This is a genomic window from Pseudomonas sp. So3.2b, assembly GCF_019464415.1.
Taxonomy (GTDB): domain Bacteria; phylum Pseudomonadota; class Gammaproteobacteria; order Pseudomonadales; family Pseudomonadaceae; genus Aquipseudomonas; species Aquipseudomonas shahriarae.
The window spans coordinates 4992138-5105770 of record NZ_CP080494.1 but is presented as its reverse complement, the minus strand read 5'-3'; the positions used below and the strand labels follow the sequence as shown (position 1 = coordinate 5105770).

Annotated in this window: 107 protein-coding genes and 2 tRNA genes (2 of these 109 cut by a window edge); 52 read left to right on the top strand and 57 right to left on the bottom strand. The window is 60.5% G+C overall.

Features of this window, described 5'->3' with window-relative positions; all coding sequences use genetic code 11:
- The 3 genes in view from K1X80_RS22980 to K1X80_RS22970 are tightly spaced (each overlapping or abutting the next) and all read left to right on the top strand, a layout consistent with a single transcriptional unit that may run on beyond the window.
- Nucleotides 1–58 carry the 3' end of a GNAT family N-acetyltransferase gene (locus tag K1X80_RS22980; protein WP_186625557.1) on the top strand. It extends 1070 nt beyond the left edge of the window, so only the last 58 of its 1128 coding nucleotides appear in the window; its start codon lies beyond the left edge, outside the window; it ends in the stop codon at nt 56–58.
- Nucleotides 55–1833 carry a HAMP domain-containing sensor histidine kinase gene (locus tag K1X80_RS22975; RefSeq protein WP_057438354.1) on the top strand — a complete coding sequence of 593 codons (1779 nt, stop codon included), beginning with the start codon at nt 55–57 and terminating at the stop codon, nt 1831–1833. The genes K1X80_RS22980 and K1X80_RS22975 overlap by 4 nt, the downstream gene beginning before the upstream one ends.
- Nucleotides 1823–3220 (top strand): sigma-54 dependent transcriptional regulator, encoded by a 1398-nt coding sequence (locus K1X80_RS22970; protein ID WP_057958591.1) that lies wholly within the window; start codon nt 1823–1825, stop codon nt 3218–3220. Before K1X80_RS22975 ends, K1X80_RS22970 begins: the two co-directional genes overlap by 11 nt.
- A gap of 1195 nt (nt 3221–4415) precedes the next feature.
- On the opposite strand, the gene K1X80_RS22965 is transcribed toward K1X80_RS22970, so the two are convergent.
- The 11 genes from K1X80_RS22965 to K1X80_RS22915 form a co-directional block, all read right to left on the bottom strand.
- Nucleotides 4416–4754: a GlpM family protein gene (locus tag K1X80_RS22965; protein ID WP_057438356.1), complete on the bottom strand. Its 339-nt coding sequence runs from the start codon at nt 4752–4754 to the stop codon at nt 4416–4418.
- 10 nt (nt 4755–4764) lie between these two features.
- A complete protein-coding gene (locus K1X80_RS22960) occupies nt 4765–6105 on the bottom strand; it encodes a sigma-54 dependent transcriptional regulator (RefSeq protein WP_057958597.1) in 1341 nt (446 codons plus the stop codon).
- Nucleotides 6102–8003, bottom strand: coding sequence for a sensor histidine kinase (locus K1X80_RS22955; protein ID WP_057958598.1), 1902 nt, complete (start codon nt 8001–8003; stop codon nt 6102–6104). The genes K1X80_RS22960 and K1X80_RS22955 overlap by 4 nt, the downstream gene beginning before the upstream one ends.
- A gap of 161 nt (nt 8004–8164) precedes the next feature.
- A complete protein-coding gene (locus K1X80_RS22950) occupies nt 8165–8899 on the bottom strand; it encodes an amino acid ABC transporter ATP-binding protein (protein WP_057438360.1) in 735 nt (244 codons plus the stop codon).
- A complete protein-coding gene (locus K1X80_RS22945) occupies nt 8896–9567 on the bottom strand; it encodes an ABC transporter permease subunit (protein ID WP_057958599.1) in 672 nt (223 codons plus the stop codon). The genes K1X80_RS22950 and K1X80_RS22945 overlap by 4 nt, the downstream gene beginning before the upstream one ends.
- Nucleotides 9567–10313 (bottom strand): amino acid ABC transporter permease, encoded by a 747-nt coding sequence (locus K1X80_RS22940; protein ID WP_057958600.1) that lies wholly within the window; start codon nt 10311–10313, stop codon nt 9567–9569. The genes K1X80_RS22945 and K1X80_RS22940 overlap by 1 nt, the downstream gene beginning before the upstream one ends.
- Nucleotides 10314–10505: 192 nt before the next feature.
- Nucleotides 10506–11438, bottom strand: a complete 933-nt coding sequence (locus K1X80_RS22935; RefSeq protein ID WP_029295166.1) for a glutamate/aspartate ABC transporter substrate-binding protein — start codon at nt 11436–11438, stop codon at nt 10506–10508.
- A 377-nt stretch (nt 11439–11815) separates the two neighbouring features.
- Nucleotides 11816–13354, bottom strand: a complete 1539-nt coding sequence (gene glpD, locus K1X80_RS22930) for a glycerol-3-phosphate dehydrogenase (protein WP_057958601.1) — start codon at nt 13352–13354, stop codon at nt 11816–11818.
- A gap of 269 nt (nt 13355–13623) precedes the next feature.
- Nucleotides 13624–14379 carry a DeoR/GlpR family transcriptional regulator gene (locus tag K1X80_RS22925; RefSeq protein WP_057438366.1) on the bottom strand — a complete coding sequence of 252 codons (756 nt, stop codon included), beginning with the start codon at nt 14377–14379 and terminating at the stop codon, nt 13624–13626.
- A gap of 95 nt (nt 14380–14474) precedes the next feature.
- The gene (glpK, locus tag K1X80_RS22920) at nt 14475–15980 is read right to left on the bottom strand and encodes a glycerol kinase GlpK (protein ID WP_029295173.1); all 1506 of its coding nucleotides are present in this window, start codon (nt 15978–15980) and stop codon (nt 14475–14477) included.
- A 78-nt stretch (nt 15981–16058) separates the two neighbouring features.
- Nucleotides 16059–16913, bottom strand: coding sequence for an MIP/aquaporin family protein (locus K1X80_RS22915; protein WP_057958602.1), 855 nt, complete (start codon nt 16911–16913; stop codon nt 16059–16061).
- Between the two features lie 371 nt (nt 16914–17284).
- Between K1X80_RS22915 and ybaK the strand changes: the two genes are divergently transcribed.
- A complete protein-coding gene (ybaK, locus tag K1X80_RS22910) occupies nt 17285–17755 on the top strand; it encodes a Cys-tRNA(Pro) deacylase (protein ID WP_057438370.1) in 471 nt (156 codons plus the stop codon).
- 159 nt (nt 17756–17914) lie between these two features.
- Here the strand turns inward: ybaK and K1X80_RS22905 are convergent, their stop codons facing one another.
- Nucleotides 17915–19024, bottom strand: coding sequence for an ABC transporter ATP-binding protein (locus K1X80_RS22905; protein WP_057958603.1), 1110 nt, complete (start codon nt 19022–19024; stop codon nt 17915–17917).
- Entirely contained in the window at nt 19021–19941 is a 921-nt protein-coding gene (argF, locus tag K1X80_RS22900) for an ornithine carbamoyltransferase (RefSeq protein ID WP_115128901.1), read from the bottom strand. Before argF ends, K1X80_RS22905 begins: the two co-directional genes overlap by 4 nt.
- Before the next feature lie 435 nt (nt 19942–20376).
- Here argF and K1X80_RS22895 point away from each other — a divergent pair, with 435 nt between their 5' ends.
- Nucleotides 20377–22485, top strand: a complete 2109-nt coding sequence (locus K1X80_RS22895) for a molybdopterin oxidoreductase family protein (RefSeq protein WP_120734086.1) — start codon at nt 20377–20379, stop codon at nt 22483–22485.
- 103 nt (nt 22486–22588) lie between these two features.
- Nucleotides 22589–22927 (top strand): Grx4 family monothiol glutaredoxin, encoded by a 339-nt coding sequence (gene grxD / locus K1X80_RS22890; protein WP_032858447.1) that lies wholly within the window; start codon nt 22589–22591, stop codon nt 22925–22927.
- Nucleotides 22928–22993: 66 nt separating this feature from the next.
- On the opposite strand, the gene bfr is transcribed toward grxD, so the two are convergent.
- Together bfr and K1X80_RS22880 are read right to left on the bottom strand one after the other, a co-directional pair.
- Entirely contained in the window at nt 22994–23464 is a 471-nt protein-coding gene (bfr, locus tag K1X80_RS22885; RefSeq protein WP_057439332.1) for a bacterioferritin, read from the bottom strand.
- Between the two features lie 201 nt (nt 23465–23665).
- Complete coding sequence (locus K1X80_RS22880; protein WP_057958606.1) at nt 23666–23884, bottom strand: bacterioferritin-associated ferredoxin; 219 nt, start codon at nt 23882–23884, stop codon at nt 23666–23668.
- A 235-nt stretch (nt 23885–24119) separates the two neighbouring features.
- Here K1X80_RS22880 and K1X80_RS22875 point away from each other — a divergent pair, with 235 nt between their 5' ends.
- On the top strand, nt 24120–24722 hold the full coding sequence (locus K1X80_RS22875) for a peroxiredoxin (RefSeq protein WP_003172097.1): 603 nt from the start codon (nt 24120–24122) through the stop codon (nt 24720–24722).
- Between the two features lie 70 nt (nt 24723–24792).
- On the opposite strand, the gene rnt is transcribed toward K1X80_RS22875, so the two are convergent.
- Together rnt and pyrC are read right to left on the bottom strand one after the other, a co-directional pair.
- Entirely contained in the window at nt 24793–25464 is a 672-nt protein-coding gene (gene rnt / locus K1X80_RS22870) for a ribonuclease T (RefSeq protein WP_057958607.1), read from the bottom strand.
- Nucleotides 25461–26507, bottom strand: coding sequence for a dihydroorotase (gene pyrC / locus K1X80_RS22865; protein WP_120734085.1), 1047 nt, complete (start codon nt 26505–26507; stop codon nt 25461–25463). Before pyrC ends, rnt begins: the two co-directional genes overlap by 4 nt.
- A gap of 156 nt (nt 26508–26663) precedes the next feature.
- On the opposite strand from pyrC, the gene K1X80_RS22860 reads away from it, so the two are divergent.
- The 3 genes from K1X80_RS22860 (at nt 26664) to K1X80_RS22850 (ending at nt 30181) form a co-directional block, all read left to right on the top strand.
- Nucleotides 26664–27572 (top strand): OmpA family protein, encoded by a 909-nt coding sequence (locus tag K1X80_RS22860; protein WP_057439335.1) that lies wholly within the window; start codon nt 26664–26666, stop codon nt 27570–27572.
- A 129-nt stretch (nt 27573–27701) separates the two neighbouring features.
- Nucleotides 27702–28919: an argininosuccinate synthase gene (locus K1X80_RS22855; protein WP_029295244.1), complete on the top strand. Its 1218-nt coding sequence runs from the start codon at nt 27702–27704 to the stop codon at nt 28917–28919.
- Between the two features lie 629 nt (nt 28920–29548).
- Nucleotides 29549–30181, top strand: coding sequence for a response regulator transcription factor (locus K1X80_RS22850; protein WP_032858436.1), 633 nt, complete (start codon nt 29549–29551; stop codon nt 30179–30181).
- Between the two features lie 61 nt (nt 30182–30242).
- Here K1X80_RS22850 and K1X80_RS22845 read toward each other — a convergent pair whose 3' ends face one another.
- From K1X80_RS22845 to metG, 8 genes are all read right to left on the bottom strand, one after another.
- Nucleotides 30243–30425: a PA3496 family putative envelope integrity protein gene (locus tag K1X80_RS22845; protein ID WP_057439336.1), complete on the bottom strand. Its 183-nt coding sequence runs from the start codon at nt 30423–30425 to the stop codon at nt 30243–30245.
- Between the two features lie 107 nt (nt 30426–30532).
- Nucleotides 30533–31171, bottom strand: a complete 639-nt coding sequence (gene nth / locus K1X80_RS22840; protein WP_057958609.1) for an endonuclease III — start codon at nt 31169–31171, stop codon at nt 30533–30535.
- Between the two features lie 16 nt (nt 31172–31187).
- Nucleotides 31188–31691: an Rnf-Nqr domain containing protein gene (locus tag K1X80_RS22835; RefSeq protein WP_186625555.1), complete on the bottom strand. Its 504-nt coding sequence runs from the start codon at nt 31689–31691 to the stop codon at nt 31188–31190.
- Nucleotides 31684–32289 (bottom strand): RnfABCDGE type electron transport complex subunit G, encoded by a 606-nt coding sequence (locus tag K1X80_RS22830; RefSeq protein ID WP_057958611.1) that lies wholly within the window; start codon nt 32287–32289, stop codon nt 31684–31686. The genes K1X80_RS22835 and K1X80_RS22830 overlap by 8 nt, the downstream gene beginning before the upstream one ends.
- Nucleotides 32286–33251: an RnfABCDGE type electron transport complex subunit D gene (locus tag K1X80_RS22825; RefSeq protein WP_370693707.1), complete on the bottom strand. Its 966-nt coding sequence runs from the start codon at nt 33249–33251 to the stop codon at nt 32286–32288. The genes K1X80_RS22830 and K1X80_RS22825 overlap by 4 nt, the downstream gene beginning before the upstream one ends.
- Nucleotides 33238–34446, bottom strand: coding sequence for an electron transport complex subunit RsxB (gene rsxB, locus K1X80_RS22820; protein ID WP_128593205.1), 1209 nt, complete (start codon nt 34444–34446; stop codon nt 33238–33240). The genes K1X80_RS22825 and rsxB overlap by 14 nt, the downstream gene beginning before the upstream one ends.
- The gene (locus tag K1X80_RS22815; protein WP_057439341.1) at nt 34443–34994 is read right to left on the bottom strand and encodes an Rnf-Nqr domain containing protein; all 552 of its coding nucleotides are present in this window, start codon (nt 34992–34994) and stop codon (nt 34443–34445) included. The genes rsxB and K1X80_RS22815 overlap by 4 nt, the downstream gene beginning before the upstream one ends.
- 105 nt (nt 34995–35099) lie before the next feature.
- Nucleotides 35100–37151, bottom strand: coding sequence for a methionine--tRNA ligase (gene metG, locus K1X80_RS22810; protein WP_216311863.1), 2052 nt, complete (start codon nt 37149–37151; stop codon nt 35100–35102).
- A gap of 171 nt (nt 37152–37322) precedes the next feature.
- Between metG and apbC the strand changes: the two genes are divergently transcribed.
- Entirely contained in the window at nt 37323–38417 is a 1095-nt protein-coding gene (apbC, locus tag K1X80_RS22805) for an iron-sulfur cluster carrier protein ApbC (protein WP_057958615.1), read from the top strand.
- A gap of 498 nt (nt 38418–38915) precedes the next feature.
- Here the strand turns inward: apbC and fdxA are convergent, their stop codons facing one another.
- Nucleotides 38916–39239, bottom strand: coding sequence for a ferredoxin FdxA (fdxA, locus tag K1X80_RS22800; RefSeq protein ID WP_003222178.1), 324 nt, complete (start codon nt 39237–39239; stop codon nt 38916–38918).
- A gap of 142 nt (nt 39240–39381) precedes the next feature.
- The gene (gene mutS, locus K1X80_RS22795) at nt 39382–41973 is read right to left on the bottom strand and encodes a DNA mismatch repair protein MutS (protein WP_057958616.1); all 2592 of its coding nucleotides are present in this window, start codon (nt 41971–41973) and stop codon (nt 39382–39384) included.
- 197 nt (nt 41974–42170) lie between these two features.
- Here mutS and K1X80_RS22790 point away from each other — a divergent pair, with 197 nt between their 5' ends.
- The 13 genes from K1X80_RS22790 (at nt 42171) to K1X80_RS22730 (ending at nt 50618) form a co-directional block, all read left to right on the top strand.
- Nucleotides 42171–42899, top strand: coding sequence for an XRE family transcriptional regulator (locus K1X80_RS22790; protein WP_081044189.1), 729 nt, complete (start codon nt 42171–42173; stop codon nt 42897–42899).
- Nucleotides 42900–43499: 600 nt separating this feature from the next.
- On the top strand, nt 43500–43844 hold the full coding sequence (locus tag K1X80_RS22785; protein WP_057439345.1) for a phage holin family protein: 345 nt from the start codon (nt 43500–43502) through the stop codon (nt 43842–43844).
- 21 nt (nt 43845–43865) lie between these two features.
- Nucleotides 43866–44378, top strand: a complete 513-nt coding sequence (locus K1X80_RS22780; RefSeq protein ID WP_170060129.1) for a hypothetical protein — start codon at nt 43866–43868, stop codon at nt 44376–44378.
- A gap of 4 nt (nt 44379–44382) precedes the next feature.
- Nucleotides 44383–44994 (top strand): phage baseplate assembly protein V, encoded by a 612-nt coding sequence (locus K1X80_RS22775; protein WP_198792080.1) that lies wholly within the window; start codon nt 44383–44385, stop codon nt 44992–44994.
- 9 nt (nt 44995–45003) lie between these two features.
- Entirely contained in the window at nt 45004–45336 is a 333-nt protein-coding gene (locus tag K1X80_RS22770) for a phage baseplate protein (protein ID WP_198792079.1), read from the top strand.
- Nucleotides 45333–46328 (top strand): baseplate J/gp47 family protein, encoded by a 996-nt coding sequence (locus K1X80_RS22765; protein WP_120734079.1) that lies wholly within the window; start codon nt 45333–45335, stop codon nt 46326–46328. The genes K1X80_RS22770 and K1X80_RS22765 overlap by 4 nt, the downstream gene beginning before the upstream one ends.
- Nucleotides 46325–46963, top strand: a complete 639-nt coding sequence (locus K1X80_RS22760) for a phage tail protein I (RefSeq protein WP_057439349.1) — start codon at nt 46325–46327, stop codon at nt 46961–46963. Before K1X80_RS22765 ends, K1X80_RS22760 begins: the two co-directional genes overlap by 4 nt.
- Nucleotides 46960–47490 carry a phage tail protein gene (locus tag K1X80_RS22755; RefSeq protein WP_057958619.1) on the top strand — a complete coding sequence of 177 codons (531 nt, stop codon included), beginning with the start codon at nt 46960–46962 and terminating at the stop codon, nt 47488–47490. The genes K1X80_RS22760 and K1X80_RS22755 overlap by 4 nt, the downstream gene beginning before the upstream one ends.
- Nucleotides 47491–47529: 39 nt before the next feature.
- A complete protein-coding gene (locus tag K1X80_RS22750; RefSeq protein WP_057958620.1) occupies nt 47530–48375 on the top strand; it encodes a hypothetical protein in 846 nt (281 codons plus the stop codon).
- 2 nt (nt 48376–48377) lie between these two features.
- Nucleotides 48378–48647, top strand: a complete 270-nt coding sequence (locus tag K1X80_RS22745; RefSeq protein ID WP_057439350.1) for a hypothetical protein — start codon at nt 48378–48380, stop codon at nt 48645–48647.
- A 92-nt stretch (nt 48648–48739) separates the two neighbouring features.
- Complete coding sequence (locus K1X80_RS22740; RefSeq protein ID WP_057444703.1) at nt 48740–48943, top strand: hypothetical protein; 204 nt, start codon at nt 48740–48742, stop codon at nt 48941–48943.
- 2 nt (nt 48944–48945) lie between these two features.
- Nucleotides 48946–50112 carry a hypothetical protein gene (locus K1X80_RS22735; protein WP_057439351.1) on the top strand — a complete coding sequence of 389 codons (1167 nt, stop codon included), beginning with the start codon at nt 48946–48948 and terminating at the stop codon, nt 50110–50112.
- Entirely contained in the window at nt 50112–50618 is a 507-nt protein-coding gene (locus tag K1X80_RS22730; protein WP_057439352.1) for a phage major tail tube protein, read from the top strand. The genes K1X80_RS22735 and K1X80_RS22730 overlap by 1 nt, the downstream gene beginning before the upstream one ends.
- A gap of 44 nt (nt 50619–50662) precedes the next feature.
- Here K1X80_RS22730 and K1X80_RS22725 read toward each other — a convergent pair whose 3' ends face one another.
- Nucleotides 50663–51625 carry an IS110 family transposase gene (locus K1X80_RS22725; protein WP_076965387.1) on the bottom strand — a complete coding sequence of 321 codons (963 nt, stop codon included), beginning with the start codon at nt 51623–51625 and terminating at the stop codon, nt 50663–50665.
- Between the two features lie 328 nt (nt 51626–51953).
- Between K1X80_RS22725 and K1X80_RS22720 the strand changes: the two genes are divergently transcribed.
- The 10 genes from K1X80_RS22720 (at nt 51954) to recX (ending at nt 58884) form a co-directional block, all read left to right on the top strand.
- Complete coding sequence (locus tag K1X80_RS22720; RefSeq protein ID WP_057958624.1) at nt 51954–52520, top strand: phage tail assembly protein; 567 nt, start codon at nt 51954–51956, stop codon at nt 52518–52520.
- Nucleotides 52521–52648: 128 nt separating this feature from the next.
- Complete coding sequence (locus K1X80_RS28325) at nt 52649–54013, top strand: tail tape measure protein (RefSeq protein WP_233093245.1); 1365 nt, start codon at nt 52649–52651, stop codon at nt 54011–54013.
- Nucleotides 54013–54396: a phage tail protein gene (locus K1X80_RS22710; RefSeq protein WP_115128871.1), complete on the top strand. Its 384-nt coding sequence runs from the start codon at nt 54013–54015 to the stop codon at nt 54394–54396. The genes K1X80_RS28325 and K1X80_RS22710 overlap by 1 nt, the downstream gene beginning before the upstream one ends.
- Nucleotides 54389–54601, top strand: a complete 213-nt coding sequence (locus K1X80_RS22705; protein ID WP_057439355.1) for a tail protein X — start codon at nt 54389–54391, stop codon at nt 54599–54601. The genes K1X80_RS22710 and K1X80_RS22705 overlap by 8 nt, the downstream gene beginning before the upstream one ends.
- A gap of 9 nt (nt 54602–54610) precedes the next feature.
- Nucleotides 54611–55621, top strand: coding sequence for a contractile injection system protein, VgrG/Pvc8 family (locus K1X80_RS22700; RefSeq protein ID WP_057439356.1), 1011 nt, complete (start codon nt 54611–54613; stop codon nt 55619–55621).
- Nucleotides 55622–55638: 17 nt separating this feature from the next.
- Nucleotides 55639–56190 (top strand): glycoside hydrolase family 19 protein, encoded by a 552-nt coding sequence (locus K1X80_RS22695; RefSeq protein ID WP_216311861.1) that lies wholly within the window; start codon nt 55639–55641, stop codon nt 56188–56190.
- Entirely contained in the window at nt 56181–56684 is a 504-nt protein-coding gene (locus tag K1X80_RS22690) for a lysis system i-spanin subunit Rz (RefSeq protein ID WP_057958627.1), read from the top strand. The genes K1X80_RS22695 and K1X80_RS22690 overlap by 10 nt, the downstream gene beginning before the upstream one ends.
- Before the next feature lie 81 nt (nt 56685–56765).
- The gene (locus K1X80_RS22685) at nt 56766–57266 is read left to right on the top strand and encodes a CinA family protein (RefSeq protein WP_032858393.1); all 501 of its coding nucleotides are present in this window, start codon (nt 56766–56768) and stop codon (nt 57264–57266) included.
- A gap of 83 nt (nt 57267–57349) precedes the next feature.
- A complete protein-coding gene (gene recA / locus K1X80_RS22680; protein ID WP_029295312.1) occupies nt 57350–58408 on the top strand; it encodes a recombinase RecA in 1059 nt (352 codons plus the stop codon).
- Nucleotides 58409–58416: 8 nt separating this feature from the next.
- Nucleotides 58417–58884, top strand: coding sequence for a recombination regulator RecX (gene recX / locus K1X80_RS22675; protein ID WP_057439357.1), 468 nt, complete (start codon nt 58417–58419; stop codon nt 58882–58884).
- A gap of 107 nt (nt 58885–58991) precedes the next feature.
- Here the strand turns inward: recX and K1X80_RS22670 are convergent, their stop codons facing one another.
- Entirely contained in the window at nt 58992–60104 is a 1113-nt protein-coding gene (locus K1X80_RS22670) for a TIGR00730 family Rossman fold protein (RefSeq protein WP_169989565.1), read from the bottom strand.
- A gap of 355 nt (nt 60105–60459) precedes the next feature.
- Entirely contained in the window at nt 60460–60894 is a 435-nt protein-coding gene (locus tag K1X80_RS22665; protein WP_057439359.1) for a PA3611 family quorum-sensing-regulated virulence factor, read from the bottom strand.
- A gap of 192 nt (nt 60895–61086) precedes the next feature.
- On the opposite strand from K1X80_RS22665, the gene K1X80_RS22660 reads away from it, so the two are divergent.
- The 3 genes from K1X80_RS22660 to K1X80_RS22650 all read left to right on the top strand — a co-directional run bounded on the left by K1X80_RS22660 (nt 61087) and on the right by K1X80_RS22650 (nt 63048).
- A complete protein-coding gene (locus K1X80_RS22660; protein ID WP_057439360.1) occupies nt 61087–61797 on the top strand; it encodes a tRNA-uridine aminocarboxypropyltransferase in 711 nt (236 codons plus the stop codon).
- Nucleotides 61798–61959: 162 nt separating this feature from the next.
- On the top strand, nt 61960–62607 hold the full coding sequence (erdR, locus tag K1X80_RS22655; protein WP_057439361.1) for a response regulator transcription factor ErdR: 648 nt from the start codon (nt 61960–61962) through the stop codon (nt 62605–62607).
- A 72-nt stretch (nt 62608–62679) separates the two neighbouring features.
- Nucleotides 62680–63048: a diacylglycerol kinase gene (locus K1X80_RS22650; protein ID WP_170060130.1), complete on the top strand. Its 369-nt coding sequence runs from the start codon at nt 62680–62682 to the stop codon at nt 63046–63048.
- Here K1X80_RS22650 and K1X80_RS22645 read toward each other — a convergent pair.
- Complete coding sequence (locus K1X80_RS22645) at nt 63045–63971, bottom strand: LysR family transcriptional regulator (RefSeq protein WP_032858383.1); 927 nt, start codon at nt 63969–63971, stop codon at nt 63045–63047. The genes K1X80_RS22650 and K1X80_RS22645 overlap by 4 nt on opposite strands.
- 126 nt (nt 63972–64097) lie before the next feature.
- Between K1X80_RS22645 and fpr the strand changes: the two genes are divergently transcribed.
- Nucleotides 64098–64877, top strand: a complete 780-nt coding sequence (fpr, locus tag K1X80_RS22640) for a ferredoxin-NADP reductase (RefSeq protein ID WP_024073760.1) — start codon at nt 64098–64100, stop codon at nt 64875–64877.
- Between the two features lie 148 nt (nt 64878–65025).
- Here fpr and tsaA read toward each other — a convergent pair whose 3' ends face one another.
- From tsaA to rimO, 5 genes are all read right to left on the bottom strand, one after another.
- Nucleotides 65026–65721 (bottom strand): tRNA (N6-threonylcarbamoyladenosine(37)-N6)-methyltransferase TrmO, encoded by a 696-nt coding sequence (gene tsaA, locus K1X80_RS22635; RefSeq protein WP_120734068.1) that lies wholly within the window; start codon nt 65719–65721, stop codon nt 65026–65028.
- A gap of 3 nt (nt 65722–65724) precedes the next feature.
- Nucleotides 65725–66186 carry a DUF1456 family protein gene (locus K1X80_RS22630; protein WP_057439364.1) on the bottom strand — a complete coding sequence of 154 codons (462 nt, stop codon included), beginning with the start codon at nt 66184–66186 and terminating at the stop codon, nt 65725–65727.
- A 66-nt stretch (nt 66187–66252) separates the two neighbouring features.
- Nucleotides 66253–66963 (bottom strand): rRNA pseudouridine synthase, encoded by a 711-nt coding sequence (locus tag K1X80_RS22625; protein ID WP_120734065.1) that lies wholly within the window; start codon nt 66961–66963, stop codon nt 66253–66255.
- Between the two features lie 128 nt (nt 66964–67091).
- Nucleotides 67092–67562: a GNAT family N-acetyltransferase gene (locus K1X80_RS22620; RefSeq protein ID WP_120734063.1), complete on the bottom strand. Its 471-nt coding sequence runs from the start codon at nt 67560–67562 to the stop codon at nt 67092–67094.
- A gap of 103 nt (nt 67563–67665) precedes the next feature.
- A complete protein-coding gene (rimO, locus tag K1X80_RS22615) occupies nt 67666–69006 on the bottom strand; it encodes a 30S ribosomal protein S12 methylthiotransferase RimO (protein ID WP_120734061.1) in 1341 nt (446 codons plus the stop codon).
- Nucleotides 69007–69314: 308 nt separating this feature from the next.
- On the opposite strand from rimO, the gene K1X80_RS22610 reads away from it, so the two are divergent.
- Both K1X80_RS22610 and K1X80_RS22605 read left to right on the top strand, forming a co-directional pair.
- Nucleotides 69315–71216 (top strand): potassium transporter Kup, encoded by a 1902-nt coding sequence (locus tag K1X80_RS22610; protein WP_057958632.1) that lies wholly within the window; start codon nt 69315–69317, stop codon nt 71214–71216.
- 325 nt (nt 71217–71541) lie between these two features.
- Nucleotides 71542–72660, top strand: coding sequence for an amidohydrolase family protein (locus tag K1X80_RS22605; RefSeq protein WP_162947766.1), 1119 nt, complete (start codon nt 71542–71544; stop codon nt 72658–72660).
- A gap of 93 nt (nt 72661–72753) precedes the next feature.
- Here the strand turns inward: K1X80_RS22605 and K1X80_RS22600 are convergent, their stop codons facing one another.
- From K1X80_RS22600 to K1X80_RS22585, 4 genes are all read right to left on the bottom strand, one after another.
- Entirely contained in the window at nt 72754–74034 is a 1281-nt protein-coding gene (locus K1X80_RS22600; RefSeq protein WP_057958634.1) for a virulence factor family protein, read from the bottom strand.
- Nucleotides 74034–76676, bottom strand: coding sequence for a bifunctional lysylphosphatidylglycerol flippase/synthetase MprF (mprF, locus tag K1X80_RS22595; RefSeq protein ID WP_220172516.1), 2643 nt, complete (start codon nt 76674–76676; stop codon nt 74034–74036). The genes K1X80_RS22600 and mprF overlap by 1 nt, the downstream gene beginning before the upstream one ends.
- Before the next feature lie 279 nt (nt 76677–76955).
- A tRNA-Met gene (locus K1X80_RS22590) sits at nt 76956–77032 on the bottom strand.
- A 194-nt stretch (nt 77033–77226) separates the two neighbouring features.
- Nucleotides 77227–77303, bottom strand: a tRNA-Met gene (locus K1X80_RS22585).
- A gap of 291 nt (nt 77304–77594) precedes the next feature.
- Between K1X80_RS22585 and dinB the strand changes: the two genes are divergently transcribed.
- On the top strand, nt 77595–78653 hold the full coding sequence (gene dinB, locus K1X80_RS22580) for a DNA polymerase IV (protein ID WP_057958636.1): 1059 nt from the start codon (nt 77595–77597) through the stop codon (nt 78651–78653).
- Between the two features lie 137 nt (nt 78654–78790).
- On the opposite strand, the gene K1X80_RS22575 is transcribed toward dinB, so the two are convergent.
- From K1X80_RS22575 to K1X80_RS22560, 4 genes are all read right to left on the bottom strand, one after another.
- Complete coding sequence (locus tag K1X80_RS22575; protein ID WP_169989567.1) at nt 78791–79744, bottom strand: hypothetical protein; 954 nt, start codon at nt 79742–79744, stop codon at nt 78791–78793.
- A gap of 20 nt (nt 79745–79764) precedes the next feature.
- The gene (locus K1X80_RS22570; protein WP_220172515.1) at nt 79765–81480 is read right to left on the bottom strand and encodes a proline--tRNA ligase; all 1716 of its coding nucleotides are present in this window, start codon (nt 81478–81480) and stop codon (nt 79765–79767) included.
- Between the two features lie 140 nt (nt 81481–81620).
- On the bottom strand, nt 81621–83153 hold the full coding sequence (locus K1X80_RS22565) for an AmpG family muropeptide MFS transporter (RefSeq protein WP_057958638.1): 1533 nt from the start codon (nt 83151–83153) through the stop codon (nt 81621–81623).
- Nucleotides 83154–83196: 43 nt separating this feature from the next.
- The gene (locus K1X80_RS22560; protein ID WP_178111897.1) at nt 83197–83511 is read right to left on the bottom strand and encodes an MGMT family protein; all 315 of its coding nucleotides are present in this window, start codon (nt 83509–83511) and stop codon (nt 83197–83199) included.
- A gap of 205 nt (nt 83512–83716) precedes the next feature.
- Between K1X80_RS22560 and K1X80_RS22555 the strand changes: the two genes are divergently transcribed.
- The gene (locus tag K1X80_RS22555; protein WP_057958640.1) at nt 83717–84724 is read left to right on the top strand and encodes a DUF481 domain-containing protein; all 1008 of its coding nucleotides are present in this window, start codon (nt 83717–83719) and stop codon (nt 84722–84724) included.
- A gap of 126 nt (nt 84725–84850) precedes the next feature.
- On the opposite strand, the gene K1X80_RS22550 is transcribed toward K1X80_RS22555, so the two are convergent.
- Nucleotides 84851–85609, bottom strand: a complete 759-nt coding sequence (locus K1X80_RS22550) for an SDR family oxidoreductase (protein ID WP_057958641.1) — start codon at nt 85607–85609, stop codon at nt 84851–84853.
- A gap of 75 nt (nt 85610–85684) precedes the next feature.
- Between K1X80_RS22550 and K1X80_RS22545 the strand changes: the two genes are divergently transcribed.
- From K1X80_RS22545 to K1X80_RS28320, 9 genes are all read left to right on the top strand, one after another.
- The gene (locus K1X80_RS22545) at nt 85685–86416 is read left to right on the top strand and encodes a HugZ family protein (protein WP_057958642.1); all 732 of its coding nucleotides are present in this window, start codon (nt 85685–85687) and stop codon (nt 86414–86416) included.
- A gap of 66 nt (nt 86417–86482) precedes the next feature.
- Entirely contained in the window at nt 86483–86959 is a 477-nt protein-coding gene (locus K1X80_RS22540) for an FxsA family protein (protein WP_057439377.1), read from the top strand.
- Between the two features lie 229 nt (nt 86960–87188).
- The gene (gene groES, locus K1X80_RS22535; protein WP_017846112.1) at nt 87189–87485 is read left to right on the top strand and encodes a co-chaperone GroES; all 297 of its coding nucleotides are present in this window, start codon (nt 87189–87191) and stop codon (nt 87483–87485) included.
- Between the two features lie 49 nt (nt 87486–87534).
- Nucleotides 87535–89181 carry a chaperonin GroEL gene (groL, locus tag K1X80_RS22530; RefSeq protein ID WP_200659928.1) on the top strand — a complete coding sequence of 549 codons (1647 nt, stop codon included), beginning with the start codon at nt 87535–87537 and terminating at the stop codon, nt 89179–89181.
- A 167-nt stretch (nt 89182–89348) separates the two neighbouring features.
- Nucleotides 89349–90032: a two-component system response regulator ColR gene (colR, locus tag K1X80_RS22525; RefSeq protein ID WP_029295378.1), complete on the top strand. Its 684-nt coding sequence runs from the start codon at nt 89349–89351 to the stop codon at nt 90030–90032.
- Nucleotides 90022–91302 carry a HAMP domain-containing sensor histidine kinase gene (locus K1X80_RS22520; RefSeq protein WP_057439379.1) on the top strand — a complete coding sequence of 427 codons (1281 nt, stop codon included), beginning with the start codon at nt 90022–90024 and terminating at the stop codon, nt 91300–91302. The genes colR and K1X80_RS22520 overlap by 11 nt, the downstream gene beginning before the upstream one ends.
- A gap of 189 nt (nt 91303–91491) precedes the next feature.
- On the top strand, nt 91492–92172 hold the full coding sequence (locus tag K1X80_RS22515; protein WP_115128856.1) for a class I SAM-dependent methyltransferase: 681 nt from the start codon (nt 91492–91494) through the stop codon (nt 92170–92172).
- Between the two features lie 4 nt (nt 92173–92176).
- On the top strand, nt 92177–92893 hold the full coding sequence (locus tag K1X80_RS22510; RefSeq protein WP_170060119.1) for a lipopolysaccharide kinase InaA family protein: 717 nt from the start codon (nt 92177–92179) through the stop codon (nt 92891–92893).
- On the top strand, nt 92893–93120 hold the full coding sequence (locus tag K1X80_RS28320; RefSeq protein WP_057958645.1) for a hypothetical protein: 228 nt from the start codon (nt 92893–92895) through the stop codon (nt 93118–93120). Before K1X80_RS22510 ends, K1X80_RS28320 begins: the two co-directional genes overlap by 1 nt.
- Before the next feature lie 303 nt (nt 93121–93423).
- On the opposite strand, the gene K1X80_RS22505 is transcribed toward K1X80_RS28320, so the two are convergent.
- The 7 genes from K1X80_RS22505 to K1X80_RS22475 form a co-directional block, all read right to left on the bottom strand.
- Nucleotides 93424–96462, bottom strand: coding sequence for a multidrug efflux RND transporter permease subunit (locus K1X80_RS22505; RefSeq protein ID WP_057958646.1), 3039 nt, complete (start codon nt 96460–96462; stop codon nt 93424–93426).
- A 3-nt stretch (nt 96463–96465) separates the two neighbouring features.
- Entirely contained in the window at nt 96466–97629 is a 1164-nt protein-coding gene (locus tag K1X80_RS22500) for an efflux RND transporter periplasmic adaptor subunit (protein WP_057958647.1), read from the bottom strand.
- Nucleotides 97630–97804: 175 nt separating this feature from the next.
- Nucleotides 97805–100840 carry a multidrug efflux RND transporter permease subunit gene (locus K1X80_RS22495; protein ID WP_057958648.1) on the bottom strand — a complete coding sequence of 1012 codons (3036 nt, stop codon included), beginning with the start codon at nt 100838–100840 and terminating at the stop codon, nt 97805–97807.
- Nucleotides 100837–101997, bottom strand: coding sequence for an efflux RND transporter periplasmic adaptor subunit (locus tag K1X80_RS22490; protein WP_057958649.1), 1161 nt, complete (start codon nt 101995–101997; stop codon nt 100837–100839). Before K1X80_RS22490 ends, K1X80_RS22495 begins: the two co-directional genes overlap by 4 nt.
- A gap of 224 nt (nt 101998–102221) precedes the next feature.
- Nucleotides 102222–103319: a DUF1513 domain-containing protein gene (locus tag K1X80_RS22485; RefSeq protein ID WP_057958650.1), complete on the bottom strand. Its 1098-nt coding sequence runs from the start codon at nt 103317–103319 to the stop codon at nt 102222–102224.
- 2 nt (nt 103320–103321) lie between these two features.
- Entirely contained in the window at nt 103322–104386 is a 1065-nt protein-coding gene (locus K1X80_RS22480; protein ID WP_057439384.1) for an imelysin family protein, read from the bottom strand.
- 31 nt (nt 104387–104417) lie between these two features.
- Nucleotides 104418–105848, bottom strand: a complete 1431-nt coding sequence (locus tag K1X80_RS22475) for a di-heme oxidoredictase family protein (protein WP_057958652.1) — start codon at nt 105846–105848, stop codon at nt 104418–104420.
- A 147-nt stretch (nt 105849–105995) separates the two neighbouring features.
- Here K1X80_RS22475 and K1X80_RS22470 point away from each other — a divergent pair, with 147 nt between their 5' ends.
- Nucleotides 105996–106559, top strand: coding sequence for a nitroreductase family protein (locus K1X80_RS22470; protein WP_057958653.1), 564 nt, complete (start codon nt 105996–105998; stop codon nt 106557–106559).
- A gap of 147 nt (nt 106560–106706) precedes the next feature.
- Here K1X80_RS22470 and K1X80_RS22465 read toward each other — a convergent pair whose 3' ends face one another.
- The 5 genes from K1X80_RS22465 to K1X80_RS22445 form a co-directional block, all read right to left on the bottom strand.
- Nucleotides 106707–108845: a methyl-accepting chemotaxis protein gene (locus tag K1X80_RS22465; protein ID WP_057958654.1), complete on the bottom strand. Its 2139-nt coding sequence runs from the start codon at nt 108843–108845 to the stop codon at nt 106707–106709.
- A 126-nt stretch (nt 108846–108971) separates the two neighbouring features.
- Complete coding sequence (locus tag K1X80_RS22460) at nt 108972–109376, bottom strand: YbaN family protein (protein WP_057958655.1); 405 nt, start codon at nt 109374–109376, stop codon at nt 108972–108974.
- Nucleotides 109377–109553: 177 nt separating this feature from the next.
- Complete coding sequence (locus tag K1X80_RS22455) at nt 109554–110162, bottom strand: biliverdin-producing heme oxygenase (RefSeq protein ID WP_057958656.1); 609 nt, start codon at nt 110160–110162, stop codon at nt 109554–109556.
- A gap of 128 nt (nt 110163–110290) precedes the next feature.
- Nucleotides 110291–112858, bottom strand: coding sequence for a TonB-dependent receptor (locus tag K1X80_RS22450; protein WP_220172514.1), 2568 nt, complete (start codon nt 112856–112858; stop codon nt 110291–110293).
- A gap of 115 nt (nt 112859–112973) precedes the next feature.
- A protein-coding gene (locus tag K1X80_RS22445; protein WP_057958658.1) for a FecR domain-containing protein crosses the window boundary here: on the bottom strand, nt 112974–113633 show its 3' portion. Its footprint extends 309 nt past the window's final position; the window shows 660 of its 969 coding nt (coding positions 310–969); its start codon lies beyond the right edge, outside the window; its stop codon occupies nt 112974–112976.

Here is a 113633-nt window from a genome sequence, read left to right as displayed (position 1 = left end):
TATTCGCCCGGACCGATCCGACCCTGCCATGGCTGCTGCAATAAGCGAAACCCGATGATCGCCAAAACCCGCCAGAAAGCCCGCCCATTTGCCATTTCCCGCTGGAGCCTGCAGCGCAAGCTGGTGTTGGCGTTCTGGCTGGTGACGGTGATCCCGACCATGATCGCCGCCGAGCTGGCGGCCACCACCCTGTCGCAGATTTTCGACAGCAACGTGCGCATCTGGCTGCAAGAGTCGACCCGCATCGTCAAGGATGAAGTCAGCGACATCCTGCACGACAACGCCCGTGTGGCGCAGATCTTCCTGCGGTATGTGCGTCCGCCTTCCAGCCATGAAGCGATGCGTCATGACCGTTTGATCGCGGACATTGCCCGCGCCACTGATATTGACGTGGTCACGCTGATTCGCAGCAGTGACAGCAAGGTGATGTTCAGCACCGTGGGCGATGATGTGGTGAAACAAATCAGCCTCGCTCCCAATGCCGTGTTGCAAACCGTGCAGGTCGGCGGCGTGGCCACCGGGGCCGTGATTTCCTCGTTCGAGACCAGCCAGGATGGCGTCGACTACGAACTGTTGGTCGGTACCTACCTGGACAGCAGCTTCCTGACCAGCGTCGCCGAGGTGCACTCCCTGGACTTGCGTCTGTACCTGGCCAATACCGAAGGCTTCTCGGAGATCTTCTCTACTCAGCGTTTTGAAGACCACCCGACCCGCGTGCCGAAATCCGTGGAAACCCTCCTGCGCAGCACCAAGCAGCCCAGTGAACAGTTCACCAGCAACTACAGTGGCCTGTACTGGCCGATCTTCAATGACACCGGCGAGTTACAGGGCGTGATCTTCAGCGGCCTGCTGCGCCACACCAGCCTGGTGGGGCTGGTGAACCAGAGCAATCTGTTTGTGCTGATCTTCCTGCTCAGTTCCGCTTTGTCCCTGGGGGCCGGTGTGCTGGTCTCCCGGCACCTGACCCGGCCACTGCGCGAGTTGTCCCAGGGGGTGAGCGCGGTGATCAGCGGCAACTACCAGCACCGCGTGGCCGTCACCGGCGGTGACGAACTGGCGCAATTGAGCAGCACCTTCAACCATATGACCGAGCGCCTGGGCGAGTTGCATCACCTCGAAGCCCAACTGCGCCGCCGCGACCGCCTGCATGCCCTGGGCGAAGTGGCGATGGGCCTGGCCCATGAAATCCGCAACCCGCTGGGCATCATCAAGACCGCGACCCAACTGCTGCACCGTCGCACGGACCTGCCGGAGACCGACAAGCGCCACCTGGAATACGTGATCAGCGAAGTCAGCCGGATCAATGACCTGATCACCGATTTCCTCGACTTCGCCAAGCCCAGCGAACCGCTGCGCAGCCAGCAACCGGCGCGGCCGCTGGTGGAAGAAATCCTCGGTTTCTGCGCGCCGGAGCTGGCCAGCCACGCCATCGACGCCCATCTCGACGACCAGGCGCCGGGTGCGACCCTGTATGTGGACGCCAAGCAATTCAAGCAGGCGTGCCTGAACCTGATCCTCAACGCCATCGACGCCATGCCCCAGGGCGGGCGCCTGACCTTGAGCATCAGCCGTGTCGATCACTACACGGTGATCAGCATCAGCGATAGCGGCCAGGGCATCCCCCCTGAAATGATCGAGCGGATCTTTACCCCCTTTGTTACCACCAAGGCCTCGGGCACCGGCCTGGGCCTGGCGAAAGTCTATTCAATCATGGAGAGTCACGACGCCAGCATCGAATGCACCAGCGAGAAAGATGCCGGCGCCACCTTCAGCCTGTACATTCCGGCCAACGGTGAAGATGACGGCGACGACGAGGACAGTCATGACACATAACATATTGGTGGTCGACGACGAGCCCAAGCTCTGCGATTTGCTGTCGTCGGCCCTGAGCCAGAACCATATCCAGGTGTTTATCGCGGGCAATGGCCTGCATGCGCTCAAGGTGCTGGAGCAGGAGGACATCGACCTGGTGATCAGCGACTGGCGCATGCCCGGCATGGACGGCCCGCAACTGCTGGCCGAGATCAAGGTGCGCTACCCGCAATTGCCGGTGATCGTGATGACGGCCTACAGCACCGTGAAAAATGCCGTGCAGTCCATGCGTAACGGTGCCTACGACTACATTGCCAAGCCCTTCGATATCGACGAGCTGGACATCACCGTGGCCAAGGCCTTGCAGTTTCGCGACATCATGCGCGACAACGCACGGCTGCGTGCCGAACTCGATGAACATGCCCAGTTCGATAGCCTGGTCGGGGAAAGCCCGGCGTTTCGCCGAGTGTTGCAGGCGGTGGATTCGGTGCGTGAAAGCAACGCCACCATCCTGTTGACTGGCGAAAGCGGCACCGGCAAAGAAATGGTCGCCCGCGCCATTCACAAGCATGGCAACCGTGCAGACAAGCCTTTTGTGGCGGTCAACTGCGCCGCGATCCCCGAAGGCTTGCTGGAAAGCGAAATGTTCGGCCATCGCAAGGGCGCGTTTACCGGCGCCGTGGCCGACCGGGTAGGGCGCTTTATGCAGGCCGACAAGGGCACGCTGTTTCTCGACGAAGTGGGGGATATGCCCCTGGCGTTGCAGGCCAAGATCCTGCGCGCCTTGCAGGAACGGGTGATCGAGCCGGTCGGCGACCCGCGTGAGCGCAAGGTGGACGTGCGGGTGATCGCCGCCACCAACAAGAACCTGCTGGAAGCGGTGGCGAACAAGGAGTTTCGCGAAGACCTCTACTACCGCCTGAATGTGTTCCCGATCCCACTGCCAGCATTGCGCGAGCGCGTCGAAGACATCGCCCCGCTGGCCCGCCACTTTGCCCGCAGCCTGAGTGCCAACGCCGGTAAACGCATCACCGGCTTCAGCCCCGACGCCTTGCAGGCCATGGCCGCCTACAACTGGCCGGGGAACATCCGCGAGCTGCAAAACTGCGTGGAGCGCGCGACCATCGTCGCCTCCAGCCCGGTGATTGAAGATATCGACCTGCCGGCCTACCTGTTCGCGTCCCAGCCGACCGAGCGGGATGTGACGACAATCCTCAGCGAAGGCCCAGGCGTGCCCCAGGACCTGGACGCGGCGCTGGCCGAGGTGGAAAAAGCCTACATCCTTGCGGCCTTGCAGGAGAGCAATGGCGTACAGGCGGCTGCGGCGTCGCGGATTGGCATCTCCGAACGCAGCTTTTGGTACCGCTTGAAAAAGCTGGGGATCCAGATCGACAAAATCGTACGCTGAGCCCTGGGAGCCACACATAAGCAAATGTGGGAGCTGTCGAGCTTTAGCGAGGCTGCGATGCAGGCAACTGGGTTTTACAGGTGTACCGAGTCGACCCCATCGCAGCCTCGCCGGGGCTCGACAGCTCCCACAGGGGATTGGGGAGGCACACTGAGCAAAGGTGGGAGCTGTCGAGCTTTAGCGAGGCTGCGATGCAGGCAGCTGGGTTTTGCAGGTGTGCCAAGTCGATCCCATCGCAGCCTCGCCGGGGCTCGACAGCTCCCACAGGGGATTGGGGAATCACAAGGATCAAATGTGGGAGCTGTCGAGCTTTAGCGAGGCTGCGATGCAGGCAGCTGGGTTTTGCAGGTGTACCGAGTCGATCCCATCGCAGCCTCGCCGGGGCTCGACAGCTCCCACAGGGGATTGGGGAGGCACACTGAGCAAAGGTGGGAGCTGTCGAGCTTTAGCGAGGCTGCGATGCAGGCAACTGGGTTTTGCAGGTGTGCCAAGTCGATCCCATCGCAGCCTCGCCGGGGCTCGACAGCTCCCACAAGGGATTGGGGAATCACAGGGATCAAATGTGGGAGCTGTCGAGCTTTAGCGAGGCTGCGATGCAGGCAGCTGGGTTTTTCAGGTGTACCGAGTCGATCCCATCGCAGCCTCGCCGGGGCTCGACAGCTCCCACAGGGGATTGGGGAATCACAGGGATCAAATGTGGGAGCTGTCGAGCTTTAGCGAGGCTGCGATGCGGGCAGCTGGGTTTTGCAGGTGTACCAAGTCGATCCCATCGCAGCCTCGCCGGGGCTCGACAGCTCCCACAGGGGATTGGGGAATCACAGGGATCAAATGTGGGAGCTGTCGAGCTTTAGCGAGGCTGCGATGCAGGCAACTCGGTTTTGCAGGTGTACCGAGTCGATCCCATCGCAGCCTCGCCGGGGCTCGACAGCTCCCACAGGGGATTGGGGATGCACACTGAGCAAATGTGGGAGTTCTCGAGCTTTAGCGAGGCTGTGATGCAGGCAGCTGGGTTTTATGGGTGTACCGAGTCGATCCCATCGCAGCCTCGCCGGGGCTCGACAGCTCCCACAGGGGATTGGGGATGCACACTGAGCAAAGGTGGGAGCTGTCGAGCTTTAGCGAGGCTGCGATGCGGGCAACTCGGTTTTATGGGGGTACCGAGTGGGTCCAGTTCCCACAGTGGAGCCGTGGAGTGTCAGGCGTGAATTCGAATCCACACACTCACCAGCACCGTCGCCGCCATCAGCCACGCCACCGCGGCCACCGCCAGGGAGGCCTCCAGGCGCATGCGGTCGACCATCACATACAGCGTCGCCAGGTACACAAAGTACGGAATGATCGACCACATGCCGAACACAATGGTGGTCTTCAGGTCGTCCACCGAGCGGCCCTTGCCGACGATGTAGTGGGCGATCAGTGCAAAAGTCGGAAACAGCGGCACCAGGCCGGCGATGTAATAGTTCTTGGTTTTGGCCAGCACCGCCAGGAGCAACACCACCGCCGCTCCGAGGGCGGCCTTGAAGACTAAATCCACGCATGACTCCTTAATGGCTCAGGCCGTATTTCTTGACCTTGTCGAACAGGGTGGTCTTGGCCATTCCCAGTTCCTGGCTGGCCTGGGTCAGGTTGCCGCCGCTGCGTTGCAGGGCGTCGCTGAGCAGGTTGCGTTCAAAGGCTTCCACCGCTTCGGTAAAGGCCAGGCCATGGTTGTCGGGGCTGGCGCCGCTTTTCTTGAAGGCGGGCAGGCCCAGGGCAAAACGTTCGGCGACGTTGCGCAGTTCACGTACGTTGCCGGGCCAGTCATGGCTCATCAGGCTGGACAGGGTCTGGTTGTCCAGCTCCGGGGCGATGCGGTCGAAGCGCAGGGATGATTGCTGTAGAAAGTGTTCGAACAACTGCAGGATATCTTCGCGGCGCTCGCGCAGCGGCGGCAGTTCCAGGGTCACCACGTTCAGGCGGTAATACAAGTCGCTGCGGAACTGGTTGGCGCGGCTCAAGTCGTCGAGGTCGGACTTGGTCGCGGCAATCACCCGGCAATCCACCGCCACGCTCTGGTTCGAACCCAGGCGTTCCAGGGTGCGCTCTTGCAAGACCCGCAGCAGTTTGATCTGCAGGTTCATCGGCATGCTTTCCACTTCGTCGAGGAACAGCGTGCCTTCGTGGGCATGCTCGATCTTGCCGATCCGCCGTTTGCCCGCACCGGTGAAGGCGTTGGCTTCGTGACCGAAAATCTCGCTCTCAAACAGGTTTTCCGGCAGGCCGCCGCAGTTCAGGGCGACGAACTGGTGGGCGTGGCGGCGGCTAAAGTCGTGCAGACAGCGGGCGACCAACTCTTTGCCGGTGCCAGTCTCGCCTTCGATCAGCACGTTGGCCGAGGTGTCGGCGACGTTGGCGATCAACTCGCGCAGGTTCTGCATCGCCGGCGAGCGCCCGATGATCCGGCCTTCCAGGGAGTCACGTTCGGCCAGTTGCCGGCGCAGCGCCCAGACTTCCCGGGCCAGGCCACGCTGTTCGAGGGCGCGGCGCACCACGTCCACCAGGCGCTCCGGAGAAAAGGGTTTCTCCATGAAGTCATAGGCACCGTTGCGCATCGCGCCCACGGCCATGGAAATATCGCCGTGGCCGGTGATCAGCACCACCGGCAGGCTTTTATCCAGGGCCTTGAGGCGGGTCAACAGTTCCAGGCCGTCAATGCCGGGCAGGCGGATGTCACTGATCACAATGCCGGCAAAGTTCTCGCCGACGCGCTTGAGTGCCTCTTCAGCACTGGCCACGCCGACGCTGGGAATATCTTCCAGGGCCAGGGCTTGCTGGCAGCCGAGCAACACATGGGGATCGTCTTCGACAATCAGCACGGTCAGCTCGGTGTTGGGTTGGCTGTTCATATCGACTCGCCGGGTTGATGGCCTGCCAGGGGCAGGCTCAGGACAAAGGCTGTACCACCAGCGGCCGGATGCTCGACGGCCAGGTTGCCGCCGGTGGCTGCGGCAAGGCTGGCCGACAGGGTCAGGCCCAGGCCCAAGCCTTGCTCGCCGGGTTTGGTGGTGAAAAAGGGTTCGAACAAATGCTTGCGGGTCTCAGGGTCGATGCCATGCCCGTTGTCCCGCACCCGCAGGCGGTATTTGCCTTCGCTGATGTCACTTTCCAGCCACAGCTGCGGGGCGGGTTGGGCGTGCATCGCGTCCAGGGCATTGCCGATCAGGTTGACCAGGATTTGCTCCAGGCGCGTCTGGTCGATCTGCAACATGGCCTGGCTGAACTGACGGTGTACGGTCAGCGGCAGGCTGTCGAGGCGGCTGCCCAGGACCTGGAACGCCGCATCCACGGCCTTGCCCAGACTGGCTTCGCCCTGGTCGTCGCCCCGCCGGGCAAACGAGCGCAGGCTGGCGGTGATGCGTCCCATGCGGTCGATCAGTTCATTGATGGTCTTGAGGTTGGTGCTGGCAGTATCCAGGGCGCCGCGCTCGAGGAAGCGCACGGTATTGCCGGACAAGGTGCGCAGGGCCGCCAGCGGCTGGTTCAGTTCATGGGCGATGCTGGTGGACATCTGGCCGATGGCCGCTAATTTGCCGGCCTGGACCAATTCGTCCTGGGCCCGGCGCAGGGTTTCTTCGGCCTGGCGCCGCTCGCGGATCTGCGCCTTGAGCCGTTCGTTGCTGGCGCGCAGGTCGGTGGTGCGCTCGGCAATCCGCCGCTCCAGCTGGTTGTTGGCTTCCTGCAGGGCCTCGCGGGCGGCCAGGCGTGTGGCGATTACCTTGCGCCGCTCATTCCAGGCAATCAGCAGGAACGCCACCAGGGCAAAGGCCACCGCAACGAGGATGCCCTGGTTGATCGCGGCCTGGCGCAGGTCGTTGAGCGGGGTGAGCAGGGTGAAATTCCACGGTGTGTCGTTCAGGGGCCGGGTCTGGGCCAGGTAGGTGACTTCCCGGTCGTCGGCCACCACTTCACTGTTGGCCGGGAAGGTCAGCTTTTCGGTGCCAGTGTCGAGCTGTTCGCGGGCCAGGGGTTGCAGTTCGTTGAGGGTCGCCCAGTAATATTGCAGGCTGCGGGCCAGGCGCTCCTTGGTATCGTCGCTCAGCGGGCGCACCGCCTTGAGCCGGCGTGCCGGGTCGCTGGAGAGGATGATGATGCCGTTCTCGTCGCTGACAAAGGCTTCCAGACGCGCGCGCTGCCAGCGTTCTTCCAGCGCTTCGAGGCGCACCTTGACCACTGCGACACCAATGATCTTGCCGTGTTCTTCCAGGCCATGGGCCAGGTAGTAGCCAGGCTCGCCATTGGTGCTGCCGATGCCATAGAAACGGCCGGGCTGGCCACGTACGGCATTCTGGAAATAGGCGCGGAACGACAGGTCTTCACCGAGGTAGCTGTCGACATCGCGCCAGTTACTGGTGGCCATCACGCGGCCGGTGGTGTCCATCACATAAATCGCCCGACTGCGGCTGCGCCGGTTCAGGCCTTCGAGGTATTCGTTGACCCTTTGCCGGTGTTCCGGGTTCGGGTCGGCCAGCAGTTTGGAGACGCTGGATTCCAGCTCCAGCAGGCTGGGCAGGTAGGTGTACTTGCTGATCTCACTCTCGACCGTGCGCGCATGCAGCTCCAGCTGGCGCTCGCCGTTCTCGCCCAGGGTCCGGATGCCGTAATGCTCGCTGGTCCAGAAGCCGATAAAACCCAGGCCGATCATCAACAGGATGATCAGGGGCGGCAGGAACAGCTGGCGAATCAGACGAGGCTTCACGGCAAGGGATGGCGGTGCGGCGCGATAGAGGGTGGGGTCGCATTTCATCACAGATGCCTTGGGTCAACCAGCGCTTGCCTGGACCGGTGTGGGGGGCGGGCTTGCCCGCGATGACGGTAGGTCAGCCACAGAGGTTGACTGATATGCCGCAATCGCGGGCAAGCCCGCTCCCACAGGGCCCGGTTTCTACAGTGGACGCTGTGTTGTGCTTAGTGCTGCAGGATTTTCTCGAGGAAGTGCTGCGCACGTTCGGAACGGGCGCTGATATCGCCGAAGAACTCTTCTTTAGGGCAGTCTTCGATGATCTTGCCGGCATCCATGAAGATCACGCGGTCGGCCACTTTGCGGGCGAAGCCCATTTCGTGGGTCACGCACATCATGGTCATGCCTTCCTGGGCCAGTTGCACCATCACGTCCAGTACTTCGTTGACCATCTCCGGGTCCAGGGCCGAGGTCGGTTCGTCGAACAGCATGACGATCGGGTCCATTGCCAGAGCACGGGCAATCGCCACGCGCTGCTGCTGGCCGCCGGACAGTTGGCCCGGGTGCTTGTCCTTATGTGCCGACAGACCTACACGCTCCAGCAATTGCAGGCCTTTCTTCTCGGCTTCTGCCTTGCTGCGGCCCAACACCTTGATCTGCGCAACCGTCAGGTTTTCGGTGATGGTCATGTGCGGGAACAGTTCGAAGTGCTGGAACACCATGCCTACGCGCGAGCGCAGTTTCGGCAGGTTGGTCTTCGGGTCGGCAATCGAGGTGCCATCGACCACAACGTCACCTTTCTGGAACGGTTCCAGGGCGTTGACGCACTTGATCAGGGTGGATTTGCCCGAGCCGGAGGGCCCGCACACCACGATCACTTCGCCTTTTTTGACCTCGGTGCTGCAATCGGTCAGCACCTGGAAGTCGCCATACCACTTGTTGATGTTCTTGATAGAGATCATACGGCAAACCTTTTTTGCAGACGCTTGACCAGCAGCGAGGCGGCAAAGCTGATGATGAAGTAGACGACACCGGCAAAGATCAGGAACTCATTGGAGCGGCCGATAATGTCGCCGTTGGAACGGGCGGAGTTGAGGAAATCCACCAGGCCCACGGTGTAGACCAGCGAGGTGTCCTGGAACAGGATGATGCTCTGCTGCAACAGCAGCGGGGTCATCTTGCGGAACGCCTGGGGCAGGATGATCAGGCGCATGGTCTGGCCGTAGGTCATGCCCATCGCTTGTGCCGCAGCCATCTGGCCCTTGGGGATCGACTGCACGCCGGCCCGCACGATTTCGCAGAAGTACGCCGCCTCGAACATCATGAAGGCCACGACGCAGGAGGTGAACGCACCGATTGGCGTGTCTTCGCCGGTGATCCAGCGCAACACGAACGGCACCGCCAGGTAGAACCAGGTGATCACCAACAGCAGCGGGATCGAGCGGAAGTAGTTCACATAGGCGCCGGCCAGGCTGGACAGCAGTTTGCTGGAGGACAGGCGCATCAAGGCCAGGATAGTACCGAGAACGATACCGCCGACCACGCCCATGACCATCAGCTTCAAGGTCATGACCATGCCGTTCCACAGGCCAGGCATGGCCGGGATAATGCCGCTGAAATCAAATTCCATTATTTGCCCCCCACGGAAATCAGGCCGGGCACAGCGACTTTCTTCTCGACCAGGCGCATCAGCAGCATCAGGCTCATGTTCAGGGTGAAGTAGATCAGCGTGGCCAGGGTGAAGGCTTCAAACAGGTTGGCCGAGAACTCGGCGGTCTGCTTGGTTTGCGCCAGCAGTTCCATCAGGCCGATCAAGGACGCCACGGAGGAGTTCTTGAACACGTTGAGGAATTCCGAGGTAAGCGGCGGAATGATGATCCGGTAGGCCTGGGGCAGCAGCACGTTCCAGTAGATCTGCGACAGGCTGAAGCCCATGGCGCGCGCGGCGGCTTCCTGGCCACGGGGCAGCGCCTGGATACCGGTACGCACTTGTTCACATACGCGGGCGGCGGTGAACAGGCCCAGGCACACGACAACGCTCAGGTAGGCCGAGGTGGTTGGGTTTAAGTCTTGTTTGTACCAGTCCTGCAGGTTTTGCGGCAGCAGGTCGGGCACCAGGAAGTACCAGATGAACAGCTGTACCAGCAGTGGCACGTTACGAAACAGTTCCACATAGCAGGTGGCGATGCCGGCTACGAGGCGGTTAGGCATCGTGCGCATCACACCCAGTATCGAGCCCAGCAGCAAGGCGACGATCCACGCCACGATGGCGATGGCGATGGTCCAGCCCAAACCGGAGATGAACCAGTCGAGATAGGTCTCGCTGCCCACGCCGGTGGACTTGAAGAATACGCCCCAGTCCCAGTTGTAATTCATTAGGGTCTCCCCCGAAATCAATCGATGTACAAGCACCCGCTTGGGGAAGATCCATTCCCGCCTGACGGTGAACGTCAGGCACACGCGATCGGCTCGGAAACCGCCAGGTCGAGTGTTCCAAATAATGCCAGCAGGTAGTAACAGACGCCTGAGGGAGGGTTGGCTCCCTCAGGAGATAAGGTTAGTTCGGAATCAGGACTTTTTTTCAGCCGTTTTGTCGTCGGCTGCTTTGTCGGTCGGATTGGCGATCAGGGCCTTGAGTTCGTCGCTCATCGGGAACATCAGGTTCAGGCCTTTTGGTGGGATCGGCGAGCTGAACCACTTGGTGTAGATGTTGTTGATTTCGCCAGACTTGTAGGTGGCGACGATAGCGTCATCCACAGCCTTCTTGAACGGTGCATCGCCTTTGCGAACCATGCAGCCATAGATTTCGAAGGATTGCGGCGTGCCGGTCACGGCCCAGTCGGTAGGCTTCTTGGCCTTGGCCATTTCACCGGCCAGCAGCGCATCGTCCATCATGAAGGCAACGGCGCGGCCGCTTTCCAGCATCTGGAAGGACTCACCGTGGTCTTTGGCGGAGATGACGTTCATGCCCATCTGCTTGTCAGCGTTCATGGACTTGAGGATGCGCTCGGACGTGGTGCCGGCGGTGGTCACGACGTTCTTGCCCTTGAGGTCAGCGAAATCCTTGTAGGTCGAGTCCTTTTTGGACAGCAGACGGGTACCGATTTCGAAGATGCCGACGGAGAAGTCGACTTGCTGCTGACGCTCAACGTTGTTGGTAGTGGAACCACACTCAACGTCCACGGTGCCGTTCTGCACCAGCGGGATACGGGTTTGCGAAGTGACCAGGTTGTATTTGACCTTCAGCTCGCCTTCCTTCATGCCGAGGTCTTTCTCGACAGCTTTGACGATGGCCAGTTGAATGTCGTGGGAGTAGCCCACTGGTTTGCCCGAACCATCCGCAATGTAGGAAAACGGAATGGAGGCGTCGCGGTGGCCCAGGGTGATGGTGCCCGACTCTTTGATTTTCTTCAGCGTGCCGGTCAGTTCGGCGGCGAAGACTGGAGTGCTAATCAGAGCAGCAGCGATAGCTGCGCCCAAAATATGGGGAACGATACGCATCAATACTTCCTCGACATTTGTTTTTTTTATGAAGCCTGGACGGCTCTTTCGATACAGCGAATGCCTGTGACGGCTCCTGAAGCATCTCAGACAAACACGTACCAAGTGTAGAGCATGAGTCGTGCCAGACTCTGATTAAAAGTCTAACTGTATGATTTATATGGCGATTAACTTTATATGACGAGGTTTATCCGGTGTTTAAATCCGGCAAACCGAATAGGTGGCGTTACCACGTTCGGAAAACCGAATCTGTAGGCATTGGCTGCCGGCGATCACCGCCCGTTGTTGCAGGCCAGCCAGCTCCCACATTGATCGCATTTCACATCAAGACGTCCATAAAAAAGCCCCTGGGCCTTTCGGCGCAGGGGCTGGATGCATCAGGCTGCTTCGATCTTGCTGCGGTTCTGTTCGACCTTGACCAAGTAAAGCTGCAGGTTCTCCTGCTCCTCGGGGGTGGTGAACAGCCCGAGTTTGGTGCGCCGCCACAGGATGTCGTAGGCCTGGGTCGCCCATTCCTCGGCGCACAGGTAGTCGACTTCCCGGGTGTACAGGCCGCCACCCAGGTGCTCGCCCAGGTCGGCCAGCGATTGCACGCCTTCGAGCAGGCGCCAGGTGCGGCTGCCATAGGTGGTCGACCAGCGGCGGGCGATCTCGCTGGGGATCCACTCGAACTTGCTGCGAATGTCGGTGGCCAGGGCTTCTGGCGTGCTCATGTCTTCACCGCCGGGCAGGCTGGCCTTGGCGGTCCAGCTCGGCTTGATATGCGGGAAGTAGGGGGCCAGTTGCGCCAGGGCCGACTCGGCCAGCTTGCGGTAAGTGGTCAGCTTGCCACCGAACACCGACAGGATCGGCGCTTCTTCGCCGCTGCCGGACAGTGCCAGGGTGTAGTCGCGGGTAATGGCCGACGGGTTATCCGACTCGTCGTTGCACAGCGGGCGCACGCCGGAATAGGTGTGCACGATATCGTCGCGGCTCAACTGCTGCTTGAAGTGGGCGTTGACCACCTTGAGCATGTAGTCCGTTTCACCTTCGGTGATCGCCACTTTCGCGGGGTCGCCGGTGTACTCACGGTCGGTGGTGCCGATGATGGTCAGGTGATTGAGGTACGGAATGGTGAAGACGATACGCCCATCCTCGTTCTGCAGGATGTGCGCATGGGCGCCTTCGTACAGTTTCGGCACGATCAGGTGGCTGCCCTGGATCAGGCGGATGCCATACGGCGAATCGAGCTTGAGGTCATCCTTGATGAACTTGGCGACCCATGGGCCGGCCGCGTTCACCAGAGCCTTGGCGCGGATCGACAGCAGGCTGCCATCGGCGCGCTCCAGGTGCAGGTGCCACAGGCCCTTGCTGCGACGGGCGCTGACGCAACGGGTCTGGGTGTGGATATGTGCACCCTTTTCCCGGGCGGCCATGGCGTTGAGTACAACCAGGCGCGCGTCGTCGACCCAGCAATCGGAGTATTCGAAGCCCTTGGTGATTTCGCTTTTCAGCGGGCTGTCGGCGCCGAACTTCAGGCTTTTGGAGCCTGCAAGTTTCTCGCGCTTGCCGAGGTGATCGTACAGGAACAGGCCGGCACGGATCATCCAGGCCGGGCGCAGGTGCGGGCGATGGGGCAACACAAAACGCATCTGCTTGACGATGTGCGGGGCCTTGGCCAGCAGCACTTCGCGTTCGGCCAGGGCTTCGCGCACCAGGCGGAATTCGTAATGTTCAAGATAGCGCAGGCCGCCATGGATCAGCTTGCTGCTGGCAGACGAGGTGTGGCTGGCCAAGTCATCCTTTTCGCAAAGGAATACCGACAGGCCGCGACCGGCTGCGTCTGCCGCGATGCCTACACCATTGATCCCGCCGCCAATCACGGCAACATCATAGACTTCGGCAAGGGGTGGAGCAGGCAAGGTAGAAGGGGTCATCGGCTGGCCTCGCGATCTTTTTTAATATTGGAATTCGAACATTAATGTTCATTTGCGAAAATGGTAGCTCATAAACGCGGGCACAGCCAGCTGACTTCGATTGAAAAAACTCATCGAAGGGCGGGAAAAGGAAAAATTGTGAACATTGAGCCGGGTGCTGGCTCAAGAGAGTTGTGGCCCTGGGCCGCCATCGCGGGCAAGCCCGCTCCTGTGGGAGCGGGCTTGCCCGCGATGGCGCAGGTCCAGGCGCCAGCGAGCTCAGGGGGCGCTCAGACGACTTCCAGGCGAATCTTGTTCTGGCTCAACAACTGCACCAGCGCCGGCACCGGCTGCTGATCGGTGACCAGGCAATCAATCAAACTGATCGGCCCCAGGCGAATCATGGCGTTGCGCCCGAATTTGCTGGAGTCCGCCGCGAGGATCACCTTGCGTGCGTTGGCAATGATCGCCTGGGAAACCCGCACTTCCTGGTAATCGAAGTCCAGCAGGCTGCCGTCCTCGTCGATACCGCTGATACCCACCAGGGCGAAGTCGACCTTGAACTGATTGATGAAGTCCACGCTGGCCTGGCCCACCACGCCGCCGTCACGGCGTACATTGCCGCCGGTCAGCAGCACGTCGAAGTCGTCCTTGGCGCTGAGCATCATGGCGACGTTGAGGTTATTGGTGATGATCTTCAGGTGACTGTGGTTGAGCAGCGCCCGGGCAATGGATTCGGTGGTGGTACCGATATTGATGAACAGCGAGGCATGATCGGGGATCTGTGCGGCAATGGCTTCGCCGATACGCTGCTTTTCATCGCGCATCTGGTCGGCACGCATGGCGTACTCGGTGTTTTCGACACTGGAGTCATAGGCGGCGCCGCCGTGGTAGCGACGCAGCAGATTGGCGTCGGCCAACTGATTGATATCGCGGCGGATGGTTTGCGGGGTAACAACGAACAACTGCGCCATTTCCTCGATACTGACGTAGCCGCGTTCGCGAACCAGTTCGAGGATTTGTTGCTGACGGGGAGGCAGATTCATTGGGCGTCCTGTGGGCTGCCATACAAAAGTGGCCCATGATGACGCAGGAATCCGCTCCCTGCCAGTTACAACCCGATGTGGGTCCTACGCTTGGCTTATTCAGCGCCTTCGTGGGGTTCCCAGTCACGGGTGCGGCTGACCGCTTTTTTCCAGCCGGCGTAGAGTTTTTCTTTGGCGGGCTCGTCCAGTTGTGGTTCGAACTCGCGTTCGATCACTGCCTTGCCACGCAGCTCATCCAGGCTGCCCCAGAAGCCACAGGCCAGGCCGGCCAGGTAGGCAGCGCCCAACGCCGTGGTCTCGCGCATTTGCGGGCGCTCGACCTGGGTGCCGAGGATGTCGGCCTGGAACTGCATCAGGAAGTTGTTGGCCACTGCGCCGCCGTCTACCCGCAGGGATTTGAGGCGTTCGCCGGAGTCCTGCTGCATGGCGTCGAGCACGTCGCGGGTCTGGTAGGCAATCGACTCCAGGGCTGCACGAATAATGTGATCGACACGTACGCCACGGGTCAGGCCGAACAGCGCGCCACGGGCGTAGGGGTCCCAGTACGGAGCGCCGAGACCGGTGAACGCCGGTACCAGGTACACGCCGTTGCTGTCTTTGACCTTGTTGGCGAAGTATTCGGTGTCGTGGGCGTCATTGATGATCTTCAACTCATCGCGCAGCCACTGCACGGTGGAACCACCGTTGAACACAGCGCCTTCGAGGGCGTAAGCCACTTCGCCACGCGGGCCGCAGGCGATGGTGGTGAGCATGCCGTGCTGGGATTTGACCGCTTTGTCGCCGGTGTTCATCAATAGGAAGCAACCGGTGCCGTAGGTGTTTTTCGCCTGGCCCGGCTCAACGCACATCTGGCCGAACAGGGCGGCTTGCTGGTCGCCGGCAATGCCGCCGATGGCAATCCCGCTTTTGGTGCGGCCATAGATTTCCGAGGAGGACTTCACTTCCGGCAGCATCTCGCGCGGGATGTCCAGGACCTCCAGCATCTTCGCATCCCACTCCAGGGTGTGGATGTTGAAGAGCATGGTACGTGAAGCGTTGGTGTAGTCGGTGACGTGGGTCTTGCCGCCGGTAAATTTCCAGATCAGCCAGCTGTCGATGGTGCCGAACAGCAGCTCGCCATTGCGCGCGCGTTCGCGGCTGCCTTCGACGTTGTCGAGGATCCACTTCAACTTGGTACCGGAGAAGTACGGGTCGGTGACCAGGCCGGTGGTGTCGCTGATGTATTGCTCATGGCCGTCGCGCTTGAGCTGCTGGCAGATTTCGGTGCTGCGCCGGCACTGCCAGACGATGGCGTTGTAGATCGGGCGGCCGGTGATCTTGTCCCAGACCACGGTGGTTTCACGCTGGTTGGTGATGCCGATGGCGGCGACCTGGTCGTGGTGCAGGCCGGCTTGTGCCAGGGCCTCGACCATCACGGCGCTCTGGGTGGCGAAGATTTCCATCGGGTCATGCTCGACCCAACCGGCTTGCGGGTAGTGCTGGACGAATTCACGCTGGGCGGTACACACCACGTTGGCGTCACGATCAAAGATGATCGCCCGGGAACTGGTGGTGCCCTGATCGAGGGCAATGATGTAGTTCTTATTCTGTGTGTCGGTCATGTCGATTGCCTTGGACGGAAAAAAGGAGTGGGTAAGTAGCCTGGGCCGCAAGGGGCTGAAGGGCTCAGGCTACCGCTTTCAAGAAGTTCGGGTGTTGCCGCTGGTGGCGGTTTCGGCTGCATCAGTTGTAGCAGCTGCGGCGTTGGGCAGATGGCGGGCAATCAACCCGCGATAGGCCGCAGCGCCGAGGCAGGCACCGACAATCGGTGCAATGATCGGAATCAGGACGTAAGGAATATCGCGCCCGCCGGTGAAAGCCATTTCACCCCAACCGGCGAAAAAGGTCATCAGCTTGGGGCCGAAATCCCGAGCCGGATTCATCGCAAACCCGGTCAGCGGGCCCATGGCGCTGCCGATCACGGCGATCAGCAAGCCGATCAACAGCGGGGCCAGGGGGCCGCGGGGCAAGCCGTTATTGTCGTCGGTCAGGGCCATGATCACGCCCATCAGGATCGCGGTGATGACCATTTCCACCAGGAACGCCTGGGCCGTATTCAGCAGGGCGTGCGGGTAGGTGGAGAACACCGAGGCCAGTTCCAGGCTGGCTGCGGAGCCACGAACCATCTGGTGAGTTTGTTCGTAATCGAAAAACAGGTTGCTGTAGAGCGTGTAGACCAGCGCGGCGGAGCAAAAGGCGCCGGCAACCTGGGCGATGATATAGAAGGGCAGTTTGCGCTTGTCGAAATCGGCAAAGATGCACAGCGCGATACTGACGGCTGGATTGAGATGAGCCCCGGAAATGCCGGCGCTCAGGTAGATCGCCATGCTCACGCCGATCCCCCAGATGATGCTGATTTCCCACAGGCCAAAGCTGGCACCCGCGACCTTGAGCGCAGCGACGCAACCGGTACCGAAGAAGATCAGCAGCGCGGTGCCGAGGAACTCGGCCATGCATTGGCTGGATAGTGAAGGCTGTTGAAGAGCAGTTGTCATTGAAAACCTCGATTTTTTTTCTTGTCTGGCGCTGTGCCACAACGGGCGATGCGCGATTTTCACCGTGGTCAGGATCCCCATCCTGCTCACGGCTTACTGCTCGGACACTGTGGATAGATTCTTACAGTATTCGGAAACGAAAAAATATAGACAAGAAACGCCGCTGTCAAAGGTCGAAAGTGAACGGTTGGTCATTTTCAAACTATTCGCGTGATGAATGATCTCGGCAACCCATCGGCGGGGCTGGCGGCAAGCGTGGCCAGGATCTGCGCGGATTCGTCGCACGACCCCCTGCACTAGAGCGTTTTGCCTGGGTTTGTCCTAGAATCGACGGTCTGTTTTTCCACGTTTTCCCCAAGCCTGGAGCCTCCATGACACCTGCATTGGACTTGTTGAAAAAAGTTCGCGCCGAACATCGCATCCACAGTTATGAACATGATCCCAAGGCGGCATCCTATGGCCTGGAGGCCGCGGAAAAGTTGAGCCTCGACCCGGCGCAGGTGTTCAAGACCTTGCTTGCCAGCAGCGAAAAAGGCGAATTATTGGTGGCGGTGGTGCCGGTCGTCGGAAGTCTTGATTTGAAGGCCCTGGCTCACGCGGCGGGCGTAAAGAAAGTCGAGATGGCCGACCCGGCGGCGGCGCAGCGCTCGACCGGTTATTTGTTGGGCGGGATCAGCCCTTTGGGGCAGAAGAAGCGCTTGCGCACCTTCATTGATGTGAGCGCAGAGCCTTTTGCGACAATTTTTGTCAGCGCAGGCAGGAGAGGGTTGGAAGTGGAGTTGGCGGCGGCGGTGTTGGCCGAGCATACCCAGGGAAAATTTGCGCCGATTGGCCGGGCGTGACTTCAAGAACGGAGGAATCAGATGTGGGAGCCAGCCTCTGTGGGAGCTGGCTTGCCTACGAGAGCCTCACCTCGCTGTAGCTGATAGCCCGAGGCGCCTGCATCGTGGGCAAGCCCGGCTCCCACACAAGCCCGCTTCCACCTTTTTGACTCGGTTTGTTCAGCCGGCGGTGCTGTAGCGCCGCACACCGGACTCCACCTGCGGGATCTGCGCCGCCGTGCTCCCCGAAGCCTGGAACAACACCAGATGCTCGGCTGCCACGCGGATCCCCACGTGTACACCCACCTGATGATCGGCATGGCTGGGGAAAATCGACTCCAGCTGGGCGCCGGTCGGCAACTGCAGGCGGTACAGGGTCGAGGCACCCAGGAAGGTCTTGCCGACGATCAGCGCGTTCAGCGGGCTGTCCGGTGCATACACGATGTCATCCGGGCGCAGCAACACATCCACCGCGCAGCCGGTTGGCCAGGTATAGGCACGATTGCCGCGCAGCTCGCCCAGTTCGGTAGTGACCGACTCCGGAGTGCTCAATTGGCCACGGATGAAATAACCCTGGCCAATAAAACTCGCGACGTAGGGCGTCAGCGGTTCGTGATAGAGGTTGTAGGGCGTATCCCACTGCTCCAGGCGGCCTTCCTTGAACACGCCGACATGGTCGCTCACCGCAAAGGCTTCTTCCTGGTCATGGGTCACCAGGATCGCACTGGTGCCACGGGCCTTGAGGATGTCGCGCACTTCATGGCTGAGCTTGCGCCGCAGTTCGCCGTCGAGGTTGGAGAACGGCTCGTCCAGCAACAGCAATTGCGGTTCCGGCGCCAGAGCACGGGCCAGGGCCACGCGCTGTTGTTGGCCACCGGACAGTTCGTGGGGGAAGCGCTTGCCCAGGTTCTTCAGGTTGACCAGCTCCAGCAGTTCGGCGACCACCCGCTCTTTGTGCGGGTGTTTGCGAATGCCGAAGCCGATATTGTCGGCCACGCTCAGATGTGGAAACAGCGCGTAGTCCTGGAACACCATTCCAATGCGACGCTTCTCCGGGGCCAGGGTAAAGCCGGCGCTGGAGATCACTTCGCCAGCCAGGTTGATCTCGCCTTCGTGCACCGGCTCAAACCCGGCAATCGCCCGTAGGGTGGTGGTCTTGCCACAGCCCGAGGAGCCCAGCAGGCAACCGATATCTCCAGCGTTGAGGTGCAGGTTGAGATTCTGCACCACCCGTTGGTCCTGATAGCCGCATGCCAGATTGCGCAGGTTCAGCAGAAGTGGCTGGCTCATGCGTGGTGATACGCCGGTGGGACCAGGAATTCCAGCAGGGCCTTCTGCGCATGCAGGCGGTTTTCTGCCTGGTCCCAGGCGACGGAGCGCGGGTCGTCCAACAGGTCGAGGCTGATTTCTTCGCCGCGATGGGCCGGCAGGCAGTGCATGAACAGCGCATCCGGGGCGGCGAGGTCGAGCAATTCACGGGTGACTTGATAAGGCGCGAACAGGGCCAGGCGCTTGGCGGTCTCGTCTTCCTGGCCCATGGAGGTCCAGACGTCGGTGCTCACCAGGTGCGCGCCGATCACCGCGTCTTTCGGGTCGCGCACGATTTGCACGCGGGCGTCGGCCTTGGCCAGGAATTCGGCGCTCGGCTCGTAGCCCTCGGGGCAGGCGATGCGCAGGTGGAAGTCGAACTGGATCGCCGCTTCTATATAGCTGTTGCACATATTGTTGCCATCGCCGATCCAGGCCACAGTCTTGCCCTGGATCGAGCCGCGATGTTCGAGGAACGTCTGCATATCGGCGAGCAACTGGCACGGATGCAGGTCGTCGGACAGCCCGTTGATCACCGGCACTCGCGAGTTGGCGGCAAATTCAGTCAGGGTGCTGTGGGCGAAGGTACGGATCATCACTGCATCGAGCATGCGTGACATGACGATGGCGCAATCGCTGATCGGCTCGCCACGGCCCAGTTGGGTATCCCGAGGCGACAGGAAAATGGCCTGGCCGCCGAGCTGGATCATGCCGGCTTCGAAGGACAGGCGGGTACGGGTGGACGACTTCTCGAAAATCATCCCGAGTACGCGGTTTTTCAGAGGCTCGAACAGTACGCCGCGATTACGCAGGTCTTTAAGCTCAATGCCTCGACGGATCACGCTGACCAGCTCTTCGGGCGTGCAATCCATCAGGGAGAGAAAGTGCCTTGCGCTCATCATTAACTACCTTTTTGCAACAGACCGCAGATACTCAAAGCCTTGTTTATTGTGACAACGGGCGAGACCTGCGGCGAAAGCCGCACGGGGCGACGAAATAGGGGAAGGCGCGATATTGACATTAAATGTCGCGTCTTACCAATAGGCTACGGTTTTTTAGGGGTGTTCAAAGGGGCGGGAATTGCACTTTTGAGGCCTGTTTACGGACAGCAGCGGGTCATTTGTACACTGGCGCCGCGACCTTTTGCAATGTGTGATGGCGGCCCCGGGCCAGGTTGCGTCGGTTTCTGGGGCAGTGTGGGCGGTTTCTGAAACATTTGCTCATGCTTGCCCATGGTCTGGCCTGATGCCCATTGATTCACGGGGCGAACGTTGCTGGTGCCGCCGCTGGGCGCAGCCCATAGTCAGGCCAAAGCCCTAATAAAGAGACTGGCCATGACCAAGACTCTCCATCACCGTGCCTGCCACCTGTGCGAAGCCATTTGCGGCCTGACCCTGGAAACCACCACCTCGGATGATGGCAGCATTGCCATCACCTCGATCAAAGGGGACGCCCAGGATACCTTCAGCCGTGGCCATATCTGCCCCAAGGCCGTGGCCCTACAGGATATCCAGAACGATCCCGATCGCCTGCACCAGCCGATGTTGCGGGTGGGCAGCGAGTGGCAGCCGATCCCCTGGGACGAGGCGTTCGCCCTGGTGGCCGAACGGCTGGCGGGGATCCAGGCGCGGCATGGGCAGAATGCGGTGGCGGTGTACCAGGGCAATCCCAGTGTGCATAACTACGGCTTGATGACCCACAGCAACTACTTCCTCGGGCAGTTGAAGACGCGCAATCGCTTCTCCGCGACGTCGGTAGACCAACTGCCCCATCACCTCACCAGCCACCTGATGTACGGCCATGGCCTGTTGCTGCCCATCCCGGATATCGACCAGACCGACTTCATGTTGATCCTGGGCGGCAATCCACTGGCCTCCAATGGCAGCATCATGACCGTGCCGGACGTGGAGAAACGTCTGAAGGCCATTCAGGCACGGGGCGGCAAAGTGGTGGTGGTCGACCCCCGACGCAGTGAAACGGCGGCCATGGCCGACCAGCACCTGTTTGTGCGCCCCGGCGGGGATGCGGCGTTGCTGTTCGGGCTACTCAACACATTGTTTAGTGAGCACCTGACCCGCGACAGCCATTTGCCGGTGGACGGCCTGGAGGAGGTGCGCCGGGCCGTCGCAGGCTTTACCGCCGAGGCCATGAGCGCCCACTGCGCGGTGCCGGCCGAGCAGATCCGCCAGTTGGCGCGGGATTTTGCGGCGGCAGACAAGGCGGTCTGCTATGGGCGGATGGGGGTATCGACCCAGGCGTTCGGTACTCTTTGTCACTGGCTGGTGCAGTTGATCAACCTGGTCACCGATAATCTGGACCGGGTAGGGGGCGCCTTGTGCACCGAACCGGCGGTGGACCTGGTGGCCGCCACGTCTGGTGGGCACTTCAACCGTTGGCAGAGCCGGGTCTCCGGGCGTCCCGAATACAGCGGCGAGCTGCCGGTGTCGGCCTTGGCCGAAGAAATGCTCACCGAGGGCGAAGGACAAATCCGTGCGCTGGTGACAGTGGCCGGCAACCCGGTGTTGTCCACCCCCAACGGACGCCAATTGGAGCAGGCCCTGGACGGTCTGGAGTTCATGGTCAGCGTGGACCTGTATATCAACGAAACCACGCGCTATGCCGACCTGATCCTGCCATCGACCTCGGCCCTGGAGAACGATCACTACGACACCACCTTCAATATGTTTGCAGTGCGTAACGTCACGCGCTTCAACCGGGCGATCCTGCCCAAGCCCGAGGGCGCGTTGCACGACTGGGAGATTTTTGTCGGGCTGGCCCAGGCGTTTGCGGCCCGCACTGGCAACCCGCTCAAGCCAACCCTGGCGCCGGCGCAGATGATTGACCTGGGCCTGCGGGCCGGGGCCTATGGCGATGCTTCCTCGCACAAGCTGTCGGTGGCGATGCTGGCCGAGCATCCCCATGGCCTGGACCTGGGACCGCTGAAGGCCAACCTGGCGGGACGCTTGAAAACCGCCAATGGTCGGGTGCAGGCGGCGCCAGCAGTGATCCTCGCGGACCTGGCGCGGTTTGCCGCATTGCCGTTGCCCAAGGTTGATGAGTTGCTGCTGATCGGCCGCCGGCACGTGCGCAGCAACAATTCGTGGATGCATAACTATCACCGGCTGGTGAAGGGCAAGCCGCGGCATCAGTTGCTGATGCACCCGGATGACCTCGCCAGTCGCCAACTGAGTGACGGCCAGCGCGTGCGGGTCAGTTCGCGGATCGGCATGATCGAGGTCCACGTACTGGCCAGCCTGGAGATGATGCCCGGCGTGGTCAGCCTGCCCCACGGCTGGGGTCATGACCGGCCGGGTGTGCAGATGAGTATTGCCAGCGCGCAGCCGGGGGCGAGTGCCAACGACCTGACGGATGAGCGTCAGTTGGACGAACTGTCAGGTAACGCGGCGTTGAACGGCGTGCCGGTGCAGGTCGCGGCGGCGTGACGCAGTGAGTCTGTCGGGGAGCCCGAGCACCACGCTGGGATTTTGCGTTACAATGCGCCACCGTGCCGACCTGTGAGTCGCAAAGTTCCAGCCGAGGTGTTCCATGGATATCATCGAAACGATTAAAGAGCAGATTGCTAACAACACCATTCTGCTTTACATGAAGGGCGCACCGAATGCCCCGCAGTGCGGCTTCTCCGCGAAGGCCTCCCAGGCCGTCATGCAGTGTGGCGAAAAGTTCGCTTACGTCGATATCCTGCAAAACCCGGAAATCCGCGCCAACCTGCCGAAGTACGCCAACTGGCCTACTTTCCCACAACTGTGGGTGGCCGGTGAGCTGGTCGGCGGTAGCGACATCATCACCGAAATGGCGGCTGATGGTTCGTTGCAAGCGCTGATCAAGGACGCAGCTGAAAAAGCAGCGGCCAAGACCGAAGCGTAATTCGCGCGCAATAAAAAGCCCCGCTTCTCATTCGAGAGCGGGGCTTTTTTGTGCCTGTTGGCGCGGTTATTCACCCATCTGCGATTGCAGGTAGTTTTCCAGGGTCACTTTGTCGATCAGGCCGATCTGGGTTTCCAGCCAGTCGATATGCTCTTCCTGGTCTTCGAGGATATCTTCCAGCAGTTCGCGGCTGCCGAAGTCGCCCTTGGTCTCGCAATGTGCAATGGCGGCCTTGAGGTCGGCATGGCTCTTGCGCTCGAAGCCCACATCGCTGTTGAGCATTTCCAGGGTGTGCTCGCCGATGTTCAGCTTGCCCAGGTCCTGGACGTTCGGCAGACCTTCGAGGAACAGGATGCGCTTGATCAGCGCGTCTGCGTCCTTCATGGCCTTGATCGACTCTTTGTACTCACGCTTGCCGAGCTTTTCCAGGCCCCAATCGTCATACATGCGTGCATGCAGGAAATACTGATTGATCGCGACCAGTTCATTGGCAAGGATTTTGTTGAGTTGCTGGATGACTGAGATGTCGCCTTTCATGATTGGGGTCCTGCCCTGTATTCGTTGTATATAAGGCGGAGTTTGAGCTGCACAACTACTAGTGTCAAACCTAAGTTATTGAATAATAAATGAAAATTAATCGGAATAAGAATGTTTGTGTTCCGCGTCTTGGCGCTAACTATTTGAATTACAGGCATAAAAAAACCGGACGCTAAGTCCGGTTCTTTAAAACACGCCACTTCAGGCGTGTGTAAATTCTGCCGAGTAGGGGATCGCGGCCTGGGCTGTTTGCAGCGATGTCAGGGTTTCCCGTACCACTTGCTTGGCAAGGCAGGCACATTTGCCACATTGGCTGGCAACGCCGGTGGTTTCACGCACTTCCTTGTAGCTGCAGCAACCTTCATAGATCGCTTCGCGGATTTGTCCGTCGGTGACGCCAGTGCAGAGGCAGACATACATAAGGGAGAACCATCGCGGTTTAAGGCTTAAGTGCGATGGATCTTAATGTTAACGAGAATGATTGTCAAAGTGCTTTCTCAAACCTTTGCCCGCCGTGGGCCCCTCACTGACGAACGGCTTTTTTCAGGTATGATGGTCGGTCTTTACGAAGCGTGATCGCGTCACAGGCCTGTCGTCAATTCACGGCAGACTCAGGGGCGGTCCATTTACTTCAATTACCATCAGGAGATAACCAATGAGTGTACTCGTCGGCAAACAAGCCCCGGATTTCGACGTACCTGCCGTCCTCGGCAATGGCGAAATCGTTGACAGCTTCAAGCTGTCTGAAGCCATCAAAGGCAAATACGGCCTGGTGTTCTTCTACCCGCTGGACTTCACTTTCGTCTGCCCATCCGAGCTGATCGCCCTGGATCACCGCATGGACGACTTCAAGGCACGTAACGTTGAAGTGGTTGCCGTGTCCATCGACTCCCATTTCACCCACAACGCCTGGCGCAACACTGCCATCAATGATGGCGGCATCGGCAAAGTCAAATACACCATGGCTGCCGACATGAAGCACGACATCGCCAAGGCCTACGACGTTGAGTCCGAAGGCGGCGTGGCTTTCCGTGGCGCGTTCCTGATCGACGACAAGGGCGTTGTGCGCTCGCAGATCATCAACGACCTGCCGCTGGGCCGTAACATGGAAGAGCTGATCCGCCTGGTCGACGCTCTGCAATTCCACGAAGAGCACGGCGAAGTCTGCCCAGCCAACTGGAAAAAAGGCGACAAAGGCATGAACGCTTCGCCAGAAGGCGTTGCGGCTTACCTGACCGAGAACGCTGGCAAGCTGTAAGCCAGATTCGCGGTAAAAAAAACCGGCCTGAGAGGGCCGGTTTTTTTATGCGTGGGATTTAGCGACCTGATCAGTCGCTGAAATCTTCCCAGCCGCCCATCTGCTTCCAGCGGTTGACGATGCCGCAGAACAGATCGGCAGTCTTCTCGGTGTCGTAGCGAGCCGAGTGGGCTTCACGACCGTCGAAGTCGATACCGGCAGCCTGGCATGCCTTGGCCAGTACGGTCTGGCCATAAGCCAGGCCAGCCAGGGTCGCGGTGTCGAAGCTGGAGAACGGGTGGAACGGGTTGCGCTTCATGTCCAGGCGCGCCACGGCGGCGTTGAGGAAGCCCAGGTCGAAACTGCTGTTGTGGCCGACCAGGATCGCGCGTTTGCAGCCGTTGGCCTTCAGGGCCTTGCGAACGCCACGGAAGATGTCGGTCAATGCCGCTTCTTCGCTGACGGCCATGCGCAACGGATGGTCGAGCTTGATCCCGGTGAACTCCAGGGCCGCCGCTTCGATGTTGGCACCTTCAAAAGGCTCGACGCGGAAGAAGTGGGTGTGTTCTGGATACACAAAGCCCTGTTCGTCCATGCCGATGGTGGTCGCGGCAATTTCCAGCAGCGCATCGGTGGCGCAATTGAAACCGCCGGTTTCTACGTCGATAACGACAGGCAGATAGCCGCGAAAACGCTCGGCCATCGGGTGGCGCGAACCGCCGCCACTGTGTTCCTGTTCGTCGTCGTAATGGTCTTCACTCACGTGTGTTCCTCCAGCAGGCGCCAGCGCAGTGTTTCACCGGCGCGCAGCGGGATAACGGTCAGCTCGCCAAATGGCAGGCTGGTGGGGGCGGTCCAGTCTTCACGGACCAGGGTAATGCGGTCGGTATTCGCCGGCAGGCCGTAGAAGCGCGGGCCATTGAGGCTGGCGAAGGCCTCGAGTTTGTCCAGGGCGTTGCGTGCCTCGAAAGCCTCGGCGTACAGCTCGATCGCCGCATAGGCGGTGTAACAGCCGGCACAGCCGCAGGCAGCTTCCTTGGCGTGCTGGGCGTGGGGGGCCGAGTCGGTACCGAGGAAGAACTTCGCATTGCCACTGGTGGCGGCATCGAGCAGTGCCTCCTGGTGGGTGTTGCGCTTGAGGATCGGCAGGCAATAGAAGTGCGGCCGGATCCCGCCCACCAGCATGTGGTTGCGGTTGTAAAGCAGGTGATGCGCGGTGATGGTCGCGCCAACGTTGGCCGAAGCTTCGGTGACGAATTGCACGGCGTCGGCAGTGGTGATGTGCTCGAACACCACCTTGAGGGTCGGGAACAGCTCGACCACACGGCGCATGTGTTCGTCGATGAAGATCTTCTCGCGATCGAACACATCGACATCACCACGGGTGACTTCACCGTGGATCAGCAGCGGCATGCCCACTTCGGCCATGGCTTCGATGGCGGGCAGGATCTTGTCGATACTGGTCACGCCGGAGTCGGAGTTGGTCGTGGCGCCGGCCGGGTACAGCTTGGCGGCATGCACGTAACCGCTGGCCTTGGCCTCGCGGATTTCTGCGGGCTGGGTGCGGTCGGTCAGGTAGAGCACCATCAACGGTTCAAAGCGGCTGCCGGCCGGTCGTGCAGCGAGGATGCGCTGGCGATAGGCGTCGGCTTCTGCGGCATTGCGCACCGGAGGTACCAGGTTAGGCATGATGATGGCACGGCCAAACGTGCGCGCTACATCAGCCACGGTTTGGGGCAACGCAGCACCATCGCGAAGATGAATATGCCAGTCGTCGGGACGCAGCAGGGTCAGGCGGTCGGACATTGGGGATTCCAGGCGGGTCAATCTGGTGGGAATGCTACCGGAAAAGACTCTTGCAGGCACTCGCTATCAAGTTTTGCAGGGCGCGACCGATATCCCTGGGTATGCCTTAACGATGTATGACGCCTTGTTGTGTTGTAGAAACCAGTGGAGCCGCCCGTGCGCCAGCAATATCTAGCCCTGCTCAGCGTGTTCGCCAGCCTGCCTGCGATGGCCCTGACCTTCCAGACGCGCCTGGAAAATATCGAGTGGAAGGTGGAAGGCGACAAGTTCGAGTGCCGCCTGAGCCAGCCGATCGCCGATTTTGGTTCGGGTGAGTTCGTGCGCCGGGCCGGCGAGCAGGCGACATTTCGCTTGAAAGCCTACAACAGCGCGCTGGGCGTCGGCTCCGCAACACTCTTGGCGGCGGCGGCGCCGTGGCAGCCGGGGCGCGGTGATATCAACCTCGGAGCGGTGCGTGCGGGCAGCGGCGATGTGCTGTTCAACAGCTCCCAGGCCCAGGCCGGGCGCCTGTTCAATGGCTTGCTCGATGGTCGCAGCCCGACTGTGCGCCACTATTCCCGGGATGGCGGCTATTCGGAAATCCGCTTGCTGCCGGTGCGCTTCAACAAGGCCTACAGCGATTACCAGTTATGTACTGCGAAATTGCTGCCGATGAATTTCGAGCAGGTCAAACAGGCTGAAGTCGGCTTTCCGGGTGGCGGTATCGACCTCGACCCGGCGGCCAAGGCCAAGCTGTTGGTCATGCTTGAGTTCATCAAGGCCGACCCTACGGTCAACCATATCGAACTGGACGGCCATTCGGATAACAGCGGCAATCGCCTGACCAATCGCGACCTGTCCCGGCGTCGAGGCCTGGCGGTGATGGACTTCTTCAAGGCCAATGGCATTCCCGAATCGCAGATCGTCCTGCGCTTCCACGGCGAGCGCTATCCGCTGGTGCCCAATACCAACCCGGCCAACCGGGCGAAGAACCGGCGGGTGAATATCCATCTCGACCGGGTGCCAGCCCCCGAGAAACCGGCACCCCAGGCCACCGCCCCGGCGAATGCGGCGGCGACCTCGTAGGCATCGGCCACTCGTCGCTCGCCCGACATAATCTGTCGCTTTATCTTCATTTGCTGTCGCGCCCCTGTAATTTCACGGTTTTGATCGGTAGAATCGACGCCTTTCCGTAAAACCCCGTGGAGTGATGGCATGGCCGACGTAAACAAGGTCGTTCTCGCGTATTCCGGCGGCCTGGACACTTCGGTGATCCTCAAGTGGCTGCAGGATACTTATAACTGTGAAGTGGTGACCTTTACCGCTGACCTGGGTCAGGGCGAAGAGGTCGAACCTGCACGAGCCAAGGCGCAAGCCATGGGCGTCAAAGAGATCTACATTGACGACCTGCGCGAAGAATTCGTCCGCGATTTCGTTTTCCCGATGTTCCGCGCCAACACCGTCTACGAAGGCGAGTACCTGCTGGGTACTTCCATCGCACGTCCGCTGATTGCCAAGCGCCTGATCGAAATCGCCAACGAAACCGGCGCTGACGCCATTTCCCATGGCGCCACCGGCAAAGGCAACGACCAGGTGCGTTTCGAACTGGGCGCCTATGCCCTGAAGCCTGGCGTGAAAGTGATTGCTCCTTGGCGTGAATGGGACCTGCTGTCCCGTGAAAAACTGATGGATTACGCTGAAAAGCACGCCATCCCGATCGAACGCCATGGCAAGAAGAAGTCCCCGTACTCGATGGACGCCAACCTCCTGCACATCTCCTATGAAGGCGGCGTGCTGGAAGACACCTGGACCGAGCACGAAGAAGACATGTGGAAATGGACCGTCTCCCCGGAGAACGCTCCTGACAAGCCGCAGTACCTGGAACTGACCTACCGCAACGGCGACATCGTCGCGCTGGACGGCGTCGAAATGACCCCGGCCACCGTACTGGCGACCCTCAACCGTATCGGTGGCGAGCACGGTATCGGCCGTCTGGACATCGTCGAAAACCGTTACGTGGGCATGAAGTCCCGTGGCTGCTACGAAACCCCGGGCGGCACCATCATGCTGCGCGCTCACCGCGCCATCGAGTCCATCACCCTGGACCGTGAAGTGGCTCACCTCAAAGACGAGCTGATGCCTAAATACGCCAGCCTGATCTACACCGGTTACTGGTGGAGCCCTGAGCGTCTGATGCTGCAGCAGATGATCGACGCCTCCCAGGTCCATGTGAACGGTGTGGTGCGCCTGAAGCTGTACAAGGGCAACGTGATCGTCACCGGCCGCAAGTCCGATGAGTCGCTGTTCGATGCCAATATCGCGACCTTTGAAGAAGATGGCGGTGCCTACAACCAGGCTGACGCTGCTGGCTTCATCAAGCTCAACGCACTGCGCATGCGCATTGCGGCCAACAAGGGCCGCAAGTTGTTCTGAAGTACCTGAAGCGTCATAAAGAGTGGCCCCTTGAAAAAGGGGCCATTTTTTTTGTCCGTCATTCAGGAGGTCCGGGTTTTGTTTATCAGTGTTTAATGTCTTGCCGATGTGTTTGGGGCGTTGCTGTTTATTAGTTTTGCTTTTGTTTTTTTGTGTCGGGAAGTTGATGCTTCAGGCATGCAGCCTTGTTTGTGTTTAAAATCATTCGGTTGTTTAGTAGGAAAGAGATGGAGTTCTATTTTATTTGTGGAAATATCTGTCAGATAATTCCAAGTGTTGTTAATGACTGTTGCACCGAGGGAACTTTTTTGCAGGGGCAATGGCCGCGTCGAGGCACGCAGGTCTGGCCCGTGCAAGGGGCATTTCCTGAAAATGGCGTGCGTCATGTTTACTTTTCTAGGGTAAACGGTGCTTTTTTTGCTCAAAATATGTTTGCCCACGGAAAGTTCTGAAAGGCTGAACAATAACCGACACATCCATAGAGGCGTTTTTTTGTAGGTCTATTCTCATAACTTTGTGGGTTGGGTCTCTGCTTGTCGTTACTTGGGGGGGAGTGCTATGCCAAGGAGGAAACGACTAGGCTATTGTGCTGGCTCTGAATAATTCGAACAGCGAAATTGGACTTGCCCATGAATAAAGTGCTGATCGTGGATGATCATCCCGTCATTCGCCTTGCTGTACGCATGCTAATGGAACGTCATGGTTATGAGGTCGTTGCAGAGACCGATAACGGAGTCGACGCGTTACAACTAGCGCGGGAGCATATGCCGGATATTGTCATCCTGGATATTGGAATTCCCAAACTTGACGGTTTGGAAGTTATTTGTCGCCTGTCTTCCACAAAGCAGGCGCAACCCTTCAAGGTGCTGGTGCTGACCTCCCAGGCACCCGGTCACTTCTCCATGCGCTGCATGCAGGCGGGGGCGGCGGGCTATGTGTGCAAGCAGCAGGACCTTACCGAGCTGCTGAGCGCAATCAAGGCCGTGCTGTCTGGCTACAGCTATTTCCCCAACCAGGCACTCAACTCGGTGCGGTCCACCCAGGGCAATACCAGCGAGGCGGATATGGTCGAACGGCTCTCAGGCCGGGAGATGATGGTGCTACAGCAGTTGGCCCAGGGAAAAACCAACAAAGAAATCGCCGACGGCATGTTCCTCAGCAACAAGACGGTGAGTACCTACAAGACGCGTCTGCTGCTCAAGCTCAATGCCCGGTCCCTGGTGGACCTGATCGAGCTCGCTCAGCGCAACGGCCTGGTTTAAGAAGCAGGGAGCAACAGGCAGGAAAAGCCTCCATCGCGGAGGCTTCTGTGTGATCGTTTGGCTAGAGATCGAAATCGTAATCGGCCAACTGTTTTTGCAGGCGTCGCTCTTCCAGAAGATTGTCGATGGTGCGGCGTTTGCTCAAATTGGTCTTGGCCACTTCTACGGGCGCCTCGGCTACTTCGTCAGTGTCCGTTGCCACAAAGTCATCTTCTACATCCAGTTGTTCTTTGCCAGTGCTCATAAGGTTAACTCCAGGCTAAGACTGCCGTTGGCGCTCCTTATATCGGCAATTGCGCACCGGGTAAAAAAGATTTTTTCAATCGACTCATCAATAAAAGCAATGACGGCTCAATCGTCAGACGTCTTTTCCTTGTATTCACACAGATCCTCGATGCGACAGCTGCCACAACGCGGCTTGCGGGCCTGGCACACATAACGGCCGTGCAGAATCAACCAGTGGTGGGAGTCGAGCAGGTAAGGCTTTGGCACAAATTTCATCAGTTTTTTCTCCACCTCCACCACATTCTTGCCCGGTGCGATCCCTGTGCGGTTACTCACGCGGAAAATATGTGTGTCCACCGCCATGGTCAATTGGCGAAACGCTGTATTGAGCACCACATTGGCCGTCTTGCGACCCACGCCGGGCAAAGCTTCAAGTGCTTCCCGGGTTTGTGGCACTTCGCCGCCATGCAACTCGACCAGCAGTCGGCAGGTTTCTATGACGTTTTTTGCCTTGCTGTTATACAGGCCAATGGTCTTGATGTACTGCGACAGCCCCTCCACCCCCAGGGCATGGATCGCCGCTGGAGTATTGGCCACCGGAAACAGCTTGGCCGTGGCCTTGTTGACGCCTACATCCGTCGATTGCGCAGACAGGATCACCGCAATCAGCAGCTCGAACGGCGACGAGTAGGCCAGCTCGGTCTTGGGGGCTGGGTTGTCCTCGTGAAACCGACGAAAGATCTCCAGGCGTTTTGCGGCATTCATGGGGCGAGCGGTTCCTTCAGTGTGGTTTGCGGCGTTGGGTCCAGGCTTGCCACCCGGCAAGCCACAACCCGAGCAGGATAAACCCTGTGGGGGCGAGGGTGGCGATGCTGCTGCCGAGTAACAAGCGCGAGAGGGTGATTGCAACCAATAGCCCGGTAGCAACGGTGAATAGCTGAAGCTGCGCCCTGCGCTGGTTGGCGGCGAACAGGCCGGCATGTTCAAGCAATACGCATTGCACGCCAATTAACCCCAGGTACGCTCCCAGGGCCATAGACGGGCCAAAGGCCAGGGCCTGGGCCACCAAGTGTGCGCAACTGACCCAGGTGGTGGCCAGCAACACATTGGCAATCAGCCGCCAATTGCCACTGAGGCGATTACGCACCCAGGCGCAGCTCCAGCCATGCAGCGTCACGATCAGCACACACAGCGCCCAGAAGGCAGCGGCGCCGGCCGGGGTGGCGCTGACACCCAGCAGCGCAGGCAGCAGCAACAGGCTGCCAAGGGCGAATGGTTTAGTCATGGCTGGCAGTCTCCAGCAGCGCCTGACGATGTTCGTCAAAATACCGCAAGGCATCATGGGTTGCGTTAATCACCGCGCGGGAGGTGATGGTCGCGCCCGCCATCTGGTCGAACTGGCCACCGTCTTTCTTCAGCGCCCATATCTGCGGACTTTCCCGCGACAACCCTTTGAACGAGGCAAGCCAGGGATTGCCGGGCTCGCCAATAGGTCCGCCCAATGTCGGGGTTTCTGCGTGGGCCAGGGTCTTTACCCCGAGCAGCTTGGCGTTGTGGTCGATGGCAATCAGCAATTGGATACGTCCACCGTAACCATCGACCTGCGCGCGCAGCACGACGGCGCTGGGTTTACCGGCCAGGGTCGCGAGGTAACCACCCAGCAGTTGACTGTTATCCAGCATTTCCGAGGCGATACCCAGCGGGCGCTCCAGGGGGTGATTGTCATAACTGCCAGCGGGCAGTACATCCAGCAACGCCCGACTTTGCATTTCACGCTGCTGCGCGGCAATGGGCTTGCTCGTCAGCTGTTGCAGGCCAACGGTCAGGCCCACCGCGCCGACGGCGATCATCAGCACGATCAAGGCTTGCCAGGTGCGCGTCATGCCTTCACCGCCTGCGGCCGTGCCCAGCGCTCCAGTGTCGGCACTGCCAGGTTCATCATCAGTACGGCGAACGCCACGCCATCCGGGTAGCTGCCCCAGGTGCGGATCAGGTAGGTCAGCAGCCCCACGCCCACCCCAAACAGCAAGCGTGCCCGCGCACTTTTCGCGCCCGACACCGGTTCGGTGACGATAAAGAAGGCGCCGAGCATGGTGGCCCCGGTCAGCAGGTGAAACAGCGGCGAGCCATTGGAGTCCGAGCCCGAGCCGTTCCAGCCCAGCAGGCTGATGACAAACAGGCTGGCGAGCATGCCCACCGGCGCATGCCAACTGAATACCCGTTGCTGCAGTAAAAAGACGCCGCCGGCGAGAAACGCCAGGTTTACCCACTCGCTGCCGGTGCCGCCGATCTGGCCGAACGCCGGGTTGCTGGCAAACAGTTCATCAATGGTCAGGCTGTTATTGATGCGTAACGTATCCAGCGCCGTGGCCCGGGCCCAGGCATCGGCGGTGTCGCCGTGCAGGCCGAACACCTGTTGCAGGCCGGCCAGCAGGTCCAGGCCGTGGGATGCCGGCCAATGGGTCATTGGCTGGGGAAAGGCCAGCAGCATCAGCGCATAACCGAGCATGGCCGGGTTGAAGGGGTTCTGCTTGCCACCATACAGATGTTTGCCCAGCAGCAATCCACTGCTCACAGCGCCCACGCATAGCCACCACGGGCAGTAAGGTGGCAGCGCCAGGGCCAGCAGGACCGCGCTGACCAGGCCACTGAGGTCGCCACCGCCCTGGCCGCGCAACCGGCGCACCCCGGCTTCGACGGCCCAGGCACAGGTGCCGGCCAGCAACAGATTGATCAACACGCCCCAGCCATACAGCCAGAACAGCACCAGCACGCCGGGCGTTACCGCCATCAACAGGCGCTGCATGGCCTGTTGCTGGCGCTCAACAACGTCAGGCCCCGACATGTTCATCCACCAACCGCTGAGCGTCAGCCAGGCGTTGTCTGGCGTCCATTAACGCGTTGGTACTGCTGGCGGGCTGGCGTTCGAGTTTGTTCAGGTCGGCGCGGGCATAGGCCAGGGCGGTCTTCAATTGGCGCAGTTGGCTGTCGATGGGCCGTTTCTCGACACGTTGCAAATCAGGCCTGGGCTGCTCGGAGGCTTCTTCGGCCGCATGCAAGGCTTGTTCAGCGTCGGCCAGGGCTGCGCCCAGGGCGGCCAGTTGTTCGGCATCGGCAAGCGCGTCCTGGGCTTTTTTCAGCTCGGCGCGACGCATGGCCAACTGGATTTTGGCGCGTTTGAGCGCTGGATCTTTATTGGCCTGGGGGATCACAACAGCGGGGGCGTTGGTTTCAAGGGCGGCCAATGCCTGTTCGGCGGATTCAAATTGCTGTTGCAGGATGATCAACTGCGACTGTTGCTCAAAGGTCGGCGGATGGCCGAAGGCTTTCAGGGATTTATGCAGTTGCGCCCGGCTCATCGCCAGGTTGATCTTGGCCTTTTTTAGCGCGGCGTCGATGTCGGCGTCTTTTTGCGCGCGCACGCGCTCGATGGCAGCCTGCAGCGGGTCGCCGTTGCTCTCTGCGCTGGGGGCCGGGCGTTTACTGCGGGCCAGGCGTTCTGCCAGCTTGTGCTCTTCCTCGCGTTGCAGCCTGGCGTTGCGTTGCTCGAAGCGGCGGCGGGCGCGCTCACGCTTGGCCCCGCGCTCTTGGCGCTCCTCGGCGGTGCTGGCATAGCCCGCGACAATTGGCAGCACCGTGGCCAGCGGCAAGGGCAGCATGTCGATGCAGTCCACCGGACAGGGCGCGACACACAAGTCGCAACCGGTGCATTCATCCACGATCACGGTGTGCATCAACTTGGCCGCGCCGACAATCGCATCCACCGGGCAAGCCTGGATGCACTTGGTGCAACCGATGCACTCGGCCTCACGGATAAAGGCAATCTGCGCGGGGGCTTCACCACGGGTGCTGTCCAGCTCCAGGGGCGCCAGGTTCAACAGCTGCGCCAGCTCGGCGATGGTTTCCGTGCCGCCTGGCGGGCACTTGTTGATAGCCTCACCCCGGGCGATGCCTTCGGCGTAGGGGCTGCAACCAGGGTGCCCGCATTTGCCGCATTGGGTCTGGGGCAGCAGGGCGTCGATACGTTGAATCAGGCTCATGGTTTGATCATTGCGTTTAAGCCCAGCAACGCCACGGCCATCAGCCCGGCACTGAACAGGTCCACGGGCAGGCCTTTGAAGGGCTGGGGGATATCGTTGTGGTCTATGCGCTGGCGCAAATCGTTGAACAGGCTGAGGGTCAGCCAGAATGCCGGGCCGATCCCCAGGCTATAGATCAGTTGGGTGGTATTGCCAGGGCCCAGGAATACCACGCTGAGCACACCGGCGTTCGCCAGCAGCGGCAGCCACAACCCGTCGAAGGGCAGTGCGGGCACGCGGCGGGAAAGTACCGTCAGCAATGGCTGGCTCAACAAGATCGCCACCGGCACATAAGCAAACAGCCATACAGCGTCCAGCGCCAAGGGTTGCAACACAAAGTGAACAACCAGGTAGCTGAAAGCGCCGCTGAGGGCGACCAAGAGTGTGGTCGCCAACCCTAGGGCGTGCACCCGCCGTCGTTCCAAAGGCGGATCCCCAGGCAGCGCAACACGCAGCAGGTATTGGCTGATCAGGGCAGCGCAGAGAAGGGCGACAAGCAGTTCGGTCATGGTCGAGCCGGTTAAGCAAACAGGGCCTGATTATCCGGCAAGCAGGGAGAGGGTACTAGCGCAAACCGCCCTGTCGCGGCCAATCACCGCGACAGGGTTTTCCGGTTACTTGATGCGCTGGCCAGGCTTGGCGCCACTGTCCGGGCTGAGCAGGTAGATTTCCTCGCCGCCAGGGCCGGCTGCCATCACCATGCCTTCGGAGATGCCGAACTTCATTTTGCGTGGCTTGAGGTTGGCAATCATCATGGTCAGGCGACCATCGAGCTTAGACGGGTCCGGGTAGGCACTTTTGATCCCGGAGAACACGTTGCGTTGCTCGTCACCGATATCCAGGGTCAGGCGCAACAGCTTGTCGGCGCCTTCCACGGCTTCGGCCTTGATGATCAGCGCGACCCGCAGGTCCACGGCGGCAAAGGTATCGAAGTCGATTTCCGGCGACAGCGGATCCTTGGCCAGCTCGCCATTGCCCGCTGGGGCGGCGTTGCCGGTGTCGGTCTGGCTGGCGGTCAGGTCTTCCTTGGAAGCATCCGTCATGGCCTGCACCTTGACCGGGTCGATACGGGTCATCAGCGGCTTGAATTCGTTGAGCTGATGGTTGTTGAGCAGGCTGGTGTGGTCATTCCAGGTCAACGGTGCAACGTTGAGGAACGCCTCGGCGTCGGCGGCCAGCAACGGCAGCACCGGCTTGAGGAAGATCACCAACTGGCGGAACAGGTTGATGCCGGTGGCGCAGATGGCCTGGACTTCATCCTGCTTGCCTTCTTGCTTGTTCAGCGACCACGGTGCCTTGTCGGCGATCCAGGCGTTGGCGCGGTCGGCCAGGCCCATGATCTCGCGCATGGCGCGGGCAAAGTCGCGGGCTTCATAGGCGTCGGCGATGCTTGGCGCGGCCGCCAGGAAGGCGTCGGTCAGCTCTGGTGCGGCGTTGACCGGCACCATCACCCCAGCGTTGCCCTTGTGGATAAACCCGGCGCAGCGGCTGGCGATGTTGACCACCTTGCCCACCAGGTCCGAGTTGACCTTCTGCACGAAGTCTTCCAGGTTCAGGTCCAGGTCGTCGACGCCACGGCCCAGCTTGGATGCGTAGTAGTAGCGCAGGTATTCCGGCGACAGGTGGTCCAGGTAGGTGCGCGCCTTGATAAAGGTGCCACGGGACTTGGACATCTTCTGGCCATTGACCGTCAGGTAGCCGTGCACGGCGATGCCGGTCGGCTTGCGGTAGCCCGACCCTTCGAGCATTGCCGGCCAGAACAGGGCGTGGAAGTTGACGATGTCCTTGCCGATGAAATGGTACAGCTCGGCGGTGGAGTCCTTGCCCCAGAACGCGTCGAAGTCCAGCTCCGGCGTGCGGTCGCAGAGGTTCTTGAAGCTGGCCATGTAGCCAATCGGCGCGTCCAGCCACACATAGAAGTACTTGCCCGGCTCATCGGGGATCTCGAAACCGAAATACGGCGCATCGCGGGAGATATCCCACTGTTGCAGGCCGGCATCCAGCCATTCGGCGATCTTGTTTGCCACGGCGTCCTGCAAGGTGCCGCTACGGGTCCAGGTTTGCAGCATTTCCTGGAAATCCGGGAGCTTGAAGAAGAAGTGCTGGGAATCCTTGAGCACCGGGGTGGCGCCCGAGATCGCCGACTTCGGATCTTTCAGATCGGTCGGTGCGTAGGTGGCACCGCATTTTTCGCAGTTATCGCCGTACTGGTCTTCGGTGCCGCACTTGGGGCAGGTGCCCTTGATGAAGCGGTCGGCCAGGAACATTTTCTTTTCCGGGTCGAAATACTGGGTGATCGAGCGGGTGGCAATGTACCCGGCATCACGCAGTTTCAGATAGATCTGGCTCGACAGCTCGCGGTTCTCTTCGGCGTGGGTCGAGTGGAAGTTGTCGAAATCCACCAGGAACTCGGCAAAGTCGGCGCTATGTTCAGCCTGGACGTTGGCGATCAGTTGTTCCGGGGTGATGCCTTCCTTTTCGGCGCGCAACATGATGGCCGAACCGTGGGCGTCGTCCGCGCAGACATAAATGCATTGATTGCCGCGATGCTTCTGGAAGCGCACCCACATATCGGTCTGGATGTACTCAAGCATATGGCCAAGATGGATGGAACCATTGGCATAGGGCAGGGCGCTGGTGACGAGGATCTTGCGTGGCTCGGACATGGGGCTCGGCTACTTGATGAAACGGAGGTCGGCCACTATAAAGCGCTGGGGAATTTATTTCACCCCGTGAGGCTGTTTCAGGGTTTTCCAATATCGCGAAAGCATGCCCCTCACGCCTCGGAACGGTTAGGATAGCCGCCTGTTTTAGTCTGTCTTTTCCGGGAGTAGCCCATGAGCGCCGTCAATCGCGCAGCGGTGGAAGCCGTTCTTCGCCAGTACACCGACCCCTACCTGAACCAGGACCCGGTCAGCGCCGGCTGTGTCCGGGCCATTGAGGTGCAGGGCGATCAGGTCACGGTCCAGCTTGAGCTGGGCTACGCCGCAGGCCTGTTCAAGAGTGGCTGGGCGCAGATGCTGCAAATGGCCATTGAAGGCCTGGACGGCGTGCGCTCGGCCAAGGTCGACATCCAGTGTGTGATCGCCGCGCATAAGGCCCAGGCACAGATCCCCGGCCTGGCCAACGTCAAGAACGTGGTGGCGGTGGCGTCCGGCAAGGGCGGCGTGGGCAAGTCGACCACGGCGGCCAACCTGGCCCTGGCCCTGGCCCGTGAAGGCGCGCGCGTGGGCATCCTCGACGCGGATATCTATGGTCCCAGCCAGGGCGTGATGTTTGGCATCGCCGAAGGCTCGCGGCCAAAGATCAAGGACCAGAAGTGGTTCGTGCCGATCCAGGCCCATGGCGTGGAAGTGATGTCGATGGCGTTCCTGACCGATGACAACACCCCGATGGTGTGGCGCGGGCCCATGGTTTCCGGGGCCTTGATGCAACTGGTGATGCAGACCGACTGGGGCAACCTGGACTACCTGGTGATCGACATGCCGCCGGGCACCGGTGATATCCAGCTGACCCTGGCGCAAAAAGTGCCGGTGGCCGGTGCAGTGATTGTCACCACCCCCCAGGACCTGGCGTTGCTGGATGCGCGCAAAGGCGTGGAGATGTTCCGCAAGGTCAACATCCCGGTGCTGGGTGTCGTGGAGAACATGGCGGTACACATCTGCTCCAACTGCGGCCATGCCGAGCATCTGTTCGGTGAAGGCGGCGGCGAAAAACTCGCCACCCAATATGACGTTGAGCTGCTGGCTTCGTTGCCGCTGGCGATGGGCATTCGTGAGCAGGCAGATGGTGGCAAGCCGACGGTCGCCGCCGAACCCGATGGGCAGATCGCCATGGTCTATCAGGAACTGGCCCGTCATGTAGGTGCGCGGATTGTCTTGCAGGAAGCCGGTGCCCAGGCAATGCCGACCATCACTGTCAGCGACGACTGATCGACCTGAAGGCAGACAAGCCTCGACCCTGTCGGGGCTTTTTCTTGCCTGGCGTAAACCTTTTGGGAGGGCGGGTGCGCATTTCCCTAATGGACGGTGTAAGCATTCGCTTACTTTTTCGTAAGTGTTTGGTTTTTTAACCGGACCTGGATGCCTCGAATCACCTGGACATATTTCTATATCATTGAAATATAACGCTTATTTATTTGTGATCGAGAGCGACGGCGGGGTGTGCTTGGGAATGGATCCCGTTGAACTTGTCTGGGAAGTCTCTACTATCAGCCCTGTGTCCACGGATTGACACAGTCATCACGGAACGATGATTCAGGGAACCTCGCAGGATGCGATTCATCAGGACGATGAAAAGGAACACAGGGACTAGGGAAAAAATGTGGGCGGGTCAAACCGCCCCTTTTTTTTGCCTGCAGAAAAGTAAAAGACCCGCGCGCAAAAACGCAAAAAGGCCCGCAAGGGGCCTTTTAGAGGGGCGCGACGCTGTTAGCGTTCGAGGTCTTTGATCTTGCCTTTAACGCCATCCCACTCTTCCGCATCTGGAAGCGATTCTTTCTTCTCAGTGATGTTGGGCCAGATTTCCGCCAGCTCGACGTTCAACTGAATAAATTCCTGCATGTCCTCCGGTACTTCATCCTCGGAGAAAATCGCAACGGCCGGGCATTCTGGCTCACACAGGGCGCAGTCAATGCACTCATCCGGGTGGATTACCAGGAAGTTCGGGCCTTCGTAAAAGCAGTCCACCGGACACACTTCTACGCAGTCGGTGTACTTGCACTTGATGCAGTTGTCGGTGACGACGAAGGTCATTTCTAGTTTTCTCCTCAGGCGGCGGCAGCGAAACCCCTTCTGGCAGGGCTCGCGAGGTTTGGGAGCGATAGTCTGCAGGCCAGGCTAAAAGCCCGCAGCATCCCAAACCGCGCGAGATTCTATCAGCTTGCACGCGTCTGCGTTAGACCCGTGTCTTCAGTGCATAGAGCAATTCCAACGCTTTTCGTGGAGTCAAGTCGTCCAGGTCAAGCTTTGCCAACTCATCCAGTACCGGGTGGGGCAGGCTGGCGAACATATCGCTCTGCATGGGCACACCCGGTTTGCTGGTGGCCTTGGCTGGGCTTGCAACCACGGTTTCGTGGGGCAGGGCGGTGGTTTCCAGGCGGCTGAGGTGCTCGCGGGCGCGCAGGATCACATCGTTCGGCACACCGGCCAACTGGGCCACGGCCAGGCCGTAACTCTGGCTGGCCGGCCCTGGCAGCACATGGTGCAGGAACACGATGCGCTCGTTGTGCTCGGTGGCATTGAGATGCACGTTAGCCACCAACGGCTCGCTTTCCGGCAGCACGGTCAGTTCGAAATAGTGGGTGGCGAACAGCGTGTAGGCCCGCAGGTGGGCCAGGCGCTCGGCAGCAGCCCAGGCCAGGGACAGGCCGTCGAAGGTACTGGTGCCGCGCCCCACTTCGTCCATCAGCACCAGGCTGCGGTCGCTGGCATTGTGCAGGATATTGGCGGTTTCGCTCATTTCCACCATAAAGGTCGAACGGCCACCGGCCAGGTCATCGCTGGAGCCGATCCGGGTGAAGATGCGGTCTACCAGGGACAGCTCGCAACTGGCCGCCGGCACAAAGCTGCCGATATGCGCCAGCAGCACGATCAAGGCGGTCTGGCGCATGTAGGTGGATTTACCGCCCATGTTCGGACCGGTGATCACCAGCATGCGGGTATCGTCGTCTAGCGACAGATCGTTGGCCACGAACGGCGTGGTCAGCACTTGCTCCACCACCGGGTGGCGACCCTGGACGATGCGCATGCACGGCTCGCCGACAAAACGCGGGCAGTTCAGGTCAAGGTTCAGGGCGCGCTCGGCAAGGTTGCTCAACACATCCAGCTCGGCCAGGGCCGCAGCGGTGTCCTGCAGCGGTGCCAGCTTGCCGATCAGGTCTTCGAGCAGGGCTTCATAGAGCATCTTTTCCCGGGCCAGGGCGCGGCTCTTGGCCGACAGCGCCTTGTCTTCGAATTCTTTGAGCTCAGGGGTGATAAAGCGCTCGGCACCTTTAAGGGTCTGGCGACGCTGGTAATCAATAGGTGCCTGCTCGGCCTGCTTGCTTGGCAACTCAATGAAGTAGCCGTGCACACGGTTGTAGCCGACCTTCAGGTTGGCCAGGCCGGTGCGGGCTTTTTCGCGGGCTTCCAGGTCGATCAGGAACTGCCCGGCGTTCTCGCTCAAGGCTTGCAGCTCATCCAGCTCGCTGTCGTAACCGGTCTTCAGCACGCCGCCGTCGCGGATGATCGCGGGCGGGTTGTCAATAATGGCTTTTTCCAGCAGCGCAGCCAGTTCCGGGTAGGTGCCGGCCGTGACAGCAAGTTGTTGCAGGTGCGGCGCGTCCAGTTCGGTCATCGCCTGTTGCAACTCGGGCAGCACGCCCAGCGCGTCACGCAGGCGCGCCAGGTCACGCGGGCGGGCGTTACGCAGGCCGATCCGCGCAAGAATCCGCTCGATATCACCGATTTCCTTGAGCTGCGGTTGCAGCTTTTCAAAGCGGTAGCCGTCCAGCAGGCAGGTAATGGACGACTGGCGCGCCTGCAATACGGTCAAGTCGCGCAGCGGACGGTTCAGCCAACGGGTCAGCAGACGGCTGCCCATGGCGGTCTGGCAACGGTCCACCACCGACTGCAGGGTATTGTCGCGCCCGCCGGCCAGGTTGGTGTCCAGCTCCAGATTGCGCCGGCTGGCGCCATCGAGCACCACCGTATCGTCCAGGCGCTCATGGCGCAGGCTGCGCAAATGCGGCAGGGCGGTGCGCTGGGTTTCCTTGGCGTAATTGAGCAGGCAACCGGCGGCGCCGATGGCCAGGGTCAGGGTCTCGCAACCAAAACCCTTCAGATCCTGTACGGAGAACTGCTGGCACAGACTTTTCAGCGCCGAATCGCGCTCAAAATCCCACGGCGCACGGCGCTTGGTCCCACGGCGTTTTTCCGCCGGCAGATCCTTTGGCCAATCATCCGGGATCATCAGCTCCACCGGATTGATGCGCTCCAACTCCGCCAGCAGGTTCTCCCAGCCCTTGATTTCCAGGACCGTGAAGTTGCCACTGGTGATATCCAGCACCGCCAGGCCGAACAACCGCTCGTCCCCCAGCACCGCCGCGATCAGGTTGTCGCGCCGCTCATCCAGCAGCGCCTCATCACTCACCGTCCCCGGGGTAATGATGCGCACCACCTGACGTTCCACCGGCCCCTTGCTGGTCGCCGGGTCGCCGATCTGCTCACAGATCACCACCGACTCACCGAGCTTGACCAGCTTGGCCAGATAACCTTCCAACGAATGATAAGGAATCCCGCACATTGGAATCGCCTGCCCAGCCGACTGCCCGCGCGCGGTCAGGGTGATATCCAGCAGCTTGGCGGCCTTCTTCGCGTCTTCATAGAAGATCTCGTAGAAGTCGCCCATGCGATAGAACATCAACTGATCAGGGTGCTGGTTTTTCAGGCGCCAGTACTGCTGCATCATTGGAGTGTGGGAGGACAGATCGGAGGTGTTTTTACTCATTGGGTAGTAGGCAAATTCGTTGAAAGTGATGGGGCAAAGGGGGCGCTTGGCCCAGCATTTTTTGCGATGGCGGCAAGGTTAACATGCGAGGTCCGTGCTTCGCAGTTCACAAACGGCCAGTACACCCGCATACCCCATGCACAAAATATGCAAATTAGCATTTGCCAACCCCAAAAACTCCCGTCACTATCCCCGTTATGCAAAAACGCAACGTTTCAATCGTCTTAAGAGAGCTGCTCGATCGCGACGGGATCTCCCCCACGGAGCTTCACCGGCGTACCGGCGTGCCTCAATCCACTCTGTCCCGGATTCTCAGCGGCAAGATCGTTGATCCGTCGGACAAGCACATCTCGCGGATCGCCGATTACTTCCGGGTGAGCACCGACCAGTTGCGCGGGCGCGCGGGGTCGGCGTGGCAGGATGAGCGCGACCCGATGCATTCGGAGCTCAAGGATATAAGCCTGTGGGACGACGACACGCCCGTTAATGATGACGAGGTGTCGATCCCCTTTTTGCGCGAGGTTGAATTGGCTGCTGGATCAGGAAGATTCGTCATCGAGGAAAGCGAGAAGGCCAGCCTGCGTTTTGGTAAGCGCAGCCTGCGGCATAACGGTGTGCAGTTCGACCAGGCCAAGTGTGTGACGGTACGCGGCAACAGCATGCTGCCGGTGTTGCGTGATGGCGCCACGGTGGGGGTGAATGCCGGCAAGAGCGGGATCGGCGATATCGTCGATGGCGACTTGTATGCCATCAATCACAACGGTCAATTGCGGGTCAAACAGCTCTATCGTCTGCCTTCGGGGATCCGCCTGCGCAGTTTCAACCGTGATGAGCACCCGGATGAGGACTACAGCTTCCAGGATATCCAGGAAGAGCAGATCAGCATCCTCGGTCACGTTTTCTGGTGGGGCATGTACGCCCGCTAACCCTTCTCTGTAAGAAACAGCCCGCCTGAGAGCGGGCTTTTTTTCGCCTATGGAAAACCGCCCAGGGCCCACCACTCAAGGGTCTTATGCGTCAATGCATTACCAAGGTAGAAATAAATGCATTTGTGCATTGACTGTATATGCATACATGCATATTCTCCATCTCAAGCCAGCCAACAAGGTCTGGTGGAGGCGGCAAGGATGCTGCCAAGGAAGACAAGGAAGGCACGCAACACTGGCATGGACGCCACTGAGTGATGGCAAGGACGCCAGGCAATACCGGCAAGGATGCCGACGCTCTTTAGTTTCACGGTTTTACAACAGGCAGCGATGAACCGGCCTTGACGGTTCAGAGGGTTGGCAACTGACCCGGGTGTGCAGCGTAAAGCACCACAAGCAGTTATCCGGCAGACAGGGATCGTGGTCGGAAAAACATCGAGGAAAGATCCGTACCGCGCCAGTAGCGCCGAAAGATCCAAGGACCGCATTACTGAAAAGCCCGGGCTACCGGGCTTTTTGGAATGCCTACCGACACACCCATCCATCTATTTATCAAAGCACCGGCCACCTGCCGGTTTTACGCATTCCAGGAGGCGTGACATGACAAACGAGCAGCAAGCGTTGGCAGAAATGCCTATCTGGCTGGTGATTATTCTGGCCCTGATCGGCGGCGTGTCCGGGGAGATGTGGCGCGCCGACAAGGAGGGCGCCCGCGGTTGGTCGCTGGTCCGCCGTCTGGCCCTGCGTTCCGGGGCGTGCATGGTGTGCGGGGTGTCGGCGTTGATGCTGCTGTACGCCGCCGGCATGTCGATCTGGACGGCGGGCGCCCTCGGCTGCCTGACGGCCATGGCCGGTGCCGACGTCGCCATTGGCCTCTACGAGCGCTGGGCCGCCAAGCGCATCGGGGTGAATGAGCCGCCCGGTTCGCCCCCGGACTCAAAGTGATCGTTGCAAGGAAGCCACACCATGACCCTCATTGAAAAACCGTCACAACTGCCAATAGCCATCGGCCAGGCCCTGCGTACGGCATTCCCGGCGTTACGGGTGGGCAGCCCGCCGGGCATCCTGGCGGCGGATGAAACCGCCGTGGCAATCACAGTCGAGCGCAATGGCCCGGGCGTACGTTCCCTTGAAGGACGCAAGGCCCATGTGTTGTCGATCTCGCTCAAGGTCATGGCCGCCGAAGGCGCGCAAGCTTTTGACGCCTGTGACCTGGCGAGCCGGCTGATGGACCTGGTGCTGGATAACCGTTGGCAGTTGCCGGCGGCCCAGTGCGATGTGCCAGTCAACATTGTCGCGCTGCCATCGACCCTGGCGGGGGCCGACACCCAGTACGACAGTTGGACCGTGTCCTTCAACCAAACCCTCTACATCGGCCCGCCGCTGCTTGACGACCCTATGGGCAAGCCGCTGTTTGCCCGCACCTGGGAGGTGTCGAATATCGACGACCCCGATCAATACCGGCCCCTACAGGAGTAGCCCCATGTTCGACGCACTGTTACGCCTGCAATTGGCGCCCATCGTCGAGCGCCTGGCGCAGATGGAAACCCAGCTTGAAGACCTCTATCGGCGGGCCGAGAGCTTTTGCCGGATCGGCGTGTGCCAGGAGGTCGACGCGGCCAGCAATACCTGCAAGGTCAGGCATGGCGAGTTGCTGACCCCGGCGATTCGCTTTTTCAACCCCAGCGCTGGGGCGCATACCGAAACGCGAATCCCCACGGTGGGAGAGCAATGCCTGCTGCTCAACTACGGCGGCGGCGAGGGCGGGGGGCAGTCGGTGGCGCTGTTTGGCCTGAACAGTGATCGCTTCCCGCCGCTGTCCAGTGTCGCCAGCCTGACGAGCCGGCGTTACCCGGACGGTACGCAAAGCGCCTACGACGCCGCCGGTCATGTGCTGGATTGGAGCAACGGCCCCACGGCATTCACTGGCTCTCGCGAGCAGGTGGAAATGAGTCTGGGCGCTGCCCGTTTGGTCATGACCGCCGCAAACATCAGCGTGCAGGTCGGTGCAGTCGGCCTGCTGCTGGATGCGTCCGGCGTTCACTTGAGCGGCCCGGTGGTGGACCACCAGGGTCGAGTTATCAGCACGGCATAAGGATTTGCCATGATCGGAATAGAGAGAAACACCGGAGCCGTGTTGGACGACTGGCCGCAATTTGTCCAGCGCGCCACCCGGGCCCTGACCACACCTTTGGGCACACGGCAGAAACGCCCGCTGTACGGTTCGCTGATCCCGCAACTGCTGGGGCAGAACCTGGGCGACGACCTGTTGATTCTCGCCCAAAGCCACGCCGCCCAGGCTTTTTACAACCCACAGAACGGCATCGCCGATTTTGATCCGCAAGTCATCGTCGCCAATCGTCAGGGCGCTGGCCTGTTGCTGCGGTTTGCCGGCACCTGGAAAAACCGCAAGCAATCCTTCGAGGTGGTGACATGAGCATGTTGATCCCCGGGCAGAACCAATTGGCGCCGCCCGACCTGATCGCCGTCGACGAGTTCGAGCCGCTGTTGGCGCAGTTCAAGGCGTTTGTCGTCGACTATGTCGCCGTCCGCGCCCCGCAAAGTGCGGCCAAGCTCAAGGTCAGCCTGGATAACGAAAGCGAGTTGCTGACCCTGGCCCTGGAAGCGTTTTGTGTGCGCCTGCAAACCCATGAGCGCAAGTACAACGCGCGCATCCAGCAGATGCTGGCGTGGTGGGCCACCGGCAGCAACCTGGATGCGCGCCTGGCCGATATGGGCCTGGAGCGCCAGGTGCTCGACCCCGGCGACCCGGCGGCATTCCCGCCCGTGCCGCCGACCCTGGAAAGCGATGATGATGCCCGTCTGCGTTACTACCTGGCCCCCCACGCACCGGCTGCCGGTTCGCGCATGCAGTATCGGCGCGAGGTTTTTACCCTCGGCGAGCGGCCGGCGGTGAAAGTCCATGGTACGGCTGCGGGGGTGGTGACGGTCAGCTATACCTTCGACCCGGATGGCTATGCCGCCCAGGTCAAGGACGGCAACGCCCGGCGCACCGCGCCTGGGCAAGTCATGGTCACCGTGCTGTCCCGCACCGGCAATGGCACGCCGTCGGCGGATTTGCTTGAAGGGGTGCGGCGCCATTTCGCCCGGCCCGATGTACGTCCGGAAACCGATTGGGTCACGGTGCAGGGTGCGCAGATCGTGCCGTACAAGATCCGCGTGGTGGCCAAGATCAACGCCGGCCCGGACTCGGGGCTGACACAAGTGGCGGCCCAGCAGTTGCTGCAGACCTATGCCGAGTCCTGTCACTGCCTGGAAGGGCGTGTGGACCCGAGCTGGATCGACTACACCATCCACACCGCCGGGGCGGCGCAGCTGGAGATTCTCGAGCCGCTGGCGCCGATCATCACCACGGCGTTCCAGGCCCCGTACTGCACGGGTGTCGAGGTGGAGGTGCGCAGCTTATGACTGAACAATCTCCCAGCCTGTTGCCTGCCAACAGCTCACCGCTGGAGAAGGCTTTGGACCTGGGCTTTGGTCGACTGCTCGAACGGGTCGTCCCGCCCTTCCCGGCGCTGATGAACCCGCTGCAAACGCCTGCGCCGTTCCTGCCTTACCTGGCCGCCGACCGTGGCGTCAGTGAGTGGAATGCCTCTGCCGACGAAACCGAAAAACGCCTCACGGTGGCGCTGTCCTGGCAAATCCAGCGCCAGGCCGGCACGCCCAAGGCGTTGAGCCACGCGGTCGAATCCCTGGGGTTTACCCCCAATATTCTGGCCTGGTACCAACAGCGCCCGCAGGCCCAGCCCTACACCTTCGACGTGCAGGCGATCATCGGGCGCAGTTGGTCCAGTGGCGACCACAACCGCTTGATCCGCCGTATCAACGCGGCCAAGAGCGAGCGCGACCTGGCCACCATCACCCTGGTGCATGAAGTGCACGGTGGGCTGCCGATGACCGGCGCCGCCCACCGGGCGTTGAGCGACGGCGAGTTGTCGCTGTGGGGCGCGCTGCCGGAACTGATGCTCAGTTCAAGGCTTAACAGTGCGGGCGTGGCCCAGCACTACACCATTAACGACTACGACCTCAGGGCGCAGCCATGACCGATGACATCACGCGCCTGGTGCGCTTCACCTCCAAGGGATTGGATGAAGTGCTGCAGGCAAAGAACCAAGGCTTGAAAGGCGAAATCACCCACATCGCCGCCGGCACCGGCCGCTACAACCCCACCGGCAACGAAACCGCCCTGCGCAATGAGCGCCAGCGGGTAGCGATTGTGGACTACGAAGACCTGGGCCAGCGCCAACTGCGTATGGCCGCGCTGTTTGATGGCGATGGCGAGTATGAGATTGGCGAGTTTGGGTTTTATCTCGCCAGTGGGACGTTGTTGGCCGTGTATTCGGTGGCGGGGCAGTTGCTGACGTATAAGGCGGCGGCTGCTCGGGTGCTGCAGAAGTTTACGTTGGATATTTCGCCGTTGCCGGCGGATAGCGTGACGATTGTGGTGGGGAGTGAGAACTTGAATGTGTTGTTGACCGAGGAGATTGCAGAGCTTGCCACGGCCAGCGTTGACAATATGGCTCGGCATGTTGGTGTGCTATTTCGAGTCATGGCTCTGGAAGCCAAGTGACGAGCTGATTCATAAGATAAGCAATATAGGGAGTTGAATATGAGTATGGAAACTACGATCACTAGTTTGGTCGCGGCTGCAAATAAGTTAACCAGTGCGATAAATGGGAAGGTCGCTGAAATAGATGCTTCTGTTTTGGCGGCGGTTCGTGCAATTCCTGAAATGTCCCGGTCATTTTATGTCGATGCGGTAGGTGGTAGCGATCTGGCCTTGGGATCGGTGGAGGCCCCGCTCAAATCTATTAAAGAGGCGATGGGGCGATCTAATATTACCCCTTATGTAACGATTTACCTGAAGGCAGCTCAGACGCATGAGTATGCGGCTCCTACTGAGCAAACCCCTTACTGGTCAATCGCGAATAAGCTGGTTTTCATGAGGTATGGTTCAGGGAGTAACCCGGTTTTTTCTCCGAAGGTTGGCGAATATATGGCTGGTAGCTCAAATATTCACTTCTTGTCGCTCGAGGGTGGCAGTGTCTACTTTCGATTCGTTGATGTTGTTATGCCGACTGTATTAAAAGCAGGAACGTCTGGTTGGTATTCCTTTGCTTCGTCTCTGTTTCATCGCGCACATGGTCCGGCCGCTTCCGTGCAGGGCTCGGTTACCTTCTCGGGGAGTAAGCTGACGTTGGGTGCGGTAAACGTTTTTTACTCCGGGTACTCTGCTAACTATAAGGTGGAGCTTACGTCCTCCGTTGTGGATGCGGAGTTTTCAACGAAATTTGCTGAGTTGGCCGGCGCTACGATGTTGTTGTCGGTATTTGCCTCGTCGATTACAGGAAATAAAACTTGGTCGCACCTTGTGACTGGTTTGGTAAAAGACTCCGGAGGGAGTCTGTCTAATTTGCTGAGTAATGTTGGCAACGTCGTGGCTGCTGGAGTTTGATGATGATTAAAGAATTCAGAAATAAAGATCAGACTTTCTACAATGTGACTGTAGAGCAGTTGCTTGAGATGGGGTTTTCTAAAGCCGAAGTCGACGCCGCTTTGCAGGTCGAACAGGCCGCTGATATAGCTTTCAATCGTCGCCTGGCTTACCGAACAGATTCGGACCCGCTCTATATGGAGTGGCAGTACGATCAAACCGAGGCCAAGGAGAACGCATGGCGGGCTAAAGTCGCCGAAATCAAGGCTCGTTACCCACTGCCAGGTGAGTAATCCGGCAGCAATCATAAACACCGCGAAAGCGGTTTTTTTTCGCATCCAAGAAAGCCCCATCGCTGGGGCTTTCGCGTTTCTGGAGTCCCCCCATGGCCAACCGCCAAACCTACACCGTCCTCATCCCATTCCCCACCGGAGGTGGCCACTGGTCCGCCGTCGGCCAGGAACTGGACCTGCTGGACGTCGAAGCAACCGCCCTGCGCACCGCCGGCCGCCTGGAATTGACCAGCGTGCTGGCTGCCGCCCAAGACACCCCACCGGCCAAGAAGGCCGTCACCAAGAAGGCTGAATAATCATGGCTGAGGTTTTGAACTTCGAGCATAACGGCATCACCGTCAATGCCAGCGAATCCCCCGAGGCCATGGGTGGCCTGGGTGACAACGTGATCGGTCTGGTCGGCACCGCGCCTAATGCGCACCTGTCGATCCCGAAAAACGCCCCGTTTCGCATCAACAGCTTCACCGCCCAGGCGCTGCTGGACCCGACCGGCGCCGAGTCGGGCACGTTGTTTCATGCGGTGTACCAGATCCTCAAAGTGGTCAAGGTGCCGGTGTATGTGGTGATCGTCGAAGAGGGCGCGACCCCGGCCGATACCCTCAACAACGTGATCGGCGGCAACGAGCCGGTAACCGGTCGCAAACTGGGCCTCGCGGCGCTGAGCAGCGTCCCCGAAGACCTGACCATCATCGGCGCCCCGGGCTTTACCGGGACCAAAGCGGTGGCCGGTGAATTTGCCGCGTTCGGCAAGCGTATCAAGGCCCGTGTGGTGCTGGACGGCAAAGACGCCAGCGTCGCCGACCAAGTGACCTACAGCGGCGAGCTGGGTGGTGCCGACCTGGGTTTCGACCGTTGCCTGCTGGTGCACAACATGCCGTCGGTGTACTCCAAGGCGGCGAAGAAAAACGTGTTTCTCGCGCCGTCGTCCCTGGCCATCGCCGCATTGGCCAAGGTCAAGCAATGGGAAAGCCCGGGCAACCAGGTGACCTTCGCCGAAGACGTGTCCCGCGTGGTCGAGTACAACATCCTCGACACCTCCACCGAAGGCGACCTGCTCAACCGTTACGGCGTGAGCTACTACGCGCGCACCATCCTCGGCGGCTTCTCGCTGCTGGGTAACCGCTCCATCACCGGCAAGTTCATCAGCTATGTCGGCCTGGAAGACGCCATCAGCCGCAAGCTGGTCAAGGCCGGGCAGAAAGCCATGGCGCACAACCTGACCAAATCGTTCATGGACCAGGAGGTCAAGCGCATCAACGACTGGCTGCAAACCCTGGTGGCCGACGAAACCATCCCTGGCGGCAGCGTGTACCTGCACCCGGAACTCAACAGTGTCGAGAAGTACAAGAACGGCACCTGGTTCATCGTGATCGACTACGGCCGCTACGCGCCGAACGAACACATGGTTTATCAACTCAATGCCCGCGATGAAATCATCGAGCAGTTCCTGGAGGACGTTCTCTAATGTTTACCAACCGAGTCAGACAGGCCATTGCGGCCACCCTCCAAGGCCTGCCGCTGTCGGCGACCGTTGAGGAATTCAGCCCGCCGAAGATCGAGTTCGAGATGGAGCCCATGTCCGGTGGGCGCTTTATCGCCGAAGAAATGGCCAAGAGCGCCAAGGTGCTGAACGCCAAGCTGGTGCTGCAAGGCGCCGGTCCCGAAATCATGCTGGCCCTGGGCGTGCGCCTGGGCGAAGACATCCTGCTCAACGTGCGCGAAGCGGGCCAGGACCAGGACGGCAAGACCTACTTCACCTACCACACCGTCGGCGGCAAGCTCAAATCCCTGGAGGAAGCCAAGCTGAAGATGGGCGAAAAGGTCACCACCACCCTGGATCTGTCCTGCCGCACCTACCATCGCCTGGACAACGGCGTGCCGGTGATCGACATCGACGTGCGCACCCAGAAGTTTGTGCTCAACGGCGTCGACATCCTCGGCGATGCCCGGCGTGCGGTGTTGATGCCGTAAGCCCTTCCACGAATCGGAAATAGGCACGGCCAGTGTGGGAGATTCTATGGTTTTGGGGAAGCCCCCAAAACCGCTTTTGACTGGTATTCGCTCAGGTTTTTCATGAGCGAAAAGGCGATGCGCGCCAGCTTGCGGCCAATGATGACCAGGGCTTGAGTCGTTTTCAGGCCCCTGGCCAGATAACCCTCGTATAAAGGTTTCCAGGCTTCTGACCTGATACCTGCTGACGCCGCGTTATGCAGCAATCTGCGTATCTCTGAATCTCCCTTCTTGCTCAATGAGCGGCGTCCGCTCATTTGCCCGGAATCGGATACTCTCAAGTCCATTCCCAAGAACGCGATGTAAGCGTCAGCACTTTCAAATTCTCCTCGCTGAAACGCCATTACCAGGGCAACCGCTGTCAGAAAACCAATGCCCTCGACGGCTTGGCAGCGCTTGACCTGATGCAAAAGCCCCGCCTCAGTAACAGCATCTAATATCCTTTTCTCAATGAGCCCCTCATGCCTATCAAGACACGCTGAAATGCTCTTGGACGAGGCCTTGAGTGATGGCTCGCCCGCCCAGCTCTGATTCAGTGCAACACGCATTTTCACCAGCGCTGCGCGTCGACGCAGCAAGCTTTGAAGCTTGGTATAAATCTTCGGCGGCGGATTCCAGGCGCGTAAATCAGCCTGTTCATTCTTCAAGTAGCGAGCCAGCAACTGCGCATCACTGAAGTCTGTTTTAGCGCGACCACCTGTGCCTTTGCGGTAATGGCTAAGGCGATATCCATCAATCACGTAAACGATATGGCCCATCGAATGAGCCAAATTGACGGTATCCACGTGATAGATATTGGTGGCTTCAATTGCGATGGCGCTGCCCGCAGGCAAAGACTTCAGCCATGCCTTCAGCTCGCTTTTCTTGTTCGATACGATCTTTGTTTCAGCAGTTTCACTTTGATAAACAACTACTTCGGCTTTAGCGACATCCACTCCAATGATTGATTGCGAGACAGTCATTGCCATGAGAAAAGCTCCGGGTTAGGGTTTACGGGCTTGTCGGGGCTTCACCGTTGCGCTGGCTTGCTTCTATCGTCGGTCATGGCCGATGCATTCCTTATCGGCGCTTTGGTGAAGGGGTGGGACGAAGTCTCCCACGGTCTGTACTGGCTAGAGTCAGATGCTGGCTTTTAGTCCCACCACCCCTACAAGTCTAACCATACAAGCTGGCTTGCCTGCGATAGCGGTCTACCAGTGACAAATGAGGCTGCTGACACAGCGCGATCGCAGGCCAGCCAGCTCCCACATTGACCGTGTCCACGTGTTCAACATTGTTCATCAAGGAATTTCGCCCATGGCCTGGAAGCCACCCCTGCATATCCTGCTGGCGCCCATCACCGCCGACAGCGGTGCGACGATCGAGCAGATCCAACTCAAACCCTTGTTCTACGCCCCACAAAAACAGGCCCTGGCCCGTGCGGGCGACGATGAGGACGACCAGTTCTTCGAGCTGGCCAAACTGGCCACCGGCCTCTCGGAAAAGGAACTCGACCAACTCAAGCGCCCGGACTACGTGAGCATCGTCCAGTACGTGCACGACCTGTCGACGCGCCCGGCTTCGTTCTTTCTGGAAGGTTCCACCGAGCCCGGCGAGCAAGTGCAACTGCTGCTGCCACTGGAAGTGGCCGGCCGCGTATTGACCAGCGTCACCCTGGAAATGCCTGCCCTGCGTGCCACCAAAGTGATGAAAAAACTCGCCACCAACAAAGAGCGCGCCGAGTTCATTACCTCGCACTGCACCGGCCTGATGATCCCCGATCTGGACGGCCTGACGGTGCCTGATTGGACGGAATTGCAGGAGCGCATTGACGATTTTTTAAACAAACCGGCGGACTTCTTTCGCAGCGCGACATCGAAGTAATCCTCGACGTTGTACCGCTGGTTTACTCGGTAAACGAAGCGGAAATCCTCGAATGGGATGCCGCAAAAGCATTGCGCCGCTACGACATCGCGATCAATCGCCTTGGCGTCAAATAGGAGTAGAGCGAGATGCAAGACCCTCGATATACGCTCAAGCTCGCCGACGAAGACAAACGCTGGATGACCTTTCCCGCACTGGCCGAAAGTGGCGCCTTGCAACTGCCGGGCCTGCTTGAAGCACAGGACGAAAGTCTGGTTGGCGCCTCCAGTGTGGGCGGCGCAACCGAGCCGCCGTCTGAGCTGAGCCTGGCCCTGGCCAACGCCAGCCTGCATATCCACGCGTTGACCGAGGAACAGGTGCGCCTGCGCGAGAGCCTGGAAACCCTTAATGGCACCCTGTTTATCACGGGTGGGCCGCTGGGCGGCACGGTCGCTGAAGCCATGACCAGTGCGCCGCAAGCTGCGTCCGAAGACAAGGCCTCGGCGACTGAGTCCTGGTTGAGCAAGAGTTCCAAATGGGTGGGTGAAAGCTTGCTTGATACGGTCAAGAGCCGGGTATCGGGCAAGGTAGTCGATGCAACGCTGGGCAAGTTGCCCTACGTCGGGAAATTGTTCCGGGACGATAGCAAGGACTGCTGCTGCCCAGGCGCCAGCGAACCCTTGACCGGGCGGGCTCGTTACGGGCCCAAAGGGTCACGAAAAACGGTGAGGCAAAACGGCACTGGCCGCACAAGCCCACCGATGCCGAGAAAAACCTCAGGGACCGGCAGGAGCGCCACTGGGCCCATGGCAATCATGAGGAGCCTGGGCGAGCGCGCAGGCAAGGTGTTTGACGGCCTGAAAACGGGGTTCCTGGCGCGGGTGACTTCCGTAAGCGCCAGCCTGCGAAGGGTTTCTACCCGTGGGTTGAGCGCAGGCAAGGCGTTGCTATTAAAGAGTGCATCAGCCCTCGGCCTGCGCAAGGCCCGAGCCTCCCGCCTGGTCCCAACCCTGAGCCGGCTGGGGTCTATCGGCGTGCGCAGGTTGACGCCATTGCGCTCCGCCGATGCCGCCATCAACGTCGTCCAGGGCGTGCGCAGCGGCAACATGCGAGCCGTCGGCAGCGGCCTCGGTACCGCCGGTGCCGCATGGGCCGGCGCTTCTGCCGGAGCGGCCCTTGGCACCCTGGTATTCCCTGGCGTGGGCACTGCGGTGGGCGGCGTTATCGGTGGCCTGTTGGGCGGCGAGGGCGGTAACTGGCTCGGTGAAAAATTGTTCGGCCCCAGTGACCGCCTGCCATCGCCCGATGCCGTGAGCAAAGAGCTCAACAGCGCCCGCTCGGACAACGTCCAGGTCACCCTGGCGCCGAGCATCCAGATCACCGGCGTCAACCCTGCCGACGCCCAGCAGGTGGTCGACCGGGTCCTGCAAAGCCTGCAAAACCAATGCGTGCCGATGCTCAGCGATTCACTGGCGGTTCGGCGCAATGCGGCACTGACCGACGGAGGTGATTGATGCGACAGCAGATGGTGTTGGGCGACTTTATTTTCGGGCTGTCCCGAGGGTTCGCCTATTCCGCGCTCCAGCGCAGCAGCGATGGTGGCTGGGGCGACCTGGAGATTATTGCCAGCAAGCCCCAGTCGCGACAGAACGGTCAGAAGCTGGAAAAACTGACCTTCAATGGAACCGCCATGGCGGCCGTCGGCATGCAGCGCCTGGACCAATTGCGCGCCTTGCAGGATGCACGGGCACCGCTGCCGCTGGTCGATGGCATCGGCCGCAATTGGGGGTTGTGGCGCATTACGGCGGTCACGGAAAACCAGGCCAGTGTGATTGATGACGGCACTGCCATGGTGATCAAGTGGACGCTGGTGCTTGAGGAATTTATCAATGCGTAGAGTCCGAAGTATTGCCGGTGATTCGGTCAACCTGCTGCTCTACCGTGAGCTGGGGCGGTGCGATGACGCGGCCGAAGAAACCCTCTGGCGCTTGAACCCCGGGCTTGCCGAGTATGGCCCAGTGTTGCCGGCGGGCATCGGGGTAATCGTGCCCGAGATGGACGCGCAACCGGGTGTTGCAAAGCCGGTTTCGGCCTGGGATTAAGGAGGCAACATGGCAATGGGATTTACCCCGGTCGTGGAGATTTATGGCGCCAACGCGGCCTTGATCAACCCACGGCTGATGCAGTGGAAGCACACCGACGCGGCGGGGATCGAATCCGACCGCCTCGAACTGACCATCAATATCGAGGGCCTGGAAGGCCTGCCGAGCCTGGGCGCCAAGATCGGTTTGCGCGTGGGTTACCGCGAGTCGGGGCTGGTGGAAAAAGGCGAGTTTGTGATTACCCAGCGCACGCCTTACCTGTTTCCCATGCGCCTGGTGATCGTGGCCACGGCGGCGCCGTTCAGCGTGATGGACCAGAGTGGCTACCGCCAGCGCCGTTCCGCCAGCCATGGGCCCACGACCCTTGGAGCGCTGTTTCGCCAACTGGCGACGCGGCATGGGTTTTCGCCCAGGGTGGCGCCGTCGCTGGATGGGATTGCGATTGATCATATCGACCAGTCCAACGAGACGGACATGGGCTTTATCACCCGCCTGGCCGGGCGTTACAACGCGGTGACCAAGCCGGTCAACGAGCTGTATGTGCTGGCGGAAAGCGGCCAGGTCAAGTCGCTCTCGGGCCAGCAACTGCCGGATGTGCGGCTGTCGGTGACCCATGACAACCGTCCCGGCGAGCAGGCGTTTATCAGTGCCCGGGTTGATGAAAATGCGCGGGCCAAATACCAGGGGTGCCGTGTCAGTTGGTGGGATGCCGCGGCCTCTCGCCAGCGCGTGGTCGAGGTGGGGATCGCGCCGTTCAAGACGTTGCGCCAACGGTGCCAGAGTGAAACCGAAGCGCGCTCAGTGGCACAGGGCGAGTTGCGCCGGGTGGGGCGTGAAGGTTTGAGCATCACCATCGACTGCCCTGGTAACCCGTTGCTGTCCGCCGAAGGCCTGTTGTTGCTGGATGAAACCTGGCCGGGCTATATGCAGGGGCGCTGGTCGATTGACAAGGTGACCCATGTAGGCGACACGACGACGGGGTATCGCAGTTCGATCATGGCCCGTGGATTGGCCTCTTAAATGGTTGGAGATCAAGGATGATCACGCTGACGCAGTTGCAACAGATCCTGCCTAACGCCCGCGCCCAAGCGGGCGTTTTTATTCTGGCGCTGAACGCCGCCATGCTCCATCGACACATCACCGGGCCTAAGCGGATGGCGGCCTTTATCGCCCAGGTCGGGCACGAGTCCGGCGAGCTGCGTTACGTGCGTGAACTGGGCGGCGAGCACTACCTGAGCAAATACGACACGGGCGCCTTGGCTGCACGCCTGGGCAACACTCCCGACGCCGACGGTGACGGCCAGAAGTACCGGGGCCGCGGCTTGATCCAGATTACCGGGCGACGCAATTACCTGGCCTGCAGCCGGGCGCTGTTTGGCGATGAACGTCTGCTGCATTTCCCCGAACTGCTGGAGCAGCCGCAATGGGCGGCCGAATCCGCCGCCTGGTTCTGGCACAGCAATGGCTTGAATGAATTGGCCGACCAGGACCAATTCACCACCATCACCCGCCGTATCAATGGTGGCCTCAACGGACTGGAGCACCGCCAACATCTGTGGGAAAAGGCGAGGGCGGTGTTATGCCGTTGAGCGGGCGCATATGGGCGGTTGCCCTGCTGATGGCTATCTCGGCGGCAGCCAGTTGGCAGGTCCAGGCCTGGCGTCATGGCCTGGCCTTTGAGCGCCAGGCCGCACGGCATTCAGCCCTGCTCAACCGGCAAAGCCAGGAAGCACAGGGCCAATACCGGGCCGAACAGGATAGGCGTCGGGCGTTGGAGCAACAGCTTCACGCCAGCGATCAACAACACACGCGGGAGTTGAGCGATGCACAGCGTCACCAGGTTTATCTGCGCGATCGGTTGGCCACTGCTGATGTGCGCTTGTCAGTCCTTCTCGACGCCACCGACCCCGCCAATGGCCGCGCAATGCCGGCCACCGCCGCCGGCAGCGTGGTTCATGGAGCCCCGCGAGGTCGACTTGACCCGGCGCATGCTCAACGAATTATCGGCATCACCGATGCCGGCGATAACGGACTGATCGCGTTGCGGGCCTGCCAGGCGTATGTAAGTGCCATCACCCGGTAATCTGTTGAAGCCGTCTGCTGCTTGCGTGGCCGATGGGCTCCTGTAGGGTAGGCAAACCCCCGCACTTTCCTGGAGACGACCGTGAAGGAAATTACCCAACTCGCCGCCGAACTTGGCCGACGTTTGCAGGTGCTCAATGCCCACGTCACCACCGCCGAATCCTGCACCGGTGGCGGCATCGCCGAAGCCATCACCCGTATTCCGGGGAGTTCGGCCTGGTTCGAGGCCGGGTATGTGACCTATTCCAATCGCCAGAAGACCCGTCAGCTCAATGTGCCGGAAGGGTTGTTTCCCAAGGTCGGCGCGGTGAGCCGTGAAGTGGTCGAGGCCATGGCCCGGGGCGCCCAGGAAAAAAGCCTGGCGCGGTTTGCGGTGGCGGTCAGCGGCGTGGCGGGCCCCGATGGCGGCTCGCCGGACAAACCGGTGGGTACTGTCTGGCTGGCCTGGGGTGTCGGTGACGAGGTTACGGCTGAGTGCCAGCACTTCCCCGGCAACCGCGACGAGGTCCGCCGACAAACGGTAAAAGCCGCATTAGAGGGGCTGTTGCGACGAGCTGCAGCAGAAATAGAAAATCAGGGGTAGGCGATCCCCGATCTTTATGGAACAATACTGTCTACTTATACAGGTGTTGGCCGTCAGGCCTTATTGATTACGTGAGGACTTTAATGGACGACAACAAGAAGAAAGCCTTGGCTGCGGCCCTGGGTCAGATCGAACGTCAATTCGGCAAGGGTGCCGTAATGCGTATGGGCGATCACGACCGTCAGGCGATCCCGGCTATTTCCACTGGCTCTCTGGGTCTGGACATCGCGCTCGGCATTGGCGGCCTGCCAAAAGGCCGTATCGTTGAAATCTACGGTCCGGAGTCTTCTGGTAAAACCACCCTGACCCTGTCGGTGATTGCCCAGGCACAAAAAATGGGCGCCACTTGTGCGTTCGTCGATGCCGAGCACGCCCTGGATCCTGAATATGCTGGCAAGCTGGGCGTCAATGTCGACGACCTGCTGGTTTCGCAGCCGGACACCGGCGAGCAAGCCCTGGAAATCACCGACATGCTGGTGCGCTCCAACGCCATCGACGTGATCGTGGTCGACTCCGTGGCAGCCCTGGTACCAAAGGCTGAAATCGAAGGCGAAATGGGCGACATGCACGTCGGCCTGCAAGCCCGTCTGATGTCTCAGGCGCTGCGTAAAATCACCGGTAACATCAAGAACGCCAACTGCCTGGTGATCTTCATCAACCAGATTCGGATGAAGATCGGCGTGATGTTCGGTAGCCCGGAAACCACCACCGGTGGTAACGCGCTGAAGTTCTACGCTTCGGTCCGTCTGGACATCCGCCGTACCGGCGCGGTGAAGGAAGGTGACGAGGTTGTCGGTAGCGAAACCCGCGTCAAGGTTGTGAAGAACAAGGTGGCTCCGCCATTCCGTCAGGCTGAGTTCCAGATCCTCTACGGCAAAGGTATTTACCTGAACGGCGAGATGATCGACCTGGGCGTGCTGCACGGCTTTGTCGAGAAGTCCGGTGCCTGGTATGCCTACAACGGTAGCAAGATCGGTCAGGGCAAGGCCAACTCGGCCAAGTTCCTGCAGGACAACCCGGATATCGCGGCGACCCTCGAGAAGCAGATCCGCGACAAGCTGCTGACCCCGGCGCCAGACGTCAAGGCAGCAGCCAACCGCGAACCTGTTGATGACATGGCAGAAGCCGACGCTGATATCTGAGTCCAACGATGACAGTTGTACTCGATACGCTGGTTGCCGTACGGCGTACGGCAATGGACCTGCTCGCACGACGCGAGCACGGTCGTGTCGAGCTGACGCGTAAACTGCGTCAGCGTGGCGCCCCTCCCGAAATGATCGAAACAGCCCTCGACCGCTTGACGGAAGAGGGGCTGCTTTCCGAAGCCCGTTATCTCGAAAGTTTTGTTTCCTACCGGGCACGCTCGGGCTACGGCCCTGCGCGGATTCGTGAGGAATTGAGTCAGCGGGGCTTGCAGCGCGCCGATATTGAACTGGCGTTGCGTGAGTGTGGCATCAGTTGGCAAACGCAACTGGAGGACACCTGGCGTCGCAAGTTTGCCGGCCATCTGCCGATTGATGCCCGTGAGCGTGCCAAGCAAGGGCGCTTTTTGAGCTATCGCGGGTTTTCAATGGAGATGATCAGCCGCTTGTTGAGCGGTCGAGATCTGGACGACTGATTCTTCGGCAAGCGGCGATCAAAGGGGCTCGACAGCTCCCACATAAAACAGCACTAAAACAAAAGGCCCGCTATGAAAATAGCGGGCCTTTTTTGCGTTTTACGGCCTCACGCCGGTTCCGGCGCTACGCGTTGCTGTGTTTTACCCTGGGCTTGGGCCCAGTTCTCCGGCAAGTTGATGTAATCCACCAACTCCCGCAACCGCCCCTGATTACGCCCGGTGAAGTTGAACACCAGTCGCGTCAGGTGGCTGAAGTGCGCTTCATCGTGCTCTTCGCCCCCATAGGCCAATTGCTGGAAGTCATCACTCAGCCGCAGGTCAGCGAATGCCGTCTGTATATGCGCCAACGCACGCTCGCTGAGAGGGTGGTTCATGCGCACCACAAACTGGCGTTTCAACCAGCGGGTGGAGTGGAAGTTCGCGTAGAACTGGTTGATTTCGTTCACTGCCTCTTCGGCGCTGTGCACCAGGCGCACCAGCTTGAGGTCGGTGGGCAAGATGTAGCGGTTGGCCTCCAGTTGGTTGCGAATAAAGTCCAGGGCGCCTTGCCAGAATCCACCGCCGGGCTCGTCCAGCAGTACTACTGGAACCAGCGGACTCTTGCCGGTCTGGATCAGGGTCAAGACTTCCAAGGCTTCATCCAGGGTACCGAAGCCACCCGGGCACAGCACCAACCCATCGGCTTCCTTGACGAAAAACAGCTTGCGGGTAAAGAAGAAGTGGAACGACAGCAGGTTTTCCGTGCCATCAATGGTCGGGTTGGCATGCTGTTCAAAGGGCAGGGTGATATTGAACCCCAGGCTGTGGGCCAGCCCGGCGCCTTCGTGGGCGGCAGCCATGATGCCGCCGCCGCCACCGGTGATGACCATCAGATCCGAACGGGCCAGGGCCGCGCCCACTTCGCGGGCCAGGGCGTAGAGGGGGCTTTCCACTGGGGTGCGGGCCGAACCGAAGACGGTGACCTTGCGGCGGCTTTTGAACTGTTCGAGCACACGAAACGCGTGGTCCAGTTCATTGATTGCTTTCAAGGTGATCTTGGCGTTCCAGCGGTCACGGTCGTCCTGGGCCATGCGCAGCACGGTGAGGATCATGTCGCGATACAGCGAAATATTCGGGCTACTGGGGGCAATCAGGTTGAGTTGCGCTTCGACCTGCTGGGCGAGGTCGGTCCCGTTTCCTGGAAAATGACGATTCAGCAGGTCATTCGGTTGATCAGGCATTCAGCTTCTCCTTCGTTACAGAGCCCCGGCGTCTTATTGCAGGCTGCTGACGGCGACGAAACAGGCTCTGTATGTTCCTTGTGATTAAAAACCTTTGCACTGCAAGTCGCGCGAGGGCAACCTTTTTTGCCCTGGAAATGTTACCGGATGGCTCGATCATGAGCCCCTAAAGTCTTGTCTGGCAATAACTTAATAGGGATTGATCAAGGTTTTGCAGGAAGGGTTGTGGCAAGGAGGCTTGTCTGCCGTTGGGCTGCGTAGCAGCCCCCCTGAGGTCTGGCAGATAGGCCGACAACTCAGGTTCCAGGGCTGCTGCACAGCTCAACAGGGGCCATGTTGGCGCTTGGGGAGGGACTTACTTTTTCTTCTTGGCCGGAGCCGGGCAATCCGCTTCGACGAACTTGACCGACGCCACCGGGCGGTTGGTCTTGTTTTCGGTGATTTCGTAGCGCATCACCGCTCCCTTGGCCATCAATTCGCGATAGCCTTTATTCAGGCAGACGCTCTGTCCCAGCTGGAAATACACGGCCTTGGGGTTGGCGCGCATCTGTTCGGCGCGCTCTGGCAGGACGCTCAGGTGGTCAATCAGTTGCATGCCTTCGACGGTGTAGGCCACTTCCAGGGTTTGTTCATCAATTTCCCTGGGCAGGTCCTTGTTGCTTTCTGCCGCGACGCTTTGCAGTTTCTTGTTCATTTGCAGCTCCACCAGGGAGGCTGCCTGGGCGCCTACGGGTAATACCAGCGCCAGGGCGACGGTCGGGGCGGCAAGACGCAACATAAGACGCAGCATGAAACTCTCCTGATTCGGTTACTGGTCCATAGACCCGTCACTGCGCTATGCGTTCAGTGGCGCGGGATTATAGGTGACCTGTCGCCGCGACGGCCAGGCGTATTGGTTGGGCGGCTCTGGTAAACTGCCGGCACTTTTGCTGCCCCGAGTTTTGCCCGTGTCGATTTTCATCGTTTCACAACGGCACCCGCTATGAGTCATGCGGTCTTCCGTCTGCGTACCCAACGCCTGGCCCGTGCCGTCAGCCCTTTTGTCGCACGCGGCTCGCGTGCCGAACGTTGCCCCAGATGCCGGGTCATCCCCGAATACTGCTTGTGTGCGTGGCGCCCCAAGGTTCAGGCCAGGTCGGCCATGTGCCTGTTGATGCATGACGTGGAACCGATGAAACCGAGTAATACCGGTTGGTTGATAGCGGATGTAATCGACGATACAAGTGCTTTTCCCTGGGCGCGCACGGCCGTCGAACCTGAGCTGCTGGCGCTGCTGGCCGACCCGCAATGGCAGCCCTATATCGTCTTCCCCGGCGAGTTTGTAGCGCCGCAGCGGGTGGTCAGCGAGGTCAAGGTGGCGGATGGCAAGCGTCCATTGTTTATCCTGCTGGACGGCACCTGGAGCGAAGCGCGCAAGATGTTCCGCAAGAGCCCTTATCTGGAGCACCTGCCGGTACTGAGCCTGGAACCGGAGCAGTTATCGCGCTACAAGTTGCGCCGCTCCAAGCGCGATGACCATTTCTGCACTGCCGAAGTGGCTGCCTTGTGCCTGGAATTGGCCGAGGACCAGCAGGCTAGCGAAGTGCTGGACGCCTACCTGGATGTTTTCAGTACCCATTACCTGGCGGCCAAGTTCCAGTTGGCGCTGGATCCGACGGACAGTGTCCATACCCGTCTTGCACCTTATCTGTAGGACTTCGCGGCCAGATGACATTTGCATGATGGCACTGCATCGCCTGAGCCGGCTAAAATGCCATCAAGCGTAACTGTTCGTGACAGCCGCTGGCTGGCACCTCGTACGTTGGTGAGCACCGAACCCATCGGTACTCCCATAAAAAACAGGATCATTTAATAAATGGCCACATACGAAATCCTGATTGCCGATGACCATCCGCTGTTCCGTAGCGCGCTGCACCAGGCGGTTACGCTGGAGCTGGGCGTGGATGTACGCCTGGTTGAAGTGGGCAGCATCGCTGAACTGGAAACCCAGCTCACTGACAAGACTGATTGGGATCTGGTGCTGCTGGACCTGAACATGCCCGGCGCCTACGGGTTTTCCGGCCTGGTACTGTTGCGCGGGCAATATCCGCAGATTCCGGTGGTGATGGTGTCGGCCCAGGAAGAGGCCGACGTGGTAGTGCGCTCTCGTGAGTTCGGGGCCAGTGGCTTTATCCCCAAGTCCAGTTCCATGGAGCAGATTCGAGCTGCGGTACGTACGGTGCTGGACGGTGATGTCTCATGGCCGCCCCAGGCATTTGAAGAAATCAACGTGTCTGCCGAAGCCAAGGCCGCCCAGGAAGGGCTCGCCAGCCTGACGCCCCAGCAGTTTCGTGTGCTGACCATGGTCTGCGAAGGCTTGCTGAACAAGCAGATCGCCTATGAGCTGAGCGTATCCGAGGCGACCATCAAGGCGCACGTCACCGCGATTTTCCGTAAGCTGGGCGTGCGCACCCGCACCCAGGCGGCGCTGCTCTTGCAACAGCTTGAGTCAATTTCCCATTAATAGAGCGGTGCTGTTCACGCTTTTTTGACTTGACGTGCTCTAGCTTCCTTCCATCATTTTTTGCTCAGTTGCCTGCCTATGTCGCCGTTCAAGGGTCAAACCGGTATCAAACGTATCTTCAACGCCGGGGGCTATTCCCTGGATGGTTTGCGTGCGGCTTTCACCGGCGAGGCGGCCTTTCGCCAGTTGGTCCTGCTCAACGTGATCCTGATTCCGGTGAGCTTCTTCCTCACGGTCAGCCGCGTAGAGCGCGCACTGTTGATTGCCGTGTGCCTGCTGGCGCTGATTGTCGAGTTGCTCAACTCGGCCGTGGAGGCGGCGATTGATCGGATTTCCCTGGATCGCCACCCGCTGTCGAAAAACGCCAAGGACATGGGCAGCGCCGCGCAATTCGTGGCGCTGACCATGATCACCGTGGTGTGGGCAGTCATCCTGATCTAGGCGATATTCGGCAGCACGATCTCGTCACTGCGCTGTACCCCGGCGGTAAAGGCGCGGCACAGCTCGAGAAATTCGCGCATGGCCGAGGTCTGGTACTTCTGTTTATGCCAGATAAAGTAGAACTGCCGGGCCAGGTCCAGGTCCGGGGTCTCCACCGGCACCAGGCTGCCGCGCCGGAACGCATCCCGTAGTGCCAGCCGGGAAATGCAACCAATCCCCAATCCCGACTCCACTGCGCGCTTGATCGCCTCGGTGTGCTCCAGCTCCAGGCGAATATTCAGCGCGCTGCGATGATGGCGCATAGCCTGATCAAACGTCAGGCGCGTCCCTGAGCCCTGTTCCCGCAGGATCCAGGCTTCATGGGTCAACTGCTCCATGGTCGCCTGCCCGCGCAGGGCCAGGGGGTGCTGGGGCGCGCAGAACACCACCAGTTCATCCTCGACCCAGGTTTGCACCTCGATGTCCGGGTGGCTGCAGTCACCCTCGATTAGACCCAGATCAATTTCGTAATGCGCGACCTGATGCACGATATGTGCAGTGTTCTGTACATGCAGCTTCACCTGGCTCTCGGGATGCTGCTGCATGAAGCTGCCGATCAGCAGCGTCGCCAGGTAATTGCCGATGGTCAGGGTGGCGCCGACCGCCAGGGAGCCGAAGCCGGACTTGCCGTTGAGCAGGTCTTCGATTTCCTTGGCCTGGTCCAGCAGCGCCACCGCCTGGGGCAGCAATTGATGACCCAGGGCATTGAGGCTCAGGCGTTTACCGGCGCGGTCGAACAATTGGCAGCTGGATTGGCGCTCCAGCTCGGTGATCGAGGTGCTGGCGGCGGATTGAGATAAGGCCAGAAGGCCAGCAGCGCGAGACACGCTTTCCTGCTGGGCGACGGCGACGAAGACTTGCAGTTGACGGAGAGTAAATCGCATATCTATATAACCGATAACCCTTATCTTAATAATCCAGTTAACAGATATTGTCGCCGCCATTAGAATACTGTGCAATTGCGCACCTATCATTTTTGGCGCTGACCCATTTCCAGGAGTTCCCCGTACATGAGCAACATGAACCACGAGCGTGTCCTCAGTGTTCATCACTGGAACGACACTCTGTTCAGCTTCAAGTGCACCCGCGACCCGGGCCTGCGCTTTGAGAACGGTCAGTTCGTGATGATCGGCCTGCAACAGCCCAATGGCCGCCCGCTCATGCGCGCTTACTCCATCGCCAGCCCGAACTGGGAAGAGCATCTGGAGTTCTTCAGCATCAAGGTTCCGGATGGCCCGCTGACTTCCCAATTGCAGCACTTGAAGGAAGGCGACGAGATCATCATCAGCAAAAAACCGACGGGCACCCTGGTGCTGGACGATTTGAAGCCGGGCAAACACCTGTACCTGCTCAGCACCGGTACGGGCCTCGCGCCCTTTATGAGCGTGATCCAGGACCCGGAAACCTACGAGCGCTTCGAAAAAGTGATCCTGTGCCACGGCGTGCGTTACGTCAACGAAGTCGCCTACCGCGAGTTCATCACCGAGCACCTGCCGCAGAACGAGTTCTTCGGCGAGGCGCTGCGTGAAAAGTTGATCTACTACCCGACCGTGACCCGTGAGCCGTTCGAAAACGAAGGCCGCCTCACCGACCTGATGCGCAGCGGTAAGCTGTTCAGGGATATCGGCCTGCCGCCGATCAATCCTGAAGACGACCGCGCCATGCTGTGCGGTAGCCCGAGCATGCTCGACGAGACCAGCGAAGTGCTGAACAGCTTCGGCCTGAAGGTTTCGCCACGCATGCGTGAGCCGGGTGACTACTTGATCGAGCGTGCGTTCGTCGAGAAGTAAGCGCGACTATAAAAATGTGGGAGCTGCCCGGTGGGGGAGCTGGCTTGCCTGCGATGGCATCACCGTGGTGTAGCTGATACACCGAGGTGCCTATATCGCAGGCAAGCCAGCTCTCACACTGGCCAGCTCCCATATTTGTTTTTGGCGTTTATTCGGCCGCAACCACTTCAAGCACGCAAATCACCCCAGCCTCGGGATAGTGCCAACGCACGTCCACATCCCAGAACCGCACACCATACTCGCGCTCCGGCCCTGGCGTCTGATACGCCGGCCGGGGGTCCTGTGCCAGGCACTGCTCAATCAGCTCCACCAACGGCTCGCCAAGGCGCTGGGCGTGGCCTTGTGCCTGGTGCAGCGCGGTCTTCAGCCACTGCACGGGAATCAGCTGTGGCGCGCTGCTTGCGATGCGGTTGGTGGCCGTGTCGATGATGTCGGCATAAGGCACATACGGCTTGATATCCAAGACCGGCGTGCCATCGAGCAAGTCGATCCCGGAAATCCACAGCCGGCCCGGCTCCACCTTGTCCAGCTTCACCACCGACTGGCCGATGCCATTGGGGCGATGGGTCGCACGGGTGGCAAATACGCCCATGGACGTGTTGCCACCCAGCCGCGGCGGGCGCACTTTCAAGCGCGGCTTGTCTTCCAGGGCCTGATGAAACAGGAACAGCAGCCACACATGGCTGACCTGCTCCAGGCCCTGTACGGCCTCGCCCTGGTCGAACGGCGCCACCAGCTCCAGCAAGCCCCTGGCGGCGGGCGCCAGTTGGGGTTGGCGCGGGATGGCGAACTTCTCCTTGAAGCAGGAGCGCACGAAACCTACGGGTGAGACGTTGTAGTTCATGGCTTACGCGCGAACCCGCAGGGTCAGGCCCTTGAGGAAGTTACGCAGCAACTGGTCGCCACACGGGCGATAGTTGGTGTGGCCGAACTTGCGGAACAGTGCGCTCAATTCCGGCTTGGACACCGGGAACTCGGCCGCCTTGAGGATGGCGTGCATGTCGTCTTCCTTGAGCTCGAAGGCCACGCGCAGCTTCTTGAGGATGATGTTGTTGGTCACCGGGGTTTCGATCGGCTGCGGGGGACGGCTTTCGTCCTTGCCGCGCTTGAAGATCACCAGGCCATCGAGGAAGTGCGCCATGACTTCGTCGGGGCAGAACACGAAGCCTTCTTCCTCGTCTTTCTTGAGGTAGGTCAGCAGGTCGTCCTTGGACACTTCCATGCCGCCGATCTTGATGATCTCGACCATCTTGTTGTCGCTGATGTCGAGCATGTAGCGCACGCTGCGCAGTACGTCGTTGTGAATCATGGTGGGCAATCCTGGTATTCGACTGTAGACATCGCCCGGGCGGGCGATCTCGAGAAATAGGGTGGCTTAGAACTTTTCCTTGCCGGACATGTAGCGCCATTGGCCGACCGGCACCTTGCCGATGGACACGCCGCCAATGCGGATGCGGCGAATGGCCACAACCTTCAGGCCAATGGCTTCGCAGAACAGGGCGATGATGCCGGGCTGCGGGTTTTTCAGGGCAAAGCGCAGGCGGTTCTCGTTCTGCCAGCTGGCTTTGACCGCCGGCAATTCCTTGCCTTTGTACATCAGGCCATGGGCGAGGCGGTTCAGGCCGTGCTCTGCCACGTCGCCGGAGACCTCAACCACATACTCCTGCTCGATCTTGGCGGCATCGGCCGTCAGCTTGCGCAGGATTTTCCAGTCCTGGGTAAACACCAACAGGCCGCTGGCCTTGGCCTGCAGATCGGCGCTGGCGGTCAGGCGCAGGAAGTGGCCCTTGAGCGGGCGCTTGCTGAAGCGGTGCTCTTCAGACAGGGTTTCGGCGCTCAGGGACTGCATCGCGCTGTCGACATCCACACCAACCGGTGCATGAAACAGGATAGTCACAGGCTCTGGAGCCGTGGCCTTGGCCTCGGGATCAAGTTCGACTTTTTGTGTCGTGACCTTGAGCTGTGGCTCATCAATCACTTCGCCATCTACCGAGACCCAGCCGCCTTCGATGAACAGCTCGGCCTCCCGACGGGAGCAACCGACCAGTTCGATAAGGCGTTTGGAGAGGCGTATGGGGTCAGTCATGACAAGGGCCGTAACAAAAGGGGGCGGCTATTGTACCTGCCTGGAGCCGGTTAATCCCGGCCCCATTTCGCCGCAGTTGCTTTTTGTGGGCGCAGGCAAGCCAGCGCCAACATTTGATTTGGGCTGTGTCAGCCGCTGCGTGTTTGCTGCACCTGGCGCAAACGCATATGCAGCAACGGATAGGGCTGGCCCATGCCGTCATGCTCGGTGCGCCCGATCACTTCAAAACCCTGCTTGAGGTAGAAGCCCAGGGCCTGGGGGTTTTGTTCGTTGACGTCCAGTTCATCGGCATTCATCGACGTAACCGCATACTGCAGCAACTGCTGCCCCAGCCCCTGGCCCCGGTAGTGCGGGTCGATAAACAGCATTTCCACCTTGCCCGCCGCAACGCCGGCAAACCCGGTGATCCGCTGGCGCGCGTCCTTGGTGCAGATCAACATCACGGCATCCAGGTAGCGCGTCAGCACCAGGTGTCTCAGGCGCTCAATGTAGCTATCCGGCAGGAAGTCATGGGTGGCTCGCACCGAGGCCTCCCAGATCCGGGTCAATTCCGGATAGTCGCTGGTTTTCGGGGTGTGGATAACCGAGTGCTGGTCCATGCCCGCTGCTCCTTGCTGCTTGTTGGCGGTGATGGGGCAAACGATAGACCTAAAAAAGCCCCGCATCTTGTCCAGAAGCAGGGCTTTTTCAATTTTTTACCGCTTAGTCGCGTTTTTGCGCCCAGAGGTCGTACTCGTCGGCGTCGGTGACCGTGCACCAGACCTTGTCGCCGGGCTTGAGGCCGCTGGCATCGTCGATAAATACATTGCCGTCGATTTCCGGCGCGTCGAAGAAGCAGCGGCCGACCGCGCCTTGCTCGTCCACTTCGTCGATCAGCACTTCGATTTCCTTGCCGATGCGCAGTTGCAGGCGGGCCGAGCTGATGGCTTGTTGATGGGCCATGAAACGCTCCCAACGCTCCTGCTTGACGTCATCCGGCACCACCGCCAGGTCCAGCAGGTTGGCCGGGGCACCTTCCACCGGCGAGTACTGGAAGCAGCCGACGCGGTCCAGTTGGGCTTCGGTCAGCCAGTCCAGCAGGTACTGGAAGTCTTCTTCGGTTTCGCCGGGGAAGCCCACGATAAAGGTCGAGCGGATGATCAGGTCCGGGCAGATCTCGCGCCAGTTCTTGATCCGCGCCAGGGTCTTGTCTTCGAAGGCCGGGCGTTTCATGGCCTTGAGCACTTTGGGGCTGGCGTGCTGGAACGGGATGTCCAGGTACGGCAGGATCTTGCCGGCGGCCATCAACGGGATCAGTTCGTCGACGTGCGGGTACGGGTACACGTAGTGCAGGCGCACCCACACACCCAGGCTGCTCAGGGCTTCGCACAGTTCGGTCATGCGGGTTTTCACCGGCGCGCCGTTCCAGAAACCGGTGCGGTACTTCACGTCGACGCCGTAGGCACTGGTGTCCTGGGAGATCACCAGCAGCTCTTTGACCCCGGACTTGACCAGACGCTGGGCCTCGTCCAGTACATCGCCCACCGGGCGGCTGACCAGCTTGCCGCGCATCGACGGGATGATGCAGAAGCTGCAACTGTGGTTGCAGCCTTCGGAAATCTTCAGGTACGCATAGTGACGCGGGGTCAGCTTGATGCCCTGGGGTGGCACCAGGTCGATCAGCGGGTTGTGGTCCTGGCGCGGCGGCACCACATCGTGCACGGCGTTGACCACCTGCTCGTACTGCTGCGGACCGGTCACCGCCAGCACGCTTGGGTGCACGTTGCGGATATTGCCTTCTTCCACGCCCATGCAGCCGGTGACGATGACCTTGCCGTTTTCCTTGATGGCTTCGCCGATCACTTCCAGGGACTCTGCCTTGGCCGAGTCAATGAAGCCACAGGTGTTGACCACCACCACGTCAGCGTCCTGGTAGGTGGACACAACGTCGTAGCCTTCCATGCGCAGTTGCGTGAGGATGCGCTCGGAGTCGACCAGAGCCTTCGGGCAACCCAGGGAAACAAAGCCAACCTTTGGGTTGGCTTTTGCGATGGTGGTGGACATGTCTAACCTCGGTATTGAATGACGCCGCCAGTCGGGCACGACAGGGCAACGGATGGGCACTTGATGTGCCTCTGATCAAAAAGTGCGCAATTCTAGCGACGGGAAACGCGCTTGACCAGCTTTATGCAGGGAAATACGACGAGTGCTGCGTTATGCTGCGCGCCGTTGCATCGGGGTAGATCGGTAGTCAACAAATAATCTGTTACTAGAAGTACAGCAGTACACGCTGTGTATAGCTTGGCGTTGGGCTTAAGTGTATAGCTGTGCTGCTTATAGAAGACCTCAGGTCAAAAGGGCGGGAGTGGTTGATGGGTCAGGTAAATAGTCAGGCGGCAGGTGCCGGGCACTCCAGCGCAAAGCCAATCGGCATGTTGGTGGCCGCGGTCGGGGTGGTTTATGGCGATATCGGCACCAGCCCGCTCTACACCCTTAAAGAGGTGTTTTCCGGCAATTACGGGGTCCAGGTCAATCATGACGGCGTGCTGGGGATCCTGGCGCTGATTTTCTGGTCGCTGATCTGGGTGGTGTCCATCAAGTACATGTTGTTCGTGCTGCGCGCCGACAACCAGGGCGAGGGCGGCATCATGGCTCTGACGGCGCTGGCCCGACGGGCGGCGGGCAATCACCCGCGGCTGCGCAGTTTCCTGGTGGTGTGCGGCCTGTGCGGTGCGGCGTTGTTCTATGGCGACAGCATGATCACCCCGGCGATTTCCGTGTTGTCGGCCATCGAGGGCCTGGAACTGGCGTTCGACGGCCTGAAGCATTGGGTCGTGCCCGTGGCGCTGGTGGTGCTGGTGGGGCTGTTCCTGATCCAGAAACATGGCACCGACCGCATCGGCAAGCTGTTCGGGCCGGTGATGGTCACCTGGTTTTTGGTGCTGGGTGGCCTGGGTATCTATGGCATCGTCCAGCACCCTGAAGTGCTCAACGCGATGAACCCGATGTGGGGCGTGCGCTTCTTCATGGTCCACCCGGGTATCGGCGTGGCGATCCTCGGCGCCGTGGTGCTGGCCTTGACCGGTGCCGAAGCGCTGTATGCCGACATGGGCCATTTCGGCCGCAAACCCATTGCCCGCGCCTGGTTTATCCTGGTGCTGCCGGCCCTGGTGCTCAACTATTTTGGCCAGGGCGCGATGCTGCTGGGTGACCCCGAGGCCGCGCGCAACCCGTTCTACCTGCTGGCGCCAAGCTGGGCACTGCTGCCGCTGGTGGGCTTGTCCACCCTGGCCACGGTGATTGCTTCCCAGGCGGTGATTTCCGGTGCGTTCTCGTTGACGCGCCAGGCAATCCAGCTTGGTTACATCCCGCGCATGCATATCCAGCACACCTCCAGCGCCGAGCAAGGCCAGATCTACATTGGCGCGGTGAACTGGTCGCTGATGGTTGGCGTGATCCTGCTGGTGCTGGGCTTCGAGTCTTCGGGCGCCCTGGCCTCGGCCTACGGGGTGGCCGTGACCGGAACCATGCTGATGACCACGATCCTCGTCTCCGCGGTGATGCTGCTGCTGTGGAAATGGCCGCCGGTCCTGGCAGTCCCGGTGTTGCTGGGCTTTTTGCTGGTGGATGGCCTGTTCTTTGCGGCCAACGTGCCGAAGGTAGTGCAGGGCGGTGCGTTCCCGGTATTGGCGGGGATCGTGCTGTTTGTGCTGATGACCACCTGGAAGCGCGGCAAGCAATTACTGGTGGAGCGCCTGGACGAGGGCGGGCTGCCGCTGCCGATCTTTATCAGCAGCATCCGCGTCCAGCCGCCCCATCGCGTGCAGGGCACGGCGGTGTTCCTCACCGCCCGCCCGGACGCGGTGCCCCATGCCTTGCTGCATAACCTGTTGCATAACCAGGTGCTGCACGAGCAGGTGGTGCTGCTTACGGTGGTCTATGAAGATATCCCGCGCGTCCCGGCCCAGCGCCGCTTCGAGGTGGATTCCTATGGCGACGGTTTCTTCCGCGTGATCCTGCACTTTGGCTTTACCGATGAGCCGGACGTACCCGAAGCCCTGAAGCTGTGCCATCTGGACGACCTGGACTTCAGCCCCATGCGCACCACCTACTTCCTCAGCCGCGAGACGGTCATCGCCTCCAAGCTCGAAGGCATGGCGCGCTGGCGTGAAGGGTTGTTTGCTTTCATGCTGAAGAACGCCAATGGCAACCTGCGCTTCTTCAAGCTGCCGGTGAACCGGGTGATTGAGTTGGGCACCCAGGTAGAAATGTAGGCCGTGTTGAAAACAGAACCGCGATGGGCTGTATGCCATCGCGGTTTTTTTTGGCCTGTCGATCCTTGGTTGAATCATCGCCTTTTAAAGCCTGGGGGGTGTGCTAACGTCTTTTTATCCAAGTTTGTCGTCTGGCCCATGAGGATCCACTTACTAGGGGAAGCCAAAGATGAAGCGCACGCTCTCAGGATTGGTGTCAGGCATCACGCTTTTAGTTGTAGGTTGTTCGTCCAGCAGCATTGATATACCGCCCGTCGTCCCCCAGGCTTTGCCCTTTGCCGACGCTCACTTCCACCCTTCCAATTACGCCTATCAGGGCGTTTCGTTGAAAACCCTACTGTCAGACTATTTATCGGCCAGTGTGGTCCGTTCGGTGGTGATGCCGCTGCCGTTGCAGCAGCGCTGGGACAGTTTTGAACACTATCAGGTGATGGACCCTTCCGGTCGTTTGTATGGCGCCAACTACTACATCGGCCCCAAGGCGGACTTGTACTATTACGCCTTCGCGGACGCGATGTATGCCAGGGAGTACCTGCAGTTGTCAGCGGCGGATCAGGGGCGGCTGGACCTTATGATTACCGGCTTCAACCCCATGGACCGGTATGGGGCCCAGCACATCAAGCGGGTGCTGCTGACCTTTCCGGGGGCGTTTGCCGGTATCGGTGAGTTCACGGTGCACAAGGAGTTGGTGTCACGCAAGATCGCCGGCGAGACCATCCGCAGCACTGCCACCGTGCCGCTACCCGCTGACCTCGATAAGAAAGGCACGATGTCGCTGTATGCCCAGTCCCTGGTAGATCTGCTGAAGGTGGCCGAAGAGACCGGTCTGGTCGTGACGCTACACAACGACTTGTACCAGACCGAAGTCAACTACGACGGTACGGTGGAGGATGTCTTCCCTGGCCGGACCTATGAGGCGGCCCTCAAGCATTTGTGCAGCGCGGCCCCCAGTGCTTCGGTGATCTGGGCGCACACCGGGCTGGGGCGCTATGTAAAACCGACGTCCACCCACTTGAAGACCGTTGCTCGTATTCTCGACAGCTGCCCGGCATGGGTAGTGGATATTTCCTGGGATCTGGTCCAGGAAAATATTATTCACCCCGGACCTGGCATGCCGCCCGTCAATGAGTGGATCGGCTTTTTCAATCAGTACAGCAGCCGGGTGTTATGGGGCTCCGATACCGTGATGTTCAGCAAGAACACGCTAGAGTTGCCGGACAAGGTGGTACCTGGCCAGCGCCTCACGGTCGAGCAATACCTGGCGCTTCCCGAGTTGATCCGACCGCTGTTCAGTCGACTGCCACCTGATGTCGCGGAAAAAATCAGTCACGGCAACTACGTGCGTCTGTTTGATGAAGCGCGGCGCAAGGTGCGAGCCTGGGAGGCCAGTCACGCGCAGGATGATGTGTGGGATCTTTCCGGACCGTCGGCAGCGGTGCGCTGAGGCCCACTAAAAAGCCCTCGTTACCGTGAGGCAGCGAGGGCTTTTTGTTGTACGGCGATTAACCTGCAATGGGATCTACGGTAGGAGCAGACGTTACTCTGCCTTGACCTGACGCTTCTCGATGATATCCACCAGGCGCTTGGCCAATGCCGGGTAGTTCTCGTCGAAGTGATGGCCGCCCGGTAGCTTCATGGCTTCGCCCACGGCGGTCTTGTCGGTGCAGCCGCTCTCATCGACTTCTTCCTCACCGTAGATGCACACCACTTTGGCCGCTGGCAGCTTGGCCATTTCCGGGCCGGTGGCGGCTTCCTTGCCGGCGTTGCCCAGCCAGCCTTCCACTTCGATCTCGAAGCTGCCGGTGCGGGCAAAGGCCAGCAGGATAATGGCGTCGACCCGCTGCTGTTCGGCTTCCGGCAGGCGGTTGTAGATAGCTGGCAGTACATCGGCACCGAACGAGTAACCCGTCAGCACAAAGCGTTTGGTGCCCCATTTCTGCCGGTAGTGCTGCATCAGTTCGGTCAGGTCTTTGGCGCTCTGTTCCGGGCTTTTGTGCTGCCAGTAGTAGCGCAGGGTGTCGACGCCGACCACCGGGTAGCCGATCTTCGCCATCTCGCCGGCCACGTCGCGGTCCAGGTCGCGCCAGCCGCCGTCGCCGGAGAGGAACAGGGTCACGGTGTCCTTGGCCTGGCCGGCCGGTACTTCGACCACCGGGATCGCCAGGCCGCCATTGTCCGAGCCCACCAGTTGCTTGCGCAGTTCATTGTTCAGCACTTGCGGGTAGTTGATGTCGTAGTCGCTGATGCTGGTGGTGGCACGCGGGGTGTCGCGTACGAAACTGGCGCTTTCGTCGTCGGGGTTGTCGTTCCAGGCCACCAGCCAGTTGCCGTGGGCGGCGGTCTTGGGCAGTGGGTCCGTGCAACCTTCCTGGACCAGGGCAAAGCCCACCGAGATGGCGTTGGCCTTGTCGTCGTTCTGCGTCGCCAGCCAGCGCCAGGCCAGGCCGGCGCCAGGGCCGATGCCGCTGACCAGGGTGGCCGGGCCCTTGAGTTGGCCCAGCGCCGCTTGCAGGGCTTGTTCCTGCAGTTTGCAGTCTTCCTTGGGCAGGATCACTTGCACGATCTGCGCGCTGCCGCCCTGGCTCAAGGCAATCAGTTGATTATCGGTCAGGCTGGCGTCGGCCATCACGGCGACCGCTACGCGGGCCTTGGTGGGGGTACCCGGTGTTACGCGGGTCATGCTCGAGCCGTCGGCCTGGGGCAACTGTTCCAGGGTCGGTTGGGGGGCAGGGCGATTCCAGTACCAGTAGCCGCCACCGAGGATCAGGGCCAGCACCACCAGACCTGCCAATACATACCGCCAGGAGCGTCGAATCATCAGCGTTTCACCAATCCAGTCAAGCCGCCTGCGATCAGGGCGGCGGTATCGGCCAGTGCCACCAGCGGATCAAGTCCTGCGGGCACGGCCATGTAGCGAGGTTCCCAGTCAGGCTGGAACTTGTCTTTGAAGCGGCGCAAACCTTGGAAGTTATACAGTTGCTCGCCACGGCGGAATACCATCGAGCCCAGGCGCTGGGTCAGCGGTGCGCCACGACGCGGTTGCAGGCCCGACAACGGCACCATGCCGAGGCTGAAGCGTGCATAGTTGTGGCTTTTATAATGCTGGATCAAGCCGACCATCATGAACTCCATGGTCAGCTTTGGTGCGTCGGGGTGCGCGCGCATCAGGTCCAGGCTGGCCAGGTCATGGCTGTAGGTCTCCAGCAGGTTGGCGAAGGCCACCGGCTGCCCCTCGAAGCGAATCACCGCGATGCGAAAATGCTTGAGGTATTCATCGCTGAAACGGCCGAGGGAGAAGCCCTTTTCCCGCACGTTCTTGCCGGTCAGCCAGGCATCGGAAATGACTTTCAGCCCGTCCATGGGCGCCTGCCCCGGCTCGAAGATTTCCAGAGACAGGCCGTCCCGCGTCCCGCGGTTCCAGGTGTAGCGCAGGTCCTTCATCTCCTTGCCCTTGGCTTCCAGGTCAAAGCGCTTGAGATCGACCCGGGCTTCTTCGCCCAGCTTGATCGCCGTCAGGCCGATATCCATATAGAAGGGCAGGTTCTCTGCGCGCACCTGGTAGAACACCGGGCGGGCGTGATGGATATCGCACAGGTCGCGGAACTGCCAGATCATCTCGGCCCTTGGCTGGGTCGGGCCGATCGGGTCGTACAGCGCCACCAGGCTACGGCCACGGCGGGCATACATCAGGAAGGCTTCGTCGTTGGGGTGGAACAGTAGGGCCTTGTCGCCGGTCAGGGCCAGGCCGCCGTCGGGTTGCGACGAGGCCATCAGGATCTTGGTGGCCCGCTCCAGCTCATCGGCGCTCGGCAGGTGGATCACCGGGCGTGCGGTGCGCAACAGCCAGGTCAGCGAGACAATCACCAACAGGATTGCGGCGCCCAGCAGCGAGCGCAGGCCACGCGGGGCGTTGGCGTCGAGGGTGAACTGCCACCACAGTTGATGGCTATAAGGCACATCCTGATAGGCAAACAGCAGCAGCCAGATCGACGCACCGAGCACGCAGACGCTGGCCACCAGATACAGCGGCGAGAACGGCAACTCGGTCAGGCGGCTGGCGCGGTAGAACGAGCGCCGGAAGATCGCCAGCAGCACGGCGGTGGTGGTCATCAGGCTGGCTTCTTCCCAGTCGAAGCCTTTGAGCAGTGAGAGCAGGGCGCCCACCAGCAGCAGCACCATGGTCAGCATCCAGGCTGCCGACAGGCGTCGACGCAGGCCCTGGGCCAGCAACAGGCACAGCACGCCGATCAGGCTGGCGCCAAAGTGCGACGCGTCAATCAGGCGGTGGGGAATCAGGAAGCCGATGTTTTCCAGGCGTGAGTCGATTTCCGGGGTGGCGCCGGAGAACAGCAGCACCACCCCGGACAAAAAAACCAGCACGGCCAACACCGGTGCCGCGAGGCCCGAGGCCACCCGCAGGCTCTGCTGGGTCTGGAACAGACGCTGAGCCTCGCTGATCAGTAGGAAGATGCATGCGATCAACAGCGGCAGCACCACGTAGATCATGCGGTACAGCAGCAGTGCGGCGGCCAGCGGCGCGGCGCCGAGCGTGTCGGCAAATGCGGCCAGCAGGATCGCTTCGAATACCCCGACGCCGCCTGGTACATGGCTCAGGACACCGGCGGCAAGCGCCAGCAGGTAAACCAGCAGGAACGGACCGAATGGCGGCGCTTCTGGCAGCAGCAGATAAAGCACGGTAGCGGCAGCGGCGACGTCCAGGGCGGTGATGATCAATTGCAGGAAGGTCAGTCGGCGCCCTGGCAGGCGCAAGGTGCGGCGGCCGACTCTGACTAGCAGGTTGTCGGGGTAGGGTTGTTCTGGCGTTCGACGGCGATAAATCCCGATACACAGTACGACCGAGAGTAATAGCACCGCACCGGCGATTGCGCCGAGCAACGTTGCGGGCAAGTGCAGGGCATTGGAGGCGGCGGGCAGGTTGCTCAGGGTGGCCAGGGCGGCGAGTGGCGGTAGGGCGCAGCCCAGGGCCAGGCTGGCAAACACCGTCATCCGGGCAACTTCCGAAGCCCCGATGCCATGCCGTGCATATAAGCGGTAGCGCACCGAGCCGCCGGACAGCATCGACAGGCCAATCGCATTGCCAATGGCGAACGCGGTAAAGCCGCCATAGGCCAAAGTCTTGGCCGGCAGTTTTACCCCTGCGTAGCGTGCGCCGGAAAATTCGTAGCCCAATAGAATGATGAAACCGGCGATCGCGGCGGCGAAGGCGCCCAGCAAGGCGGGCTGCGGCACCTCCAGGATCGAGTCGTGGAGGGCGTAAAGATCCAGCTCCAGGAGCAAGTGGCGGCAAGCGATCAAGGCAATGGTAAACAGCAGCAAAGTGACTGCCAGCCCAATGGGTTGACGATACTTGCTCAACCGATCCAGCCAGCGCAGACGGGTGGGGGTGATCGGTTGTGTGGCTGTGACAGTGTCTTGTGGTTCAGACGAATTGGCGCGCATCAATCACCTCGTGGATTGTGCGCGACAGGATGGGGGTATCCAGCCAAGTTACCAATCCCTATGTACAAAATAATTACAAATAGTAACGCGGATCACCGGGGCCGGCGACAGCGTCCATTGGTCGCGCAAGGGTGTGCTCGGTACTCGAGCATGGCCTGCAATTGGATGGAGTCCGAAACCCATGAGCGGTTTCCTGAAAGATGCCATGCCATTGTTTCAAAAGAACTTTTCAGTCAGACACAAAAAAGGCCACTCTTTCGAGTAGCCTTTCTTGATGTTTGGTTGCGGGAGCCGGATTTGAACCGACGACCTTCGGGTTATGAGCCCGACGAGCTACCAGACTGCTCCATCCCGCGTCTGTGGGCGGCATTCTACAGCGCAACGACGAGGTGTCAACCGTTAATGGCATAAAGGGCCAAATAACTGCAAATTAGCCTAAGTGCTCGATTGAACACGACTTTTCACTGCGTCGGCATATTGCATCCGGCGGCAGGGCAAAAACCTGCGCGCACAAAAAAGGCCACTCTTTCGAGTAGCCTTTCTTGATGTTTGGTTGCGGGAGCCGGATTTGAACCGACGACCTTCGGGTTATGAGCCCGACGAGCTACCAGACTGCTCCATCCCGCGTCTGTGTGTCGGCATTCTACAGAGGAATGACACGGTGTCAACCGCGGATTCAAAGAAAAGCGCTTGTGCTTCAATCGCTTAGCTCTCCAAATCAACTGCTGGAAGGGTTTGCGGCCAGTCTGGCCGTGGCTTCCAGCTCTATTGGGGCGTGTTCTTCGATTGAGAAAATAAATTCATCCGGGCTTTTTCCTACCGCTTTGTCAGATGATTCAAAGTACTGGTGCTATATACAGGTGTGAATGCGATACTGGCGATCCGTCCACTTTATGTCCTGATCACGCCTCTCTTTATATGACGCAGCGCAAAATCATCCACGTCGACTGTGACTGCTTCTACGCTGCCATCGAAATGCGGGATAACCCGAGCCTGGCGCAAAAGCCCCTGGCGGTAGGTGGCTCGGCGGACCGGCGCGGGGTGATCGCCACCTGCAATTACGAGGCGCGGGCCTACGGCGTGCGGTCGGCCATGTCCTCGCGCCATGCGTTGAAACTGTGCCCCGACCTGACCATCGTCAAGCCGCGTATGGATGCCTATAAAGAAGCATCGAAAGAAATCCACACGATTTTCCGTGAATACACCGATCTGATCGAACCGTTGTCGCTGGACGAAGCCTATCTGGATGTTTCCGATTGCGCGCATTTCGGCGGCAGCGCCACGCGTATTGCCCAGGATATCCGTCGGCGGGTCTCCAATCAGTTGCATATCACGGTTTCTGCGGGGGTGGCGCCGAACAAGTTCCTGGCCAAGATCGCCAGCGACTGGAAAAAGCCCAATGGACTGTTTGTGATCACCCCGGATCAGGTGGAGGACTTTGTTTCGGCGCTGCCCGTGAGCAAGTTGCATGGCGTCGGCAAGGTCACTGCTGAAAAACTGGCGCGGCTGGGAATAGAGGACTGCCTGCAACTGCGCGAGTGGAACAAGTTGGCGCTGGTGCGGGAATTCGGCAGTTTTGGTGAGCGGTTATGGAGTTTGGCGCGTGGGATTGATGACCGTGCGGTGCATAACGACAGCCGCCGGCAATCCATCAGCGTAGAGAATACCTACGATGTCGATCTACCGGACCTGCCCAGTTGCCTGGAAAAACTCCCTGAGCTGATGGAGACCCTGGCCGGGCGCATGCAGCGTATCGACAGCAGTTATCGGCCGGGTAAACCCTTTGTCAAAGTGAAGTTCCATGATTTTACCCAGACCACCCTGGAACAGGCGGGGGCAGGGCGGGACCTGGAGAGTTACCGGCAGTTGCTGACCCAGGCGTTCAATCGCGGGGGTAAGCCGGTGCGATTGTTGGGGATTGGTGTGCGCTTGCTCGATTTGAGCATGGGCAATGAACAGCTGGAGCTGTCCTGGTAGACGGCTGGAGGTGGGCCTTATGTGGGAGCGGGCTTGCCCGCGATGGCAGTGGGTCAGTCGAATAAATCTAACCTGACACTCCGCTATCGCGGGCAAGCCCGCTCCCACACAAGCCCGCTCCTACATTGAGTGCTGCCTCAGCGGGTACCCGGGTCAGCCACCAGCCGGCCGCCATCCTGGGTCAGTGCCTTGAGAAACTCCTGCTGCAACTCCGGATCATTGCGCGTCAGTTCAATCAGGCTCTGTTCCAGTTCGCTGGCTTCTTCTTCCAGGCCCAGTTCCGACAAGCGCTTGACCCGATGCACCCATTGGCTGACTTCGTCATCCTCCAGGTCGTCGTAGATCAAGGCATGGGCTTCCAGCAGCTTGCCGCGCAAAGTGGTGCTGATGGCCAGGGATGAGTCCGAGTGCACGTCGTCCTGGGCATCTTCAATGCTGATCCGCAAGGTGCGGACCTGGCTCAGGTCCTGCTCGGCAAACGGGCTGTCCAGCAGGTTCAGGCGCAGGACGCCATTGCGGTCGGTGGTCATCTCGTGGGTCTGCTTGCCGGCCTTGACCTGCACCGGTCGCTCGCTCCACGGCAGGCTGGTGTACTCCAGGCGGCGGTCACGCTGGATTTCGTCGATGCCTGCCAGGTTCTGCTGCGCCCGGCCGTGTGACTGCACGTTCATGAACGGGTTGAGCCCGGCCACGCCGTAACTGATCCAGTCATGGGTCATGCTGTCGGGCAGGTTGCCCAGGGCAAAGATGTTCGCCACGTTGGCCCCGGCGCCCGCGACTACTGCCACGGCACCCAGCGGGATCTCATAGAGTTCGCGCCAGGGCTGGTAGGGCGTGTAGCGATCATAGTGGCGCGTGACTTCAAACTCAGTGACTTCGAAAGTCCGCTGTTCATGAATACGCACGCGGCGTTGCGGCAGCTCAAGTACTTTGGGTTCGCCGACATCAATCTGCAGGCTGTGGTCGAGCAACTTGCGCTCGATCCGTTCCTCGTGCTCGCTACGCTGCGACATTTGATTGGCGCAGCCGCTGACCAGCAGGGCGCCGCACAAGGCGGCGCCCCCCAGGGCTTTGGTGTTTCGCTTGAACATGACTTCTCTTGATCTGGTTTTCAGCGACGAATACGCGCCTGAAGGAAGGGCAGCACGTCAGCCACCGGCAACGGTTGGGCTTCGGCTTCGGTCCGGCTCTTGTATTCCAGATTGCCATCGGCCAGGCCGCGGTCACTGACCACGATCCGGTGAGGGATGCCAATCAGTTCCATGTCGGCAAACTTGATGCCCGGGCTGGTTTTCTTGTCGCGATCATCCAGCAGCACTTCGAAACCGGCGGACGTCAGTTCGGCATACAGTTTGTCGGTGGCTTCGCGAACCTGCTCGGTTTCGTAGCGCAGCGGTACCAGGGCGATCTGGAACGGCGCCAGGGTGTCGCTCCAGATAATGCCTTTGTCGTCGTGGTTCTGCTCGATGGCAGCGGCCACCACGCGGGAAACGCCAATGCCATAGCAGCCCATTTCCAGGGTCACCGGCTTGCCGTTTTCGCCCAGCACTTCGCACTTCATCGCCTTGCTGTACTTGTTGCCCAGCTGGAAGATGTGCCCCACTTCGATGCCGCGCTTGATTTCCAGGGTGCCCTTGCCGTCCGGGCTTGGATCACCGGCCACCACGTTGCGCAGGTCGGCCACGGTTGGAACCGGCAGGTCACGCTCCCAGTTGACGCCGAAGTAGTGCTTGTCGTCGATGTTGGCACCGATACCGAAGTCGCTCATCAGCTCGACCGAGCGGTCGATGATGATCGGCAATGGCAGGTTCAGCGGGCCCAGGGAGCCGGCGCCGGCGCCAATGGCGTCACGCAGTTCGGCGTCCGAGGCCATGACCAGCGGGCTGGCGACGCCAGGTTGCTGGGCAGCCTTGATTTCGTTGAGTTCGTGGTCGCCACGGATCACCAGGGCGATCAACTTGCCTTCTTCCTCGGCATGCACGATCAGGGTCTTGATGGTCTTTTCAATCGGCAGATTGAATTTTTCGACCAAGGCCGCGATGGTCTTGGTGTCTGGGGTATCGACCAGGCGCAGTTCTTCAGCCGGCGCAGGACGGGAAGTTTCCCGTGGCACCGCTTCGGCTTTCTCGATGTTGGCCGCGTAGTCGGAGCCGTCGCTGAAGACGATATCGTCTTCGCCGGACTCTGCCAGCACGTGGAACTCATGGGAACCCGCGCCGCCGATGGAACCGTTGTCCGCTTCGACCGGGCGGAATTTCAGGCCCAGGCGGGTGAACACGTTGCAATAGGCCTGGTGCATGCGGTCATAGGTGACCTGCAGCGAAGGCTGATCGGCGTGGAACGAATAGGCGTCCTTCATGATGAACTCGCGGCCACGCATCAAGCCGAAGCGTGGGCGGATTTCGTCACGGAACTTGGTCTGGATCTGATACAGGTTGAGGGGCAGCTGTTTGTAGCTGCTCAACTCGTTGCGCATCAGGTCGGTGATCACTTCTTCATGGGTCGGGCCTGCGCAGAAGTCGCGACCATGACGATCCTTGAAGCGCAGCAACTCAGGGCCGTACTCTTCCCAGCGCCCGGATTCCTGCCACAGTTCAGCCGGCTGAGTGCTCGGCATCAATACTTCCAGAGAGCCGGCGGCGTTCATTTCTTCGCGAACGATCGCTTCGACCTTGCGCATCACCTTCAAGCCCATGGGCAGCCAGGTGTACAGGCCAGAGGCCAGTTTGCGGATCATACCGGCGCGCAGCATCAGCTGGTGGCTGATCACGACCGCGTCGGAAGGCGTTTCTTTCTGTGTGGCGAGCAAATATTGACTGGTGCGCATGGTAGGCCGTTGTCGGTTGCTTGGACTTGAAGTGACCTGGGATTGTACGGGCGGTCGCCGCCAGAGTACAGGCATCAGGTGGTGACTGGATTTCTGTGGGGCGCTGGCTTCACGTGGGAGCGGGCCAACCCCCACAGGTATCAGCCTTCTTCGGGCGGGTTCAAACGGATCCGCCGGCTTTCCTGGTACCAGTGCAAGGCAATCAGCAGCAGTGTCGGCACACCGAGCATCGCGGTGATCAGGAAGAAGTTGTGATAGCCGAACTTTTCCACCATGACCCCCGAGTAACCACCGATCAGTCGTGGCAACAGCAACATGATCGAGCTGAGCAGGGCGTATTGGGTGGCGGAGAACTTCAGGTTGGTCAGGCTCGACAGGTAGGCGACGAACGCCGAGGTCGCCAGGCCCGAGCTGAAGTTGTCCAGGGAAATGGTGAAGATCAGCATCTGCAGGTCGGCGCCCATGTCGGCGAGCATCAGGAACAGCAAGTTGGTGCCGGCCGAGGTGATACCACCGATAAACAGGATCGGCAGGATGCCGAATCGCACGATCAACAGGCCACCCATGCCGGCGCCGACCAGGGTCATGATCAGGCCGAAGATCTTGCTGACACTGGCGATCTGGTCCTTGGTGAACCCCTGGTCGATATAGAACACGTTGGCCATCACGCCCATCACCGTGTCCGACATGCGGTAGGTGGCGATCAGCCCCAGCAGCAACAGGGCCTGCCAGCGGTAGCGCAGGATAAAGTCGTTGACCGGCGTCAGCACCGGCGCCAGGCCTCGACGGCCCATGGCCGAGAGGCACAGGGCGGTGAGGGTGATATAGAGGATGGCGCGCAGGAAGGCGCGGTCTTCCAGCAGCAGGTCGAGCAGGCTTACGCCTTCGAACAGTACGCTGGCGAAATCGGTGTTGTACAACTGGGTGAACATCGCCGGGACCGACACCAGCAGGACGATCAGCACAAACACCGACATCAGTTGGTGGGCAAACGTGTAGCGCCCGGCCTGCAACTGGGTGCGCAGGGGCACGTCGGGTTCACGCATGAAAAAGCTGGTGAGCAGGGCAGGGATCATCAACACGCCGAACAGCACGTAGGTGCCGGTCCACGCCGAATGCTTATAGTTGAAGCCGGTGGAACCAAAGCCTTCGGCAAAGAACAGCGCGCCCGCCGTGGCCAGCAGGGCGGCGATGCGGTAGCCGGACATATAGCTGGCGGCCAGCGCGGCCTGGCGGCTGTCATCGGCGATTTCCAGGCGATAGGCGTCAACTGCGATGTCTTGGGTTGCGGAGGCGAATGCGACGATAACGGCAATGGCGATCAGCCAGGACAGGTGTTTCTGCGGGTCGCAGAAGCCCATGCCGATCAAGCCGAGAATTACCAGGGATTGGGACAGCACCAACCAGGAACGACGACGGCCCAACTTGCCCAATAGCGGCAGGCGCCATTGGTCCAGCAGGGGTGACCAGACCCACTTGAACGCATATGCCAGGCCGATCAGGCTCGCATAGCCAATGGTCTCGCGTGCCACACCGGCTTCGCGCAACCAGACTGAGAGCGTCGAGAACACCAACATGTAAGGCAGACCGGCGGCAAAGCCGAGCAATAACAGCACTAACGTCGAGGGGCTGGCATAGGCAGCGAGCGCGGCGCGCCAGGTTTTACGGGGCATGGGCTGGAGTCTGCCTCAGATTTACGGAAACAAAGCGCGCACTCTAACCGCTGTGCTCTACCGGGCGCCAGCCATGGCGCTGAATATCAACGCGATTGTTCAGGATACTGACACCTTCGCTGCGCAAACGCGCACGTTGTTCATCACCTGAAGCGCTGCCCGCCGGCAGACTTATCCGACCGCCGGCGGCGACCACCCGGTGCCAGGGCAATTTCGAACCCTCTGGGAGCTGGCTCAGGGTGCGGCCCACGAAGCGTGCGGCACGCCCCAGTCCAGCCAGGTGCGCCAGTTCGCCATAACTCACCACGCAGCCTTCGGGCACTTGGGCCAAGGTAAGGTACAGCGCAGTACGGCGCATTTCGGACGGGGTTTGCGGCGTTTCGGCGGGCTCGTTCACAGTTCTGGCTGGCTCGGTTGAAATCAGTCGTTTCTATGTAAGAAACGTCTGTAAAGATGGCGTTGAGAATTGAACTCAATAGAAAACCTTGAGTCAGTCCTTGCTAAGACGTCAGCTACGCCGATAATGCCCCTTTTTTCGCCAAACTTGAGCCCCGTAACCGCTTATGTTGTCCAGAACCCTGCTGTGCCTCGCTGTTTTTACTGCCTCTACCCCTGTGCTGGCCGATACCATCTGGTTGAAAAACGGTGATCGCCTGACCGGCAAGATCAAGGTTTTCGACGGCGGCAAGCTGTTGATCCAGACTGAATACGCCGGGGCGATCCCGGTGGACTGGAAACAGGTGAAAACCCTGGAAAGCGACCAGGAGCTGCTGGTCAAGCAAGACGCCTACACCGGCGAGAAGGCCAAGTCCCTGCACCCGGCCGAGGACGGCAAGGTGATCCTGGCCAACGGCGAGTCTCCCAAGACGGTGGAGTTGGCCAGCATCCAGCAGATCATCAAGCCAAAACCGGTGATCGAGGATCTGGTGTGGAAGGGTAATGTCGACGTGGCGCTGGACTACAAGCGTGCGGAAAAAGACACCGACGACTACGACATCGACTTCAAGACCACCGCCCGTCACGGCAAGTGGCGGCATATTGCCGAGGGCGAATACAACCGCGAATTCCAGAACGATGTGGTCACCACCGACAACTGGAGCGCCGAGTACGCGCTGGACCGCTTTATTACCGACCAGTGGTTCTGGCAGGGGCGCCTGACGTACAAGCACGACAGGGTTGAAGACCTGCGTCGCCAGCGCACGGTCGGTACCGGTCCGGGTTATCAGTTCTGGGACGATGAGCTGGGAGCGTTCTCCCTGGGCTCGCTGCTCAACCGCACTGACTATGAATACCAGGACGGCGGCAAGGACAACTTCTATTCCCTGGCCATGAAGTGGGACTACAACCGCTACCTGATCGGCAAGACCGTGGAGTTCTTCACCAACGGCGAAGTGGGCAAACCCCTGGCCGGTCCGGCCGACTACGCCCTCGATGCCGAAATGGGCCTGCGCTACAAAGTCACCGAATGGGCCTCGCTCAATCTCAAGGCCGAGCGCGACATCATCAGTGGCGGCTCGGACAGCGACCTGAGCAAGACCCGTTACACCGCAGGGTTTGGCGTGACCTGGTAACTGGAATGTAGGCGCTGGCTTGCCTGCGATAGCGCCACCGCGGTTTCTCAGTATTACCGAGGCGATGCTATCGCAGGCAAGCCAGCTCCCCCACAAGCCGCCCTACATGGGATTTCGCGGTGTCAGTTACAACCGCAGCCCGCCATCCAACTCCAGGATGCGCCCGGTGTAATAGTCGTTCTCGAAGATGTACGCCGCCGAATGGGCGATTTCTTCCGGGCGGCCCATGCGCTTGAGCGGGATCCCCGAAGTCATCTTTTCCAGCGCTTCAGGCTTCATGCCCAGTGTCATCTCGGTCTCGATAAAGCCCGGCGCAATACCCGCCACGCGAATGCCATAGCGCGCCAGTTCCTTGGCCCAGGTCACCGTCGCCGCGGCCACGCCGGCCTTGGCCGCCGAATAGTTGGTCTGGCCCACGTTACCCGCGCGGGAGATCGACGAGATGTTGATAATGGCGCCCTGGTTGTTCAGCTCCACCATTTTTGCTGCCACTTCGCGGGTGCAGAGGAACACGCCGGTCAGGTTGACGTCGATCACCGCCTGCCACTGGGCCAGGCTCATCTTGGTCATCTCGCCGTCCTTGACCTTGAGCAGCAGGCCATCACGCAGGATCCCGGCGTTGTTGATCAAACCGTGGATCGCGCCGAAATCCTCGGCGATCTGCGCTACGGTATGAGTCACCTGGTCTTCATCTGCCACATTGCACAGATAGCTGCGCGCGGTGACACCATGGGACTGGCAGGCAGCCACGGCCGCATCGAGCTTTTCCTGATTGAGGTCCACCAGTGCCAGATGGGCACCTTTGCTTGCAAAATACTCGGCCATGGAGCGGCCCAGGCCCTGGCAACCGCCGGTGATAATGATTACTTTGTCGTTGAGATGCATTCGCATGTCCTATGAGCAGATTTGAGCGGTTGCCCCAGTCCGTTTTCTGACGGAATTTATCGAAGGAGTCATAAGTTGAGCGTCCACGTTGCCAAGAATGCACGAGAACTACTGCTCAAGGAATACCGTGGGGCGCTGGCCACCCACTCCAAGGCCATGCCCGGCTTCCCCTTTGGTTCGGTGGTGCCTTATTGCCTGGATGCCGAAGGCCGGCCGCTGATCCTGATCAGCCGTATTGCCCAGCACACCCACAACCTGCAAAAAGACCCCAAGTGCTCGCTGTTGGTGGGCGAGCGCGAGGCTGATGATGTGCAAGCTGTCGGGCGCCTGACCTATCTCGCCGAAGCCGAAAAGCTCGAGGACGAGGCGGCCATTGCCGCCGCCGCCGAACGCTACTACCGGTATTTCCCGGACTCGGCCAACTACCACAAGGCCCATGACTTCGATTTCTGGGTGCTCAAGCCGGTGCGGCATCGCTACATCGGCGGTTTTGGGGCGATCCACTGGGTCGATCAGTTGACCCTGGCCAACCCGTTCGCCGGCAAGGCCGAGTTGAGCATGATCGAGCACATGAACAGCGATCACACCAAGGCCATCGCCCACTATGTCGAACTGGCCGGCCTGCCGACGTCCGAGCCGGCGCAACTGGCCGGTATCGACAGCGAAGGCATGCACCTGCGCATCGGTCAGGGCCTGCACTGGTTGCCCTTTGCGGATACTTGCAACACGCCGACACAAGTGCGCGAGGCCTTGGTTTTCCTGGCTCACGCCGAGGCTTGGCCGAAAAAAGCCACCTCGCAAGCTTGAATTCACGAAAGGGCGACGTCATCTAGGGTCTAGTAGCAAGGCATTCTTGCGTTGAGGAACCATTTGATGCGCCCTTTTTTATTGCTCTTTCTGCTGTTTCCGGTGCTGGAGCTGTTCGTATTCGTCAAGGTCAGCGGTGCTATAGGGTTTTTCCCGGCGCTGCTGCTGATTATTCTCGGCTCGATGCTCGGCGTGTTCGTGCTGCGTATCGCCGGCCTGGCCACAGCACTGCGTGCCCGTGAAAGCCTGAATCGCGGCGAGTTGCCGGCCCAGACCATGCTTGAAGGCTTGATGATGGCTTTGGCCGGTGGCCTGTTGATCGTGCCGGGTTTTGTCAGCGATGTGCTGGGTTTGATCCTGCTGCTGCCATTCACCCGGCGCTTGCTGGCAGGCAAGCTGCGCCAGCGTGCCGAAGAAGCGGCGATCCGCCAGCGTGCGTTTGCCGATGACCTGCAGCCTCGTGGTGGCCCGGCACCTCGCCAGCCGTTGGGGCGTGAAGGTGATGTGATCGAAGGTGAGTTCGAGCACCGCGACTCCAAGTAACGCCATCCCTGGCAGGGCACCTTCGGGTGCCCTGCTGACACAAAAATTTTCATCTGCGGCCCTTGTAATAAGCATATACGCCCTTATGTAACGGTCACCGCAAGGTTTCTGGTGGCGACACCAGACAGACTTCCGCGTTTCGCTTGGCGAACCGCGACCGGCACCGCCGGAATACCACCCGCCGGTACTGATACCGGCCGATGAAACTTACAATTAGGAGAGATCGACAATGAGCAAGCTTCGTCCTCTGCACGACCGCGTCGTTATCCGTCGCAGCGAAGAAGAAAAGAAAACCGCTGGCGGTATCGTTCTGCCAGGTTCGGCTGCTGAAAAAGCCAACCACGGTGTGATCGTCGCTGCAGGCCCAGGCAAGACTCTGGAAAACGGTGAAGTGCGTGCGCTGGCCGTTAAAGTCGGTGACAAGGTTGTATTCGGTCCTTACTCCGGCAGCAACACTGTGAAAGTCGACGGCGAAGACCTGCTGGTTATGGCTGAGAACGAGATTCTCGCTGTACTGGAAGGCTGATTCCCCGCTCATTTTCCCGTTACTACAAAGTATTTAAGGAATATCGATCATGGCTGCTAAAGAAGTTAAATTCGGCGATTCCGCCCGTAAGAAAATGCTCACCGGTGTCAACATCCTGGCTGACGCAGTAAAAGCGACCCTGGGCCCGAAAGGCCGTAACGTGATCATCGAGAAGAGCTTCGGCGCTCCGACCATCACCAAGGACGGCGTTTCGGTCGCCAAAGAAATCGAACTGGAAGACCGTTTCGAAAACATGGGCGCGCAGCTGGTCAAAGACGTTGCCTCCCGTGCCAACGATGACGCCGGCGACGGCACCACCACCGCCACCGTTCTGGCTCAGGCCATCGTCAACGAAGGCTACAAAGCCGTCGCTGCCGGCATGAACCCGATGGACCTCAAGCGCGGCATCGACAAGGCGACCATCGCCATCGTTGCTGAGCTGAAAAACCTGTCCAAGCCATGCGCTGACACCAAGGCTATCGCTCAGGTAGGTACCATCTCCGCCAACTCCGACAGCTCCATCGGCGACATCATTGCCGAAGCCATGGAAAAAGTCGGCAAAGAAGGCGTGATCACCGTTGAAGAAGGCACTGGCCTGGAAAACGAACTGTCGGTTGTAGAAGGCATGCAGTTCGACCGTGGCTACCTGTCCCCGTACTTCGTCAACAAGCCAGAGACCATGGTTGCCGAGCTGGACAGCCCGCTGATCCTGCTGGTCGACAAGAAGATCTCGAACATCCGCGAAATGCTGCCAGTACTGGAAGCCGTTGCCAAAGCCGGCCGTCCACTGCTGATCGTTTCCGAAGACGTTGAAGGCGAAGCCCTGGCGACGCTGGTTGTGAACAACATGCGCGGTATCGTTAAAGTCGCAGCCGTCAAGGCTCCAGGCTTCGGCGACCGTCGCAAGGCCATGCTGCAGGACATCGCCGTCCTGACCGGCGGTACCGTAATCTCCGAAGAGATCGGCCTGAGCCTGGAAAGCGCCACCCTGGAAAACCTGGGTAGCGCCAAGCGCGTGACCATCTCCAAAGAAAACACCATCATCGTTGACGGTGCTGGCGTTGAGCAGGACATCCAGGCGCGCATCACCCAGATCCGTGCCCAGGTTGCCGAGACTTCCTCGGACTACGACCGTGAAAAACTGCAAGAGCGCCTGGCCAAGCTGTCTGGCGGCGTTGCAGTGATCAAGGTTGGCGCTGGTTCCGAAGTTGAAATGAAAGAGAAGAAAGCCCGCGTTGAAGACGCCCTGCACGCAACCCGTGCGGCCGTTGAAGAAGGCGTGGTACCTGGCGGTGGCGTTGCACTGATCCGTGCTCTGGAAGCCCTGACCAACCTGACCGGCGACAACGCTGACCAGAACGTCGGTATCGCTGTGCTGCGTCGTGCTGTTGAAGCACCGCTGCGCCAGATCGCTGCCAACTCCGGCGACGAGCCAAGCGTTGTAGTCAACGAAGTCAAGAACGGCAAAGGTAACTACGGTTACAACGCTGCGACTGGTGTCTACGGCGACATGATCGAAATGGGCATCCTGGATCCAACCAAGGTGACTCGTTCCGCGCTGCAGGCTGCAGCCTCCATCGGTGGCCTGATCCTGACCACCGAAGCTGCAATCGCTGACAAGCCGAAACCAGAAGGCTCGGCTGGCGGCGGTATGCCAGACATGGGCGGCATGGGTGGTATGGGCGGCATGATGTAAGCCAGCCTTACCCCCGATGCATAAAAGCCCCGCCTGAGTGATCAGGCGGGGCTTTTTTATCGATTGAAAACAGTAATCGGTTGACCGTTCAGGCCTAGCGGTAAGCCATACTTGGCCTTAAGCTGCGCGAGCCAACACGGCTGTTACCGCGTACGGAGACACTGCCCATGCGAATTTTATTGGTTGAAGACAACCGCGATATTCTGGCCAACCTGGCGGATTACCTCGGACTCAAGGGCTATACCGTGGACTGTGCACAGGACGGTTTGTCTGGCCTGCACCTGGCGGCCACCGAGCATTACGACCTGATCGTGCTCGATATCATGCTGCCTGGGATTGATGGCTACACCCTGTGCAAACGCCTGCGTGAAGACGCGCGCCGCGACACACCGGTGATCATGCTCACCGCCCGCGACCAATTGGACGATCGCCTGCAAGGCTTCAAGTCGGGGGCCGATGACTATCTGCTCAAGCCGTTTGCCCTGTCGGAACTGGCCGCACGTATCGAAGCCGTGCTGCGTCGCGCCCAGGGTGGCGGCCGGCGCGAGCTGCAAGTCGGCGATCTGTCCTACGATCTCGACACCCTGGAAGTGACCCGCGAAGGACGCCTGCTCAAGCTCAACCCTGTCGGCCTGAAACTGCTCGCGGTGTTGATGCAGAAAAGCCCGCATGTCCTGCGCCGCGAAGTGCTTGAAGAGGCCCTGTGGGGCGATGACTGCCCGGACAGCGACAGCCTGCGCAGCCATGTCCACCAACTGCGCCAAGTGATCGACAAGCCATTTGCCAAACCCTTGCTGCAAACCGTGCATGGCGTGGGTTATCGCTTGGCCGAGGGTCGTGATGGAGTTTAAGCAAAGCCTTGCCCAGCGAATCATCATCGCCTTTGCGCTGATGAGCGCGTTGGTGGCGGGGGCCTTCGCCATGGGCATCGTCGCCACGGTGCACCTGGTGGAAGAAAAACTGATTTCGGCGGGGCTGGGCGGCGACCTGCAGCGTCTGCTGTTGATGGACAGTGTTGAAGACTGGCGCCACCGTCCCGAGCCGGACCAGCTGTTTTATTTCAGCGGCGGGCGTGGGGATTTCCAACTGCCCAAGGACTTGCGGCATCTGGACGCCGGCTTTCACGAAGTATTTCGCGATGCGCTTTCCTACCATGCCATGGTCGAGATCGTCGACGGCCGTCGATATGTCCTGCTGCAAGACCAGAGCGATTTCGAAGAGCGCGAGCGCGTGTTGTTTGCAGTGGTGCTGGTAGGGTTTGTACTCAGCCTGGCACTGGCGGTATTCCTCGGCTGGGTCCTTGCTCGTAAGGTGATGGCACCGGTGGTGCGCCTGGCGCGCCAGGTGCGGCATCGTGACCAATTACTGGGGCTGGCGCCGCCGCTGGCGCCGGACTATGCGGCCGACGAAGTGGGTGAACTGGCAGTGGCCTTCGACGCCACGCTTGGCCGTCTGCGCCAGGCCCTGACCCGTGAGCGCCTGTTCACCAGCGATGTCAGCCATGAACTGCGCACGCCGTTGATGGTGCTGGCCAGTTCCTGCGAACTGCTGCTGGAAAACCCGGCGATTGATTCACGGGGGCGTAAACAGGTCGAGCGTATCGCCCGGGCCTGCGAGGAAATGCGCGAGCTGGTGCAGACCTTCCTGATGCTGGCCCGTGCCCAGCATGACGACACCACGATGTCGCCCCAGGTCAGCCTCTCCGAGGTTGCGGAGGGCTTGCTGGGGATCTGGCGCGAACCTATCGAGCGCAAGGGCATCGAGTTGTTCTACCTGCCGGGCAACCCACTCGACACCCGCTACAACGCCACCTTCCTGCATGCGGTCATGGGCAACCTGCTGCGCAACGCCCTGCACTACACCGAACACGGGTTTATCCGCCTGACCCTGGAGCCTACTGGCTTTGTAGTGGAAGACAGCGGGGTGGGGATTCCCGAAGACAAGCGCGAGGCTATGTTCGAGCCGTTTGTACGCGGTAACGAAAAACGCGGTGACGGCCTGGGCCTGGGTTTGTCACTGGTCCAGCGCATCTGCGAGAGCCAGGGCTGGGTGGTCAGCCTCAGTACCATGGAGCCCAGTGGTTGTCGCTTCCATGTTGAATTGAATCAGGTCAAATCCTGAGCCCTTTCCTGCCCCTTCCCCAGGGGCAGGTTCCCGCCTGTTCGGCGAAGATGGCTTCATGCCATGCTTTTTCCCTGTAAAACCTTGTAATTCTTTAGGGTTAGACGGGACGTTTTTTTCACAAAGGGTTGACCTGCGGATGACGTGCGACTGCTTAAGGTTGCAGGCATCAGTCTAGGAGATCCGTGGATGGCTACCCCTATCAAACTTGAATTTTCCGCCAAGTACGACGACCGGCACGCTCAACAATATCTGCTTAAACATCAGGGCAAGTTGGCGCGGCGGCTGTCGCACAAACGGGATGAGCAATTGGCCCGCGGTGCGCTGGCGATGGCCGGTGAGCCTGGTCTGGTGTTGGATTTACCGTGCGGTGCCGGGCGCTTCTGGCCACTGCTGGCCGAAAAGCCCAACCGGGTGATTATCGGCGCGGACAATTCCGAGGCCATGTTAAGCATCGCCACTGCGTCGCAACCGGCGGATGTGCTCAAGCGGGTACGGCCCTTGCAGACATCAGCGTTTGATATCGACCTGCCAGACAACGCAGTGGACAGCATTTTCTGCATGCGTCTGCTGCACCACATCGGCGACCCGGCGCATCGGCTGGCGTTATTGAAAGAATTTCAAAGGGTTACCCGCGATAGCGTGATCATTTCGTTGTGGGTGGATGGCAACTTCAAGGCCTGGAAACGCAAGCGCCTGGAAGTGCAGCGTCGCAACAAAAGTGAGCAGGAGAGTTACCGAAATCGTTTTGTGTTACCGGCTGCTACTGTTGAAGCTGAGTTTGAGCAAGCTGGTTTCCGCGTCCAGGAGTATTTGGACTTCATACCGCTGTACGCCATGTGGCGAGTGTATGTATTGCGCAAGAGGTAGCAGGATGGCAGTTGAGTACGCAGCAGGCAGTCACGTAGCTCCCGAAGAGCGCTTCGATTACTTCTGGCGGCAGCAGGGCGAGTGGGTCGAGGAGCCCAATCGGCGTCGAGGGGGCGAAAGCGGTGTACAGCGGGTAATCGGCACCAGTGGGCGCTTGCTCTACAGCAAGCGCCAGACAGGTCACACTTATCGCAGCTGGCTGCATCCTTTTGGGCGGCCCACGGTGTTGCGCGAGCGCGATGCGCTCAGGGGCCTGCGCTTGCTCGATGTGGGGGTTCCGGAACTGGTGTTCTGTGGCGCCCGTCGTGATCCGGACCAACAGTGGAAGGCTTTGCTGGTGACGGCGGCTTTGGATGGCTTTGTGGATATCGACAGCTGGTACGCCGCCGGTGGCCGCGCGCAATGTGGGGAACTGGTGCATGAGCGCCTGCTAGCTGAGTTGGCGCAAACCCTGGCGCGCATGCACAAGGGGCGCTGGCAGCATGGCTGCCTGTACAGCAAGCATATTTTTGTGCGGGTCAGCGGGGCGGCAGAGGGCGCGACGGTCGAAGTGGCGCTGCTGGATCTCGAGAAGAGTCGCCAACGCTTGACCGCCCGCCGGGCCGCTGACCATGACATGCAGCAGTTGCGGCGCCATTCGTCGTGGAATGCCGCCGACTGGCAAAAACTCAGCTACTTTTACGAAGCGGCGTTTGGCAGCGCTATCAAGGGTTTAACCTAATGAAGCTAGAAATAGCACGAGGTTTGTTTCTGTTGGGGGCCTTGGGCATCGCCTCCCTGGCCCTGGCTGCCTGGGAGCAGCCCCGCACAGAAGTCCTCAGCGCGGCGCACAACGGCGGGCAATGCCCGGTGCCGCGGATCGCCAAGACCACGGGGGTTACGCAGCCTGATCATCAGCTTTTGCTGTTTATGTTTGGGATGTCCCAAGGGATGAGGCCTGCGAGTTGAAGAGATTGACGCCCCTGTAAAAGGCCCCGCAGTGCGGGGCCTTTTGTTTTTTGCGTGTTGCTGCGTTCTTGGTCTGGGATGGCGGCTATACGCTCAGCCCTGGCGGGGCGCCTCAGATCAAGATCAAAAGCAGAGCCACAGTAGAACCGGAGCGCGAAGCCGCGTTCCCCGGTGGGTGTGGGAGCTGGCTTGCCAGCGATGGCGCCGGCACTGCTAGCCTTTATGTTGTCTGACACACCGCTATCACAGCCTCGCAGGGCGAGACAGCTCCCACAGGGGCCGCAGAAACGGATAGGTACTCAATCAATCCGCCGCCGCCAAGGCCTCACGCTTGGCCAACAACGTATAAACACACGGCAACACAAACAGCGTAAACAACGTACCCACAGACATCCCCGTAGCAATCACCATCCCGATATCAAACCGACTGACCGCCCCGGCCCCTGTGGCAAAGATCAACGGCACCATGCCAAACACCATCGCTGCCGTGGTCATCAACACCGGGCGCAGGCGAATCGCCGCCGCTTCTTCCACTGCTTCACGGGGCGTCAGGCCCTTGTCCTTGCGCAACTGGTTGGCAAACTCGACGATCAGGATCCCGTGCTTGCTGATCAGCCCGATCAAGGTCACCAACCCCACCTGGGTGTAGATGTTCATGCTCGACCAACCCAGGAACAAGGGGATCAACGCGCCGCAGATCGACAGCGGCACCGTCACCAGGATCACCAGCGGGTCACGGAAGCTCTCGAACTGTGCCGCCAGCACCAGGAAGATGATGGCCAACGCCAGGCCAAAGGTGACCCACAGCGCGCTGCCTTCCTGGATGAACTGGCGTGAGGCGCCGCTGTAGTCGAAGGCGTAGCCGGCCGGGGTTTCTTCGATGGCGATCTGACGCACGGTGTCGATGGCCTCGCCCATGCTGACAATCGGGAAGCCCGAGATCAGCGCCGAGTTGAGTTGCTGGAACTGGTTCAGTTGGCGCGGGCGCGCGCGGTCACTGATGCTGATCAGGGTCGACAGCGGCAACAACTCGCCCTGGGTGTTTTTCACGTAGTAACTGTTCAGCCACTCGGGGTTGTCCCGGTAGGCCCGCTCGACCTGGGCGATGACCTTGTAGCTGCGCCCATCAATGGTGAACCGGTTGATTTCCGCCTCCGCCAGCAAGGTCGCCAGTGTGCTGCCCAGATCCTGCATCGACACCCCCATCTGCGCCGCCTTGGCGCGGTCGATGTCCACCACCACCTCGGGTTTGTCGAACGCCAGGTCGATATCGACAAAGGCGAACTTGCCCGACTCCATGGCCCGTTTCTTCACGCGGTCGGCCACTTGCAGCAACGACTCATAGTCATTGGGTGTGTTGATCACAAAACCGAAGGGCAGGCCTTCGCCTGTACCGGGCAGTGATGGCAGGTTGAAGCCGAATACCTGCAAGCCGGGGATCTGCTCCAGGCGTTTCTGTACCTCAGGCAGGATCTGCATCTGCGTGCGGTCGCGCTCGTTCCACGGTTTGAGCAGGAAGCCGCCGATGCCCGATTGCACCCCGTTGAACCCATTGATCTGGAACGAGGAGTAGTACTCCGGGAAGTCCTTGAAGATCGTGATGAACTCGTCGGTGTAGGTGTTCAGGTAGTCCAGGTTGGTCGGCTGCGGTGCGCTGGCCATCATAAAGATGATGCCCTGGTCTTCATCCGGGGCCAGTTGCGACTGGGTGAATTTGAGGAATACCGGGATCAGGCACAGCACGATCAGGGCAAATACGATCACCACCGGCCGGGTGTTCAATGTGCCGTGCAGCATTGTCTGGTAGCGGCGCTTGAGGCCTTCGAAGATGCGGTCCAGGCGATGGGCCAGGCCCGTGGGGTTTTCGTCGTGGCGCAACAGCAGGGCGCACATCATCGGTGACAGGGTCAGGGCGACGATGCCGGAAATCACCACCGCACCGGCCAGGGTCAGGGCGAACTCCTTGAACAACGCCCCGGTCAGCCCCTCGAGGAAACCGATGGGCGCATACACCGCCGCCAGGGTGATGGTCATCGACACCACCGGCACGGCAATCTCCCGCGCGCCTTCCAGCGCAGCGTCCAGTGGCGTCTTGCCTTCTTCAATATGGCGGTGGATGTTCTCCACCACCACAATGGCATCATCCACCACCAGGCCGATGGCCAGCACCATCGCCAGCAGTGTCAGCAGGTTGATGGAGTAGCCCATCAGTTGCATGAAAAACAGCACGCCAATCATCGACAGCGGGATGGTCACCACCGGGATCACCACCGAGCGCAGCGCCCCGAGAAACAGGAACACCACGACGATCACGATCAGCACCGCTTCAAACAGGGTCTTGACCACTTCGTTGATGGACGCCTGGATAAACAGCGTGGCGTCGTAGGCGATTTCTGCCTTGAGATTGGGCGGCAACTGGGATTCCAGCTCCGGCATCAGCTTGCGTACTTCTTTGATCACATCCAGCGGGTTGGCACTGGGCGTGGCCTTGATGCCGATGTACACCGAAGGCGTACCGCCAAAGGAACTGATGGCGTTGTAGTTTTCCGCGCCCATTTCCACCCGGGCCACGTCGCCCAGCAGCACCCGGCTGTCGCCATCGGTCTTCACGGTGATGGCGGCGAAGGCCTCGGCGGTCTTCAAATCGGTGTTGGCGTTGATGCTGGTGACCACATACTCGCCCTTCACTTCGCCGGCGGCGGAGAGGAAGTTGTAGTGGCGCACGGCGTCGGTGACGTCACTGGCGCTCAGGCCAAAGCCCGCGAGCTTGACCGGGTCCAGCCACAGGCGCATGGCAAATACCTGGTTGCCGAGGATCTCGGCTTCGGCCATGCCGGGCAGGGTCGCCAGCTTGGGCTGGATCACCCGCGACAGGTAGTCGGTGATCTGCGGGTTGCTCAGTTGCTGGCTGGAGAAGCTGATGTACATCAGCGCCGAGGCATCTGCGGCCTCCTTGCTCAACACCGGGTCTTCGGCGTCCTGGGGCAGTTTGTTCTTGACCTCGTTGGCCTTGGCCAGCAGCTCGGTGAACAGCCGGTCGCTGTTGGCGCCGATCCGCGCATAGATGGAAATCACCGAGAAGTTCTGGCGACTGACCGAGGTCATGTAGTCGATACCTTCGGCACTTGCCAGGCTTTGCTGCAGCGGCTGTGTGATGTAGCCCTGGATCGTCTCGGCATTGGCCCCGGGGTACGCGGTAGTCACCGTGATCAGGGCATTTTCCATGGATGGGTATTGGCGCAGAGGCAGTTTGCTGTAGGCCTGGAAACCCAGGAGCACGATCAGCAGGCTGACCACCATGGCCAGCACCGGGCGGCGGATAAACGTGTCGGTAAACGCCATGGCTCAGTTCCTTGAACCGTCGTTGCGCGGAGGTTGGCCAGGGGCGGCCGGCAGGTTTTTATCCGCAGTGATGGCGATATGCGCACCGGTGTCGAGCTTGATCTGCCCGGCGCTGACCACTTGCTCGCCACTGCTCAGGCCTTTGGTGATCAGCACCAGGCCATCGCGCCGTTCGCCGGTTTCGATAAAGCGCCGTTCGGCGATCAGGATCGGTTGACCGTTGGCATCTTTTTCGAGGCTGCCGTCCTCGGTCTTTTTCTGTGTTACCACGTAGGCTGAGTTGCCGTAGAGGGTGTAGGTAATGGCACTTTCCGGTATCACCACCTGCGCTTGCGGGTCGGGCAGCAGCACTTGCAGGCTGCTGAACATGCCCGGTAGCAGTTTATTGTCCGGGTTGGCCAGGGTCGCTCGAACCAGCACGTTACGGGTGCTGCTCTCGACTTTCGGGTTGATCGCACTGAGGGTGCCGGGGAAGGTCAGTTTCGGGTAGGCCGAGACTTGCACCTGTACCCCCTGGCCCACGGCCAGCTTGGGCACCGACTGCTCGGGCACATAAAAGTCCACATAGAGGCTGCTCAGGTCCTGCAAGGTGGCAATCACCGTGCCGCTGGCCAGATAGTCGCCCACATCGACCTGACGAATGCCGATAGTGCCGCTGAACGGCGCGACGATGTGTTTCTTGGCCAGGGACGCTTTGAGCTGGTTGACCGTGGCCTTGTTTTTTTGCAGTTGCGCCGAGAGCCGGTCGAACTCGCCCTTGGAGATCGCCTGGCTGCCCACCAGTTGGCTGCCGCGCCCGTAATCGAGCTGGGCCAGGCCCAGGTCGGCCTGGGCGGTTTGCAGCAGGGCGTCTTCCACCGCACTGTCGAGTTGCACCAGCGGTTGCCCGGCCTTGACCTTCTGCCCCGACTCGAACTGCACGTCCTTGACCGTGCCGGCAATCTCCAGGGCGAGGTTCACCCCCTGCAAGGCCTTGAGCGTACCCACCGCCGGCAGGCGCTGTTGCCACGGTTGTTCGACCGCGGTGGCCACCGCCACGCTGATCGGCGGTTTGGGCGCGGAAAAGACCTGGATCTGCTGATAGATGGAAAAGGCTTTATAGCCCCCCAGCAGCAGGACGATGAGCAGCACAACGGCCAACATGATCAGCATGCGACGACGCAGCATATTCCGGTTCCTTGGAAAAAACTGAGGCAGACGAAGACGAACGATTCGGCACATTACTCCGAGTTTCGGGGGGATTCCAACTGGTAAATTTCAGCGTTCGCGGGCAGGCTCAAGCGCAATGGTTTTAAGGCGTAGGGGAATAGGGAAAGGGGTGTCAGGCCTTTCCCATATGAGGTCAGGGTGCGGGCATGTCGCGCTTGGCCAGCGCCGTATACACCGACGGCAGGACGAACAAAGTGAACAAGGTCCCGATCGACATGCCGGTGGCGATCACCATGCCGATATCAAACCGGCTGACCGCGCCGGCACCGCTGGAAAACACCAGCGGGATCACCCCCAGCACGGTAGCGATGGTGGTCATCAGCACCGGCCGCAAGCGGATCGCGGCGGCTTCTTCGATGGCGGCACGCGCCGACAGCCCCTGCTCCTTGCGCAACTGGTTGGCGAACTCGACGATCAGGATGCCGTGCTTGCTGATCAGGCCGATCAGCGTGACCAGGCCGATTTGTGTGTAAATGTTCAGGGTCGACCAGCCGAGGAACAGCGCAATCAATGCCCCGCAGATCGACAGCGGCACCGTCACCAGGATCACCAGCGGGTCACGCAGGCTTTCAAACTGGGCCGCCAGCACCAGGCCGATGATCGCCAATGCCAGGCCGAACGTACCCCACAGCGCATTGCCCTCCTGCACAAACTGGCGCGTGGCGTTGCTGTAGTCGAAGGTGTAGCCCGCCGGAGCCTCTTCCTGGGCGATGGCATGTACGGTCTCCAGGGCGTTGCTCATACCGACAATCGGGTAAGCCGAGACCAGCACCGAATTGAGCTGCTGGAACTGGTTCAACTGTCGCGGGCGTACCTGTTGGCTGGAGACGGTGATCAACGTCGACAGGGGCAGTAATTGGCCCTTGGCATTTTTGACGTTGTAGTGACTCAGCCAGTCCGGGTTGTCGCGGTAGGTGCGCTCGACCTGGGCAATGACCTTGTACAGATTGCCATCAATCCTGAAGCGGTTGATTTCCGTTTCAGCCAGCAGGGTCGCCAGGGTCAGGCTCAGGTCCTGCATGGACACGCCCATTTGCGCGGCCTTGGCCCGGTCAATGTCGATCACTACTTCGGGCCGGTCGAAGGCCAGGTCGATATCCACGTAGGCAAACTTCCCGGAGTCGATGGCCCGCTGTTTGACGCGCTCGGCCACCGCCAGCATCGACTTGTGGTCCTGCTGGGAACTGATGACAAAACCAAAAGGCAGGCCTTCGCCCGTACCCGGCAAGGACGGCAGGTTAAAGGCAAATACTTGCAGGCCGGGGATGCTGTCGAGCTTTTTGCGCAGCGGCGCCAGCACCTCCATCTGCGTGCGCTCGCGCTGGTCCCACGGGCGCAGTTGGAAACCGCCCACCCCCGAATGCACGCCATCGAGGCCATTGATCTGGAACGAGGCCTGGTACTCGGGCAGGGTCTTGAACAGCGCGATGAAGTCCTGGGTGTAACGGTTGAGGTAGGCCAGGTTGCTCGGCTGCGGTGCGCTGGCGAGGATAAAGATCAGGCCCTGGTCCTCATCGGGGGCCAGCTCGGAGAGGGTGAAGGTGAGCATGGCGGGAATCAGGCCGAGGATCAGCAGGGCGAACACGATGACCACCGACTGCGCCTCCATGATCTGATGCAGGCGGCGCTGGTAACGCTGCTTCAGATGGTTGAACAGCCGGTCCAGGACCAGGGGCAGGCCCCGTGGCTGTTCTTCAGGGCGCAATAACAGGGCGCACATCATCGGTGACAGGGTCAGCGCAACGATACCGGAAATCACCACGGCCCCGGCCAGGGTCAGGGCAAACTCCTTGAACAGCGCCCCGGTCAACCCCTGCAGGAAACCGATGGGCGCATACACCGCGGCCAGGGTAATGGTCATCGAAATGACCGGCACGCACACCTCCCGCGCGCCTTTGATCGCGGCCTCAAGGGGCGACTTGCCTCGTTCGATATGCCGATGAATGTTCTCCATCATCACAATGGCGTCATCCACCACCAGGCCAATGGCCAGGACCATGGCCAGCAGCGTCAGGACGTTGATCGAGTACCCCATCAGTTGCATGAAGAACAGCGTGCCGACCAGCGACAGGGGAATGGTGATGACGGGAATCACCACGGCGCGCAAAGAGCCCAGAAACAGGAACACCACCAACACCACAATCAGGATGGCTTCCAGCAGGCTCGACAGCACATGGTCGATAGAGGCGTTGATGTACAACGTCGAGTCGTAGGCGATATCGGCTTGCACATGAGGCGGTAACTGCGCCTGCAGCAGGGGCATCAGTTCGCGTACGCGCTTGCCCAGCTCCAGCGGGTTGGCGTCGGGGGTCGGCTTGATGCTGATGTAGGTCGCGGGCAGGCCATTGAATGAACTGAAGCTGTCGTAGTTCTGCGCTCCCAGCTCCACCCGCGCCACATCCCCGAGGCGGACCTGGCTGTCGCCGTTGGTTTTCAAGGTGATGGCCCGGAAGCCTTCAACCGACTGCAGTTCGGTATTGGCCGTGACACTGGTAACGACCAATTCACCTGTAGCGTCGCCGGCAATGGACTGTACGTTGTAGCGCTTGATGGCCTGGGTCACATCGCTGGCGCTCAAACCAAAGCCTGCGAGTTTCAGCGGATCAAGCCAGATACGCATGGCAAAGCTTTGGTTGCCGATGATCTGGGCCTCGGCCATGCCCGGCAGAGTCACCAGGCGAGGCTGGATCACACGCAGCAGGACGTCGGTGATTTGCGCATTGTTCATGGTGTCGCTGGAAAAACCCAGGTACATCAGCGCGGTGTTATCCGCCGCGACCTTGTTCAGCACCGGATCCTCTATGTCCCGAGGCAGTTGGTTCCTTACTTCATTGGTCTTGGCCAACAGCTCGGTGAACAACCGGTCGCTGTCGGCCCCGACCCGCCCGTAGATGGAAATAATCGACACGTTCTGCCGGCTGGTGGAGCGCATGTAGTCGATGCCTTGCGCGCTTGCCAGGCTTTTCTGCAGAGGTTGTGTGATGTAGCTCTGCACGGTCTCGGCACTGGCGCCTGGAGAGACCGTGGTCACCGTGACCAGCGCACTTTCCATCTGCGGGAATTGGCGCAATGGTAATTGCCCAAAGGCCTGCCAGCCCAGCAACACGATCAACAGGCTGACCACCAGGGCCAGTACGGGGCGGCGGATAAACAGGTCGGTGAACGTCATTTTTCGTTCTCCCGTTGGGCCGCCAGTGGACGCTCATCAGGTTGGTTCCGGTGGATGCTGATGCGCACTGGGGTACCGTTTTGCAATTTGATCTGGCCGGCAGTAACGACCTGTTCGCCCTTGGCCAGCCCTTTGGCAATCACGATGGTGCCATCGCGTCGCTCGCCCGTTTCGACCAGGCGTTGTTCGGCGATCAGCAGCGGCTTGCCCTCGGCATCCAGCTCGTCACGGCCTTCGCTGTTTTTGCGCGGGGCTACGACGTACACATACTGGCCATAGGGGCTGTAGGCGATTGCGCTCTCCTCGATCACGATATGCAAACCCGGGTTCGTCAGCAGCACCTGCAAGTGGGCGAACATACCCGGCAACAGGTCGGCGGGCGGATGAGTCAGGGTGGCGCGTACCAACACATTTCGCGTGTGGGTGTCGACGATGGGGTCGATGGCGCTAATGGTGGCGAGACTGGAAAGTCCTGGGCGTGCCGAGACTTCAATGCGCACGGACTGGCCGATCTTGATCAGTTGAACGGCGTGCTCGGGGATGTGGAAATCGACGTAAAGGCTATGGGCGTCCTGCAGGCTGGCGATCACGGTGGCGCTTTGCAGGTAGTCACCGATGTTGACTTGGCGGATGCCAAGGGTGCCGTTGAACGGGGCGACGATGCGTTTTTTGTCCAGCGCCGTGCGACGTTGTGCAACGACGGCATTGTTGCGGTTGAACTCGGCGGACAGTCGGTCGAACTCCTCTTGGGAGATGGCGTTGATCGCCACCAGCTCGCGGCCGCGCTGGAAGTTCTGCCGGGCCAGGCTGCGGTCCGCCAGGGCCACGTCCAGCGCGGCCTGCTCGGCCTGATTCTCAAGTTGCAGCAGGGTTTGCCCTTGCTTGACCACTTGCCCGGAGTCGAAGTGCAACTGGGTGACGACGCCGGGCACCTCGATACTCAGGTTGATGCCCTGCAATGCCTTGAGGGTGCCAGCGGCGGGCAACTGGCGCTGCCAGGGTTGTTCGAGGGCGGTTGCCACCGCCACGCTGACGGGCGGCTTTGGCGCATGCAGCAGCTGCAGCTGTTGGTAAACCCAGAACGCTTTATAGCTGGCGAGCATCAGCACGACCAGCAGTACGATGCTGAGCATGGTAATCATCCGGCGGCCCGGCATAGTTGCTTCCTTGTGAAGGTGACAGGGTGCGGAGGGCGCGCGCAGGGGCGCTCGCTGGCACGATGAGCCAGGCAGTCTTCATCAGAAAGGCGAGTGCTATAAGGCGGAAAGTCGGACGTGTCTGTGAGATGAGTAGTCCCCGTGGCGGGGTTTTTTCACAGGTTGCGTAGGGTTTTTCTGGTGAGTCGGCTCCCAGGTGTGGGCCCGGGAGCGCGACAGTGGTTTTAGATCAGATGCAGGTGGTTATCCCAAAACCCAGCTGGCAGATCCAGGGGCTTGGCCACCAGTTGGGGCTGCCGGCAATCGTAGAAACGGCAACGACCCTGGCCAGAGGTCACGACAAACCCGTCGGCCACTGCGCCGACGCCGGCGCAGTCAGGCAACGGCCCGTCCAGGCGCAGTTCGCCACTGTCCATGTCCCAGATAAAGAAGCGATTGCCCCGTGGCGCGGTCAGTGCCACCAGACGCAACTCGCTGTGTACGGCCACGCTGGCGGTGTAGTGCCCCATGGCCTGCAATTGCTCATCGGCCACCGGGAACGCCACGAACGGTTGCCCCGGACGCTTGATCGCCAACAGTTCGGAACGCTCCTGGGAAGGCCCCATAAACTGTTGCCCGGTGAGGATCGTGCCATCGCTGGCGATCCCCATATGGCGCACGCTGTTCATTGGCTGGCTCAGGGTTTCCTTGCTCAGCAGGGTGCCGTCGCGCTGCATCAGCACCAGGCTCGGCTCCATGGCGTTGAGGTTCATCTCGACCCGGCTTTCGGCCTCGGTGCGAATGCCACCATTGGCCACGATCAGAGTCTCGCCATCGGGCATCCACGACACCTGGTGCGGGCCGATGCCGTGGGTGGACATCTCCCCGCTGTGTACCAGGCGCTCACCTTCGAACCTGTACACGCCCAGTAGGCCGCGACCGGGGTCGGTGGTGTCGTTTTCCGTGGCGTATAGCCAGTCGCCGCTCTTGTGGATGACTGCATGCCCATAAAAGTGCCGGTTGGCCTGGGACGTCACGGTTTGCAGCAGCGTGCCGTCGCGCAGGTCTACCAGGTAGCTCTCGGTGCCGGGGCGGCGCGCCACGAACAGCGCGATGGGCAGGCTCGGGTGGTTGATGATGTCGTGGCAACGCTGACCGACCTGGGTGGCGAACACCTGGCTGCCGTCCAGGCGATAGCCCACGGCGTAGTGCTTGCCGTCGGCATCATCCCGGGCCGACAGCAACAGCGGGCTGTCGCCCTTGCGCTTGAACAGCGTCCAGCCGCCCAGGGTGATTGCACTGAGCAGCACGCTGCCGATGGCCAAAGCCTGTCGCCTGAGCATCATCAGTCACCGTCGTTGGCATTGAAGCCCAGTTGGATGCCCAGCGCCTTGGCCAGTTCGCCTTCATGCAGGCGGTGGACCACGTTGAGGCTGTCGTAGATAGCGTTGAGTTGCTCGCGCCCGGCGTCGTCGGCCAGCAGTTCATTGAGCGAACGCTGGTTGCTGTCGAACAGCTTCAGGGCGGCGGCGTAGGCGGCGTCGATCTTTTCGGCCAGAGGTTTCTGGTCGGCAGGCAGCAGGCCGCGCAGGCCTTTGTTGTCGACCCCGACCCACACGGTCTGGGCCGCCGCGAGGCTGGCTCGCAAGCCTTGCAGGGACGACTGGCTGCGCCACGCATCGGCCTGGAATGGCTGCGGGATACCCTTGGACAGGCGACCCATCGGCGTGCCGAGTTTTTTCTTCAGGGTATCCAGGGCCGTGACCTGCACGCGCAGCAGTTCGGCGATGGCTTCGTGGGAATCGGCGTAGCGCTGGTTAGGAAACTTGGTCATCTGCGCGAGCATGCCGTCGGTGCTGTTCCAACTGGCCAGAATTTCTTCGGCCAATTGCTTCTGGCGCTCGCCGATGGCCATCAGCAGCGGGCAGTAGCGGGCTTTCTGGGCGTCGTTGGCGATGTCGGTCTTGGCGTCATACAGGATGTATTCGTAGGCCGACAGGCCTTGCACTACCACGCTGGACTTGGCCAGGGCGGCGGCGTCGATCTGTGGCTGGGCAGTGGCCAGTTGCTCGACCTGGCGGCCGACGAGGTTTTTCTTGTCGGGCCAGAACTGCACCTGCCAGGCGCGATTGCCTTCAGCCAGCGGGCCGATCAGCAGCGGTTGCAACTCGGCCCAGGCTTTTTGCGCGTGGAGGAAGTCGGCGCGGGCGGTCTCCAGGGATTCCTTGCCTTGGCAGTAAGCCAGGGCGCTGACGGCCAACTGCCGGTCAGCTTCGACCCAGCGGCTGTAGGTCGGCAGGATCACTTGCTTGGCGATGGCTGCCGAGGTGACCGCTTGCGGATCCTGCGGCGAGCAGGCGCCAAGGGCCAGGGCGGCCAGGCTGGTGAACAACAACTTGGGACGGAACATGTCGAGCTCCCTTCAATAATTGGGGCAAAGCTTATAGAGAATTCAGGAACGCGAGCAATGCTGCTCGCTGCTGCGCATTAAAAGACAACACCTGTTGCTGCGCCGCCTGGGCCTCACCGCCGTGCCACAGCACGGCTTCGAGCAGGTTGCGGGCACGGCCGTCATGCAGGAACTGGGTGTGGCCACTGACGTTTTGCGTCAGGCCAATGCCCCACAACGGCGGCGTGCGCCAGTCGCGGCCACCGGCCTTGAACTCGCTGCGGTTATCGGCCAGGCCCTCGCCCATGTCGTGCAGCAGCAAATCGCTGTACGGTCGGATGACCTGGTTGGCCAGCTCCGGTTCGGCGGCATTGCTGGCGGTGGTGAACTTCGGTGTGTGGCATGCCTGGCAACCGGCCTGGAAGAACAGGTTCTTGCCGTCCAGCACTTGTTGCGCGTTGACGTCGCGTCGGGCGGGCACGGCCAGGTTCCGGGTGTAGAACAGCACCAGGCGCAGGATGTTATCGCTGACTTCCTGCTCGCCATTTTCGCCGTTGCCGTTGGGCGCCTGCTTACAGGCAACCTGTGCGTCGGTGCAGTCGTCCATGGGCCGCAGGCTGGTGGTCAGGCCCATATCACCAGAGAACGCGTGAACATTTTGTTGATTGAGGTTCGGCTGCCCGGCTTTCCAGCCAAAGCGCCCGAGCACGGTTTTTTGCTGGGCATCGTCCCAGACCCAGTTCGGGCGGCCGAGCACGCCGTTTTTGTCCGGGCGTTTGCTGGCGTTTTGCAGGATGTCCGCGTCGCTGATGGCTTCGAGCAGGCCCAGGCCGATCATCGGCGGTGCTACACGGGCGGAAAACCGCGTATCCGGGTGCATCGGCCCGTAGCCGAGCTGGGTGATCTGCAGGCTCGGCTTGCGCAACTCCACCACCGTACCGTCATTGAACGTGACGTTGACCGGTGTGTAGTCGACCCGCACCTTGCCTTCCGGGACGACACCGGGCACGGCCATGTCCTGCAACTGCCCGCCATACACCGGCTCGGGCACGATCCCCAACTGTTCGATGACCTTGGCATAGGGCGGCGAATCCGGGATCGACAGGCGTACCAGCATCGACACCGCATTGTTGGCCTCAGGCGCGGGCGGATGGCCGCGCCCGTCCTTGATATGGCAGTTCTGGCAAGCATTGGTGTTGAACAGCGGCCCCAGCCCGTCGCGGGCGGTGGTGGTGGCCGGGGCGATCACCCATGGATTGCGGAAAAAACTGTTGCCGACGCTGAAGTCCAGGCGGCGGGTTGGTGCCAGGTTGGCCGACGGCAGAGAAAAGGCATTCTGGTCGGTCTTGCGCACCGTGGTGCTGCCCCCCGAACGGGCTTCACCGGGCTCGGCCTGGGTAAACGTCGGCGGCGGGGCGTCATCGCAGGCACTCAGACTCACGGCCATCAAGAGTGCAGACAGGCGAAGAAGCAAACGGGGCATCAAGAATCCTGGAAGACGGGCGAGGGTGGATGAAATTCAGGGGCAAAGTCTAACAGGGCGGGGCGGATTGAATAAGAGCAATTATCGTTTGCTCCAATCTGATGCATTCCCGCTAGAATGACCGCACATTTTTTTTGGAGGTGGCCAATGCAGGCTCTCGACGCTTTGCTCAACCGTGTTTCCGTACCGCGCCTGCTGGAACCGGCCCCTACTGCCGAGCAGCGCGAAGTGCTGTTCGCGGCAGCCATGCGTGCGCCGGACCACGGCCAACTGCGGCCGTGGCGCTTCCTCACCGTGGAAGGCGCAGCCCGCGAGCAAATGGGCACCCTGCTGGCCGAAGCGGCCCGCCTGCAAGACCCCGAGGCCCCGCAAGCGGTGATCGACAAGGCGCAGAATGGCCCGTTGCGTGCGCCGTTGGTGGTGGTGGTGATTGCCCGTCTGCAGGAGCACTTCAAGGTGCCCAAGTCCGAGCAATTGCTGGCGGCGGCCTGTGCGGCCCACGGTATTTTGCTGGCGGCGTATGCCCAGGGCATTGGTGCGGTGTGGCGGACCGGGGATTTGTCGTATTCGGCGCATGTGGCCAAGGGGTTGGGGCTGAGTGCGGGTGAGGAAGTGATTGGCTTCCTTTATTTGGGCACTGCGCAAAACCCGCCGCGGACGGCGGCGAAAGAAGACATCACGGCGTTTGTCAGCGCCTGGACCGGTGTCTGACTCACTGCAAATCTGCTGGTGCTGTATGTGGGAGCGGGCTTGCCCGCGATAGCGCAGTGTCAGTCGCCGGATTTATTGACGGGTCCACCGCTATCGCGAGCAAGCCCGCTCCCACATGGGGTATTTCATCGTTTTCCGGACCTGGGTCTACACCCGGAACTGATCCATCAGTTTCATCTGCTGGTTGGCCAATGCATTCAACTGGCTGCTGATCGCCGCCGATTCAGTGGCCTGACCGGTCAAGGTCTCGGTCACGGTACGGATCGCCGAAACGTTGCGGTTGACCTCTTCGGCCACGGCGCTCTGTTCTTCGGCAGCGCTGGCGATTTGCAGGTTCATGTCGCTGATCACCGTCACCGCATCGCTGATCTTGCCCAGGGCCTGGACCGCCTGCTGGATCTGCCCGGCGTTGTTCTGCGCCTGGCTCTGGCTCGAATGCATGGTGGTCACTACCCCACGGGTAGCGCTCTGGATACGTTCTATGACCAGGCGGATTTCTTCCACTGAGTCCTGGGTGCGTCGCGCCAGGTTGCGCACTTCGTCTGCCACTACCGCAAAACCCCGTCCGCTTTCCCCGGCGCGTGCCGCTTCAATCGCCGCGTTGAGCGCCAGCAGGTTGGTCTGCTCGGCAATGCTGCGGATCACCTCCAGCACCGAGCCGATCTGCTCACTGTTGACCGCCAGGGCTTCGACCTCGGTCACCGCCTTGCTGACTTCTTCGGCGAGGGTGGTGATATCGCGGGTACTGCGCTCGATAATCGCCATGCCTTCACGGGCCGATTGATCGGCGCCGCGTGCTGCACTGGCCGCATTTGAGGCGCTGTTGGCCACCTCATGGGCGGTGGCGCTCATCTCGTTGGAGGCGGTGGCCACCTGGTCGATCTCGCGAAATTGCACCTGCATGCCTTCGCTGGTCTGGCGCGCGATTTCCGAGGACTGATCCGCGGTGCCACGGGCTTCAGTGATGCTCTGCTTGATCTGGGCGATGGTCGGCTGCAGCTTGTCGAGGAAGCGATTGAACCAACTGACCAGTTCTCCCAGTTCGTCTTTTTTCGTGTAAGTCAGGCGCTGGGTCAGGTCGCCGTCGCCGCTGGCAATATCCTTGAGCATCGCCGCCACGCTGTTGATCGGGCGAGTCACACCCGTCGCGGTCAGCCATATCAGCAGCAGGCCCAGCAGGCCAGCCACGGCGCCCACCAGCAACGCCTGGAGTGTGCCGCGGGCCTGGGCGTCGTCGAGCACGCCTTGCAACTTGACCGAATCGGCCAGCAGCACGTCCTTGGGCAGCGAAATCAACACGCCCCAGGGCTTGGCACCGGCAATCGGCTTGAGCGGATATACCGCGTGGATCGTGTCGTTTTGCTCGCGGACCTTGCGCGTTTCACTGGCCAGCAGTTGCACGATCTCTTTGCCTTCGCCGCCAAGCATATCGACGATGCTCTTGCCGACCTTGTCCGGCTCGCCACTGTAGCCGGCGATCAGGCCACTGCTGGAGAGGATTTCCATGATTCCGGCGCCGTCGAACAGCTCTTTTTGCGCGGTATTGGCCGCCGCTTGCAGGGCGTCCAAGGCAATGTCGATGCCGATCACCCCAATCACCTTGCCGTCGGCCAGCAGCGGCAGGGAGATGGTGGTCATCAGCATCGACTTGCCGGCCACTTCGTCGGCGTACGGGTCCAACAGGCAAACGCTGCGGGTATCCCGTGGGCAGGTGTACCAGATGTTGTAGGGCGTGCCGCTGAGATTGAGGGTGGTCTTGGTCAGGTCCGCTTCCACCATGATCGTGTTCAGGCCTTCACCGCCGGCCCGGCTCCAATAGCTGGAGAAACGCCCGGCTTCGTTGGAGGCGCGCAGCTTGTCGTCGATAAATTCGCTGTCCTTGCCATCCAGGCCGTTGGGTTCAAACGACAACCAGATCCCCAGCACCTTGGTGTTGCGCTCGAAGGCGGTCTTGATCTGCTGATTGAGCTCCTCGCGCACGGCCCCTGCTTCCAGCGAACGCTTGGCGGCCATGTTGCGCAAGTCCTTGACCTGATCGGCGAGGGCGGTGACCACCAACAGGCTCTCGCCGAAGGCTTTCTGTACTTGCACCGCCTGCTCGGCGGCCTTGGCTTGGAGCAGGTTTTCCACGCTGGTGGTGAGCATCTGCGAACTTGAGGCGCTGACCAGTTGGTCGTTCTGGTTGGTCTGGTAGATGTTCAGGCTGACGATCAGCGCAATCACCCCCAACAGGCAGAGGCCGGAGAGCAGCACGATTTTCAAGCGGATGGAGAGGGTGTCGAACATGGGCTTACTCGCGATTGGACTTGTTGGTGTGCAAGCAGGGCAACGGCCAAGTCCATTCGGCGCTATGCCCGGAACATCGGCACCGACGGGTAATTCATGAGGAATAGGCGATGAGCGGTAGGGCGCTCAGGCGGGGGGTCGCGCCAGGCGCTCGGGGCGTGACCAGATCCACAGGTTGCCCAGGCACATGCCGGCGATCGCCAGGTAGATCGGCCACCCGTGATCGAGCATCACCAGCATCAGGCCGGCACACAGCAGCATGCTCATGGTGGCGCTGACCTTGGCCCGGCGCGCGATGATCTTGCCGTTGCGCCAGTTGAACAGGATCGGCCCGAACAGCCGGTGGTTTTCCAGCCACGCGCTCAGGCGCGGCGAGCTCTTGGTGGCAGCCCAGGCGGCCAGCAGGATGAATTCGGTGGTGGGCAGGCCCGGTATGACAATTGCGATCAAGCCGATCCCCAGGCTGACATAGGCCAGCAGGCCGAACAGGATTCGGGCGAGCTTGGAGGAGGAGGGGGCGGGGGCTGTCATAGGTACGATTTGTCTGGGTTTCGAAAAATCTGAAAATGGAGCGCGATCAACATGTGGGGGCTGGCTTGCCTGCGATGCGGACGCTTCGGTGTATGAGTTGGACCGAGGCGATGCTATCGCAGGCAAGCCAGCTCCCACACAAGCCAGCTCCCACATTCATGGCATGCCAGCAGCGGGTCAGGCCAGTTCTGGGGCGCTAGCGTACGCCTGTTCCAGCAACACGGTGAAGCGTACAAAGGCATCCACTGCACCTTTTTCCGCCGCCGCTTCTTCTTCGGCGCTCAGTTCCAGGCTATCGAGGGTGCGGGTGAAGCGCTTCCAACCTTCGGCACGGCCACCGGCCGGCTCGCCGAGGTGGCGGGCCCCGAAGGTTTCGCTCAGGCCCAGGCCAACGGCACGTTTGATCAGGAATGCCGCGCCCAGCTTGGAGCCTTCGGAGACGAACAGCCAGCCCAGGGCCTCGGCCTTGCTCGGGTTCTGCACGGCACCGGCCACGGGGGCAGGCACTTCGGTGTCCAGGTCGGCCAGGTCCAGCTTGGCGGCGTCGGCGCGGCAGCGCTCGGCCAGGTCGGGTACCAGCTTGATCAGCTCGGGATCGTTGTACAGCGCCACCAGTTCCGACTGGAACAGGTACTGCGCGACCACGAAACGGGCGAAGTTGGCCTGGGTTTCAAACGGGGCGTGAGCCTTGACCAGGGCGTCGAGCTTGGTGTGTGGCTCGTGGGTGATCTGGTTCAGGCGCTGGGAGCGCAGGCTTGCGCGTTCTGTGGTGGTGGAAGCGGTCATTGGATGTCCTTGAGAAGGAAAAGCGCCTTGTTGCCAGGCTGTTATTACTAGACGAACAAGAAGACGCGTCACAGTAAAAAATCCTCACCCCGGCCGGCGATAAAGCCGGCGAGGCGGGGTTGCGTGGGTCAGATGTCCCAGATCAGGTTGATCGCAAAGTTACGCCCTGGCTGGGTCAGGCGGTCCAGGCTGGCCGGCGAGGTCACGCCGGCTTCGCCCACGCCGTCGTAGCTGCGCACGTCATCCCAGTTCCAGTATTTCTTGTCGGTCAGGTTGTACAGGCCGCCGTTGACGGTCAGCTCGTCGGTGACTTTGTAGAAGCCGGTCAGGTCGACGATGCCAAAGCCCGGGGTCTTGAACGGGCCGTTGGCCTTGATGCCGGTCGGGGTAAAGAACGTGGCGCTGTCCACCCGGTTCTGTTTCTTGACCAGGGTCCAACTGACCAGCGCACCGTAGGTGTCCTGGTCGTAGCCCAGGCCGAATACACCCTTGAGCGGGTTGACGCTGTTCAGCGGCTGGCCGGTTTCGTCGTTGCGGCCGTGGGCGTAGGCAATCGCGCCTTTGCTGTACAGGCCTTGCGGCGCGCCGAAGGCGTCCAGGTTCAAGCGCCCTTTGACCTCCATACCCTTGATGGTGGCGCGCTTGATATTGCCGGGCTGGAAGATGGTACCGGTTGGGCTCAGTGCGGCGTTGTCCTCGTCAATGAAGTCACGGTACTTGTTATAGAACACCGCGACGTCGAAATTGCCTGAGTCGAAGTTGCCACGGATTCCGGTTTCGTAGCTCTTGCTGGTTTCCGGCTTGAGGTTCGAGTTGGGCTCGACGACATAGTTTTCTTCCAGGTTTTCAAAACGGCCATACAGCGCTTTGGCTGATGGCGTGCGGAAACCTTCGGCGTACTGGCCAAACCAGGTGTACTGCTCGGTCAGTGCGTAGGTCACGCCCAGTTTTGGCGAGAAGCGATGCCAGGTTTTGTTCGAGTCGTCATGGGGGTACTTGCGGTCCGGGTCGGTGGTATTGAGGAACGCTTCGGTCAGTTTGGGTTTGAGCTGGATGTAGTCGTAGCGCAGGCTGGGCAGGAAGGTCCAGTCATTCCAGCTGATCTGATCCTGGGCAAACAGCGCGTAGCTGTTGATGGTCGGATCGGGGAAATCGCTGGCTTTTTTCACGCTGTCGGCAGGGGTTGGGCTCGGTGCGCCGATGGCAGTGCAGCCCGCGCCTACAGCCAGGCAGGTCGCCGCACCTTCGCGCGAACCGGTGACTTTCTGCTGCTTGATCGTGGTGCCGTAGGTCAGCAGGTGATCGGTATCGCCGATGACGAAGGCCTTGTCCAACTGCGCGTCGAACACCCACTGCTTTTCTTCGTAGAGGGTGTCGCGGGTACGCAGCACGCGGCGGCCGGCCTGATAGATTTCGCTGGTGGCCTGGTCGGTCTTGGCGATCTGGTAGTTGAGGCTGGTCTTGATGTGATCGGCAATCGGCGAGTCGAGTGAAAACTTGTTCTCCAGGCCAAAGCGTTCGCGGGTGATGGTGTCGTTACCGCGGCGGTCACGGTACATGTTCGTGCCCTGGCCCTCGAGGAAGATCCCGCCCACCGCACTTTTCTGGTTGATGTCGCGGTCGTCCTTGTACTTCTCGTAGGTCAGGCCCAGGCGGTTGTCTTCGCCGTAGTTCCAGCCCAGCTTGGCCAGCACGTTGGTGGTGCGCACGTCTTCCGGGTTGGCGCCGGTGCGGGCCAGGCCGGTGGCGTTGTTGCCGTTATGAGACTCCATCTCGTGGCCGTTGCGCTGACTCAGGTGCAGCAAACCGTCGAAGTCCTGCACCCGGCCGGCGACGGTGCCGGAGGTCAGCCAGCTTTCGTCCGCCGAGCTGTAGCCGGTCTTCAGCCGCGCGCCCACATCCTGGCCAGGCTTGATGATGTCATCCGGATCCAGGGTGAAGTAGCTGACGGCGCCGCCGATGGCGCTGCTGCCGTACAGGGCCGAGGCCGGGCCACGGATGATTTCCACGCGCTTGACGATTTCCGGGTCGACATAGTTGCGCCGGGTCTTGGCGTACGGGCCGTTGAAGAAGTTGTCCGGCACCTCTACACCGTCGACCTGGGTGAGGATGCGGTCGCCGTCGATCCCGCGAATGTTGTAGCCGGAGTTACCGGAGCGGGTGCCCGCGCCACCGACCGAGACGCCCGGTTCGTAGCGCACCAGTTCGCGGATGGTGTTGACGTTCTGGCGGTCCAGCTCCTCGCGCTCATGCACGGTGACGGTGCTGGGCACGCTGTCTACCGCTTGTTCCTGACGGGTGGCGCTGATGGTCATTTGCTGCAGGGTGATAGCACTGCCCGGCGTGCGCTTTTCCAGGACGATGTTGTTGTTACCCAGTTTGCGGTAGTTCAGGTTGGTCCCCACCAACAGCCGATCCAGGGCTTTTTCCGGTGTCAGTGAGCCCCGTGCGCCGGGGGAGGAAACCCCTTGGCCCAGTTCGGCGGGCAGGCCGATCTGCCAGCCGGTGACGGCGGTAAAGGCGTTGAGCGCCGACACCAGGGATTGCTGCTCGATGCTGAAGGTGTAATTGGCGTGGCTGCGCGCAGCGGGTTCGGCGGCAGCGGCCGTCAGGACCGGGCTGCCTGCCAACAGGATCGCGGCGGCCAGCAGGCAAAGCGTGGGCGAAGAGGACCGGCGGTTGAAACGAGAGGACATCGAGAGCGCTCCGAGGTACGAGTCTTATAGTTGCGAGCCTGAATCAAATAGGAATCAGTTGCATTGGCTAAGACGAGACGTACCAGCAGAGGTTATCGAGTAAAAATAATTATTCTCAATTGAGAATGACTAGCGCGGGGAACTCCGAGAGCCTGGCCGAGGTGATATGCGCCAGGGAGCGCACCACGTCCAGGGGCTGGTCCAGGCGGTAATTACCGGTCACTGCGACGCTGGCCAGTTGCTCGTTGGTGTTGACGATCCAGCCCGGGTAATAGCGCCGCAGCTCTGCCAGCACTTCACTCATCGGGCAGTTTTCAAAGACCAGTCGGCCCTGGACCCACGCCAGCTCCTTGGTCGCATCGAGTTTGGAGGGTTGGCCGAAGCCCTCGGGGCCGACGCGGATGCTTTCGCCGGCACTCAGGCGCACCCGGTTGTTGCCGAAGGGGGTACTCAGGTCAACGTCTCCGCGTTGCACCTGAACCTGGGCCTCACCGTTGAGATAACGCACAGCGAATGCCGTATCGCTGACACTGGCGCGCACTGGGCCGGCGTCGATTTGCAGGGGCAGGCCACGGTTGGCCGCGACTTCGAAAAACGCCTCGCCCTGGTACAGGCGGGCGATGCGCTGATGTTCGTCGATGGTGCTGGAAAACGCCGAATTGGTATTGAGCAGCACCTTGGAGCCGTCATCCAGCTGCAGGCGCTGGCGCTCGCCGACCACGGTCAAATGGTCGGCCTGCAGGCGCACCGGCAGGTTGCTGAAGCTGAACAGCCC

Bases quoted from the DNA above. Each gene is read 5' to 3' on its own strand.
- K1X80_RS22880 (WP_057958606.1), bottom strand. From the start codon at position 23,884: ATGTATGTCTGCCTCTGCACTGGCGTCACCGACGGACAAATCCGCGAA.
- K1X80_RS22725 (WP_076965387.1), bottom strand. From the start codon at position 51,625: ATGGCAATGACTGTCTCGCAATCAATCATTGGAGTGGATGTCGCTAAA.
- K1X80_RS22775 (WP_198792080.1), top strand. From the start codon at position 44,383: ATGTTCGACGCACTGTTACGCCTGCAATTGGCGCCCATCGTCGAGCGC.
- K1X80_RS22835 (WP_186625555.1), bottom strand. From the start codon at position 31,691: ATGACTAAACCATTCGCCCTTGGCAGCCTGTTGCTGCTGCCTGCGCTG.
- K1X80_RS22550 (WP_057958641.1), bottom strand. From the start codon at position 85,609: ATGCATCTCAACGACAAAGTAATCATTATCACCGGCGGTTGCCAGGGC.
- tsaA (WP_120734068.1), bottom strand. From the start codon at position 65,721: ATGAACTACAACGTCTCACCCGTAGGTTTCGTGCGCTCCTGCTTCAAG.
- K1X80_RS22555 (WP_057958640.1), top strand. From the start codon at position 83,717: ATGTTGTCCAGAACCCTGCTGTGCCTCGCTGTTTTTACTGCCTCTACC.
- K1X80_RS22760 (WP_057439349.1), top strand. From the start codon at position 46,325: ATGACTGAACAATCTCCCAGCCTGTTGCCTGCCAACAGCTCACCGCTG.
- glpK (WP_029295173.1), bottom strand. From the start codon at position 15,980: ATGACCGACACACAGAATAAGAACTACATCATTGCCCTCGATCAGGGC.
- fpr (WP_024073760.1), top strand. From the start codon at position 64,098: ATGAGCAACATGAACCACGAGCGTGTCCTCAGTGTTCATCACTGGAAC.
- K1X80_RS22670 (WP_169989565.1), bottom strand. From the start codon at position 60,104: ATGCCTGATCAACCGAATGACCTGCTGAATCGTCATTTTCCAGGAAAC.
- K1X80_RS22875 (WP_003172097.1), top strand. From the start codon at position 24,120: ATGAGTGTACTCGTCGGCAAACAAGCCCCGGATTTCGACGTACCTGCC.
- K1X80_RS22455 (WP_057958656.1), bottom strand. From the start codon at position 110,162: ATGACCGCTTCCACCACCACAGAACGCGCAAGCCTGCGCTCCCAGCGC.
- K1X80_RS22505 (WP_057958646.1), bottom strand. From the start codon at position 96,462: ATGGCGTTTACCGACACGTTTATCCGCCGCCCGGTGCTGGCCATGGTG.
- rimO (WP_120734061.1), bottom strand. From the start codon at position 69,006: ATGTCCACCACCATCGCAAAAGCCAACCCAAAGGTTGGCTTTGTTTCC.
- K1X80_RS22905 (WP_057958603.1), bottom strand. From the start codon at position 19,024: ATGAGCCAGCCACTTCTGCTGAACCTGCGCAATCTGGCATGCGGCTAT.
- glpD (WP_057958601.1), bottom strand. From the start codon at position 13,354: ATGACCCCTTCTACCTTGCCTGCTCCACCCCTTGCCGAAGTCTATGAT.
- recX (WP_057439357.1), top strand. From the start codon at position 58,417: ATGACAGTTGTACTCGATACGCTGGTTGCCGTACGGCGTACGGCAATG.
- K1X80_RS22460 (WP_057958655.1), bottom strand. From the start codon at position 109,376: ATGACAGCCCCCGCCCCCTCCTCCTCCAAGCTCGCCCGAATCCTGTTC.
- K1X80_RS22720 (WP_057958624.1), top strand. From the start codon at position 51,954: ATGGCCTGGAAGCCACCCCTGCATATCCTGCTGGCGCCCATCACCGCC.
- K1X80_RS22960 (WP_057958597.1), bottom strand. From the start codon at position 6,105: ATGAACAGCCAACCCAACACCGAGCTGACCGTGCTGATTGTCGAAGAC.
- K1X80_RS22915 (WP_057958602.1), bottom strand. From the start codon at position 16,913: ATGACAACTGCTCTTCAACAGCCTTCACTATCCAGCCAATGCATGGCC.
- K1X80_RS22565 (WP_057958638.1), bottom strand. From the start codon at position 83,153: ATGCCCCGTAAAACCTGGCGCGCCGCGCTCGCTGCCTATGCCAGCCCC.
- K1X80_RS22785 (WP_057439345.1), top strand. From the start codon at position 43,500: ATGACAAACGAGCAGCAAGCGTTGGCAGAAATGCCTATCTGGCTGGTG.
- K1X80_RS22500 (WP_057958647.1), bottom strand. From the start codon at position 97,629: ATGCTGCGTCGTCGCATGCTGATCATGTTGGCCGTTGTGCTGCTCATC.
- rsxB (WP_128593205.1), bottom strand. From the start codon at position 34,446: ATGAGCCTGATTCAACGTATCGACGCCCTGCTGCCCCAGACCCAATGC.
- bfr (WP_057439332.1), bottom strand. From the start codon at position 23,464: ATGAAAGGCGACATCTCAGTCATCCAGCAACTCAACAAAATCCTTGCC.
- K1X80_RS22845 (WP_057439336.1), bottom strand. From the start codon at position 30,425: ATGAGCACTGGCAAAGAACAACTGGATGTAGAAGATGACTTTGTGGCA.
- K1X80_RS22750 (WP_057958620.1), top strand. From the start codon at position 47,530: ATGAGTATGGAAACTACGATCACTAGTTTGGTCGCGGCTGCAAATAAG.
- K1X80_RS22755 (WP_057958619.1), top strand. From the start codon at position 46,960: ATGACCGATGACATCACGCGCCTGGTGCGCTTCACCTCCAAGGGATTG.
- K1X80_RS22490 (WP_057958649.1), bottom strand. From the start codon at position 101,997: ATGCCGGGCCGCCGGATGATTACCATGCTCAGCATCGTACTGCTGGTC.
- K1X80_RS28320 (WP_057958645.1), top strand. From the start codon at position 92,893: ATGAAGCTAGAAATAGCACGAGGTTTGTTTCTGTTGGGGGCCTTGGGC.
- K1X80_RS22855 (WP_029295244.1), top strand. From the start codon at position 27,702: ATGGCCGACGTAAACAAGGTCGTTCTCGCGTATTCCGGCGGCCTGGAC.
- K1X80_RS22465 (WP_057958654.1), bottom strand. From the start codon at position 108,845: ATGTTCGACACCCTCTCCATCCGCTTGAAAATCGTGCTGCTCTCCGGC.
- K1X80_RS22945 (WP_057958599.1), bottom strand. From the start codon at position 9,567: ATGGAATTTGATTTCAGCGGCATTATCCCGGCCATGCCTGGCCTGTGG.
- K1X80_RS22935 (WP_029295166.1), bottom strand. From the start codon at position 11,438: ATGCGTATCGTTCCCCATATTTTGGGCGCAGCTATCGCTGCTGCTCTG.
- K1X80_RS22600 (WP_057958634.1), bottom strand. From the start codon at position 74,034: ATGATTCGACGCTCCTGGCGGTATGTATTGGCAGGTCTGGTGGTGCTG.
- ybaK (WP_057438370.1), top strand. From the start codon at position 17,285: ATGACACCTGCATTGGACTTGTTGAAAAAAGTTCGCGCCGAACATCGC.
- K1X80_RS22925 (WP_057438366.1), bottom strand. From the start codon at position 14,379: ATGAATCTGCCTCCCCGTCAGCAACAAATCCTCGAACTGGTTCGCGAA.
- K1X80_RS22570 (WP_220172515.1), bottom strand. From the start codon at position 81,480: ATGCGCACCAGTCAATATTTGCTCGCCACACAGAAAGAAACGCCTTCC.
- K1X80_RS22950 (WP_057438360.1), bottom strand. From the start codon at position 8,899: ATGATCTCTATCAAGAACATCAACAAGTGGTATGGCGACTTCCAGGTG.
- K1X80_RS22770 (WP_198792079.1), top strand. From the start codon at position 45,004: ATGATCGGAATAGAGAGAAACACCGGAGCCGTGTTGGACGACTGGCCG.
- K1X80_RS22955 (WP_057958598.1), bottom strand. From the start codon at position 8,003: ATGAAATGCGACCCCACCCTCTATCGCGCCGCACCGCCATCCCTTGCC.
- K1X80_RS22510 (WP_170060119.1), top strand. From the start codon at position 92,177: ATGGCAGTTGAGTACGCAGCAGGCAGTCACGTAGCTCCCGAAGAGCGC.
- groL (WP_200659928.1), top strand. From the start codon at position 87,535: ATGGCTGCTAAAGAAGTTAAATTCGGCGATTCCGCCCGTAAGAAAATG.
- recA (WP_029295312.1), top strand. From the start codon at position 57,350: ATGGACGACAACAAGAAGAAAGCCTTGGCTGCGGCCCTGGGTCAGATC.
- K1X80_RS22660 (WP_057439360.1), top strand. From the start codon at position 61,087: ATGAGTCATGCGGTCTTCCGTCTGCGTACCCAACGCCTGGCCCGTGCC.
- K1X80_RS22560 (WP_178111897.1), bottom strand. From the start codon at position 83,511: ATGCGCCGTACTGCGCTGTACCTTACCTTGGCCCAAGTGCCCGAAGGC.
- K1X80_RS22745 (WP_057439350.1), top strand. From the start codon at position 48,378: ATGATTAAAGAATTCAGAAATAAAGATCAGACTTTCTACAATGTGACT.
- K1X80_RS22520 (WP_057439379.1), top strand. From the start codon at position 90,022: ATGGAGTTTAAGCAAAGCCTTGCCCAGCGAATCATCATCGCCTTTGCG.
- K1X80_RS22575 (WP_169989567.1), bottom strand. From the start codon at position 79,744: ATGTTCAAGCGAAACACCAAAGCCCTGGGGGGCGCCGCCTTGTGCGGC.
- K1X80_RS22710 (WP_115128871.1), top strand. From the start codon at position 54,013: ATGCGACAGCAGATGGTGTTGGGCGACTTTATTTTCGGGCTGTCCCGA.
- K1X80_RS22735 (WP_057439351.1), top strand. From the start codon at position 48,946: ATGGCTGAGGTTTTGAACTTCGAGCATAACGGCATCACCGTCAATGCC.
- argF (WP_115128901.1), bottom strand. From the start codon at position 19,941: ATGAGCGCAAGGCACTTTCTCTCCCTGATGGATTGCACGCCCGAAGAG.
- colR (WP_029295378.1), top strand. From the start codon at position 89,349: ATGCGAATTTTATTGGTTGAAGACAACCGCGATATTCTGGCCAACCTG.
- mprF (WP_220172516.1), bottom strand. From the start codon at position 76,676: ATGCGCGCCAATTCGTCTGAACCACAAGACACTGTCACAGCCACACAA.
- K1X80_RS22450 (WP_220172514.1), bottom strand. From the start codon at position 112,858: ATGTCCTCTCGTTTCAACCGCCGGTCCTCTTCGCCCACGCTTTGCCTG.
- K1X80_RS22970 (WP_057958591.1), top strand. From the start codon at position 1,823: ATGACACATAACATATTGGTGGTCGACGACGAGCCCAAGCTCTGCGAT.
- K1X80_RS22665 (WP_057439359.1), bottom strand. From the start codon at position 60,894: ATGCTGCGTCTTATGTTGCGTCTTGCCGCCCCGACCGTCGCCCTGGCG.
- K1X80_RS22790 (WP_081044189.1), top strand. From the start codon at position 42,171: ATGCAAAAACGCAACGTTTCAATCGTCTTAAGAGAGCTGCTCGATCGC.
- K1X80_RS22940 (WP_057958600.1), bottom strand. From the start codon at position 10,313: ATGAATTACAACTGGGACTGGGGCGTATTCTTCAAGTCCACCGGCGTG.
- K1X80_RS22695 (WP_216311861.1), top strand. From the start codon at position 55,639: ATGATCACGCTGACGCAGTTGCAACAGATCCTGCCTAACGCCCGCGCC.
- K1X80_RS22645 (WP_032858383.1), bottom strand. From the start codon at position 63,971: ATGCGATTTACTCTCCGTCAACTGCAAGTCTTCGTCGCCGTCGCCCAG.
- fdxA (WP_003222178.1), bottom strand. From the start codon at position 39,239: ATGACCTTCGTCGTCACCGACAACTGCATCAAGTGCAAGTACACCGAC.
- K1X80_RS22480 (WP_057439384.1), bottom strand. From the start codon at position 104,386: ATGTTCCGTCCCAAGTTGTTGTTCACCAGCCTGGCCGCCCTGGCCCTT.
- grxD (WP_032858447.1), top strand. From the start codon at position 22,589: ATGGATATCATCGAAACGATTAAAGAGCAGATTGCTAACAACACCATT.
- K1X80_RS22495 (WP_057958648.1), bottom strand. From the start codon at position 100,840: ATGACGTTCACCGACCTGTTTATCCGCCGCCCCGTACTGGCCCTGGTG.
- K1X80_RS22830 (WP_057958611.1), bottom strand. From the start codon at position 32,289: ATGACGCGCACCTGGCAAGCCTTGATCGTGCTGATGATCGCCGTCGGC.
- K1X80_RS22625 (WP_120734065.1), bottom strand. From the start codon at position 66,963: ATGACTGACCCCATACGCCTCTCCAAACGCCTTATCGAACTGGTCGGT.
- K1X80_RS22540 (WP_057439377.1), top strand. From the start codon at position 86,483: ATGCGCCCTTTTTTATTGCTCTTTCTGCTGTTTCCGGTGCTGGAGCTG.
- K1X80_RS22730 (WP_057439352.1), top strand. From the start codon at position 50,112: ATGTTTACCAACCGAGTCAGACAGGCCATTGCGGCCACCCTCCAAGGC.
- K1X80_RS22630 (WP_057439364.1), bottom strand. From the start codon at position 66,186: ATGATTCACAACGACGTACTGCGCAGCGTGCGCTACATGCTCGACATC.
- nth (WP_057958609.1), bottom strand. From the start codon at position 31,171: ATGAATGCCGCAAAACGCCTGGAGATCTTTCGTCGGTTTCACGAGGAC.
- K1X80_RS22780 (WP_170060129.1), top strand. From the start codon at position 43,866: ATGACCCTCATTGAAAAACCGTCACAACTGCCAATAGCCATCGGCCAG.
- K1X80_RS22470 (WP_057958653.1), top strand. From the start codon at position 105,996: ATGCAGGCTCTCGACGCTTTGCTCAACCGTGTTTCCGTACCGCGCCTG.
- groES (WP_017846112.1), top strand. From the start codon at position 87,189: ATGAGCAAGCTTCGTCCTCTGCACGACCGCGTCGTTATCCGTCGCAGC.
- apbC (WP_057958615.1), top strand. From the start codon at position 37,323: ATGAGCGCCGTCAATCGCGCAGCGGTGGAAGCCGTTCTTCGCCAGTAC.
- metG (WP_216311863.1), bottom strand. From the start codon at position 37,151: ATGTCCGAGCCACGCAAGATCCTCGTCACCAGCGCCCTGCCCTATGCC.
- K1X80_RS22815 (WP_057439341.1), bottom strand. From the start codon at position 34,994: ATGACCGAACTGCTTGTCGCCCTTCTCTGCGCTGCCCTGATCAGCCAA.
- K1X80_RS22895 (WP_120734086.1), top strand. From the start codon at position 20,377: ATGACCAAGACTCTCCATCACCGTGCCTGCCACCTGTGCGAAGCCATT.
- K1X80_RS28325 (WP_233093245.1), top strand. From the start codon at position 52,649: ATGCAAGACCCTCGATATACGCTCAAGCTCGCCGACGAAGACAAACGC.
- K1X80_RS22705 (WP_057439355.1), top strand. From the start codon at position 54,389: ATGCGTAGAGTCCGAAGTATTGCCGGTGATTCGGTCAACCTGCTGCTC.
- K1X80_RS22690 (WP_057958627.1), top strand. From the start codon at position 56,181: ATGCCGTTGAGCGGGCGCATATGGGCGGTTGCCCTGCTGATGGCTATC.
- pyrC (WP_120734085.1), bottom strand. From the start codon at position 26,507: ATGTCCGACCGCCTGACCCTGCTGCGTCCCGACGACTGGCATATTCAT.
- K1X80_RS22765 (WP_120734079.1), top strand. From the start codon at position 45,333: ATGAGCATGTTGATCCCCGGGCAGAACCAATTGGCGCCGCCCGACCTG.
- dinB (WP_057958636.1), top strand. From the start codon at position 77,595: ATGACGCAGCGCAAAATCATCCACGTCGACTGTGACTGCTTCTACGCT.
- K1X80_RS22740 (WP_057444703.1), top strand. From the start codon at position 48,740: ATGGCCAACCGCCAAACCTACACCGTCCTCATCCCATTCCCCACCGGA.
- K1X80_RS22700 (WP_057439356.1), top strand. From the start codon at position 54,611: ATGGCAATGGGATTTACCCCGGTCGTGGAGATTTATGGCGCCAACGCG.
- K1X80_RS22610 (WP_057958632.1), top strand. From the start codon at position 69,315: ATGGGTCAGGTAAATAGTCAGGCGGCAGGTGCCGGGCACTCCAGCGCA.
- K1X80_RS22475 (WP_057958652.1), bottom strand. From the start codon at position 105,848: ATGCCCCGTTTGCTTCTTCGCCTGTCTGCACTCTTGATGGCCGTGAGT.
- K1X80_RS22620 (WP_120734063.1), bottom strand. From the start codon at position 67,562: ATGGACCAGCACTCGGTTATCCACACCCCGAAAACCAGCGACTATCCG.
- K1X80_RS22975 (WP_057438354.1), top strand. From the start codon at position 55: ATGATCGCCAAAACCCGCCAGAAAGCCCGCCCATTTGCCATTTCCCGC.
- K1X80_RS22850 (WP_032858436.1), top strand. From the start codon at position 29,549: ATGAATAAAGTGCTGATCGTGGATGATCATCCCGTCATTCGCCTTGCT.
- K1X80_RS22825 (WP_370693707.1), bottom strand. From the start codon at position 33,251: ATGTCGGGGCCTGACGTTGTTGAGCGCCAGCAACAGGCCATGCAGCGC.
- K1X80_RS22485 (WP_057958650.1), bottom strand. From the start codon at position 103,319: ATGCTCAGGCGACAGGCTTTGGCCATCGGCAGCGTGCTGCTCAGTGCA.
- erdR (WP_057439361.1), top strand. From the start codon at position 61,960: ATGGCCACATACGAAATCCTGATTGCCGATGACCATCCGCTGTTCCGT.
- K1X80_RS22515 (WP_115128856.1), top strand. From the start codon at position 91,492: ATGGCTACCCCTATCAAACTTGAATTTTCCGCCAAGTACGACGACCGG.
- mutS (WP_057958616.1), bottom strand. From the start codon at position 41,973: ATGAGTAAAAACACCTCCGATCTGTCCTCCCACACTCCAATGATGCAG.